Genomic DNA, 115,343 nt, shown 5'->3' with positions numbered 1-115,343 from the left:
ACGGGCTTCACTTCAGCTGCCAGTAAAATTGTAGCAAAGAACACCAGTGAAGCTGAGGGTAACCACCATATGTATTTTTGTAAGCCAAACAACGGAATATTATTCATTATTTTTATAACTCATTGAAAAATTTTTCTATAAAAGTCACTTACTGATCAAAACACCTCCAGCGTATCTTGTATCAAATGATAATGCACAGTCTCTCATGGTAGCTCAAAGTTTGTAACAGATGCTTATGTGCCCTTTAGAGATGGTGCTGAGCCCTGATAACTACCCAACGGTCTGATAGCAACACGGTCCACGCAGTTGATCCAGCACTCAGCTGGGCTGCGTCATGGCCGGTGGAATCCTCCAAGGCCCGCCTCGTTCAGGTGTTCAACGGTCATCATTTCTGCTTGTTTATCCGCGCCCATGGTGAACTCAACCTCTGAAATCGAGCCCTCAGGTTGGTTCTCTGTCACCGGGAAGGCGACAAAGCGATCGCCGTCCCAATGGGTCAACCGAAGGCGTTGTGGTGCAGGGCCAATCTCGAGCACCAAACCATCAGCGGTCTCACGCACCTTAGCCGCCCCGAAATAGGCATTGTCATAGTCCCCAGCATAAGCTTCGGCAGGCCGGGCCTCGGAGGGCTCAACCGGGGGTGTCACGCCCACTAGCTCCCCGACTGGGGCAGAGAGCGGTTCGATGCGCGGCCCGTATGCCGCCAGCCAGTCGCGCTGTTCCACACCAAACTCTGCGCGATCAAGAAAGCTGGCAGCCAGCGCTTCGGGGAGACCTGTGGGACTGGCATTGGTCAGCACGATGATCCCAAGCCCTAGGTCCGGCAGCATCGAATAGGCAGTCGCCGCGCCAAACGCGAAGGCACCAGAATGGCTCAGCACAATGCGCCCGGTGGGACGTACGCCAACACCAAAGCCGTAGCCATAGGTGCCAGCCCTATCGGCCGCGTCACTTGGGTGTCCGCTGATGACATGCGGCGAAAGCGCGGGCACAAGAGCTTCGGGCGCAATCAGTTGCTCCCCTTCAAAACGCCCGCTGGAGAGCACCAGCTTCATCCATTTCGCCATGTCTCGCACGCTGGAACTCACCCCGCCGGCCGGACTTTGCGCATCAGGCTGGCGCAGGTCTGCCACTCGGAAGCCGTTGGCATCTGGCACATGACTCGCAGCGCGATTGTCGCGCGCCATGTAATCCGAGTGGCGCGAACTGGTCACTTCCATACCGAGTGGACCATAAAGCGCCTCTTCCGAGAGCGTGGACCAGTCCTTGCCGGTCGCGGCGGCTACCGCTTCTGCCGCAGCAGTCAGGCCGAAGTTCGTATAGGCGTAATCGGCCCTGAACCGCCCCATGGGCAGCTGCGCCAGCCGTTCCAGCACCGCGCGGCGGTCATAGCCCACATCCTCGAGATCATCACCAGCGTGGTCCGGCAGGCCCGAGCGGTGCGCATAGAGATCCCCGATGGTGACATGATTGCTGACCCACGGATCGCCCAAGTCGAACCACGGCAAGTGGTTGCGAACCGGATCGTCCCAACTGACAATCCCATCGGTGACCTGCGTGGCCACCACGGTGGCTCCGACAGATTTAGACAACGAAGCGAGCAGAAAGACTGTATCCGCATCAACCTGTGCCTCAGCGCCCTCCGCCCGCAGCCCCCAGCCGCGTATCAGCAGTATCTCCTCACCATGCACCACGGCAACGGCGAGGCCCGGCACTCCGGTCCGCTCCAACATTTCCTGCACCCGCTCATCCAGCGAAGCGACTGCCTTATCGATCCGCGCCTGCGGCACCGGCAGCAGGTTCGCCCGCGCAGGAGAAACCGTCGGGTCAGGCAAGGCAATGGTCGGCAGCGTCTCCGCATGGAGCGGGGCATTGAGCGCAAGCAGCGCAGCGGCAGCGCTTAGAACGCTCAAGGCCGACCTCAGAAGGGGGCGTGCGGCTTTCGGTGTGGTCATCTCAGGGTCTCCTTCGGGATGGATCGCGTGACGGAAGCGGCGATGCTCCTGCCGAATCAGAACGGCATTGCCAATTTGAAAATAAGCTTGCCCCCCTTGTCGTCCACTCTATTTGAACGGGTCCAAGGAAGCGCACCGATAACCTGGAAATTCAGCCGTTCCCCGAACGTCCCACCAAGGCCCACTCCATAGGAGCCAAGATACATGTGTCCAGGTACATCTTCGGACCAGACCGCGCCATAATCCATGAAGGCCGAGGTTGAGAGAGTGGGCAGGAATGCCAGTCCGGCATCGACCTCTTGGTTCACCTGAGCCGAGGCCGCCGCACCGTTGTCGCCAGAGATGGTACCGCTGTCGAAGGCCAACCCATAAGTCTCGCCGCCGACGCCGAACTGGACAGCACCCGGCAGGGGCCTGCCAGAATATTGGCCGCGAGCCTGCAGCGTCATTGTCGTCGTCTCGCTGAAAGCCTGTGTGTAGCCCAGTTCGGTGGTAACAAAGCGGAAGTCGCCCGGCACCGTGCCCATATCAATATCTGAGGCCGTGCCGATATTCACCGCCCCTTCGAGGTTGATCTCGGATGTCTCAAAGCTCTGGCTATATTGCAGTGAATTCGTCGCCCAGCGGAACCGGCTACGTGCGGCGGCCGAGCCAAGAACGTCCACATCATCGTTGCGCACCGTCAGTTCAGCCTGCCCCCAGAGCGACCGCTCCAGCGTCCGCAGAAACGGATAGGACAAAAACGCCGTGCCCATAGCGGATGTCACATCGATGTCCGGCGCGCCGGCTCCCCCGTCGGGGTGTTGGCGCAGGTAAACAAAACTGTAGCCCGCGTTAAGGCCGTTCGATCCGAGCGGATAGCTTTGCATCATTTGAAGCAAGGTCATCCGGTCAGGGTGTTGCGGTGTGATGACACCGGTCAAATTGGTGGTCTCGAACCGGCTCAGGACATCGTTAAAGGTCACCACACCGGCCATTTGTAATGGGCCAACGGTGTCGGATCCCAGATTGTCGAGCCCGATCATTCCTGCGCTGCGATCTTGTCCGATCTCCAGGCGCAGCACCCCGCCGCCCGTCGCGCCTTCTGGGCGCACAAAAGTGCCTTCAATCGACAGTCCGGCAAGGTCACTCATCAACAACAGCTCGCGTTCGGCCACCTTTACCCGGATCGGGTGCATGTCGAGAATACGTTGCAGGTAGGGGGCCAGCCGGGTCTCGATGCCAGGAATATGACTGTTGATCTCGATGCGGTCGACATAGCCTTCGAATACCTGCAGCCGGATCTGTCCGTCAGAAAAATCCTGCACCGGCACCACTGTCTTGGAAAAATAGCCCGCGGCAAGATAGGCCGCATCAACGGCGTCTGCCATGCGGTAAAGATCAGCCAGCGTGATCTCGGCACCGATCCGGCCCTGCCAGATCGGCGTCAACGTCGACAACGGTAGGGTCCGCGCCCCATCAACGCGCACCGAGGTTAGGCGAAAACGGATGCTTTTGGCGCGTTCTAGGTCAATCTTGTCGCGCTCGTCCTGCACGCCAATGGCGACACTGCCCACCTGAGGCGGCGGTTCATAGCGTTGCAGGATCACGGTCTGCTCGGAGAGGATGCGGTCGACGTCCGGCAAGCCCTGCGACAAGGCCGGCCTCGCAAAACAGGCGCAAAGTAGTGCAAGGGCACCCAAGCGGAGGGCTGAAGAACAGCTGTGGCGTAACTGCAATGTCAACGCCTTCACTCTGCAGAAGCCGTCGGTGTCATCGAAAACGGATGCCCGAGGGCAACGGATAACGCTTCAAACACGCGACTAGCGGGCGAGCTGCACGCAAGGTCAACGGGGTTGTCCGGCAGCACGTCCTCATCCCCGCAATCGCCCGAAGGGATATCGCTGTTGGCCTGTACGACTACCGTTGTGTCCGTCGTTGTGTCGTAGAACACCGTCGTGTTGTAACCGGGCAGCTCACCCGTGTGGCCGACCCAACCGTCGACGCACCCCATGGCGATGCCGTAGCCCGCCGGCTCGGGGAAGGACCGCAGACGCTCCTGCTGCGCCTCAGCGCTCAAAAGGCCTTTGCCTGTGCCGAGGGAGCGTCCATAAACCAGCAGGTCGTCAAGGGTCGAGATCATTCCGCCCGCTGTCCATCCCCAGGAAGGATCCCAATGCGTCGCGTTCGAGGGCGCATCCGGCGTGGCAGCATCGCCTTGCAGGGTAAATCCCTGCGGATAAGGTTCTGGCATGAGGGCAGCACCGTCAGGACCGGTGGTCTCTGTCAGGCCCAGCGGGTCCAGGATCATCGAAGTAAAGACAGTGTCGATATCTTGCCCGGTCACCTGTTCGATCACAAGGCCCAGCAGCACAGTATTGGTGTTCGAGTAATTGAACTTCTCCCCCGGCGCAAAGATCGGCGAGCCGGGGAAGGCAAAATCAAGCAGGTCCTGCGGAGAATAGTGCAAGCTAGGGTCTGCGAAGAACAGATCAAGGAAAGGATCCGCCTGTGTATAGCTCAGCAGGCCGCTGGTCATGCTAGCCAGATGGCGCAGAGTGATGATGTCGCCGTTGGGAACGCCGGACACATACTGGTCGATCTTATCGTCGAGCGATAGCTTGTCAGCCTCGGCCAACTGCATCAGGGCGGTGCCGGTGAAGGTCTTGGTGATCGATCCGATCCGCGTGTGCATGCCGACTTCCATCGCAGCATCGGTTTCGGGGTCCGCGACGCCCCAAGCACCGCTCCACCTACCCTCAGGTGTGACAACGCCGGCAATCACTCCCGGCGCAGCGGCTCCGTCCAATGCCCCGCGAGCGGCAGCGTCGAGGGCTTGGACCAGCGCCTCAGGCAGCGGCTTGTCGGGTGGCGTAATGGACGCACGGGCCGTTACTGCCGCCGGGTCGGCCACGCAGAACTGCTGCGCCTGATCCTGAGCCTGCGCTGTAACGGGGGCAGCGAGGGCAAAAGCCATGGCGCAGACCGAAAGGCCAGGCCGAAACTGGCGGGCCGTTCTGTGATGGAGTCTGTACGCTATCATGTGCCTGTCCCTCGTCTGTTATGCACTTGCTGCTTGGATTGCTTGGATTGCTTGGATTGCTTCGAAAGCGAAGATAGCCCATTTATGATTGCAAACAAACAAATGTAAAGTTCAATTAAGGTGCAATATGGGTATAATTTGCGCTCTACTAACTCCCTTATGCCCTTTACCTAACGGCTGCCACCATTCGTGCGCTATGGCTTCCGGCAGTAAGTCTTGAGGCCCCTACGACATGATTTCGGAAGATATCGAGGTAAACCTATGCGAAGGCATCCTGCTGTGCGGTGAAGTACAGATGCGCCTACGCCCCAAGACACTGTCCGTTCTGGTGGCACTGATAGAGCAGCAAGGCGAAGTGGTCAGCACGGCTGATTTGCGGCGCATGATATGGGGCAACGGCCCTGGTAACGAGGCGGGACCCAAACAATGCATCCGCGAATTGCGCCGGATGCTGGACAACAACGCCCAGGACACCGGGCTAATCGAAACCGTGGGCCGGCGCGGCTACCGGCTGACGCGTCCGATCCCGCTGGTCGGCGATGCGCCTAAGGATCTTGTGGCGGCGTCGACAGTGTTCTGCATCGGACGGGATAAGGAGCTGAAAGCCCTAAGTGAAAGGGCCGCTGCCGCCAGGAGTGGTCGACGGGCAATGGCGTTGATTTCAGGCGAAGCAGGAGCCGGCAAGACATGCCTTCTGGAAGCATTTGAGGCTAGTTTATCCCAGCGCACGCCGCTGTGGATTGCCAGGGGTCAGGCCATTGCGCACCCTGGCGCACGCGAACCCTACGGGCTGTTGATGGATGTGTTGACGCAACTCATGGCCGGGCCTGAGGGGGCCACGCTGGTACGACTTCTGCCACTCATCGCCCCCTCTTGGGTCAAGCAACAACCCGGGCATCGCTTGGAGGCGGAAGCGCTGGACCGTACTCGCCACAACTCAATGCTGCGGGAATTCTCGGCGCTGATGGAACGGCTGACCCGTGGCCGCCCTGGAGTTCTCGTGCTAGAAGATCTGCACTGGGCAGACCCTAGCACGCTAGCCTGGCTAGCGGCTTGGGGGCTACAACGCACACCGGCTCGATTACTGGTTCTGGGTAGCTATCGCGATGACGAATTAGACCGAGCTGGGACACTTGCGATAACACTGGGTCAGCTGAGTCGGCAGCCAAACTGCAGGTTGATCACCCTTGGCGGTCTCGATGAGTCGGCAGTGTCTGGCTACCTTGCAGAACGGTTCCCGGGCAACTCCTTTCCTCCCGATTTGGCGCAGGCCCTCGCCCGCCGAACCGAGGGCCATGCCATGCTCGTTGATGCGGCGGCAGACGTTTGGCAGGCGCAAGGCCTGGTGCGGCGCGGCGAGGCCGGGTGGCAGCTGTCCTCCACACCCGAGGCGCTGGTCGCAGCCATTGCCCCAAGTGTCCGCATCCTGATCGAGGCCGAACGCACCAGCCGACTGCTGGCCGAGGAGCGCAGTTTGCTTGAAACCGCCAGTGTGGCGGGACCGACCTTTTCTGCCATCGACCTAGCCGACAACCGCGACGGGGTGGAGGCGGCGGAGCGGCAGCTGGAGCATCTCGCGCGGAACAGACGATTTATCACCCGCGCGGGCCTTAGCCAACGGCCCGACGGAACAGTGGCCACACGCTATGCCTTCCGGCACGCGCTACATCACGAAGCGCTCTACGATGGGCTGCCGGCAGCGAACAGGCAAGGCACGCACCGAAGGGTCGGTCTCCGACTGGAGATCAGCCACGGTCACGCAGCGGGCGAGATCGCCCCCGTGCTGGCCGATCACTTTGAACGCGGCGCTGACTGGCCGCGCGCCGCACACTATCGTGTGCTGTCGGGGCGACGTGCGCAGGCGCGCGGCGCCCCCATGGATGCCGTCGAACAGTTCCGCCGTGCTCGGGATCTGCTAACTCGAGGCAGCGGGACCGGTACGGTGAAGCCTGGGGCCGACCGCGCGACCGAACTCGACGCCCTGCTCGGGCTCGGGGCGGCACTCATCGTCGCGGATGGGTTTACTGCGGAAGAGCTTCGGGAGGTCTACCGCCGCGCGGGGCAACTAGCTGCCGAAGTCGGCGATCCAGCCACAACGATTCCAGTTCTTGCAGGGCTCTGGAATGATCACCTGACGCGTGCTGAACTGACCCGTGCCGAAGATCTCGCGCTTGGACTGCAGGCACTCGCGGGGCAGGCCCCGGCCCATATGGCGATGGTAGCCCATAATGCCGTCGGACAGACCCGGTTTTTCACCGGCGCCCTACCGGCCTGTGCCGCAGAAATCGCCGCCGTTCTGGAGATCGCGCCACGCCATGCCGAGCAAGACGGTAATGTACTCTTCGGTGAAGACCCAGAGGTTGTATGTCACCAGTACGCGGCCTGTGTCGCCGAATTAACCGGCGCCTCGGCAGAGGCTGAGCGGCACCTCATCGCTGGCAGTGCGCGCGCCGACCGATTGGGCGCCGCCTTCGGGCGCGCCCAGATGCTCTGGTGCGGGGCGGTTTGCGCACGTCTACGTAGCGATATTGAACTAACCCGTGACCGGGCCGAAGCATTAGTCGCTCTGTGCCGGACTGAGGCGGTGCCCGTTTGGGGCGACGCAGGCGAGATGCTGGCAGGCTGGGCGCAGGCAATGTCCGGCGACACAACTGGGGCCTCTCGGATTGCGAAGGGTCTCTCGGCCTTCAATGCGATGGGCGTCAGGATCACACTACCCTTCTGCCACGGGCTAGCCGCAGAGGTAGCAGGGAAAATGGGCGACCCAGTCGCTGGGATGCACTCTTTACGTCAGGCTTTCGCGATTGCCCGGGCGAGCGGCGAGCGCTGGTACCTCGCCGAGCTTCACCGGCTGCGTGCGGGTCTAGCCCAAGAGGCAGGCCGCTTCGACATCGCCCGCCACGCGCTTACACGTGCCGAAACTGTGGCACAGGCACAGGGGAGGATCGTACTGACCACGTGAGAGCGGTCACGCTGGATGCAACTAGGCACGCCTATCCATTCATCGGCGTGCCTAAGCTTTTTGCAGGTTAACTGAGCTTAAAGCGAAAGCTTCACTTGAACTCGGAGCATAGATCTTGCACAGGTGGTTAAAAACACAATTAAACTAACAGTGAAAACTTCCATACTTTACCGTCAATATTTTTACAGGAGGCAGTATGTCCGTCATATTACAGGTTCATTTCCCCTTTGATGGCCCCTTCGGTGACGAAATGGCCAACGCTATGACAGCGCTGGCCGAAAGTATCAACCAGGAGCCAGGCCTTATTTGGAAAATCTGGACAGAAGATGCAGACCAGAAACAGGCAGGCGGTATCTATCTATTCGACACCCGAGCCAATGCCAACGCCTATTGCAAAATGCATACCGCACGGCTGGAAGCAATGGGAGTGACCGGCATCAGGGCAGCAATCCTGGACACAAATGCGGCCCTATCAGCTATCAATAAAGGGCCTTTCAACAGCACTACTTCTTGAAAGTATGCCGCCTCACGCTCTTAAAATAACAGCAGCACAACTCAGAAGTGCCCTACCTGAGGCGGCATTATGGATAATTAGTTGACGTCCTCCCTTCCCTTCGCGCTGCCGCGACTCAGGAAGAGGATTCCCTTTCGGGTGGCCACTGGTCGCCCGGTGGTCTGGTTCCTGCTGCTGGCGGCCCTACTGCACCGCTCACTTCACAGGCGCTACGGGCGTCGTCCCGCCCTGATCAGGTCTGACTGGTTCGAGGCTTCGAGCAGGTCGAGGCCTCGGTGAAGCACGTTGATAGCTCCTACGACATCAGCGTTTTCGGCGTAGCCACAGTGCGTGCAAAGAAAACTCGCCTGCGTCTTGCGGTTGTCTGCCGACTTGTAAAAGCAGGCTGGGCAGGTCTGGCTCGTGTGGTGCGGTGGTACCGCCACAAACAGGCCTCCAGTCCATGCCATCTTGTACGCAAGCTGGCGCCGAATCTCGTACCAACCTTGGTCGAGGATCGAGCGGTTCAGTCCTGACTTTTGCCGGACATTACGTCCCGGTTGGGTAACCGTACCCCTTGCAGACTTCGACATGTTGGCGACTCGGAGGTCTTCGACAGCGACCATGGCGTGGTTATTGCAGATCGTCGTCGTTGCCTTGTGTTGATAGTCGCGCCGTATATCGGCAATACGCTGGTGAATACGCGCAATCTTGCGCTTCTGTTTTTCCAGTTAGCGGAGCCGCGTTCCTTGTGCTTCAGTTTGCGTTGGGAAGCCGCCAGTTGGTCCTTTGAGGCAGCGAAGCTACGCACCCCGGAGAACGTAGTGCCATCGCTCAGCGTCATGTTCTTGGCAATCACCATGTCGACGCCGACTGCGCCTTGGTCAGGTACACGGGTCGGCTTGACGTCGACTGCACACATAATAGCGACGTGCCAGTTGCCACACGCATCGAGTGAGACGGTGGCGTTGCGAGGCTCACCGTCGATGACGCGGGACTGGTACATACGCACCCAGCCCAGCTTGTTGGGCAGCTTGATGCGGCGTTGATCGAGGGCGCAATACTTGGGGAAGTTGACGAAGCGCATGGTCGAGTGATGCGCGATGCGCTTGGTCCTGAAAACTGGGAACCCTCGCTTCCCTGAGCACCAATCCTTGATGGCCTTGTCTCGCAGGTCGCGTTGACGCTGCTGAAGGTTGTCCGTGTAAGCCTCTTTCAGAAAGATCAGTTCTGGCGCTTTTTTCCACTGTGTCAGTTGTTTGTTCAGGCCCGCTGCGCTCGGTAAACGCTTAGCCAGAGCGATGCGCTCCTTAGGGGCTAGATCATTGAGGGCCTTGTACAACGACTTGCGGTCACCCTCGAACGCGAGTTCTTGTCGGACGATGTCGAGCATTATTTCAAGGGACTTGTTGTACGCCAACCGTCCACACCCCGCCATACGGTAGAGCAGCGCTTCTGCTTCCGGTGTTGGCTTCAGCTTGAATCGGTAGGCTTTCAGGACCTTCATGGCAAACTCAGTGTGTGGTAACTTATAGTCAATCATAATCGGCTAATTGAGCATAGTTCAACATTCAGTATGTACAAAATCAATAAGGCGCGACACAGTGCTTACCTGCTTCACGCTCACATCGTGTTCGTAACCAAGTACCGTCGGAAGATTCTTGGTGAGCTTCACCATGAGGCCTTTCAGCAGATTGCTGGCGAAGTTTGCGCTGACTTCGAGGCCGAGCTTCGTGAGTGCCATGGTGAAAGTGATCACGTGCATCTGCTGGTCGAGTACCCCCCCAAGGTACAACTCACGAAGCTGGTCAATTCCTTGAAGGCGGTCACGTCACGGCGGATGCGAGCGGAGTTCAGCGACCTGCGGGGTGCCTACACCAAACCAGTGCTTTGGAGCCGGTCGTACTTCGTGGGATCGTGCGGCGGAGCGCCACTGGAAGTCGTTGCCCAGTACATCCAAAATCAGCGGGGCTGACGCCCCGCACCGCATTCACCCCACACCTTGGTCGGTGTGGGCACCCTGCGGATTAAGGGGTGGATGATCAAGTAACCAGCCTGGGGGCGCACCTTCAAACAGCGGGCGCAGATTCGCATTGAAATAGCGGTCTTTAAAGTTGGCTGTTGTGCTAGCGCCTACAAGCTGGGAATGTTGAGGTAGTGAACAGAAAAATTTGTCGCTTGAGGAGTTGAAAAAGACTTGAGTAATAGTTTTGTCATAATAAGGCAACAAAATAGATAGACTCAAAAACGCCACCCTAGAATTGCTGCTCAGTTGACAGGGCCGAAATGAGGTCGCAAGCAATCTTTGCCGCCAACCCAATTAATCCTATAAGCCACTAATATTATTAATTTATTAACTTTACCTAACTTAATAAAAGCTAATATTTGTTATATACTTATAATTTAAAATAATAAAAATACCGCTGCAGCTGATATAGTTTGTAACACCTTAGTTTTTTGCCAATTGGTACATTCCTAGCTCATCAGATATCCAAGGGGCTGCCATGCGTACTAACTTGCCCATCACTTATATTGAGTATGCTTACGCTGAAGACGATCTTCTGATCTCTCGCACCAATTTGAAAGGAGAGATCACCTACGCCAACCCAGCGTTTGTGCAGGTTAGTGGATTTAGTCTCGAAGAGTTACTGGGCGAAAACCACAACCTAGTCCGTCATCCTGATATGCCACCAGCGGCGTTTAAAGACTTTTGGGAGACCATACAGCAAGGCAAGCCTTGGTCTGGCCTGGTCAAAAACCGGCGTAAAGATGGCGACCATTATTGGGTACGCGCCAATGCAATGGCTATCCAAGAAAACGGCCACATCGTCGGTTATGCCTCCCTGCGTACCAAGCCCTCCGCCGCAGAAGTGCAGTATGCAGAAAAAATTTACCACGCTTGGAAGAACGGCCAAGGGAAAAACTTCACTCTATATCGTGGTCAAATACGCCGTCGCCATCCGTTCGCGTTTTTGGGTCGCTGTCAGTGGAGATCGGCTACCCTGCAAACGCGTTTACTAACGCTTATTGCTAGTCTTTCTATTGGGTGGTTAACGTTTAATCAGTGGCAGCTTTCTCAAGATCTTTCTCAGTTAGTCATCGGAGGGCTACTGCTTACCGTGGTAGCTGGGCTAGGCTTAAGCGTGTGGTGTAAAGTGCGTCAGATGGTTGAAACGTCTCGCGCGTTTGTCCTTCAGGTGGCGGCTGGCAATCTGGCCGCCGACGTACCACCCCGCCAAAATGATGACTTTGATCGCCTTGTCGATGCACTGGTCACGATGCGAAAAGGCTTAAGTGCCATCGTCAGCGATGTCAATGATGGTATCAACCAGGTCAATCCCTCGGTGGCCGATATTCGTCAAAGCAACGCCTTCATTGCCCAGAGCAGTGATGAGCTGGCCTCTTCAGTACAAGAAACCGCTGCCAGCACTGAACAGTTGACGGTCACCGTTAAGCAAAATGCTGAAAATGCGCAACAAGCCAGCAACCTCGCAACGACTAATATGCAGGAAGTGCAAAACGCAGGCGACAGCATGGGACAGCTCGTTCAGCGCATGAAAGCGATTACCGAAAGCGCTAAGCATATGGATAACACCGTCGCGTTAATTGATTCCATTGCCTTTCAAACGAATATTTTAGCCCTCAATGCCTCGATAGAGGCCGCCCGTGCGGGTGTTCATGGTAAGGGTTTTGCTGTTGTCGCGAGCGAAGTACGCAGTCTTGCAAAATGCTCTTCAGATGCGGCGAAAGAGATTCACCAATTAATTAATACGTCTAACGACGAAATTGCAGCAGGTGTGAAATTCGTGGAAGCCACTGAGCAGATTATTGAACGTGTTATGCAGGCTAGCCAGCGAGTTAACAATTTTATGAGTGAAATAAGCGCTGCCTCTCAAAGACAAAGCAGTGGCATTACACAAATAGGAAGCGCCATCAACATCATGGAGCAAGGCGTCCAGCATACGGCGGGGCAGCTTCAGTCTACTAATAGGGCGACCCAAACACTGGAACAAGAAACCCACCAGCTATTGAATGCGATCCGCGCGTTCCGCACTACCCCTAATGGCACTGAATTAACACTTGAAATTTCAGCACTCGCTGGGGAGAGCAGTGACCTGACGAGTCAGCCATTTACGTTACCAGCCTCGATGACGGTTACATCACGGGAAGCCAAGTGATGAAAATCCACCCTCCTCCTACACCTCATGATGAGCCGGAGCGCTTGAAAGCGTTATGGCACTGTACAATGAACGATCGGCATCAAGACACGATGTTAGAACGTATTACGTCAATGGTCGCGAATCTTTACGACGCTCCGTACGTCCTAGTGAGCTTTGTAGATGAAGAGTGTCAGTGGTTCAAAAGCCACCATGGTTTAACGTTTAAAGAGACACCCCGTGATATCTCTTTTTGTGCACATGCTTTGTGCGGAGAAGGCATCTTTGAAATAACGGATGCCACCCAGGACACGCGTTTTGTCGATAATCCCCTGGTGACGGGTCCACCTCATATTCGTTACTACCTCGGCGCACCGCTGGTGTCTCGTGAAGGTTATAGCCTAGGAACGCTATGTATTTTAGATAAGAAAACAAGAGTTTTCAGCCAAGCACAGCGGACACATTTGGCAACGCTGGCAGATCTGGTGATACAGCGTCTTGAGCTACATCGGTTGCACTGCCAAGAGCGAATAGTGACCACATCAGGCCTAGGGCTTTGGGAGTTGGATATTGCCTCAGGTGCCACATGGTGGAACGACGTCGTCTATACGTTGTATGGCGTTGCCCCTGACTACTCTCATGACAAAGCAAACGGTATCAGTGTGTACACTGCTGAAGATCAACGTCAGCTGGAAACTAGTTTGGCGAAAGCAGCTAATCAGCAGGTGCCTTTTGATCTTGAGTTACGCCTAGCGCACAAAGATAAAGGACTACCTACGTGGGTGCGCGTCACAGGAGTTCCCGTTACTGTTGGTAAGGAAACCACGCAAATAGCAGGAACCATTCAAGATATTACGCCGCTCAAAAAAAATGAGCGACGCCTGGACCGACAGCAGCGACTTGAGCGATTAATTACCCACTTACAGACGTCTTTTATTGCTGAGCATGACTTGTCACAAGCATTTTCAGATGCACTGGCCGAGCTAGTAGCGCTGACTGAGAGCGACTCAGGTTTTATCGGTGAAGTATTATACGATGACAAAAACACACCTTTTCTAAAAACTCATGCCATTACGGATGTCAGCTGGGATCATGCCTCACGCCGGCTGTTTGAAAAAGCATCTCAGGGCGGAATAGTATTTAGTAAGCAAGCATCACTTTTTGGTCACGTGTTACAAACGGGAGAGATGCTAATTGCTAACGCTCCTGACCAAGACCCACGACGTGGCGGCCTGCCTAAAGGCCACCCTCCTCTTAATGCTTTCATCGGCATTCCCGTCACTGATAATGGTACATTGATCGCCATGATTGGTCTGGCGAACCGCCCCGGCGGGTATCAGGCATGTCTCATGGAGGAGCTTGCCTCGTTTTTACGCAACTTAGGCCAACTCATCAGCTCGCTACGCCTGCGTGTTCAACACGACGAGGCACATAAACGACTCGAACTCTCAGCAAGGATCTTTTCTGACAGCCAAAACGCCATCATGATTACTGATCAAGACAATCGAATCGTTGATGTGAATCGTGCCTTTGAGCTTATGACGGGGTATACCCGAGGCGACGTTTTAAACCATCAGCCCAGCTTTCTCTCCTCAGGCTGTCATACCCAAGCATTTTACCAGGACATGTGGCAGTCCTTATTAAACAATGGGAGCTGGCGTGGTGAACTCATCAATCGACGTAAAAACGGTGAACTACTGTATGAGTCATTGTCACTTTCCTTGATTCGTAACGCCCAAGGAGACATCACCCATCATGTGGCTATCTTCTCGGACATGACGCGGCTAAAAAAGCATGCCGAAGAGCTACACCGTGCGAGCCATTTCGATAAGCTTACGTTGCTACCTAACCGTCATCAAATGCTCAACAAAATACGTGAAGCGATCGCACACGTTAACGACGGTAACACCCTCGCCATTGGTGTTTTAGACCTTGATGATTTCAAGAAAATCAATCAACAGTTTGGCTATAAAGCTGCAGATAACGTCTTGATATCCGTTGCCCAGCAATTAAGAGATCGAGTGGGGCCTCAAGGGGTTGTTGCACGCTTAGGCGGCGATGAGTTTGCTCTGCTTCTTCACGATATGAATGGTAAACCAGAGCAGTTGCGTGCGATCACTAAAAGCTTCGTGCTGGAGCAGCCGAACGGATTCGAATCATCCCCAGTGGCGGTGAACGTAAGCCTAGGGATTACATTGTTCCCGCTGGATGACGCTGACCCTGATACGCTACTACGCCACGCAGACCAAGCCATGTATCAAGCAAAACTACAGGGGGGAAATACATTTGCTTTCTTTGATCCTGGCCATGAGAAAAAGCTAAAAGCACAACAGACAGTGCGTAATGAAATCTCTCAAGCCCTTAACACAGGTCAATTTGAGCTATATTTCCAACCTCAAATTGATGCACGTTCACTTAAGCTGCTCGGCGTAGAAGCCCTCATTCGCTGGAACCACCCAAAACGCGGCTTAGTCATGCCTGATCAATTCTTACCTCTCATCAGTGGTACCGATACTGAGTTGGCACTGGATGCCTGGGTCATGGAAGGATCACTGACACAGCTGTCGGCATGGCAAAAAGAGAGGTTAGACATTGACGTTAGCATTAATCTGACCCCTCAATCGCTTGTGCATGAACAGTTCATTGACACTTTGCGGGACACGTTATCTAGGCACCCTGACGTCTCTCCGCATTCCATCTGTATTGAAGTGCTGGAATCAGCGGCACTAGACGATTTGCCCAGCGCTACCCAAATATTAAACCGATGCCGCGAAACGGGCTGTAAAGTTGCCCTCGATGATTTTGGTACGGGTTACTCGTCGTTGAGCTACCTGCGTAATTTGCCGGTCGACTTGGTAAAAATCGACAAATCCTTTGTGATGGGAATGCTTAAGCGTCCAGAAGACCTAGCCATTGTTGAAAGCATTACGTATTTAGCCAAGCGCTTTAACAAGCAAGTCGTCGCAGAAGGTGCTGAGAGCGATGCGCATATTGAAACACTGCAGCGAATGGGCTGCGACTTTGTACAAGGCTATGGCGTCGCAAGACCTATGCCTGCAAGCCAACTGCTCTCTTGGTCGAAGCGCGAAGCTCTTGAGAAAAAAGATCACTAGGAAAAGCGAACAACATAATTATACAAAAAGGATACGAAACGAGTATCGCGTACAATAAACGTTAGCCGTATAATTGATTTATGTTCATTTTTACCACTATGTGCCCCGCCATGGCACGTGTTCAGTGAATCTTATCTGGTTGTTTTATAACTATTACGTAGCGAATCACCCTACAAATGTAAAACGGTTGTAGAAGGAACTGATATGGACAACCCATGCCAAGATTACTTATGCCATGGCGACGATATGCGTAAAGGCGCTCTCAACGCTACGGCTTTTGAGGGGCTTAATCGCCTAATCGGGAGCATTGATTACTTATGACGCATAGGCCAACGCTTGACGCAGATGATTACGAGACGCGTCGTCTTAAGGCACTTGCAGATTATCAAATTCTCGACACGCAACGGGACGACGCGTTTGATGAGATTGTCGAAGCGGTCTCATTGATCTGCGACACCCCCATTGCCGTGGTTAATTTTATTGACCGTGATCGGCAATGGTTTAAATCTGAAAAAGGGCTAGGCGTTCAAGAAACCCCGCGTGACATCTCGATTTGTGCGCATGCCATTTTACAGCCCGGAGTTTTTGTCGTACCGGATACCACGCAAGACGCCCGATTTGCTAACAATCCCTTGGTTACAGGAGAGCCTCACCTGCGTTTTTATGCGGGTGCGCTGCTAAAAAGCAAAGACGGTTATCCATTGGGAACGCTATGCGCACTGGATTATGAACCTCGCGAGCTGACACAACGCCAACATTTCGCCCTTCAGGCATTAGCCAACCAAGTTATGGCCCACATGGAGTTAATGCGCAGTCATCGCATACAGGAAGCGTTAATTCGTGAATTGCAAACAACGCGCCAGGAGTTAGAGGAGTTATCTTCCATCGATTCATTAACAGGCTCGCTAAATCGCCGTGCTTTTGAAGAACGTTTTCAACAAGAAGTGGCCATGATTCAGCGTGGGGCCCCTTCGGGTGCATTAATGCTGATTGACTTAGATAACTTCAAAAATATTAACGATACATATGGTCATCAGAGCGGCGATCACGTCATGGTACGTTTCATAGAGCTGTGTCGTCGGGTGTTTCGTCAGTACGACGTTATTTGCCGGTGGGGCGGTGACGAATTTATGGTCATGCTGCCGAGAACCAGTCCGTCAGAAGCTACCCATGTTGCAAGCCGCCTGCACCAGCAACTTGCCGCAACGCCTATGCTCATCAACAGTGCAAATTCGCTCTATTGTACGGTCAGTATTGGTATTTGTGCGGTTACCAGCAGCATTACGATGGATATGTGTTTGTCGATAACCGATGCCTTGCTTTACCAGGTCAAAAAAGAGGGCCGCAACAGCACGGCTGTTGAACCCTCCGACGATTCATTCAGAGAATAGAATCGCGGATTCTTATCCCTCTCACACGCCCTGTTGCCAGAGCGAGGAGAGCGTCACCGGGGTTCTCGGTGCATGAGCCGGCGTCTGCGAGCTCATGCGGGCGGTCTGCTTGCGCTGACCGCCTTGAAAAAACACATGGCCGCGAGCGGCGATGTTATAGGCCGCGTTCAGATCAGCGTGATAGCGCTTGCCGGAGCTAAACGTGCACTGGCTGTAGTTGCCTTTATCACGTTTTACTGGCCCTGATCCGTCGAAGGCGTGGCGGGACGTGCCACGGGCATAAACTGCCACACAACGCAGCCCCACTTCGACGGCCTTGCTACCGATGCGTGTTACGAGCTGGCGATGAAACCAGCGGTGAAACCGTGCCTTCATCGGTGTCCGTTTTTTTCCCGCTTTAGGTCGCCACCCCTTCAGGTTTTCGACCGCAATCGCCTGGCAATGATGATCAAGCGCTAAATTCACCAACTGCCGACTGATCTGGTGGGCTTGATTGTCTGCCAAATGGGTTAGCCGTTGGTGGTCGCGGCGACAGAAGCTCGAGGGTAACCGGCTGCCGTGGCGTGTGTGCTTTTTGGCGGCCTGACGAATGCGGGCCATCAGCCGATACTCCCGGTCTTTATCCGTGCGCGAGATAAAGCCTCGCGCATGGACAGTGCCTTGAGCATCGACCACCGCCCAGGAGGCCGCCGTATTAATGCCTACATCCACCGCTAACACCCGCTCAGGCGCACCCTTTACCGGCTTCGGTGGCTCGAACTGCTCAGGCAGTGATAGCTGCCACTGTCGCCCCTTGAAGACCAGTAGCGGGGATTTGGCCTTGCCTTTTCCTCGAAACCGGCAAGTGCCTTTCAGCCCAAACCCCATCCATATCCAATCGTTCTGCCAACGCACCTTGATAAAGGCATAGCTGGCATCGGTGTTGATTTTGGCACACTGGCTGCCGTAAAGGCTGGGAAAGGTCTTCGTGCTGGAGGTTAGGCGCGGTGGTTTGGCGTTTGGATGTTTGCGCTGGCCACATCGCCACTGATCGAACCGCGTGACGAAGGAGCGCACCTGGCCGACCGCATCCATCAACGCCACACGGCGGAGATAAGAAGGAAACTTGTAGTAGCGTTTGGCAAAGTACGTGTAGCGAACATTCGGGCGCTTGGCGGTTGGATGAATCAGCGCCTCAATGACCGTTACCGCTTCATTACCCTACGTTGCCCCCACCGTCGGCCAGTGGGTATACGCCACCGTCATCAGATCGCGCACCAGCCGTCGATACAGCGCCAGCGTATCCTGCAGCGCCTGTTGTTGGTCGGCGCTGGCAACCTGAAGGGTGAGGATGTCGGAGCGAATAATGGCCATGAACTGACTATATATCTATCCAGTTATACCTGCAAGGCTGACGCCTTGCTCTGCCTTGACTGTCGATTCATTCGGAGAATTGAATCGCAGAATGCGGCAGATTTTTGTTCAAAAAGAAGAAACCAACTAAAGATTGACACCCTCCTAAGGTCTAAGCTGCATTGTTAGCCAAACGTCTTTTTGTAATTTACTCATAACATTTAGCAATATAAAGTAATACATTCTTAGGGCTTTGCTGATGAGCTAAACCGTAACGGCTGTTTTCGAGGTGTCACATGCTGAACCACATATTTCGAATGACCATTAAACTACGCCTGATGGTTATGATGGCGATCATGCTGGTCTTTATGTTGGTTATTGGGGCCTTGGGGTTTAGCGGGATGACGTCTTCGAACCAAGCGATTGACACGATTTATCAAACTAATCTCAAAAACACACAGCAAATTGCCTCTTTGAATGAGCGTGCAAAAGATATGCTGTTAGAGCTTTCTTTAGCGGGGCAGCACGATCCAGGCTTAGCCGTCAGCGCCTTACACGACCACCCCGTGCAACTGCATATTGATAATGTTCAGAATAATGAACAGCAGATTGATAGCCTTTGGCAAGCGTACGTCACACAGCGTTTATCTTCGGCAGGTGAGGCACTTACCGAGCAGTTCCAAGAGCACTATTCTCGCTTACAAAATGCCGTCGATGCTGCCCTGCCCTTTTACGCATCAGGCGATTACGACAACGCCAATGAAATTGCATTTACACAAGCACTGCCTGCTTACCGGACTCTCAACGCAACGCTCGATGACATCATTCACTTTGAAGAACGCGAGGCTCAGTCAGCTTATGACAATGCAGCAGAGCATGCTGCGTTCATGCGCAATGTCATGATGGGGGCACTAGCGATTGCTGTTATCTTGGCAGGATTACTAAGCTGGATATTAATTCAGCGTATTCTTCAGCCACTTGCTCAAGCTCGCCAACACTTCCACGCGATGGCAGAAGGCGACTTAACCCAAACCGTTAAGCTCACCCATCAGGATGAAATTGGCGATATGCTCAGTGAACTTGGGGATATGCAAAGCAAACTCCAAGGATTAATTAGTCATATTCAGACATCTGCAGAGGCTATTTCTACGGCTTCTGGACAAATATCATCAGGTAACGTGGATCTCTCACAGCGTACTGAAGAGCAAGCTTCCAGCCTACAAGAAACGGCTGCCAGCATGGAGCAGGTCGCTGCAACGGTGAAAAATAACACCCAGCACACTGGCGAGGCTAATCAGTTAGCACATGCGGCTAGCCGCTCTGCAGGTTACGGTGGTGAGAAAGTTAGAGATGCTATTAGTAAAATGAACGAGCTAAATGCAAGCTCAGAGAAAATTAGCGGCATTGTGGAGTTAATTGATGGCATCGCGTTTCAAACTAATATTTTGGCGCTTAATGCCTCGGTGGAAGCTGCCAGAGCGGGTGAGCAAGGGCGCGGATTTGCTGTTGTCGCTCAAGAAGTAAGAAATCTCGCACAGCGTAGTGCCGATGCAGCCAAACAAATTCAGCATCTGATTCTTGAAAACAATCAGGTAGTGGAACAAGGCAGCGCGCTAGTCACAGCGGTTGGCGACTCCATGGCGCAGATCGTAAAGAATATCGACAGCGTTTCAGGGTTAATGGAAGAAGTGAGTCGCGCGTCTGACGAGCAAACCTCAGCGATCGACCAAATGAGCATCGCGATTAACCAAATGGATGAGGTCACCCAGCAGAATGCCTCACTGGTGGAGCAAACAGCCACGGCCTCTGCTTCTATGGAAGATCAAGCGCGAGACTTAGCGGAAGCCGTCATCTTTTTTAAAGTCGACAAAGCGCAAGGAACTCTTCCCCGCGCTAACGTCCAACGTATGCAAAGTTACGCCCTACCACAAACGCAACCATCTACAGACAGGCGACACACTGTTCCAGCCGATGATCAATGGGAAACCTTCTAACGCTCGCGTGATACAAAGCCACCACCCGAACGACGACAAACTGATTCTTTGACATCCACCGACCACTAAATCAGAGATTATAGTGGCGGATTCCCACTACTGGACGGCCATGCCCGACCGCGAGAATGTAGGTGGCTGATGTGCTGGGGATGGGCATCTGGCGTGGTGCTGATACAATGCTATAGCGAGCGTTTTTTGTGGGGACCAAACAGAAAATACAGCGAAAACACCAAGCCAATACTTATCTAAACTGTTGATTTTACTGGCGTCCCTGACAGGAGTCGAACCTGCGACCTGCCGCTTAGGAGCAGGATTTTAGGTGTTTTCTTGCATTATCACACATACCTATAAGCGATTTATTAATCTAATAAAATCAGCATATTATATGTTTTTAGTTCTTTTTGTTTCTCATACGATCCCACGCTATACTGTGCAAATCTAGGGGAACCAGTAGGGGAACCCAAGTGGGTACTAAAAAGCCGATTACTACGCCTGCAGAAGTCTCAGCATTTGTATTGCCTGCCGGCAAGTTAAAAGCACGCCGCGCCGTGAAATCAAAACATGGCGCAGGCTTGTCAATTGAGGTTCGAGTAGGCAAATCAATCAAGCTCTGGATTTACCGATTCAACCTTGGCGGACAGCAGAAAGAAATGATGCTGGGCAGTTACCCTGCGATGACTTTAAAACGAGCTAGAGAGGAGCATTCCACCGCCGCTGAGCTAGTTAAGAAGGGGCTTGATCCAAGAAAGCAGCGTGCGTCTGAAAAAGCTAGCAATTTAGCCGCTTGGACTATGCAAGATGCCTTTGACCGCTGGATAGAGCACTACCAACATCAACCAGGCCGCAACACGCGACCACCTACTGCCAAAACGGTATCCCAACAGTATGGCCGTTGGCGTCGTCACCTTGCCCCAAGGCTGGCTGATTTTTATGTCCGTGATGTATCCCGTCGCGTGCTTATCGATGTACTAGAACAAGCATCCAAAAATGCCAAGGTAGAAGCCCGCCATAGCTTGAACTTACTGCGTCAATTGCTACGCTACTGCCAAAAAAGGGAACAAATCGACGTAAATCCTACTGATGGCCTGGTGCCAGCTGACATTGGCGCGTCTGCGTCTGCCCCGCGTCAACGTCACCTTCAACTGTCTGAATTGCGCCAGCTATGGCAAGCGATAGATGACACGCGCGCAGACAATGAAGGGAAAGCAACTACCGCCGTGCTGAGCATCCCGGTAGCCAATGCGCTAAAACTATTGATCCTGACTGGCTGCCGTCGCAGTGAAGTGGCGTTTATGCAATGGGATGAAGTCAACAAAACAGAATGGAAAATACCCGCTGAGCGCACAAAATCGAATCGCCAGCATAAAGTTCACCTATGCCCATTAGCGCTTGAATTACTGGCAGAACAGCGCCAGTTAACTGCGGGAAAGTTCGTTTTTGAATCTACCCAAGGCAATGGTAAATCGCTTCATCCAGATAGCCTCAGCACCACTGTAGCCCGCTTACAAGGCCGTGCCAGAAAGGAGCACGATAGAACAGCTCAGTTATATCACCTAGAGCATTTCACCGTACATGATCTCCGTCGTTCATTTGCCACCCAAGCCACTGAAACACTAATGGCTGACCCGCTTTTAGTAGAAATGATGCTTGCCCACGCTCCACCTAAACTAATGGGAACCTATAACCGTGCAGCTCGTTGGAAGTCTCAAGTAGACGTGTGGCAGCGCTGGGGCGAAATTATTGCTCAACAGGTGGCAAGTGAAACTTGGCGTCATTCAAATGTTGTCAACATAAAACGCTAACCAGGTAATTCAGAACCTGATATAAGAAAGAAAAATACTAATGACTCTTATTCTTTACTGATTCACTACAACGCTCAAGAAGTTCATTTTTAGACACATTAGTCGAATAGACTGGGCGATTACTAGGCCAAGCTCCCCTCTGTAATCTCCCCTATAAACCAGAGTACTCAAAAGTAGCGTTTCAATAAGCTAAACGCAGGGAAATTCTGCATGAAAAAATCATGTTTTTCTTACAGCAAAATACTGTCCATCATCAGTTTCGCTGAAGAGTTAGTATGACTGCACGATTCTTGGCGTCGGAAGAGGAAGATCCTGCAGTAACTGATGACCTTGATCCCAAGCAATATGCCCTTTCTGAGAGCGGCGACTCAACCATTTGAGCCAGAGATACTCCACACGGTAACTAACCCCTTGGAGACATTTCATATTGCTGCGGACACCATTGTAAAAAAGTGTCCTTGCTCCTTACGTCTCAACACTTTGCACTGCCAAACAATAGGTAAATGCCACGCAAGAAACCAGCCGATAAACCGGATTATTGGTGTAAATTAGGCCTCAGTGCGGGTAAATGGTGCACAGCATCTAAATGCAAGGGGATGGTCTGTAAGGGTTTACAGTATTTAGTGCGCGGGGTAATCTAACAATGTTAAAGCAATATCTTTAACCAGGTTTGGCGACCTGAAATTATCCAAGGCGCATAAGCGCCACTGAACATAGTAGGCGTTTTTTTGCTTGCTGTGATTATGGTGGTCGTGCGTGGGAGACCTTAGGGTCTGCCGGTTTTTCCTTGGATACCGGTTCGCCAACCTGCGTACGGCCGCCTCCCTCCTGTTTGGCGACAGCGGAGACGGCTCTGATAAATCCAAGGAGCTGTTTGATGCGTTTAAAGATCTTCCCTATTTGCAGCCTTAATGGCCGCGCAGCTGCCCACCGTGCTATGGCACGTGCTGCCCTCTTCTCCGATAGCAGTCTTCGCGTTCGCTATCAGCGTTATCAGTATCATATGCAAAAAGCTCAGGCACTAGACGCCAAAGCCGCATCATCAGCACGTTTTGCAACTGTGCAGGAGGTGCGCTAATGAGTCGTCGCATCATCCACCCGATTGCTTCTCCGTACCTACAAGGGTTGTTAGAGCAGAAAGCCAAGGAACATGCCTTGTTTACGGTTTGTGAATTGCGCGATCAACTTGCTGAGCTAAAAGCATTAGCGGATTTTGATCAAAAAACGCTGCGTCTCTATGTGCGTGATCAAATCAATAAGCGTGTGAAACAAGGCATTGTGGAATGGGTAGGGCTTCAAAAAGGATTTAAAAATCGTTATGTGTTCCGGCTAATAGCAACGTCTGACCTCAATGCTGACAACATTTACCAAGATACCCCACAAGCTTCCAGCGACGTTGAACCGCTAGCGGTTAAGCTCAGCCGTGATAGCCAGCAGCTGCGTGCACAGATAGAAACGAGTGATTACCGGCTCCAGGCGTTCCAGGAAATCGCAGAAAAGTACCCTGACGCACGTGATGAAATTGGGCCGCTTTTCGAGCATGAAAAAGCACAGGCAAAAGCGCTGGATGAAAAGCTAAAGGCTTACGCCGACGTGCAGCGGAAGCTCGCTCAGGCGGGAGGTGAAGCATGAAACTGCGCGACACGTCTACCCACACTACTCAGCATCCGCCGTTACGTGATTGGCAGCAGCGCTGCCTTTCACATGCTATTGCTCAGCTATCCCCCGAACAATCTCACTTTCTCTGCCAAGCCACGCCTGGTGCGGGGAAAATGTTGATGGCAGCAGTGTTAGCCGACCATTTACTCCAGTGTGGTGATGTCGATTTCGTAATCTATCTGGGGCCGAGCTGCGAAGTGGTGAACCGCGCTGAAGAAACACTCGCAGACGTCACGGGGCTTGCTATGAGCGGCAATCTAGGCGCACGGGGCGGGTGTTACACCTATCAATCGCTGCGCACGCGCCTGCGTGCATTCCAACAACTGGGACAATACTACCGGGTATTCTTAATCTGGGATGAAAGCCATCACGCTGGCCGGGTGCCCGGTGCGCAGCAAGGTGCAAATGAGTGGGGGCAGGCGCTGCTGCTGCTGGAGCGCAACATTACATACACGCTGGCACTATCCGGCACGCCATGGCGTACCGATGGCAGTTGTCTGCCGCTCTTGCGTTATCTCGATGTGCCATCAGCAGACAACGGCGGCGATGCCCAAGAAGGTCAGGCAACATTGCTCAAACAGCGGTTGGTTCCGGATTTTGTCTATACGCTGCAAGAAGCGGTACGCGATGGAGTATGTCGCAAGCCCACTATCAAGTTGATTGATAACCCGCATATTCAGCTGACGATCAGCCACCTCAAGGGCAAAAAACCACCCGAGCAAAAACAGTTTTCGAGCATTCCGCGCTTACTTCGCGATCCCCGCGTAAGCTATGCCGACCTATTACGCCATGACACACCAATGGGTGCGCTGTTAAAGAAAGGGGTCGCCCAGCTGAGGAGATTACGTCAGGCACAGTCAGCGGCGGGTGGTCTGGTGGTCGCCTCTGATATAACTCACGCCGAAGACATCGCCGAGCAGCTGGAAGCCCTGGGCGAAGACGTCTGTTTGGTGACAAGTAAAACACCCAATGGGCATGTCAAGTTGCAGGCGTTTCGTGATTCGATGCAGTCATGGATTGTGTCCGTGGGGATGATCAGCGAAGGCGTTGATATCCCGCGTCTTCGCGTGTGCTGTTACCTGAGCCATATTCGTACTGAGCAGCATTTTCGGCAAGTATTGGGGCGGATTATTCGGCGTATGGGGCTGCATGACGCTGACTGCTACCTATTTGTGCTCAATGAAAGGCTATTACGTCGCTATGCGCATCGTATTGCTGACGATCTTCCTGATGAAAACTCTGTTGTCACGGTGATCCCACCTGACCAGGCGCCGCTTGCCGCGGGGTACGGTAACATCACTCCCGTGCCACCCTTTGATAACGTCATGCTGCCTGAAGAGGACACCACAATGGCGCCCGATGATGCAGCAGGGATTACGTTTGGACCAGCTATGTCTACCTATGCAGCAGCCGCTACCGCTCAGCCCCAGTGGGAGCACGACATGGCCTTTTCACAGCAATTTATTGAGCGCCTGGCGACATTGAAGCTTTGACGGTGGTACCGTCACGCTGAGCTGTTTAGCGTAGGGGCTGCTTATCGAGACAATGATGGAAATCTGATTGGTGAGTATGTTGTAACCAAGCAAATGCGTCTCGATAACGGCTACTAATAATAATTAACGCCTTCTATGGGTTACTGTAGAGGGCATTATACCCAGCAGGAAGTCTGCATGACATTGACTAAACGGATCTGGACCGTCATTTTTTCACTACTTTTACCGACCGTTGCCGCGGCCGATATCCATATTGTGAGTTTGAATATTCGAAATATGGGTTGAATAATAAAGCTATTCCGCATATCGCACGTATTGCCCAGCATTTTGATTTCCTGGCGCTCCAAGAATTAATGGATCCCACCGCACTCTCGAAACTTCAGCAAGCGGTTGAAGCAGCCAGCGGCGAGCCATGGTCATAGATGGCGGGCGAATATCTTGATCATAGTCGTCGGGCTCACGCCATTCTGCTCAACCCCAAGGGCCATACAATTAACCAGATTCGCGATATTATTGGGGTTAGGCGCGATACGGCATCAACTTGGTTATCCTAGAGGGAAGCAGACGGTATTGAAGATCTTCAAAACAAGCCTCGCGAAGGACACCCTCACCTTCTTAGCGAAAGCGATCTTGCTGTGTTAGAACAACTGGCTGAAGAGTATCCCCATCAATTGCCTGCCCTCCATGCCAAGTTTCAGGAGTAGACAAGTAACGTCGTCAGCCAGGACACGTTGCGGCCCGCGTTAGAAAAAGGTTATAGCGGTAAGCGGCTACGCCGCTTATTTAGGGCACGCGTGACGAGACAGTTTTCCGCCATACGCAAGAGATGGTCAATGTGTTGAAGGAGTAGGAAGATGGTGGTGAGTGCGATCTCTATTTCTTTGATGAAGCCGGTTTCTCGCAATCATCGTCACTTCCTTATGCATGGAGCCCGATAGCCAAGCCCTGGGAAGTCACGGCCTACCCACACAGCAAACGGCTGAATGTACTGGGCTTTCTGATCAGGGAAGGTGAGTTTTTTCACCACATGACCACCGAGACCGTTATAGAAGCCTTTTATCATTTTGCGGCACATAAAGACCCTGACGCATTCGCCATCGTGATACTGGATAATGCCAGAATGCACCGCTCCAAGGCATTCCAGCGCAAACTTATTGATTGGATGGCACATCGCATTCACCTAGTCTATTTGTCGCCGTATTCGCCGGAGCTGAACCTGATCGAAATCTTTTGGCGCGAAATCAAATACCAGTGGCTACCGTTAACAGCCTACAGTTCGTTCGATAAGCTTTGTGAAGCGGTCAAAAAAATATGCAATGGTTACGGTACTGATTACTCAATAACTTTTGCATACCCACTTAACAGATGTTGGGCAGATGCATCAGTAGCACATGGTCTTCACTTGAACTATAATTAGCTTTACGACTTACTATGGCACACGAAAGGTATTTTGGATGTTTGGACGATTGCTCACTATTTTTGCTATAGCTTGTATTATATTTATTCCAACCGCTATTTTGTTGAAAGATTTCCATCCCTATTGGGTATACGCAGGATTCACCTTAGCAATGGGCATCTTCAGTGCATCCATCAATATTATGCGTTCGTACTTTATTACATGCCCTGATCCAGATGAATACTTCGACTAGTCCTACACGATGGTATTAAGGCCCTACCCTCAAGGGCCTTGTTTCGTGAATCTACTGGGTGTATCTAAGTGCTTCCTTCCCATGACGCTCGACTATCGTCTTATAATTCGCGTATGCAAGTTTTCCTGTACAGGTATCGAGGATATTGGTGAGGGACTCTTGGATAAATCGAACAGCATATAAAGTTATGAAGTGAAGGATAACGATGTGCACGCCAATCATGTTTACTCGATAAAACGTATCTGTTGTATTGGGTATTAGGTAGTTATTACCAAACACGTCAAAATAGAAAAATATAATCGTTGAAAATGCCGCCAATACGCTGAACTTCACTGGCCGCGAGTCAACCAATGCAATATAAATCTTCATCAGCGTAGCCTCTATCGGCTGAAATTTTCTGAAATCGCTCATACGTATTCCTTTGCAAGGTTTGTTGGCCAGATGACCGTCTATTGACCCACTGGCTGCTAGGTTATCGATTGCGCAACGCTATGTCACCCAGGGCATCCTCAAAAAAGCAAAAGGGCGGAAAGTGGTTTCACCATTAAGCGGGATAAGTAACCACTCCTCCAATGCTTCAAGCAATTCCTTGGCAAGTACGTCATTCGCCTCACCGTCAAGCAACATCAGACGCCGGTGCTTTGTTGATCGGCGAGGACGTTATCATCAAGCTGCTATCGATGATGCCTTTTCAAGTTCTTCCGGCTGTCTTCAGTACATTGGGGAATGGCACATCCATCCTGAGGATACCTGCCAAGTCTAGTTTCACGACTCTTTCGCAAAGCTACACAAAAGCTTGCAACGACTCATTCACAGAAATACACACGAGTCATTTACCCTCCACAAAAGTCGTTAAAATCCCCAAAGACAACTGGTCCAGCTACTGAAAAACACTTACAGTGAATATTGATTAGTGAATAATATTTTTAAAATCAGCCATTAACAAATCTATCGCAGAATCACACAAGTCGTTTTCAACCCATAAAAGTCGTTAATTTTCTCAAGGAGAACTTCTCTAGCTGCTAAAAACATAACGTCAGCGCACAACTTGTTGTCAGAAGGCTCGAAGAGAAAAACTAATCTTTCGCAAAGATACGAACAAGTCGCTTATCACACGCACAAGCAGCTTGGCTGCAGAAACTGAGTGCAACACCTGAGCATTTCGCTAAGGTGTTGTCCCACGTCTTACCTCGAACTCAGTATTGAAGAACGTGCCAGCATCCAAGTGGGTCAAGCCCAAGGGATGAGCCTTCGGCATATTGCCCAGCTCCTGGGGCGAGCTCCTTCAACCATCTCTCGTGAAATACGCCGTAATCAAATGGCCCAGAATGGTTACTGCGCTCGGCACGCCCAACGTCAGCGAGAAAAGCGTCGAGTGGTCTATCGTCCTGCGCGTAAGCTTTTGCTAGGCACCGAGCGGTTTGATCTCATCGTGCATATGTTGCGGCGACGCTTGTCTCCTAAACAAATTAGCGGCAAGCTCAAAACGATGAAACTACCTGATTTGCGCGATGCCTACGTCTGCCGAGAGACCATCTACACGGCCATTTATGCCTTGCCTGTTGGCCACCTTCGCAAGGAACTGATTCACTGCTTGCGACAAGGTAAAACCACACGCAAGCCTCACCGTGGCGAAGTGGATCGACGTGGACAGATTCCTGACATGGTCAGCATTCACTTACGTCCGCCCGAGGTCAGTAAGCGTGAAATGCCCGGCCACTGGGAAGGCGATCTGATCAAAGGTAAGAATAACGCGTCCGCGGTAGGCACCTTGGTAGAGCTTAGCAGTAGCTATCTGATCCTCGCAAAAATGGACGACGCCACCGCCAACGTAGCAGGCTTTAGTGCTGCTCTGAACCGAATGCCGACCACCGCTCGAAAAAGCATGACCTATGATCAGGGGCGTGAAATGGCACAACATGCAAAAATTACTCAAGAAACCGGCGTTGCGATTTACTTTTGCGATCCCCATAGCCCCTGGCAACGTGGGGCCAGTGAGAATATCAATGGCCTTATCCGTCAAACGGACCTTTCAGTACATAGCTAGGAAGAGCTGGACGCCATTGCCTTTGAGTTGAATATGCGACCTCGAAAACGCTTTGGGTTTAAATGTCCGATAGAAGTGATGAGCAAGCTGATGGCCAAATATCATGAAAGTCCATCAACCATCCAGTGAGTGTGTTGCACTCAGAGTCTGCATCCGCCGGCATTAAATGCAGTTATTGTTTAACAAACCTACAATGCGATACCCAATCGATAATCTTTTAACTATAAAGACCACCTCATCTATCGTTAATCGACTAAAAAACTAACAAAACATAAACCTCCGCCATCAATAAGCTATGCTCCTGTTCAGTATGAATAACTTCGGCCAATAAAATCTGACTAATGAAACGAAAAAAATAAAGCTAATGTGTGACACCTACTTTTAAACTGCAATTATTCGCTTGAAGCATTAGGTTATTGAAATAGAACAGTACCACAACAGAAAAATACGCCAAGCTATAAATCAAAAAGTGATAAAATTTATTTAAACCAATTGCAAACACTACTTTTTATAACGGTAATAATATTGATACTAGTTGAACCAACACGACCCAATTTCTCAACCCCGCTTATTAAGCTATGAATTCAGGGTTAAAATTTTTAATCAAGGAATCAATTTTCAAGCACCAACCCTGGGCGTGCCAGGCAAATGCGACGGTACACCCTCCGCCATTATTCCTTGCTTGCTACGACCGCCCCGAGGGAGCCCGTCGTACACATAAACCGGTACGTGGTTGTCATCACGCTCCCCCTTTCTGGCCCATTTTTCCTGGTAGATACAAGATCCGACCGTCCGCTTTTTGCCCTAACCACACTGGTTAATTTTGAAATGAGATAGTTTTTGAAGATAGATAGTCCTGATACAGAATAGGGTTATCTAGGCAGGAACTCCAAATTATCTGGCGCAGCAGCTGTCCCTGCTGCAACCATGACACCAAAAATTGCCCGATAATGACTAACGGTGACCGACGATAGCTAAATTTGACTGACAATGACTAATTTTGACCGACAATGACTAATTTTGACCGACGATGACTAACTTTGACTGACGATGACTAACGGTGACCGACAATGACTAACGGTGACCGACAATGACGGTGACCGACATTGACCGACATTGATCGACATTGACCGACATTGATCGACATTGATCGACATTGATCGACATTGACCGACATTGATCGACATTGACCTACGTTGACTGACATTGACCGACAATGACCGACAATGACCGACAATGACTAACTTTGACCAACAATGACTGACTTTGACCGACAATGACTGACTTTGACCGACAATGACTAACTTTGACCGACTTTGACTGACGATGACTAACGGTGACCGGGTGACCGGATGACCGGATGACCGGATGACCGGATGACCGGATGACCAATGTTGATCGACATTAACTGACGTTAACCGACGACGACTAATGGTGACCGAGTGACCTATTTAGATCTTTATTGACCTGCATTAATTGGAATAATTAACGCTTTATCGTGTATCCCTTTTACTAAATAAAACACTGAGCGAGCAATAAAGGTGAATGCCATTCCATACTCAGCGCATTGTGATAACGACCAACAAAGTTGTACGTCGAATGACCCAAAATGAATCATTAATACAAACATATGCAAAGAATAAAAGAAAATTTGAATGGTTTATTTTAACAGAAGGATTGAGCCTTAAAGATGCCAACACAGCCGAGGATATTCTTACCCAACTTCTACATTTTTGTCCTAGCTTGAGCCAAGCAACCCAATCAAGACCAACTATAGTTATTTTCTAACAATCAGCCAAAAAGCCATCGTCTACCAGCCACGCAGGCTCGGGAATCACGGTCGATTGCTCCATTTGCTGTACTAATGTAGGCGCCCCAGAGGCAGGCACTAGCGCTAGCTGCAGCAGCTGTTGTTTAGCCGCCGTAATGGCCTGACTGCTTGGAAACCCCGGCATACGCCACCGAAACCATTCATCGGGCTGGCGAGATAACATCAACAGCAGTGCCCGAGTAGGACCTGAGTTGTAGGCGAGCTGATGGGCAAACAGCGTCGGTAGTGATGTCCAAGGAGCAAGATTAGCGATAGCATTTAATAAGGCTGTTGTTTGCAATGGCGTCAAGTCTCGCGCACGTAGCAACCGTGGCAAATAGCGTACAATGCCTGCCTGGCCATTCGGTATTGACAATCGTGGCCACTCCCCCTGGCCATACAGCGCGACAAGCACGTCCGTCGCTAACTCCCCTATGACAGGTAAGCCTTGCTCCACGGTTGCCACACGTAAGAGGTGAACTAAACAGTCATGTTTTTGTGCTTCTTTTAACAGGGTTTTGCGATACGCCCGAGCATCAGGACTGTGAGGCATACACAACGCCCAAAGGTGTAAATCCGCACTAAAGCCTTCTTCAACACGATCCACAGGCAGCTGCCAGGCCCAGCGCTTATCAGCACGCTGATAGTCTTGGTGGGATAACGAAAGGCGTTTGCGCTTGCGTCCACCCAAGCGCTGCCAGCCACTTAAAGAGCGTCGGCACTGCCAGAGCGCGTTGAGTGCTATACCTTGTTTGGCCAAACGTAACAGCGTACTTAATGTGTAAAACACGCCATGAGGAGTGTGGCGTTGCGCAAGCACGTTTAACACACCTTCTAGTAATCCATGCTCTCCCGCCTCTATTCGGGTCAAGCACTGCGCCAGTGTCGACTCATCAATAAAAAAGCGGGCCTGGTTCAACAGTGAGTGCGGAACACTGCCGTAACAGTCTACGGGCACACCATCGGGCAGCGATACGGTGGTTAAGGCGCGGCAATGATGTAACGCGACATGTTTTGCCCAGCTGAGCGTGAGGGTTGTTAAGTGTGGCATATGCAGTTGCACATGATCCCAGGCGTCGGCGAAGGTTAGTGCTTTTGCGCTCCCTCGTAACGTGAGATGTTTGCGGGCTGTATGGCGTAAGGATGAAGAAGGCCGAGCATCCGGCGTCTCACGTAATTGATTATGCGCTCCTTTTACGGTCGCTAAGGCTTTTATCCCTGCCACCTCATAGGAACCGCTAGATTGAATGGTCAGCGTTTTAAGAACGGATGCTTTCTCTATACTCACCTTAGCGGGGCCATCAATGACGCACTGTTCGACATGAGACGCATCGGGCAACATCCATGTGCCCTCGCCTGAGAGCCGTAAGCTTGCAGGCAAAAGACTTGGGTTGAGCACAACAGACAACTGATTGGGATTAACCGTTAATTCACCGTCCTCCCCCTTCTTCCCTGTCGAAGGGCAAAGATCGTCACTATGTGCATCATGACCCAAAAGACGCACGTTCTCGTAGGCTGACTTGTGAGACACCAAACGCAGCGTCCCAGCTTGCCAATCCGCATCTAACTCAGTGACGTTTCCATCAATGAATAACGAGCGTGGAACATCCATACAGAACAGATGGATAACGGCACCCTGGGAGAGCTCAGGCAAATAGATCATTCGCAAGTTAGGCAGTCGGTCTAGCTGTAAGTGCAGGTGTGTTTGCGCGCCACAGTCGCGAAAGTCCAACACTTCCAGCATCGGATCATCGTGGATATCCAAGGCACGCAGATGCATCTCTTTAACAACTAGCCAAGTACCTTGATGTGCGTTACCACATTCACCTACCAAAGCACCGCCACCATTATCGTCCAGCAATAATGTATCCATGCCCACTCCTCTTCGTTGCATAAGAAGCAGCATACGGCACGGGTGCGACGCTCCGTGTCGCATTATTCAGACATACTGATACTCTCAATACACTTAGTTTGGCGCTACACTGGCGTTTAAATCTTTCTTAACAAGGAAGTTCTTATGGCTGCCTACTCTGCTCCTAATGCCCATGAAAAACGAACCCAAGGCCTTATTGTCCTTCAGGGCAACCGCATGGAAGATCTGCGTGATGTCACGATGGCGTGGCTAGCCCACCGCCCCCTGCATCCGCTGGAGAAAACCACGTTTCTAGTACAAAGCAACGGCATTGCCCAATGGCTGAAGATTTCTATGGCCGAGACGCAAGGTGGAGTAGGCAGAGGCATCAGCCTTGGCGCAGATGTCATGCTACCAGCGCGCTTCCAGTGGCAGGCTTACCGCCAAGTGATTGACGCCGTTGCGGGTGACAACAGCGTGCCCAAAAGCTCGCCCTTTGATAAGGGCCAGCTACGTTGGCAGATCCTCACTATATTGCCCGACGTGTTAAAGGATCCCCGCTTTGAGCCACTGGCTCGCTATCTTGAGGAGGATCCGGATACACGCAAGCGGTATCAGTTAGCCGAACGCATTGCCGATCTGTTCGATCAGTATCAGGTCTATCGCGCAGACTGGCTAACGGCCTGGGAGCGAAGCGATGACATCCTCACGCAGGGGTTTTTAGATAGCGCAGCACGCCAACAGCCGTTAGACGATGAGCACTTATGGCAACCCACGCTATGGCGCTTACTGGGTGACACGATTGCTGAGCGCTTGGGGGAAGAGGCTCGCCATAGTCACCGCGGCGCGATACATCAGCGCTTTAAAACGGCGGCTAAAGAACTCTCTCAACGACCAGAAGGCCTCTCTCCCAGAATCGTGGTGTTTGGCATTTCATCCCTGCCCCTTCAGATGATCGAAGTGCTTGCCGCGCTTTCGCCGCTATCGGAAGTAATTTTGTGTTTGCTCAATCCTTGCCAGCACTATTGGGGCGATATTATTGAGACGCGAGATGCACTGCGGCGCCATCATCGACAGCGTCGTAAACAAGGCATGCCTGCTGATTTACACGCGACACCGGAAGCGCTGCATCTACATGCGCATCCGCTGCTGGCCGCCTGGGGAAAGCAGGGGCGTGATTACCTACACCTGCTCAGCGAATACGACGCGACAGAACAGTATCAAGACGCCTTTACGGCGCTCCAACAGCCCGTTGACTGCTTTGTCGCACCGGATACGCGTTATTTATTGGGCCAGTTACAGGATGACCTCTTAGATTTACGGCCGGTGGCAGAAAGCCAGAGTCGCTGGCCAGCGCTGAGCGCCACGGATCGCTCAATCACCTTTACGATCTGCCATGGGGCGCAGCGCGAGCTGGAAGTGCTCCACGACCAGCTGCTAGCGGCCTTTGGAGAGGATGCCACGCTGCAGCCACGCGATATTATCGTCATGGTGCCGAACATCAACGACTATGCCCCTTACATTGAAGCCGTATTCGGCCAGTTTTCGCCCCATGAACGCCGCTACCTGCCCTATCATCTTGCCGACCAACAGCGCCGCCACCGCGAGCCTCTCTTAGTCGCGCTCGAAACGTTATTAACGCTGCCACAGCGGCGTTTTCGCACCAGCGAAGTGTTGGAACTCCTTGATATTCCGCCATTACGGCATGCTTTTGGGCTTGAAGATAGCGACCTCCCCATCCTTCAGCGCTGGGTTCGTGACACCAATATCCGCTGGGGACTCAATGCTCAGCAACGCGCTTCACTCGATCTGCCCGAGCACGACGAGTTACATACGTGGCGCTTTGGCCTTGAGCGCATGCTCATGGGGTACGCCATTGGTGCTCCTGCTGAGACCGGCGATGACTGGAAAGGCATTGTGCCGTTTGATGAAGTGGCTGGCTTAGATGCACGCATTGCCGGCTCGCTTTACCGGCTCATTTCCGCCCTTGAGGACTATCGAGAGCGCTTGGATACCTCACAGTCAGCGGACGACTGGTCAGCGGTATTAGGCCAACTGATCGTTACCTTCTTAGCGCCTACTTCTCCACGCGAAGAGCAGCTGTTAGGGCATGTACAAACCACGTTAGACGCGTGGCGGCAAGAGATCCACGACGCTCAAATGGATCTGCCTATTAACTTGGCGGTGGTACGCGAGAGCTGGCTGTCGCGTATCGATGAACCTCAGCTGGCACAGAACTTTATCGTGGGGCGCATCACCTTTGCGACACTTATGCCAATGCGCGCGATCCCCTTCCGCCACGTGTATATGTTAGGTATGCAGGAAGGCGCCTACCCTCGTAAAAGCCAAGCACCCGACTTTGACCTAATGGCCATTCGCGGACACTACCGTCCGGGTGACCGCTCAAGACGTGACGACGATCGATATTTGTTCCTCGAAGCGTTGTTGTCAGCACGCGAGCGCCTAGTGATTAGTTGGTGTGGTTTTAGCGCACAAGATAACCAAGAACAGCCGCCTAGCGTACTAGTGGGGCAACTGCGTGATCATATTGCCGCTGGTTGGCGGCTCACAGCACAGGACACGCCAGCGCGTTTATCCGCCGATGAGCGCGAAAAACAGCGGCGTAGCCTGCTGGCCACTTTAACCGTAGAGCATCCCCTTCAGCCCTTTGGTCACGCGTATTTTGATAAAACCTCGCCACTGTTTACGTATGCCCGCGAGTGGCAAGGCGTCCGCTCAACAACTGCTGGAAGCACATCGTTGCAAGCCTCTGCCTCGCTACCGCTATGGCAACCAGAAAGCACGGTGACGCTGAGTGCCCTGGCCAGCTTTATGCGCGATCCCGTGAGTGCACTGTTTCAGCAGCGGCTAGCAACGTCCATGCGTGACGCTCACACAATCAGTGAAGACGACGAACCGTTTGACTTTGACTCTCTTGAAAAGTGGCAACAGCGCGACGCTATATTGCAGTATCTAGGCCAGCGCCTCACCAGCGATCGAAATGCCGACATTGATCTTCTTTTTCAAGAAACAGTCGACACACGCCAGCGCGCAGGCCACTACCCGCCTTCACCGGTAGGCCCCCTCGTGCAACACGCATTGTTAGAGCATTTGCCTGACACCCTCTCCGCCTACCAGACACTGCTGCGTCGCTATACTGACGCCGCCCACCCGGTGGTCTCGGTGTCTCACGCTGCAGAGATCACACCTGACACGCTAGCGCCTTTTAACCACACTCAGCCAGTGCATATCACCCTGAACGATACACTGGATAATGTGTTCTGTAGCGACACGGAAACAGCACGGATCGTATTACTTTCCAGCCATCTGCACCAAGGTAACAGCTGGCATTGGAACCAGATCATGCGCCACTGGCCAGCACATCTAGCGCTACAGCTCACCCACCCAGAATCAACTACGCTCTTGGTCTCACCAAGCGGTACCTTGGCCATACCTGGCTTTCCCAAAGCCCAGGCGGCAGAGTGGTTGGATAGGATAATTCGTCAATGGTTTAGCGCCATGCAGGCGCCATTACCCACGCATTCTTCACTGGCATTTACGCTATTTGAATACGCACCTGATGGCGTTGACCCACTCGACATAGAGGCGTTATGCCAAAGCGAAAAGCTAGTGGAGGAATGGGAAAAGGCGTTCGATCAGCTACTGCAGCGAAGTCCGCTGACAGTGCGTGAGTTACCTACCCTGGAAGATTTTTTATCTAACGACCAGTTTTTGACTACTTGCCAGGATGTTTACCGTGACCTCTACGACTGGGTAGCCGAGCTAACAGCCACTGAGCATCCAACCGCTGAGCAGCCAGATACTGAACAGGAGGCACGCTAATGACCACGCTCCCTTCCACTGAGTCGTCTTCTACCCCATTAGCCCTGGGCCTTCCCCTGCGTGGTAGCCAACTCATTGAAGCCAGTGCCGGTACGGGTAAGACCTTTACGATTGCGCTCTTGTACGTGCGCTTGGTACTCGGCCACGGACAGCCCGATGATGACAGCCATTCCTTCACTAATGGCTTCACGATGCCGCTGGTGCCGCCGGATATCTTGGTCGTCACCTTTACAGAAGCCGCTAGCCAAGAGCTGAAAGACCGCATCCGTGCCCGCTTGGTGCAAGCCGCAGAGGCGTTTAGGGCAACAGAGGGTGACGATGGCTTGCATCAAAGCGACCCCCTGCTGGCGCAGCTGCGCGACGATTATCCTCGCGCCCATTGGCCGCTCTGCGCCCGCAGGTTAGAAGTGGCCGCCGAGTGGATGGATGACGCCGCTATTTCTACCATCCACAGCTGGGCGCAGCGGATGCTCAAGGAGCATGCCTTCGATAGCGGGAAACTGTTTCATCAAGAGATAGTGAAAGACCTCTCCTCCTTAACGCAGGAGGCCGTATTTGATTATTGGCGGACACGCATTTACCCCATGGACGCTCCTATGGCAGGAGTGATGATGGAGTTATTCGCATCGCCAATAGCGCTACATGGCGCTTTACGCACTTTATTACAGCGTCATGATGTTCAACTCTGCTTTGCAGGCGCGCCGTTACCCAAAAAAGACCTGCAGGCACAGCTACGGGGGCTGCTTCCCGCTCGTGAAGCGCTAAATGAGGCTGAAGACAAGGCACGGCAGGCTTATTGCCAGGATGCAGAAGCGATACACCAAGCGCTGCATGGCCTTCGCAGCAAGCTCAATGGCAATAAGTTTCGGGGCAAAAACGATGACACAACGTTTGCCAGCTGGTTAGCAGAGCTCAACGACTGGGGGCGGGGAAAGCGTTGCCTGGCTGCGTGTAAGTTTGTTCAAAAACTCGCCACCAGCCAGCTGTTAGTGAATAAAGGCACCACGCTACCCACCTTTGAGGTTCATGATGCGTTAGAGGCATGGCATGAGCTGTCCACCAGTATTCACACTCAAGCCAAAGAACTGAAGCCGCTGGTACTGGCCGACGCACGCGAGTGGGTCTCCAACCGAGTAAACCAACAGCTCTCACAACGTGCTGAGATGGGGTTTGACGGTATGATCCAGGGTCTTGCTGATGCTCTTAGCGGCAAAGGCGGCGATGCACTCGCACACAGGCTACGCACGCAGTTTCCCGTGGCGATGATCGATGAGTTCCAAGATACCGACCCTGCGCAATACCGTATTTTTGATGCGATCTATCAGGTGCAAGAGAGCGACCCCTCGTCGGCACTGATCCTGATTGGCGATCCCAAACAAGCCATTTACGGCTTTCGCGGTGGCGATATCTATACGTACTTAAAGGCGCGTGCTGCCACATCTCCACGTCATCACACCCTGGCAACGAACTTCCGTTCAAGCGCGAACGTAGTGGCCTCGGTAAATCAACTTTTTCGGCATGCCGAAAATGCGTTTACTCGAAAAGCCTTCAGGTTTGCCAACGAAACAACCCAAGAAAACCCCATGCCGTTTACACCGGCAGGCGCGAATGGCCGAAAAGAAGCGCTAGTGCTGAATAGCAAGCCGGCAGCGGCGCTAACAGCGTGGTGGGTGGGTGAAGATGACGAACCGGTGAATAAGAAGCGCTACCTTGCGCAGGCCGCACGCCACTGCGCGAATCAGATCGCCAGCTGGCTTAACGGCGCTGCCTCAAACGCCTCAGGCTTTGAAAACACTACCGGCCAAGCGTTTCGACCACTTCAGGCGAGCGACATTGCTATTTTGGTGCGCGACCGCACAGAGGCAGCTGCTATCCGTTCGGCATTGAGCGAACGTCAGTTAGCCAGCGTGTATCTATCTGACCGCGACAGCGTATTTGCTACCCCAGAAGCGAAAGATTGCTGGCGCTGGCTTAAGGCTATTGCCCATCCTGAAGAGGTCTCGACACTACGCGCAGCACTTGCCACGCCCACGCTGGGGATGAGCCTTGCTCAACTGGATGAACTTCACCATAACGAGCTCGCTTGGGAGGCAACGCAAGAACGTTTTGCTGAGTATCGCGCACGCTGGCATCGCCAGGGCGTACTGCCTGCTTTACGTCAGCTGATGCACGATTATCGTGTGCCAGAGCAGCTGCTCGCTAAACCCCAAGGGGAGCGCTGCTTAACTAACCTGTTGCACCTTGCGGAATGGGCCCAACAGGCGAGCGATACCTTAGACGGTGACCATGCGCTGATTCGCGTTCTCGGTGAACATATTCAAGACCCAAAACGCGATGAGCAAATCCTGCGCCTAGAAAGCGATGCCGACCTGATCCAGGTGGTGACCATCTTCAAATCGAAAGGACTGGAGTACCCGATTGTCGCCCTGCCCTTTATCGCGACGTTTAAAGAAATTAACGGGAAATGGGGCACACCTCTGTTCCACGATGAAGGCGGCAACGCGTTTTTAGAGCTAGCCAATAGTAAAGATGAGGCGAAAGAGGGCTTTGAAGCGGCTAATGATGAGCGGCTTTCTGAAGATATGCGCCTGCTGTATGTCGCGCTAACCCGCGCGCGCCACGCGACGTTTATCGGGTTAGCCCCCCTGAAACATGGTAGTAGCAAAAAAGCTCAAATCGATAAATCCGGTATTGGCCACTTATTAGGTGGTGGGAAGGTATTGCCCGACCTGGGGTCGATTAAAAGCGCGTGGCAGGTACACTCAGAAGCCTGCGCTCATATTACCTCCCATCCCGCCACGAGCGAGGAGGTTAGCTACCAAGTACAGGCGACCAACTCTAAGTTAAAGACCGCACGAACACCGAGCCACCAAGCGTTCACCCCATGGTGGATTGCCAGCTACTCGGCTCTGCAGCAAAAAGGTGTGAATGCCCCTGAAACGCCTCAGGCAGAAATTGAAACGGAAGAGCACCAGCCAATACGCACCACCCTTATCCATGGCACGCCTGAAGTGGGCTCGCTGCATGCGTTTCCTAAAGGCCCTAACCCCGGCACCTTTTTGCACGGCGTATTAGAAACGCTGGCGAACGAAGGTTTTGATAACGCTAGCCGTGATGCAGAACTTACTCAGCGTATGCTGCAGCGCTGCGCTCAACGGGGTTGGGAAGTACATGCACCTGCCTTAAAAGCCGGTATCACGGCGTGGTTACATACCCCACTAGCAGCAGAAGGTGAGGAAGGCCCGGTGTTGGCATCGCTCACCCATTACCGCGCTGAACCTGATTTTTGGTTTGCCACAGTAAATGCCAAGACTCCGGTACTCGATAAGCTGGTGAAGGAGACGCTATTTCCAGGTGAGCCACGTCCAGCACTGGGTTTTCAACAGCTCAACGGTTTGATGAAAGGTTTTATCGACCTACTCGCAGAGCACAACGGCCAGTATTACGTGATTGATTGGAAGTCGAACTGGCTGGGGCCTTCTGATGCGGCTTACACCGAGGATGCACTTACTCGGGCAACCTTGGATAAGCGCTACGACATGCAGCTGTGTATTTACTTGCTGGCACTGCATCGCCATCTGCGCCAAACCCTGCCCGACTACGACTATGACCACCATATTGGCGGTGCCATGCTGGTCTTTCTGCGGGGCATACAAGCGCCTAGCCGGGGCGTTCTGCGTGTTAAGCCACCCCTTGCGTTTATTGAGCGCCTGGATGACCTGATGGCCGGAGAAAATCACAAGGAGGTGGCGGTATGAATACCCTGCACTTATCGGATAACGAGACCTTACTGATTACGCTTTTCGACTGGGCGCGCGCGGGGTGGATTCGCGACCTGGACGCAGCATTCGCTGACCAGCTAGCACGGCTTGCACCAGAGGCCGATGGCCCCTGCTTGCTAGCGGCGGCGATGGTCAGCCATTTAGCCGGGCAAGGGCATCTCTTACTTGATCTGACAACATTGACCACACAGCCCCGCTCGCTGATCGCTGTACAAGCTCAGGAAGCCATGCCCGAGCTGCCCACACCCGACACACTTATTGCCCGTTATGCAGACACCGGCTGGGAAAAAGCATTACGGGCTTGGTCGGCGGTGGGCACCGGCACTAACGGCAATGAGCCTCTTGTACTGGTCGGCTCCACGCTCTATCTGCGCCGCTATTGGCAGCACGAGCAGCGCATCACCGCGGCAGTGAACGCGCGCCTTGAACACGTGACCGATTGGCCCAGCGATCAGGCCGCCGGCCTGCTGAACCGGCTATTTCCGCCTGATGCACCTCATGCGGACGATGTACGGTGGCAAAAAATGGCGTGTGCGATTGGCGCACGCGCCCCCTTTGCGGTGATTACCGGAGGCCCTGGCACAGGAAAAACCACCACGGTCATTCGTCTGCTGGCGCTTCTGCAAGGGCTAACGCGTCTCGCTAACCAGCCTGCGCTGACAATTGCGCTGGCGGCACCGACGGGTAAGGCAGCTGCTCGGCTCAACGAATCAATTGCCCAACAGGTGGCTGCGCTGAACGATATTGAGCTCCCTGACGGCACGCAGCAGTCTGTGCCTACCGAGGTGAAAACACTGCACCGCTTATTAGGTGCCCGCCCAGATACGCGCCACTATGCCTATCATGCTCACCGCCCGCTACCTTACGACATGGTGGTGGTGGACGAAGCTTCTATGGTGGATATCGAAATGATGGCAGCGCTATTGGATGCGCTGCCCTCCCACGCTCGACTGGTGTTAATTGGCGATAAAGATCAGCTGGCTTCAGTCGAAGCCGGAGCCGTATTAGGCAGTTTGTGCCAACGCGCTGATGAGGGGCACTACAGCGACCCAACCGCTCAATGGATCACCGCCACCACGGGTTACACGCTCGACACTTCCTTGACGAACTCTTCAGGCCAGGCGCTGGATCAGGCGGTCGCCAAGCTGCGCCACAGCTTTCGCTTTGATAGCCAAAGTGGCATCGGGCACCTCGCCGACGCCATCAACGCAGGCAATGCCAAGCAGGCGAACGCCGTACTGGCAGACTCCAGCTATCAAGACCTTGCCCACCTATCGCTGTCAGCAACCGCGCCCTACCACAAGCTAACGACAACAGCGGTCGCAGGACGAAAAAATAATTCTCACGCACGCGGTCTTAGCCACTACTTGCACTGCATTCAGCAAACAGACACCCGCCCTGGTCTCGACGATGACAAAACTACGTGGGACAGCTGGGCGGCGACTATTCTCAAGGCACACAGTACGTTTCAGCTATTAACACCGCTGCGCCAAGGGCCTTGGGGTGTGGAAACGCTAAATGAACGTATTGAGCAGGCACTGATACGTGGAGGATGGATTGATGCCTCAGCGGCTGAAAGGCACTGGTATGAAGGCCGCCCCATATTAGTCACCGGTAACGACTACGGCTTAAAGCTAATGAATGGGGATATCGGCATTACCCTGAATGCACCGCGTCACTTTAAGAACAACACCAAGACAGTACCCAAAGAAGAGAACGGGTTAACGCTGCGTGTGGCGTTCCCCGATGGCCAAGGCGGTATTCGCTGGGTGCTGCCTAGCCGCTTGCAGCGCATTGAAACGGTTTACGCCATGACCGTTCACAAGTCGCAGGGCTCGGAGTTTAGCCATACCGCGCTGGTGATGCCGGATTCACTCTCGCCGATACTCACCCGAGAATTGATTTATACCGCCGTGACGCGGGCTAAGCATACGTTTACGTTACTCGACACCCACAGAGAGGTGCTAACACGCGCGATTGAACGGCGCATTGAGCGCTACAGCCGCCTATTTGCCGTTTCAGACCAGACCAATAGTCCTCACAACGAATAATTTCCACAACGCTTGAGTAGGCACTGGCTAACAAAGAGCGTTCGCTAACGAAGGGCATCCGCTTCTCCTGCGACATGGAACGTCGCACCTAAGGGTTATGCTACTGACATAAGCAGCAAAGGAGACGGCCATGCAGTGGGATACGATCTTAAATCTTCATACCAATTCGGGTGATGACGAGACACACAACCCAGAAGAGCGCCTTATGGCGCAACTTATTGCTGTGCGCGTGGTTCTGTTTCAAGGCAAAAATTGCTCGCTGGACGATGACGATTGGGAAAGCCTGTTTGGCTGGCTCGGCCTAAAAGTACCGGCCGCTGCAAAGGGTAGCCATCGCTACCATGATTACAGCGCCTCTCTAAAGCGCTGGTGGAAACGCACTAGCGGCACCATCAATCCATCCACTCAACTGAACAACCCACTAGTGATCCTGTGTGAACAGATCGCGAGCTTGCTACAGCTCTCTGAGCTTGAAACGCATTTGCTCACGCTGAGCTGGCTACGGCTGCGCTATCCACAAATGAACCCTACGCTTACCTGCATTGAAGACACCCATGCTAAGAAGCTATTAGCACAGCTGACCGGCCATGGCAGCGATGACGTGCACCTGTGCTTACAAGAACAAAGCCGCCTAAAAATGTTTGAGCTGCTGGATACGACCCACAATCACCGCTTACTAGACTTGGACGACACCTTATCGCCAGGCCCGATGCTGCGTAGCTTAGCGCCACTGGTGAACCACGATGTTACAACCCTGGCTTCCAGCACGTTACGTAGCTTAATCACTGAGCGTCTGATGAGCCTTTGCCCTATCCAGCCTGCTGGCGCGTATTCATTCGCCAGTTTTGGTGCTGTCCCCCTGCGCCAGCTGGCATTAGATTACCTGCGTAACGCGATCGACACCCAACAAACCGGTGCTAACGTACTAATTTACGGCGCGCCGGGCGTGGGTAAAACAGAGTTTGTAAAATCGCTCGCCACACTGCTCAATGTATCGCTATACGGCGTGCCAGTGGCAGAAAAAGATAACGATGTGCTTACTCCCAGCAAACGCCTAGGCCGCTACCAAGTCGTGCAAGCGCTGATTGGTAAGCGCCCAGGGCTTGTAATGTTCGATGAGATCGAGGACGTCATTAACGACGAAGAAGCACTCCCCAAAGGCTGGATGAATCAGCTGTTAGAGAACAACTCGACGCCCGGCCTATGGGTGAGTAACAGCGTGCATTGGCTCGACCCCGCTTACCTGCGCCGCTTCGATCTCATTATTGAAGTGAAGGCCAATCGCAACGAAGAGATGAATGCTCATTACCAGCAGTTAATTAAAACACTGCCCGTCACTCCCATAGGTCGACAGCGTTTGGCAGAACAGCCGTGGATGACCCCGGCTGCGGCTAAACAGCTGTGCCGACTAGGCACGCTGTTTAACCCACGCACGCCACAGCGTAATGAACAGCATATTGAGACACTGATGGCACAACGCCTGCAGGCGCTAGGTAAAGCAGCCGCGCCCATAACGACCAGTGCTAACACTTCCACCGGCCCTGCCATGCCTGCTTACCGCATGGAGTGGCTCAATACTCGCCCGGGGCTTGAGAATATCGTTAATCGCCTAACGCGCCGCCAGCGTGGCCGTTTATGCCTGCACGGCCTGCCGGGCAGCGGTAAAACAGCCTTAGCAAAACATTTAGCTAAACGCCTGGGCCGCGAGCTGATTACCGCGCACGCCAGCAGCTTGTTAGATAAATACGTTGGCGGGACGGAAGAAAAGCTCGCCGAGTTATTTGCTAAAGCACGGCAAACAGGTGCCGTACTGTTGCTAGACGAAGTAGACACCCTGCTGATGCAGCGCGATAACAGCATGAAAAGCTGGGAGATTTCCCACACCAACGAGCTACTGGTACAAATTGAGAACTTCGACGGCATACTACTCGCCACCACCAACCGAGTGAACAGCCTAGATCGCGCCGTGATGCGCCGCTTTGATCTCAAGGTGGAGTTTTTGCCGCTAGCCCCGGAGCCACTGCGCGAACTGTTAAAAGCGGTACTGCCTGAACGCGACCACATGCGTTTGGCCAGCATTCCCACTAATCACCTAGCCCAACGCCGCCTAACCCCCGGCAACGTGCGTACCGCGCTAGATCAGTTGGATTTACGCGGGCTGCCTATTCGCCTGAACACATTGCTGGATGCGCTAACCCTGGAAGAGCGCGAACAGCACGGCGAACGCCAGCCGATAGGGTTTGTGTAGTACAGCCTTATGCACTGGTGTCAACATATGGGAACAGAGATGCAACACCTACAACGCGACATACAACGCTGCCCACGCGTTGCCGTATACGGCACGCTTAAACAAAGCCAACATAACCATTACTGGCTCAATGGAACCCCTTACTTGGTAACGACCGCCTTACAGCCATCATGCTTTATGATCTTGGCCCTTACCCCGGGGCCAAAGCAGAGAAGTTAGCGGGTGCCGTGGTCGAAATATACGCCATTAACGCTAAACAGTTAGCCTTGCTGGATCAGTTGGAAGGCTACTTACCGCATGCCCCAGGTCAGGAGCTTTATAACCGCGCTATTTTCAATACCCAGCATGGCAAAGCGTGGTGTTATATATACAACTCAGAGGTCGATGAAAAAACTCAATTAGACTAGTGAAGAATAGTACAGATAAGCACGCAAGCAAGACGCCTAAAAGAATCGTTTTACTAACGCACAGCTTTCAAAGTTCAAAATCGCCCCTTCTACTAAATATTTCATCATCCACCTTCATATCACTTCACTATAGATAACTTTCTGCCCTCTCCTTCAAGCGGCGTGTTACCTCATCACTTGTGCGGTTATGCTTTTTCATATCACCTAATTGCCGATGAATAATCTCCTGCAGCGCATCAAGCATCAAGGGGTCAGCATCAACCTTGATACCTAAATCTCGGCGTGCAACCGGCCATAGTAGCTTGTCCGCTAAGGCCAGCATGGTGTTACGATCAGGCGAGTCAAAGTGTAGATACACACGTTTACCGTGCCGTTGACGAACGTCTTGCGTAAATCTTGTTATTTCACTGATCTGGTTAGCGATAGTGTCAGCGTTCGGACGCAGTTTCTGGGCAGCTAAACTCGCAGCAGCACTATCAAGCATAACGCGTTGATGGCGACCAAGCTGATCACTCTGAGGTGGTTTCTTAACACGGTTGCGTGGCACTAAAGTTAGTATCTCTTCTTCATGCTCTATTCCCTCCGCATTTAACAATTCCTCCCAGGCAGCTACCTTTCTGTTAGCAATCATCAGCCCTGAAAGTGCTTGGCGATTCTCCCAAGCTTCTTTGACGCCTTCAAACGGCATCGCCATATAAGCCAATAACTGCTCAAAAACTGGATCACCGTAGGTTGCAAAATGTAAATGGCGATAATCGTTCTGAGGTAGACCATGTTCAAATAGCTGACGAGATGTAGTTAACAGTACATCTTTCGGCACGCCAGGCACATCAACAACCGTAAACGCATCCCCTTGAGGAAAGCTTTCTATTTTTCCACCCAGTGCTTTTAAGTACTGGCTTTTACTGATAGCTTGCCAGATAGCGTCTAAATTTATGGGCAGCGGTTGTAAACGGCGCTCAGCTTCCAATAGCTCATAGGCATCTTTCTGCGCTTCTGCCTTGAACTCTGTTAGCTGTTGGCGCTCCTTAATACGCTTTGCGTGCTGGTGGGCTCTTCTGATGAGTTCTTCTTCATTAATTTTGCCTTCTTCACCATCAGATTTTGCATAGTCTTCAAAATCTTCTGGCTGAATAGGAAGCAGTGAAAACTGTAGCTCGCCAGAAACAGTAAGAGCTTCTTGAAAGCGTTCCACCAAACGAGAATAAACGACTTCCTCCACGCTACCTTGATAGAGGTAGTTAAAGACACGAATATGCTCATGATGCTGACCAATGCGATCAATACGGCCAATGCGCTGTTCCAGCATCATCGGGTTCCACGGCAGATCGAAATTAATCAGCAGATCAGCGCTCTGAAGATTCAACCCTTCGGCAGCCGCATCAGTACAAAGCAAAATATCAATATTACCGGCCACAAACCGCTGTTTAATGGTGGTACGATCCAATGACTCAGGTCTAGTCTCACCCGCATGGCGAAGCGTTCCTCCTGCACCAGAAAAGGTGCCGATAGGACAATTTGGCAACCGCCGACATAAATCGCGGTGAATAAAGTCCAAAGTGTCAGCATAACGCGTAAACAATACTACTTGGCGTACCCTGTCACTTCCCGGCACGCGGCGCTTGTCAATGTGCTCTAGCAAAGTTGCCATTTTCAGCGGGGTATGAGGCAGCTTAGCCATAGTGGCCAAAAGCTCTGCTACAGCGCCCTGTTCCCAGGTCAAATCACTCTCAGTGCGGTGCTTAAGCACCAAGCTTTCCACTTCATCATCACCCAGTTCATCTAACTCGTCGCGTTCGAGGTTATCGTTAACCAGTTGATGAGCATGGTGTTCAAGCGTTAGCTGAATTTTATCAAGGCGTCGCTCCAGCGAACAGCGTAGCGCATGGAAGGAAGATGCGTAACGCAAACGGAGAAAGCTGAGATAAAAACCAATAGCGGCACGTTGTTTTCCGTCTTCCATATTTGCAGCAATATGACTAGCCAACTCTGTACAGTAATCCTGGAGTTGATCATACACTTCACGCTCAACATGATGGAGTGGAATGATAATTGGATCTACCTCACGCCAGGCGAGATTAGCATTTAACAGTCCCTCGCGCTGATAGGTACGCAGCAGCGAACGCGTATGCCGCAACATGCTTCTTCCAAGCGGAGCTAATAAGCTCAAAGCAGGCTGCACATGGTTCCAGTTCATGGGAACCATCCACTGCTCCATGAAATTGTCTAGTTCCATCTGCCCAAACATATCCAGCACATGATAATAGACAAACTGCCACTGCGCTGGCGAAGCGGCTTTTACATTAAAGAGATAACGCCGCAGCCATTCGCACTCATGATCACTGATCGATTCATTATTTAATAAGCGCTCACGAATCTGATAAAAAATTTCACTTAAATCCTCTGAGAACTGCACTGCTCCCGCAGAGGGCATCAACTTGAGCAAGTCAAACGCTTCCACGCGGTTTAATTGCATGGGTGTGGCGGTAGCCAACAATAAAGTGCGCGACTTGGCGTAGAGGCTGCTTTCAAGCTCTTGATAGAGCTTGTTAAAGCGCGGTGTGATAGCTCTGTTATCGGGTGACTGCCGACGTGCTTTATGCGCCTCATCAACCAACACTAAATCGGTGTCAGGCATGCTGGCGAGAATGCGCCCTCCACGGCGATTAATCAGCAAGCCGGTAGAAATAACTTCCAGTGGAGCATCAAACATCTGCCCCTCAGACACCATCAATTCGCCGCTAATTTGGTCAATCTTTTCGAAACTGCCACGGCGGGTAGTACGCCTTACAAAGGGTAAGTAAAACTTATCCGCCATCTCCATGAGCCACTGTTGTGTCAGCGATGCAGGTGCAAATACACGAATAGAGGTTGCCCGCCCACTTAGCCAAAGTGCTCGAAAAGCTAGTCCCGCTTCAATCGTTTTACCTAGCCCAACCTCGTCACACAGCAAGTGGTTACAAGGGTATGTTTCAAGTAGGCGGTTCGCCACAAAGCGCTGATGCGGCCAAGGCTCTATTGGCGTTGTTTCTATAGCTACCTGCTCACCACCCGGCAATAGAGGTGCTAGCCTTATGAAAGCAAAGCGTGCTCGATCGACCATATTGGGTTTAATATCATCTTGCTCACGGACTTCGTGCTTAGATGACTGACAACGGGTACCGTCGATTTCGTAGAGCCCCCTGGCATGATGGGCGATGTTGACCAGTTTAGCTTTCACTGCTTCTGGTAGAGAGAACGTCTTAATAGCAGGATGCTTACCTGACCAAAGCGCTTCAAAGTTACGCCTCTTCTTAGGTATGACGGCTTGCCCCCAAGGCTCCCAGGAGGGATGTACCATGATATTTTCAGCATTAATTGCCAGTGCCGTCATAGATTCATTCAAGGAGCCCGCAATAAAGATCTCATCTTGACCATCGCCTAAAATCGCCCATTTTTCGTGTAGATAGCCATCCTGAGAAAATTCCAACGGCTGTGGTGTCCCGTTCTTAGTATGTACCCGCAGCCCTACACGTATACTTAAATGGCCATTAGCAACCATCCACGCCAGTAGCTCAACGCCGTGGCGCGTTGCTTCCGGCCATGCCTGAACGCTTTCCAGCTCAGCCAGCATCACTTGGCTGGCACGCTCTTGATCACCTTGCAAAATCGCTTCCGCGTCGTCTGAATTGAGCTGCATGCCCACTACAAAGCGTGCTTTGCCATCTTGCTCAACAAAGCGTGAAAAACCTTGAGAAGCTGCCGCTAACGAAGAGGAAGTAAAATACCCTGCCACGCGATCATAATGCGTTGCGCGCATTAAAGCGGGAATATAGAAGTCATGCAGAATATCGACCGTGACGCCATCGTCACGTAAATCCGACGTTGCATAGCTGGGTTCCCATGAATAATCGCGTAGCGCCATACCTGGCATTCCTTTTTACAAACAGTATTTAGTGCAACCGTGTATTGAGTCGCTCGATCAAATCACCACGGCGGAATGTCGCGGATAGCTGCTGTAACGATATTTCTTGATCACCGTAAAGGGATACCAAAGCGCTCTCCACATCTTGCACGGCTTCATGGAAAAAGCGTTCACTCTCTTCAGTGATCATCGCCTTACACTCAGCAAAATTGCGATGGCTTAAGTCGCTTAGCGATATACCCATATCCTTTAGTAGGCGCTTGCCCATCTGCATAGCAATAAAGCATGAGCCATAGCGTACTAGAAGGGGGTCTGATGCAGCAGGACGTTTGCGGTGGTTTTCTGCTGCACGATAAAGCAGTACAGCAGCGATCACCTGAGCACCGTTCAATTCGTCGCTAAAAATCGTATCGTAGAGCTTGCCAAAATGTTCACGCGTCAAAAATTTTGCCTGGTGAGGTGCCTGCCGCCAAATAGCCAGCACCGCTTCTGCTGCGGCTCCTGCAGTAATATCGGTAGTCTTAATCGTGCGCTCCATACGCTTACGGCGATAGGTATAACCTAACGCATCAATACTGGTTTCTAAACGCCGCTGTTTATCGTCATTAGCACGTAAGTCTTTTAAATCAACAGGGTTCTGGCTATTCGTAGCATGAGTGATCTGGAGCACCAGGTCTTCGTTGTCTTTGGGGAGTTTATATACTCTGACCAGCACAGAAGCATCTTTGGGTAATGGGACGCCTAACGCTTCCATTTCATCGAGTGTTTTCAAGATCGTCATACATGTTTGGCCACCATTAACGATCTGCAGATTCTCTACTTTCAGTTGGTAATCGCTCTCCTGAAGGGCGTTGTACGAAAAATCGTTACATACAAGCGTCAAGCCATTATTAAAGAAGTAAAAATTTGCGGCACTGTCTGAATTCAGCGTACGCCGAATGCCTTCATTAACTCGATTGCCATGGAGCCCCAGGTAACGCCGGATATTACGCTCCAACAACCTCTCCCCATGAGACCGCATGATGTTAGCGACTTCCGTCACGGGCAGCCGGCCAATACACACACGGCTATAGTGCATGTCTTCGACAATGGCTTTGCCTGACAGTCGTAGCGTTTCATCGACTGGCTTGATCCGCTGCAAAATATTGATAAGCACATCGTGATTAACATGCTCCCAAAGCACTTGGTCGCCAAAGTGGGTGCGGTCAATACTTTCCTGAGCCGCCTCTTTCCATTCCAACCCATTGTTACAGGCAATAGCCCGCACATTTGGGATGTAACCATCCCGAATAAGAGAGCGTGCTTCTTCCACTTTGGCTCTCAGCCGCTCATTAATGTTGTTTAGGGGCGCAGCAGGATTGAAGAGATGACGGATAGCATTGATCAGTGCTGAAACGCCCTCTTCGGGAAAATTGCTGTTGCCATCTAGCTTTTTTTTGTACTTACCCTGCACCAAGGTGACAAAAAACTCGCCGTCTACCTCTTCCGCGATATGCATCGCATCCACCCCAAAGTCACCTCCTCCTTCTGTTAGGCAGTCAAAGGCTTCGTCAGGATCAAGGTCTAGCATGGCTTTAGTACAGAGATACACAAACGATAGCGAGCGCAGGCGGTCGTCATCCCGAATATTAAGCTCTTCTGCGGCGCGCTCACGAATATCCGCCTGCAGGCCTTCAAGCTGCTGATCAATAATGGAAGCATTGATATTCATGGCAAATCCTTCAGAAGTATTTCTAATCAAATTATGGGTTTTTTGATGCAAAATTCAGCTAGTGAAATGAACGCCTACCAGAACCAAGAAGGGGAAGCTAATAAGCACCTCAGCCTTCAGGCTAGAGATTTTCAATCTCTTCCCATGATAAGCCAACTCCTAACTGCCATTTTTCTTCAAATAATTTTAACAACGCCTTTTGACGGCCTTGGACAGTAGCCGGTGCCCACTCATCATGGTTAAGCACATCCGTAGATATCGCAAAGCTTGAAACGCCATTACGTGACCTGAAGTAACGCTCTTTTTTCCTAACAAAATCGTAATTTGACGCTTCTGAATTTTTCTTACGACTAAGGAGCAGCAAGTTACCAATACGATCTACCCAATTTTCGCGTTGCTCATCATCCCAATCTAGCCGCCACTGAGAATCAGTCGCTGGGTTTTGCGGTAACACATGTTCAATCGTTTTGGTTCTTTCACGATAGCTAACATATTGATCAGACATAAAAGCATCTAAACGCATCGTGATGTACAGGCGTAGCCGTCCAGAATAACGATAAACATGGTTATTCAACCAGTACAGCGTGTCTTTACGTTCACTGAGGCTAAGATCAAGTGCCGAACCCTCAGCCAAGAGATCCTTACCTTCTTCTAACTCTTGTAAAACCAAACCAAAACGATTGATTCGCGGGGTGGCATATACACCACGGATGAATAGGCTAGCCCCTAAGCGCTCTAGCCTTTCAAGATGCGCACTGAGCACATCAGTGTCGTTATCAAAACGACGAACAAACTCCATCGCTACCGGTATCCAGTCACTGTTATTCAAGTAATGTAGCCATTCAATTAATTCATTTATTCTTTGAGCATTTGATTCACTTTTGAAACTACGATTTATGATGATTTCAAGTGTATCTGCATAAGGGAGCAATACATTATCAAGCAGTTTTTTTCCACTAGCGGTTGGCTTTACCACATAGTCAGAGAACTCATCCAAAACAGAACGGCGATATTTTTCTTTACGGAAGATCATCCGGACATGGGCAAAAAGATCATTAAAGCTATCACGCCCTAATCGCTCTTCCATGTCTTCCCATAGCTCGGTATATCCTTCGCGCTCATGCTCTCCAATGCTGCTGATAATACTAGCTTTGAGAATGTCAGAAGGAGCCAGATCTAGGCCGCGGTCATTCATTACCGAAAAAATTCGATATGCCGATTTGAAGTTTTCGGTAGTAACCAAAACAAGCAAGCACTTTTGAACAATGAACTGTCCAAACTGCCCCACCAGCTCGTCATCAATATCTGCTAGACGGCTTTGAAATGCTCTCGCATTATTAATTAAATTAAGCTTTGAGTCTTTGTAACGACTGACATCAAGAACCTCCAGCTCCTCAATTCCCCCAGGTAATTGAATATATTTTCCGAAAAAACTGCGATCTTTCTTGCGAAGATAAAGACGGGGTTTAGGGGAGAGATCCAGCGTGATATCACCTGGCTCCATAATATATTTATCGAATGCACCGCCCCACTTCGGATGCCCTTTAAGCCGATCACGAATAGCAGCCAGCAAAATGGTCAACGTCGTTAGCCTTTGCTGCCCATCGACAACATCAGCTTGCATGGACTGATCACTTTTGATGAGCACGATACTGCCAAGAAAATACTCTTCGCTCTTATCTTCCTGCTCACGAAATGTCCAGAGGTCATCAAATAGCTCTTCTGCGTGTTCTATCTGCCATGAATAAGGGCGCTGGTAGTCTGGTATTTCAAACTGAAAGTCACTGGAGAATACCTTGTGTAGTTTTAGTTCTGCACCCTTAATAGAGCTCATGCAGCCTCCTCGTATGTTTAGAGTTCGTAATCAATCAACTGAGCTTCGCGCTTGAGCTCGTCATCGCGGCATTCTTTGGCCCAAACCTTTAACAGGCCACGCAGGGCATCGCTTTCGCGCTTATCATGTTCGGTTAGGTAGTTACGAGCGGCAACAATACCACCATCGCGGTAGGTAACGATCAAGCCACCCAACACATCCCATAGGGTTTGTGGGCTTTGCAAGCGGGCTGAGGCGCGCTCTTCTGGTTTGAGCAGGCGCAGCTTGTTACCACGAATAGCCAGCGGTGCTGCGCGTTCGTCTTCGCCCACATTGGCATAGGCGACCAGGTCATTGCTAACACGGTAATTGCCGTTACGGTTCTGCAGGCGGAAGTTAAGAGAGCGGCTCATCTGCAGCGCATCGTCAAACGCGAAGTCTCCCAGGCCATTGATACCCAGTGCAATGACCGCAAGGCGAGATTCAGCGTCAAGATCGTCAACGGTAACCAAGCCACCAGAAAGGCGGCTTACCTCCTCTTCGGCCACTACGCGGGCGGCTTCTTGCATGGCGCGTGTAGGCGGTACGTCTTCATCGCCGTCTTGCACCGGCCAGTGAGCGGAGTAGACACGTAGCGCACGGCCCCAAGAAGCAATCATCCTATCCACAGGGTTGAGCTTAAGTCGCTCAAACTCCACCAGACCTTCACGTACAGCGGTTTCTAGCTTGCCCTTAACTTCAAAACCCCAACTGGAGGGTTGGCTATCACGGCGATCCGCAGGGCGGCAAGCAATAAAAATAGTCGAGGCTGCTGACGCCATGTTCATTTGGTGAGTGGAATACCCACTTTCAGACTCGACTGGCATACAGGCAGTAATATCCCAACCAGACTGTATTAGAGCGTTGGTCAGCGTTTCCCAGGCGTCAGCGCTTTTGTGGGTAAACATCAGCGTCATGAGGCCATCCGGTTTGAGTACCCGTTTGCTCTCAGCAAAAATACCTCGCATCAGTTCTTCATAGCGCGCCTTGGCGCTCTTGGCAGAGCCATCACGAGAGGGATTAGCCACCGCCTCTTCAGTTTTATCTGTTAATTCCTGGTCAAACCAACCGGGGTATAAATCCGCCAATGTTCTTTTCTGCCAAACATAGTAGAAGTCGGATAGCTCGCTGTATTGCACGTTATTATAGTAAGGAGGATCCATTACTACGGCATCCACACTGGACGACTGAATCTCTGCCATGTCGGTAGCAGATCCCATAATTTGTATTAACTCACTGCTGGTGATGCCTTCCTTAACTCTCTCCTTGACTAGACCTGCCATACCCTTATAAGCATCTACCGCTTGAGAAACTCCCCAGCGGAAAGCTGACGATGGGCCAGCATAAACCATTTCCCCAAAAGTCCATTTCAACGAAAAATCATGCCTACCAAAACCGCCTTTTATAACACCGCGAGTGTACTCCCACCTTGTCTGTCGGCTGTTATAATCAACGATCTTGTCAATGGCAAACTGCAAGTAGGTGATAACGGCGCGGCCTTTATCATCGCCCAGCGTGTCGAGAATTTGCGACTTGGCATCTTGCAAACCCTCCATCACCGTTAAGTGGCCTAGAAGCTGACGAGGTGTAAACATATCCGCCCAGGTTGGCATGCCATAATTTACGGGACGCATATCGTTGCCCTGCGGAAAAGGCTCATTGGGCACTAAGCCTTTCATTTCAAAATCCAGGCGGCGTTCGTTAAGTTTTTTTTCTGCCGCTTTCAGCGCCTCCAAATCTGCCTGATTAGGAGCGCGGAAGTAGCGAATTTTCTGGGTTTTTATTTCGCCTTTTCGATCCCCTGTAGCATAGCGTTGAATATTGCCCTGCTTATCCAGCTTAGGTACCATGCGAATACCTACTACACAGTAAAGTACATCCTGCCATTTGCCATACTCAGATTCGCCACGAGCCTGACGTTTAATTTCATCACTTGGTATAGCTTGTTGGCAATGGACACACTGACCAACGCCGTCAGCGACTGTCTTTGTCAATGTACCTTTCTTATCTTGATCAACGATTTCTTCGCCATTAGAACCATAAGAGAAGGTTTTAATGCCTTGCCGAACCGATTTCACAATTTCGTAAGGCCGAAACTTTACTTTCCCACCATTAGCTTCAATCGCGACGCCCCATTTATCGCCTTCTCTAGACAACCATTGTGAGTTCAGCAAAGGCGCATCACCTTCGCAATGCGGACAGGTGACCTGGCGGCAGTAGAGCAGCCCCATATGATCGTGTTCGGTGGCATAGTCCTCCACCAACTCAGGGTGCTTGTGGAGGTGTGACTCCAACTGTGCACGTTGATCAGCCGGGATCGGGCTGAACGGCGTAAAGGGCGCCATCTTGGCCTCAACCAGTTCACGTAGCTTCTCTCCCCACTCCTGAATATCGCCCAGCAGGCTTTCACCAAAGCGCACGGGATAATCCAACGTGGCTTTCAGAATCACGCTGGCAACTGGGTTAAGCTCGTTGGCAATAACTTTATGGCCGAGACGCAGCGCTTCAAAAGGAATAGAGCCACCGCCAGACGTTGGATCCAATACTACCTTACGCTGGCTCTCGGGGAGCGGCTCAATCGGTGTCGCAAAGGCGCGTGAGTACCCGTAGGAGTCTTCCGGATCCCAACGAATAGCTTTATCCAGTACCTGTTTCACATCATCGCGCTTAGCAAATTCAATTTTGTCTTTAACCCCGGCAGGGTCAGCGGTTGCATGAATCACCCCCAGCTTGCCACCTACGTAGACGCCCATTGTAGGTAATTCTTGTACATCTGTTTTCCAGCCCTGCACTACTGGGTCTTCCTGAAACTCAGGGCTAGCATCCTCCAGCTGCACTATCATTTCACGACAGGTTTTACGACGCTGCTGCTCTTTTTCAACAGCTGCTAGGACAGTTTTATCGACTGGCAACACCCATTGTCCGTCTTCCTCCTGATAAAGGCGCTTAGTAATGGTGTCGTTGATCAACGTCCAATGCTGCTCACCTAGCTTGGCTTGCCAACGCACAATGCCTAAATCACGGATAAATTGCTCTGAATCTGCATCCGCAGGCAACAACGAAGCCAAGATCGCCGCGCGACTAGGAGTTAACGGCCTCCGTGCCCACCAAACGTGCAGATAATAGAGTGGTGGCAGTGCCGAGCTGGCTCCACGTTCACGCTGGGTTTCTGCACCTACCTGGTGACAGGGAAAACCGGCTTCAATCAGGCGCTGGTCGTTGCTGAGATCCATTATGCTGCTTCCTTTGGAACAACAGCCAGGCATACGCCTGGCTGCTTAGTAATAAGTGAGTATGGCGCTGCTTAGCCCGGTCGTTTAACCGCGAGCGCGAACTTTTTCCAAAATACGTGACACGCGTTTGTCGCCTGAATCACCGCATAGCAAAATCCTTAAACCGCTCGTCGCCCAGCTACGCAGGGCTGGGTCTGCGGTGGTCACGTTGGCCAGCCAATAAACGGCTTCTTCACGGGAAAACATCGCTACCCGGCGGCCAATCAGCTCTATGCGGTCAACATCCTTTACTTTGCTTTGCAAACGAAAGAACAGCGCTAAGCGTGCCCCGGCGGTTTCATCCAGGGGAAAGTTGAGATCCGTCTGCTGCAGCCCCTTGGTATTCATGTAAGTTTCTAGGCCAAGCGGTATGCCCTGCTCGTCTTTCACTTCTTCAAGAATACGCTTCAGCACCGGTAAGCAAGCACGCACTGAATCGCCGTATAGATTGCCGCGCTCCACTGTTTTGGCACGCGGGTTGGTCATGCCTTCAGTGTCATCACGGTCTTCCGGCGCAATGCGCTCTTTGATCGTCAGTACCGGCGGCGGCATATCCTTGTGGCGTGTTAAACGCAGTACATAGGGGGAACGGCGCGCCAACTTAGCCAGCTGCGCTTCGTCCACCTGTGAGCTTTTACGTCGCCCGCGGGTTGGGAGGTTGGCATCAGTTGCCATTCGGTTTACGTATCCTTCAGTTGTTCCATCATAGAGACAAATTTACAGTTCTGGTCAAGCTCACCCAGCGTGAGGCGCACTTGATGTTTGCGCTCATCCGTAAAGCGTAGCCGACTGTTCAGCGAAGAGAAAAGCTGGCGGCTCTCGACCAATGCGCTGATAGAGGTTTGTGTCATTCCCAGCTGAAATGCCCCGCCGTCAGGCGTTGCTGCTGCAATCTGCAGCATTTGCACTTCGGTTTTGGATTGGCTCAGCCCGGTGCCTGCCAGCAGGTTAAACAGCTTTTTGATGCTGTCGGATTGCGTCAGCGTAAAGCTCTTGGGCTGTACCTTGGGCGCTCTTAACCATCCACGTTCCTGAGCAATACGGTAAGGTACCAAGATACCTTCTTTTACGCCTTCTAGAGGTACCGTATCGCCGGTCATGGCTTGATCAGGGTCGGCATTGCCCTGCTCGTCAAACGCCGCTTTTGGATAGGCGACTACTACGCGCATTATTAATAAATTGTGTAGCTGCTTTTCCTGCTCTTGAGGACACACCTTGTCATGCGCCTGTTCCACAGCAGTGGCTAGCTCATTGAGGTTAAGCACCTCTCGGCTATTAATCGCCTCTTCTGTCCACTGTGCCACGATATCCGAACCGGTGACGATGTTCTCCAGCCAGCCGATTTGCTTCGCATGGGCCTTGGTGCATACAAACCATTTTTTGCCGTTATCTGCTAGCGGGTCTAGCCCCAAGGGTGGCTCGTTATCTTGATGATAGAGGACTTCCGGCTTGGGATCATTCTGTTGGGAAAAATAACCCAAACACCAACTGCTGCGCTTAGCGCCTTGCACTAAGATCGTAGCCAGCAATTCTGGCGCTTGCAGAATGGGCCACTCTCTACGGCAAGCAAAGTTGGTCACTAAATCGGCAGTTTTTACCTGATTGCGCGTTTGGAAGAAGAGTTTGCCCACCAGTGTCGATATTTCGGCAGTGCTGGCTCGTTCTTCTGTTATTAGCTCGCCCTCTTCGGAGAGCTGCTTAAGAATGGCATCTTCAGTATGGATGCCACCAGAGCCACCTGCCGCTGGACCACTGCCGCGTTTTCCGATATCGCGGGTAACAACTTGCCCATTTTCACGCCCTGAAAAGACCAGCTGACGGTACATTTCATCAATGGCAGTGCGTAACTCTGCAGGCCGCTTGGCTGCGTGATCTTTAAAATCACTGCGCTGCAGCTGCTCGTGGCGAATGTTCCAGTTATCTGGGTTCTCTTTCAGGCGTTCAACAGCAATGGCTTTACGCGCCAAGTGCATAATGTTGTCGCGGGCGCGCTGCTCTTGATGCGTGCGCTGTTCGCTCCAGGTCGTTCCTTTAATGTGCGTGGCGCTGGGCACAAGCAAGAAAATCAGGTTTTGATACTCACGCACTGCGTCACTGCGGCGTTCAATAAACTGGCTAGGGTCTACGTCAGCCACATCAAACGCCACCACACCTAGCTGAGGCTTACGCTGTTTATCAGGAATATCCTCACTAGTATGAATATTGTGGTGGATATCAAATACCGCAGAACTTTTAATCAGCCCCCGTACCACCTGCTCTATCCGTGTCAGCGCTTCGTCCTCCGTCACGCTGCCCTGTATGCGACGCAGAATGTTGTTAAGCGTCGGCACCGTATCAGCATAAAGGCGCGAGTGACGCTCGCGTAAATAGTTAGCTTCGCGCTCTATCAACTCCAATGCCGAGCGAACCGTAGCAGGCTTCATCGCAGGCGAGGCCATTTCATAAACTGCTGAGGTTAAATCAATGCCGTAACGCTCGTCTTCTAAGCCGCCGCCTCGGCCAATCAAACTATGGAGAAACACCACTCGCCACGACCATTCATGAACGGGATACCCTTCAGGGTGCGGGTTGTGGGCATCAAGGTCACCAGCAACAGTACGCGCCGTTGACTGGCTACCGGCCACTTTTGTGACATCGGCATCCAGCACTGCCTGAAAATCTTCGTTGCCGGTTTTGCCTAGCAGCTCAGCGCGGATAGTGTTGTCTGAGAGGTCGATATGGCCGGTCTGGATAAGTGAAATTTCACGCTTAGCTTCCCAAATACGCCGCACGGTACGCGCTAGGGTTCGTAATAGCCCGCGAGTCCCTTGAAACGTCTCTACCTGCGACAACTTCTGCGATAGGAACGCAATCAACGTGGGGTGGAATGGGTAATTGGCCATCAACTCGTTTGATACGGTGACATCCGTAGCGTTAGACGGTAGATCCGTGCCCGCCTGGCGGTACATCTCAACAAAAGCGTCAACAGTTTGTTGAGCCGCTTGTTGATCGACCGAGATAAATAGCCGCTTTGCCATTATCTGCGAAAGATCACCCTCGGTTACCGGCGTGGTGGCCTCGGATGTCCGGCTGACGACATCAAGCGTCTGGCGGCTGGCTATACCAGTAATGGCTTCTGCCTCAGCGCTTGATAGCCCGTGTGTAGATTGCAAGTTACCCATTAGCTTGTTGAAGCCGCCAAAGGCATTGGTTGCCGAGGCTAAACTAATGACGACAGCTAAATTAGCTTTTTCACGCGCGTAAGTAGAGAGCGACATGAGAAATGCCGCTGCCTGTTCCGCTCCAACACTTGGAAAAGCGGCTTCAATACGTGAAAGGTACTGAGCAATTTCATCAACAATGATGAGTGTGGGCTGATCTCCAAAAAGGTGATCAAAAAACTCATCTGATGCAGGGGAAGAAGAGCCATCTAATCGGCTAATAATCGGCTCACGCTGGCTTTCATCCAGCAGCTGCGAAGCAATGATCCACCAAAGCGTATTAGGTTTAGGCTCTGCCCCACCGGCGGTTTCCCGCAGCGTATCCACAGTATCACCTATCACACCCACTACACGGATTTGGCCAGGCTCTCCTAAGCGCTCAGCCGGGACGATATCGGCCATAGGCTCTGCCAAGCGATTGCCTTGCATAGCCGCGTGTAGAAGCGCAATCAGCGTATGCGTCTTACCGCCGCCAAAGGCCGTATCCAGGCGCTGCATGGCTGGGCGCGATAGATCACCATTGACTAGGCGTGCCAGCGCATTATCGACAATCGCACGTAAGCCTGCAGTGGGATAAGTCGCTTCACGGAAAAAGGCTGCCGGATCAGAATAGAGCGACTGAGCGCCTTCCTTAGCAGCCCCCTTGCGATAGTCGGTAAGCACGCGGTTGAGGCTTGCGGTAAAAATTTCCGGGTTGAAGGTTCCCGCCAGAATTTCTGGCCTTGGCTTGCACGTCGTCAAAACGCTTTGCATCGGTGGCTCCCTGCACTGTTTTTCATTAACAGATGAATCTGCAAAAGGCACTCTTAAGCGGTGCTCAGTATTTTTCGTTACGCGTGATGATACGCTAAGGCAACTAAGAGTGTCATGGGCCGGGAATCGAAACGCAAAGGCCCCAAGCCTGGATAAACACATGCCCCGGGTAGTAAAACGCATTATTGCAGCGGGTTATGCACAGCAAACAGAACCGCTTCAACTTGGTTGAGACTTTAGTCTAAATTCGCATTTAACATCGACTGCGAGAGACGAGCAACGCCGTTCTCCTCGTGGAGCTTGGGCAGCTCGAATGCATGATAGACGTTGAGGCTTATTTAAAACTCTGTGCAGACGTAAACACTTCTACCTTAACCCTTGCCCGTGATGCCGCCACATACTCCACTTTCGGGTTTCCCGCCCAACCATTTGCGCCGATATCCACTAGGATTACCACTGGCGCTTCAAGACCTTTTACTGCTGCAACATTAAACATACGCTCGCCATATTGTGGACTGTGCTCTATAAGCGCTTGTAGCACTTGGCTGTTGGCTACCTTGAAGGGAGTAAGTAGCAAGATATCTTGCGGTTGGAAGCCATCTTGCTCCAGCTCGGCAATGGCTTTTTGTAGCAGCGGCCATTGGTCTTGAGGCTTTTTCCAGGTGTGTACAGCCACTGCATTTTGGCTGCTGGGCAGATGCTCCCCTGGCTCTGCGGCTGCACCGTGGCGCTCTTTTAGCCAGCAGGCAATTTCATAGGCATTACGGTAGTTACGATGCAGAGTAAACGGATACGGCACCATGCCTTCGAACACATCTACCGGCAGGTGATAATCCCGTGCGTAGAGGTTTTGGGCAGGGTCTGCTAAAAGCGTCACGCTGGCGTCTTCTGCTAGCATTTCATAAAGCGGCAGCCACCATTCGGGGACGTAGTCTTGTGCTTCATCGACGATAAGGGCATCCCACTGTTCGGGGGCTTTTTGCAAAGCCTCAATCAGCAAATCTGGGGCTGTTTCATTGTAAAAGCGAGGTAGCTCATTCGGCGCTTCCGGCACTGGCCAGCTGATCCCTGCCTGCTTTGCCCGCGTTTGGCAAAGCTCATGAAAGGTGGCTATCTCGATCATACCGAGCTGAGTATCGGCCATTGCTTGGCGATGGGCGCCTGCCAAGGCAATATTGAAGCACAGCAGAAGCACTTTCTTTCCTTCTCTTGCCTGTTGCTCGGCACGCATTCGCGCCAGCACGCTTTTGCCAGTGCCTGCTCCCCCATAAATCGCCATACGGGGAATGTGCTCTAACAGTCGCAGTACCCACTGCTGCTCTTCACTCAAGCGAAACAGTGCCGCTTCCACATCACGGGCTTGTTCAGCCACGCTTGTGGTCAGTGCACACGCAGGGCGTAGCAAATGGTGTTGTATCAACCTGGTTTGCTGTTTGGTAAGCGGTAGCGAATTGACGGCACCCCGGCCCGCCCAAGCCGTGTTTTGAAAACGTGCGATAAGCTGCTCGGCGTTTAAACTCAGCATATCGCCTTTCAGCAAGACGTGGTCGCGGTTAAGGGTGAGCTCAGGAAATGTACCTTGCCATTCTCGCGTGTCAGGAAACACCAACACCGGTGCAATGGGTAACTTGATCCCCGGCAGCACGCGGTTCAGTGCCTGCACCAGGCTGCCGGTCTGCTTTTTTAACTGTTCAAGCGGCGTGGTCGTCAGCTTATGGGTGCCATGGTTGCCCTGTGACCACCACTGCCCTTCCCCATCCAGCCACACGCCGCCACCTTTGACTTCCCAAAGCTGAATGCCGTATTGCGGATGAAATAGCAGGAAGTCGATCTCACCTACCCACGTTCCCTTATCGTTACGGGTTTGCGTAGCCAGGCTGTGCATCACCTCAAGGCCGGAGAAATCTAATACGCGCAGCTGCCGGTAAACGTTGGCTTCCGCCCGGGAAGGTAGCGCGTTGAGCTCGGTCTCGCTCAGGCGTGGGTAAATCTCAGCCAAGTTACCTCCCCAGTTAATCTATATTCGCTGCATGGTTAAGCCAGTAGTCTACCTGGGCTAAATGTATTTGGGCATTCTACTTAAAATAGTGTGAATATACATCGCAGACCATTTGACGCGTTAGCAACTGGCATCGGCTTTGGGAAGCTCACATGAAGCAAGAAATCATTGGGAATACAGTCAGACGGCGTATACAGGAAGCGGTACAAAACACGTCGGAACTCTCGTCTTCTGAAAGTGCGGATGTCGCCTTCCATATGACTGATTGGCTAGGCGACCTAGATCGCTTAGTACAGTTCTATTCAGCGCCAGAGCAATTCAGCGATCAAGAGGTTCACCGGTTATTAGTCAATTTTCTAGTGCATGTGCCCAACCATGTTGCTGCTGCAGCTGCTCTGCTGGCGGACAGCCCAGTTAGCGATATCTTTCAGGTTGGGGCTGTACGGCACGAATAGCCGACATAGGCCAGCTATGCGGCACATCTTGCATTTTTTCTTGGGCTTAATCCTTCTAAGTGCCAGACAACTTATCTGTAGGGATGTGCTCAAAGCCGGCTAGCGTGTGATCGATGCAAGTTATATCAACAATGTGAATATTCATAAAGCCTTATATTAAGGTAAGCTCTTTCAAATTTCATACTACTGAGAACGCCCCATGTTGCCCCAGGTTTTTACCTTTGCGAAAGTGCCCGATACCGCACGCTCTTCCATTTACAATGCGATTAAAGAAGGCAAGTCACGCTTTGGCATGTGGGATCAAGAGGTGTCGCTACGAGAGCAATACCATGGGGCTAACGGCTTCCTGCTTAACATTAAGCCAGGCGACTGGATTGTGCACGTTAACCTGCCAGCCTATGGGCAATGTGTTGCCGTTCAGGTCTGTGGGGAGTATGACTTTGATCAGGGCGTAGAGTGCGCCTGGGGACGCGACTTTTGTAACTATCTGACCGTTGACCCTAGCACCCTAATCGAGTTTTCACGCAACGATACCAACGTCCTTCCATCGGTAAACTTGAGGCCTATGCGTCGCGGTCAACGCGTTTTGAACGTTGCGGATTTTTTGACAAGCATCGAGAATCTGAAAACAAGCCGCTACAACGATATTACGCCTAGCCTAAGAAGTATTATCCACCTGAGAGAACGCGTGAATCAGGACGTTTTACCTCGACTTACGCAGGCCATTCAGGAGATGAACAAAGGCAAGGATTTCGAGATATTTCTGCATGAAGTGTTTATGCAGATGCCACACACCGTGTCGGTTAAAAACGGTTTTGGCTGGCGTACTGATCATGGTGCAGACTTACTCGTTGATTTTCAGAACCCCATTGGTGGTGTAACACTGAGTACGCGCTTGGTAGTGCAAGCAAAGTCCTATTCGGGTGCGCATCACGACCTTAACGCTGTTGATCAGATTGTTGAAGGCATGGAGAAGTACAACGCCGATGGTGGCTTATTGATCACCACAGGGCAGGCAACCGAAACACTTGAGAACTATGCGGCGGAAAAGAGCGAAGCGTGTGGACGCACCATTGACTTGATTGCGGGGCCTGAGGTGGGCCGCTTTGTGCTCCGCCACGCCCCGCATTTATTGATTGGTAATGACTTCACTTAACAGCCTTAAATGCGCACATACGTTGCAACAATGGGCAGACTCACGAAACGAATTAGCACAGACCGCTCTGATCAGCACTGGCCTGCATGTTGCTCAATTAAGTGAAATGGGTATAGCCAAAAATCTACGCTCGGGAAACGGCACTCCCCCGTCTCATCCTCCAAAAATGACAGCACCTTTTGGTAGGTTGGGCTGTCTTCATCAGGCGCCACTGCCAAGTAAATAGACCCTTGGTAACAGCACGGAGCCTTGCCTGGCGCTGCATGCACGCATGGCTCCCATGGAATCTCATTAGCCTCTAGCCACTCAACAACGTGTTGGCGACCCTGGTGATCTTCCCAGTGCGTACCCAAAATATCGTCGTCATGACGCTCATTTTTAAAGGTTAAAAATAGGATATCCCGCTGTGCTTGGAGGCCAATCTCCATCGTGGTCTTAACTAAGCGCGGCATAGTTCACTCTCCACGTTGTTTGAGGGCGTATAGCGCTCTTGCCAGTTGATCTATTTTTTCTCGCCACGCTAACGTCGTTAACCACCGTTCGGGCAGTGCTTTAACTCCCCACGCAGCACCTGCCAGCTGCCCCGTTACTGCAGCAACGGTGTCAGCGTCATCGCCTAAGTTGGCGGCCAGCACTAGCGCTTCTTCCAACGAACGTGCCTGCCAACAGCACCATAGGGCAGCCTCTAGGGTGTCGATGACATAGCCACTGGAAGACACTTCCTCGCGCGACAGCTCACAAAACAGCCCCGCCTGAAGCGCTAAGATACGATCGCCTTGGGCAGGGGTAGTCGGCATCTGTGCGAGCACCTTGCGCAGAGGCTCGCCTTGCAACAACCGCCAAAGCACGGCACCCATTAATGCGGCCGCATCCAGGCATTCGGGGCTAGCATGCGTGGTAAGACTGCTTCGCACCGCTAACGACACTGCCTCTTGCTCGCTATTCGCCACCATAACGGCTGGCGCGAGGCGCATAATGCCGCCATTACCGCTTTGATACGCCTGGGTGCCGCCCGCATTGGTGTCTTGTGTGCGTTCAAAACGTTGCAAGGCATCCAAGGTAGTGCCGCCAATATCAATGCAGCGGCCTTGGCAGGCCATATAGCCTTCACGCCACCAGCGCACGTAGCGGCTTAACTGATCATGCGGATCAAACGACTGGCGACTCACCAGACTTTCAGCCAAACACAGCGCCATGGCGGTATCGTCTGTCCACTCCCCAGAGGCAACATTAAAGACACCGCCTCCGCGCATCTCCGTGTGGTTGGGATGTTGATCCCGGATACAAAATTCCAGTGTGGTACCTAACGCATCTCCAGCTGCTAAGCCTAACAGCGCACCAAGATAACGGTATAACTCATCCATATAGGGATTGATGGCGGGCAGTGGCTGTTGCGGGGGTCGATTCTCGTTCGTCATAAGCGCCTCTACATAAGGTAGTTTTCATACCTTATCGCTCGCATGCGACACCAAGCGTCGCACCCTAATGCGATGCTGGCAGCACTCAACACGGAGGAGAGGCTGCATGAGCAATACACCCCACTACGATATCATCGGTGATGTGCATGGCCAGTTAGCGACGCTGGAGGCACTCTTAACCCGCTTGGGGTATCGCAAGGGGCCGCAGGGTTGGCAGCAACCGGGGCATGTGGCGGTATTTGTTGGCGATATTATTGATAAAGGGCCGTGGCCAGGCGCGGTACTTCGCCTCGTGCGCCAAATGGTCGATGCGGGTCACGCGCTTATGGTCGTGGGGAATCACGAACTGAACTGGGTACGAGACGCGTATCACCATCAAGACGATCTAAGCGCTTTTATTCATGCCACGCGCCAGCATAATGATCGCCAACGGCTGGTCGATGAATTTGCCAACGAGGAAGATGGCCTAGCGCTACTCCTTGATCATTTTCAGTGGCTACGCACACAGCCTCTCTTTTTAGAGCTAGAGCATTGTCGCGTGGTACATGCTTGGTGGCATGAAGCTTCACTTCAGCATTTAAAAGCGATGGGCATTCGCTGCTTGGACGATGCCGCCATGGCCGCTTATGAAGACACGTACTCGACCACCTATTTTGCGATGGATCGAGTGATTGCCGGCTGCGAACACACGGTTCGTCCCTATGTCTCAGCGTCGGGGTTTCGTACTATTAGAAAGCGCGTTCGGTGGTGGCCCAACGACGTGGCACTGATTCACCCTTGGGAGCTCTTACCCACCCAGGCGCGTGAGCATGGCTATCCCCATAACGCCCACCCTACTTTTTTTGGTCATTATGCGCTGACAGGCACCCCGCTGCGCTTGGGCCGTAACGTGGCTTGCCTGGATTACGCGGCGGCTTATGGGGAGGCGCTAGTGGCTTATACCCATTCACCGGGAGCGCCGCTAGCGTTGACAGGTTTTACGAGTGTGGGTGTGATCCATCATCAAGACTGAGGCTTAAAATACCTATGCGCGCATGGATGCACCGTGCCTTACAGCGATGGGTACCGACATCTCATCAGAAGATGGCGGTTCGTGACGATCAACGCATCGTCTTCGACTTATCCGCTGCTGTTGGCTACCCCCTGGTCGTGAAAGTATCTCCATGGCGCTCACCCACACCGTTTGCATGGTTCAGCGAAACCCAACATGAGCCGCTGGCGTGGGGAGAGTTCTTAGCCCCTGCGGGGATTGGTTGGCAGGCCCTGATGAGCACTCATGGCGAGGCCTTAACGCGGGGCATGCCTGCTGAGGTAACAACACTGGTTAACGCCGTACCCTTTTTGGGCATGGAGCTGGCCCAGCTGACAGGCCGCCATCCAACGGCCTTGGATCTGGCGGTTTCCTCTCCCCTGCTACTGGTGTTACTCACTGAGAAAGCCATCGAGCATCAGTGGTCAGAACACTATTTATTGAGCATGCTCAGTAAAAAGCAATCTGAGCTGTGCGGCTATGCTGGCTTACCCAGTACGCAGGCGACTGCCAAACTGCTGCGCCGATGCGCGCTCACCCCTATGATTGGGCGAGAGTTCATCGCACTTAAACGCGCATTAATGGATGCCGGGACAACGTCACTACTTCGGCACCATCCGTCACCCTATGCTCAACAGTTAATTTTCTTAGGGAATTACCAAGGGGAACGATGGCCAGGATTACTCGCGCTCATTGATGAGGCGTTGAACCCGACCAACCGAGCTCATGATCGCACTTGGCTAACGTCCATGCTAGAAGACACACACCGCCTAGATGCTGCCAACCTCTCAAGGCTTCGTCGTGTTAGATCGATAGCGGAGCTACAAGCGCTGCATGATCGTCGTATCGCACACTTTAATGCCCGAAATGCTGCGCAAAGTGCGGTTCAAGCTGACATGCTGGAAAAGCGTTACGGGCCTTTCCCCAACGCCCCTCTACCGAACCAAGAAGGTATTTGCGCCTTAACCTCTTGGAGTTCACTCTTGCTTGAAGGAAAACGCATGCAGCACTGTGTGGGAAGTTACCACACGTTGGTGGCACAAGGGTCTATCGCGATTTACCACATGAGCCAACCAGAGCACTTATCCGTTGCCATTGCTCCCTTGGGTGATAAATGGGTGCTTAGTCAGGCGCGAGACAAGCGCAATGCCATGCCCTCGGAACAAGCACTGCAGGCAGTCATGGGTTGGTTAGGCGAGCAGTAATCACAATTGACCCTGCCGCCAAACCGAGATGTTATGCCCATGAGCTGTTTTGGGATACGTGAAGCGGATATCAGTGCAGAGATGTTCACGGTTACCAGCAAGCACATGGACATCGATTAGAACAATTCAGCTTAACGAGATGACCACTTCATGAAATCATGAAGCGCAGGAACTTGCAGTCCCATGTCATCTGAAAACTCATACTCACCATCTAGCATTTGATTAGTCGCGTAAGCACGTAGCCAAAATTTACGTTCGTCTGCGCTTAGCACATACCCTTTGTCATGCTCACCGCCCTTTAAACGATCCGGCATGGCCCAGCCCCGCTTTGACATCTTAGCAATCGTAATGACCAAGTGAGTCATCAGCTGCTGTTCGGGAGCCACTAGCTGATGGAAGTAAGGCCAAAACTCTTGATCTTCTGGTGAGCCTTGCCAGCCTCTATTAAGTTTGACGTCATCAAGGTTTTCATACGGATGAGAATGAAAGGTGCCCACCAGCTCAATATTTTGCCAGTAGCGCTCAAAAAACTGTTTTTTGGCAATGATAGAGTCAAAATTTGGCTGAACCCAATCTTCATGGCGAGTCGCTGACGTTTCAACTGTCGACATTGTGGCGACGATTCGTGCAGGCAAATCACCTTTTGCCGGAATGGAATATCCCCAAAGAAGGCCGAACGTTTCCAGCTTCGCATACCCTTTTGAACGCTCACGGCCTCGATGCTCAAATTCGTAGGCTTCAAACGCTGTCGTGAAAAGCTGAGGTACGACGTACTCTTCTATATAGGTGACTTTTTCCATGAATAATCTCTTTATAGGCTCAGGCTGCATATTTAAGGCACACTTACCTTAGGGCAGAAGCTTAAGAGAGAGCAAGCTTATCGTAAGATTATGAGCTTACATTACAACCTCCCTGCTTAGTCTCTTTTTAGTTATGATGAGCAACCTTAGAGTTATATCGCGGTGTTAAAAACACACCGCATATCCACGGATAACATCATGATGTAAGGGACTTGTCGTGCAAGGTGTCATCATTGCTTATAGCGCACAAAAGAAATATGGCTTTATTAACGGCGAGGATGGTGTCTTACCAAAACGCATAGTACGATGTCCCTCTCCCTAGTTGCTATGATTCGTTACACTTCCCAAGATAGCCTCCCGCTCATCACGCTCAGTGTGACCGCCGTTTGAAGACCTGGCAGGTCTGTGGCTAGGGGTGTGCTCCGCGATAGGCTGTCCATCCATGGATAGCGCCTCACCCCAGGGCACAGGGGGCCGGTGGTTGGCAGAGAGACACCAAATCACCGGGTAGCCTGGTGACCGCAGGGGTGCATTGATCATTCCATCTGTTAACGCCACCAGTACGTTAGGTGGTGAGTTCGCCAGCGATTCAAACACAGGGCGGATATCGCTTCCTCCACCGCCTTGGCACTGCCAATGAGCGAGCTCATGGAGCTGGCCTTCGTGCAGCATGCTACGCTGGGTAATCTGGCTATCGAACTCAATGACGTCCACCGCCACCCGATCGCAGGCCGCTAAAATACCGGCAAGTTCGCTTAAAAAGTGCGGTAACGCCCGCTGGCAACTGCCGCTGGTGTCGATGGCGACGGCAAGAGCGAGCGTTTGGCTACGCTGGCTGGGCAGGTACAGGCCACGATGCAGATGACGACGTGATGGCGGTAGCCACTGCCGGTTGCCGGTTAACGTCCGTTGAATGTGGCTAGCCAACACCTGCTGCCAAGGCACTTGGGGTTTACGCAAGCGCTCGATGAGCGTGTTCAGATGCCCTGGCAAATGGCCTTGCTGACGCTGATGCTGCTGGGCAGTAGCGACTAAGCGCTGCTGCCAGACCCGAGCGTTTTCTGGCGTGACAGGCTTGGGTGTGAAGTCTGGGTCGATCACGCCCCCCGCTGCCGTAACGGCAACATGGAGCGTATGTTCATCCAGTACACGCCCACGCTCTCGTCGGTGGGGATGCTGGCGAAGGTCGGCGTAGATGTGCTCAGCAGAGCTGCCTAAATAGCGTCGGTGGTAGAGCGCATCGTCTGGGCAGTGGCGTAGCTCTTCGCGCAAGATGCCGTTGATTTCGTAGTCACAGGCGCGGTTCCAGTCGTTTGGGTCACGCCCGAACTGCCGAGCATGATGTCCCAAGGCGCAGTGCCACACCTCATGGGCCAAAATAAAACGGCGATCCGCATCACTGCGCTGGGCCATAAACTGGGCATTGACGAAGATCGTTTCGCCATCCGTGCCCGCCGTCGGTAGGCGGTCATCGACGACGGTAACGACCGACAGCTGCATAAGTAACCGAGCGGTAAACGGTTGTGCCGACATTAACACTGCACGGTCTGCTTCGCACTGGCGCTGGATGTGGCGCTTGAGCGTCTGTTCGGCGGCGCTAGGGCCGCGCTGGTCGCTCATGGCGCCGGCTCAGCCGCCAACGCAGCACTCATATGATTGGCCAGGTGCGTTTGAAACACACTCCCATGCTGCTCGCTCCACGCATCAAAGGCGGGGTGGCTCATTAACGCTAAGGTACGCGTTTGCTGTTGGGCGTCATTGGCACCTTGCATGGCATCCATCAGCGCTAGCGTGGCAAAGTCGGCGCTGAGCGCTTGGCTGATCTGAAAAAAACGTGCGATACGCTGCTGTGTTTTAGCATCATAAAGTGCGTCATCTGCAACATGTTGCCATAACGTGTGGGCAAGCCCCGCACAAAAAGCGTAGCGCTGATCAGCGCGCGTTGGAATATCGATGGGCACTTTTCCATTCAGCATGGCAGGAATATCTGGTAGTTTGAGGGCCCAGTCACGGAACGCTAAAAACTCCGTCGCCGCGCCCTGCCCGACTAAACCATGGACGATCAGAGCTAAGGTGCTGGCGGGCAGCCCTTGACTGTGGTTAAGCGACTGCGCCACGCGCGTCCAGCTACGCGGGCTTGGCCAGCCCTGCTCAACGTTACCCTCCATATCGAAGAAACATTCTGGCCGAAAGCGTAAAAATGCCGTCACATCGGGGTGTAGCCCCTCACCAGCCGCCCAGCGAGTCCAGGTGTCTAGGTCTGGCGTTAAGCTGATATGACAAAAGCGGTTCGCTAGGGCGCTAGAGAATGTTTGCGCGACGGCGCGGTCTTCGCTGCGGTTTCCAGCTCCCACCACCAGCCAGCCCGGCGGCAGTCGGTAAAGATCCCCTAAGCGTCGGTCTAAAATAAGCTCATAAGCAGCGACCTGCAGGCTGCGGTCTGCGGCGGTGAGCTCATCAAACAGCAGAATGCCACGACTTTTGGGGTCTCGCGGCCACTCACCGGCCAGCAGCCAGTCCACCACACCGCGCTCATGATCAGGCACCGGCAGGCCACGCAGATCGATGGGTTCACGCTGGGCTAGGCGAATATCGATAAAGCCAATGCCTTGCTGTTCAGCCACTTGGCGCACCACCGAGCTTTTCCCCACGCCTGGCGGCCCCCAAAGCATAAGCGGTGGCAGTTTCTCAGCCAGTGTTGGGTCGCTAGCTAGTTGCTCTACCTGGTGGCGCAGCAGCAGCTGCGCTTGAGCGGGGGTTGCATACATAGAAGGCTCTCCAATGCGCTGTGATTGCCAACTAGTATGAGCCGCATTTGCGACATTATATGTCGCAGAACGGAAAACTGGACAAAAAATGCTTTACTGGGTGGGTGAGTGGATGAGTCAGCTCCATTTCCTCTTGTAAAACATAGCTTTTTAAGCAATTCATAACTTACACGTCCCCAGAAAAACAATTTTATTAAGAAAAACTGGATTTTTAGCTTTGGAACAGAATTTCTGTCAAAGTGGGACCTATTGAAACTAAACAGAAAAGTCTCGAAGCTATTCCTAACCCATCAAACACATCAGGTAAAAACTAGCAAACAACCAAGCTGGATCAAAAGCTTGAGCGACTGAGTGCAGTCACACACCAGTATACTAGCTCTAAATGTGTGGGAGGACTCAGATGCCGCTATTACCTGGCGCTGTCCCGACCTAACTAGTCGTTGAACGGCCAAATTCCGTTGGTACTTTGCGAAACTGAATCAGGTAAGAAGCAAGTGCAACGCGTGTTACATGTTCTAGAGTGGGGAAACTCTACATGATGTATTGTTTCGTATGGACACATTTTGTGCAGCAAATAGCGGCCAAGAGCGTGCTTGCTAGGATTACAACCACGCGCTTGTCAAAGAATAGCGAGGTTATGTGTAAACGCCTCTGCCCATTCTTATAATCAGATCCAGCACCTGCTGCGCATCCTCCTCTATGATGTCAATGAGACGCGCCAATCCAGACCCATTGCTTCACTGTGCAACCACAGGTCCGCTGCTGTTTGATCCCCACCAAACAGCTCGACAGCTACACTCCAAATTACGGTAGTAATTTGCTGCTTTGGTTCATCAGCGCTATGCATAGGATTAAAAAAGGCTCCTGGCGAAATCATAGCTTGGCAAAATCCTGGCCATGGATCACCTCCACATCGACTAAATACGTATTTCGCCCCACACGTTTGAGATCCGCCCAGGCAGCTTCAGGCGTCGCCATTTTGAGCGGCCGTCCAATATCACGCATGCGCGCTAGCAGCTCAATGATGGGTCTACTCGTATGAGTGAACTCAATGGTGCCATAAGGAGTGCGGTGCGTACCTTTACGCCCAGTTGTCATAATGGTGAGGCGATCGACGGGGATTTGTGAGATGGCCCCATACTCTGACAGGGCAGACTCCAGCGACACGTAGCTGTACTCCCCACGGCGCATGGCCCGAGCGATTCGCTCTAGCCGATATGGGTCGGGAGTGCGCGTAAGGGCGTAACAATAGATGCCCCGAGCAACGCCTTCAAGAACGCCATGCCTACGCAGTCGGTTGATCCCTTCCTGAAGGGTTTTCGGTTTGTCTTCATGAAAGATCTTTGCCAAGTCACTTAGCGTGAATACGCTTCGCCCTAACTTGTCCCAGCCGTCTAGTCGCTGCCGAGCGGTCATCTGATTCATAAATGTACACCTAAACTATGTATCTATAGTCTAGGTGTACACTAAATTGCTCACAAAAACTGACCAAGATTTCTTAATTACTAACATGCAGCGGTTCATCTATACGAGTATACGAGTCATTGGGTACACCCCCTACCTCCTGGGACTTCTGAAGGAACGGTCGTCGAGCGTAAGGAAAAAGACCGTATTGTACTCCTTCAGATATCGGCCAAGAGCGGATGTTAAAAAGTTTTCAGATTAATGATGTTCACAACATCTATTCCACGCCCCTTCCCTAAAACGCGGAGAGTGGCGGGCTGGTAATGTCAGTTTCCGTCCTTGAATTTTGCTTTGCAATTGCCGCTCATGCACATGCTACAGTAGTGCTCTCTATCCTCATGCTGGGAACCCTCAGCGATGATAATGCCGCAGCCGTTGCAGAACAGGGTGCCAATCCCGTCTTCGAATTTCACAATTGCATGTTCGTAGTCCATAAAGTCCTCCGCGAAGACCCCATCCTGCAAGAACGGGTAGTAATAGCTTGTCAGCAAAAGCCGACCTTTATCTGATATTTTCTTCGATGGCGCTATCAGGCGTCAGTTCAATTTCCTCTCGACCATCAGGTTGATACAGATAATAACAACACACCTAAACAGCACAGGCTAAGCAATTCTCTACCTGGCAACAGATGCATTCAGTGCCATGATTCTCGGATATGCAACTCTGCAACACCAAAGTTGGCTTGGCCACTATCGGCCAAAAGCGGATATTTCGGCAAACCTAATATAAGGTACAGTTCGCGATGGTGCTCTACACCTTTATCGTATGAGAATAAGGACTAGTCCAAGACACTTCTGCTACCTAATTACTGCTAAACAGTACGAAGTATTCACGCCTCAGGGGGGAAATATCGTATTCAGCAGGTGTTAACTAAACACTATTTTTTGTAATGGCACACCATGTTGCCTGGCAATTAATTGCTCTCATGATTGGTCTAAAGGCGAACTAAGGGCACGATTGAAATGCCCAAAGCACTAATCACCTTTCTTTCTATATTTCACTGACACTATCTTCTTCCAAATCTGTGGTCAGCATATCAGGTTCTTTCTTTTCTGTGTCCGCCGACGTTTCAAGCCTCGCCCTGATTTTCACACCGCTCTCATCTTGCAATTCAGGAACTAAGGTGCTGATGACTGTGTGGTATGTTTTCTCACCAATTGGACACCAAAACTGGACACCACCGTATCCTTCATACCACTCACAACCCGATTTACATCTATTAACGAACTCAGCGACGGTACCGAACTTGAGATTGGGATATCTATGCATTGAGTCAGGGTTGTTCGCTGCCCTTTGGATCAAGAATCGGATGTCTTCATCTGTCCCCCAGTCACTCGAACGATTTTCAAATCTTTCACCATAAATACTCTCTATAGCCCGCACTATATTACGTCTCCACAGATAAGCTGGTTCTATCCAACCATAATCCCCCATCTTACCCGTAGCGGCCACACCACCTTGTAATTGATCGAGTTCCCTCAACAAGTTCTCCAGCTTTACGCGTTGACTCTTTAGAATTAGCAGGCTTTCTTCACGAGGCACTCCTTCGTTTTCAGCACGCTCTAATATGTCTGAAAGAGTTACTTCGCCTAACAGTTTACTCGGAATTATTTCTTCAGCAGGATCTCGCCTGAGCATACGGTGAATCATGTCAGTTGTCGCTTTGCCCTGGTCTGTCTCCTCCAAGTGACCTTTGTATAGCATGTGAATAATCTCGCCGTTCTGTACATGTCCATCCTTAGCGCTAAAATCCGCCTCAAGAGCCAACATACGTGAACGGCAGTCCTTCATAATTTTTCTGTTTGAGATCATTCGGAGGGCATATTCGTAAGGCACACCGAGAGACGTGGCGTGGGCCACAGATCGCATTATGTGGCCTTTCACTCCTCCTGAAATCCCAGCAGAGACTACTTTCCATAAAAAATAAGCAACGACTAAAAAACCAATAAATTCCAACATAGTTATATGTCCCCTTTAACATTTTTTGTTAACACTTATATTGGCCAACGAGCAATTCTATTAGGCCTTTTTTTTCACGGCACTGCACAACCAAAGCTGAAGCCTCGTGAAGCACCCATAACAGCATATTAAACCGCGCGTTCTATGATCGGATTTACTTGCCGGCACTTTTTTCCTGAAAATACAGCCGCAAAAGCCATTCTAAACTTATGATAGGCATAATCGTTAATTTTCATCACACCGTCAGGTATCTAGGGATCGAGGTAGATGATGCGTTGGAAATGGCAGAACAGACCGAAGTTTGATAAGGACAAACGACGGTCTATCCCGGGCCGTCGTTGTCCGGCCAGAAGCGGGCTTTCGGAGAATCCTCATACAACACCTGAGCTCAGCTGAATTTGAGGCAACGCTCTTTTTTACGATAGCAAAAATGGGTAACGAGTCAGATGTCCGCTGCAACGTGTTGTTAGCTGTGTCTTTACTAGGGAATATCAACTTCAATATCCCAAGATTTATCTGCCATGCGACAAGTCAAGATCTTAACTCCAGGCTGCACCTGCTCTGCGAATGCAGAGTATTCCGAAAATGTCTGGGGGGAAGACAACGCCTCGTGCCTCAACCCAAGGCAAATTTCCTTGATGCTTCCTGTTGGCAAGCGATAGCAATACAACCGACGTCCGTTAGCTTCAACCACTTCAAAATTTCCGCTGGCGTTGGCTCCAGCCCCATCCTTGTCGGCGATGCATTTCACAACTCGCACCTCTTCCTCATAGGCCCAACGCATGGACTTATGCAAGAAGAGCCTACTCAATTTCTCGTGATGACCAACGGGATAGTGATGAGTGTGACCGACGTTCACGGGGTCACCTTTGGGATTAGCTGTCAGGGTGGTAGATGGCCGCGTTTGCGTGTAAATGATGCTTCCATGCTGGGCGGGAATGAGACAGGTCTCTTCGTCGGTAAAGCCTGCCAACTGAGCATCAAACCCGATTACCGCACCGTGATGCTCATTTGCATAATGCGACCACATCAGCGGATTTTTCGCGGTTCGAGTTAGGCTCAGCACACCACTGTTTTCCGTCCATACATGACGCGAGTCCCAAGAACGAATGCCATCGAATAGCTCTCCGATCGGGTTTGACGGATGGACTGGATATCCGGCGATAGTTTCAAAAGGGTCATTAAACTCGCTGGCGATTGCAAAGGCAATTGAATTGCCCTGCAAAACCTTCCTCGCCACCTCCGCGCTCATGTACTTGTAAAGGATCATGGCATTCCTCAAAACAGCTAACGTCAAAGTTGAGTGGCGCACGCCAACGCGTCCGCTCGAACGACTTGTTGGGCAGCGTTTCTCGGATCTTCGGAGGCAATAGGTTCCGTTCACTCCGACTTACGCACAGCTGAAGCACTACGGTCGCATAGAAACCGGCAAGAAGCCGTACCGTCCCGAGGAGCTCCTCGAAAAGTGGACGTGGTTGCAGGACGCTTGCACATCGGCAGGAGGAGCCACGTTCTCGAAGACGACCACTTGGCCAAGCGCGCTCGACGAACAGAGGTTCCGATAGAAGGCATCCTTCACCGAGGTGGCGACCTCACCATCGTCGTCGGCGTCGGCCTCCTTGTAAGGGTTCAACGGGGTATCCAGGACGACGAAACCAGGGTGCCCAGTGTCCGCCCCGAGTGCCTCTTGCATCAGTCCGATCACGTAGCCAGCGCACATGACCGCACGCACGCCCTTGCCATGACTCGTTCGCTTCCGGCCATTTACAACGAGATCAGCGCTCTTCTCGTCGAATGCCACGGTAATGTCGTCAGCCACCCTCCATGCGATGAGGAGCGTCCTGATGCGTGAGCAAATGTCAGACATAGTGTTCGCTGTGAGCTTGATGAACTCCAACTTCTCCCCTTTGTCGGGCGTGGCATCCAGGTCGAGCATTTGGCTCTTGAGCGAGTCGATCTGGTCGCGCAGTTGCTCCACCCTTACGAACGCTCCGTAGCTGCCCTGGATCGCTCGGAGTTCGTTGGCCGTGGCTCGGACTTTCGGTGCAAGGGCTACCTCAACCTCTTCGGAGATCTCCTGGATCGCTGCATCGGTCTCCCCCAGGCTCGCTGCCAAGACACACTGCTCGGTGGTCAGCTGGTCCGCTGCAATGCGAAGTTCCGCTCTGAGGCGCTGGACTTTCGCCGCTTCTGCCTGGGCGGCCCGGAGCATTGACTCAGGCGCGTGAGCATCATCATGCCGCTGATGTTCTGGTTCAGCGCCACAGTAGTCGCACGACTTGTCGCCGTACATCTGCAAGAGATAGGAAGACTCTCCCATGGCCTCGAGCCGAAGCAGATCAGACTCATAGTGCGCGTCGAGCAATGAAGCACGTGCGAGCATCCCGTCGAGCTCATCCAACCGTCCGCGTTGCTCGCGTTGCTGGTTCACGAGCTTTCCTCGCTTCGACTCAGCGGCGTGAAGATCGGCAAAAGCCGTGCTTGACAGCTCGCCCAGCTCACGCAGCTTGACTTCAAGTTCGGACACCACCTCAGGCGTCATATCCATGTTGTCGAGGAGTTCATCAAGCGCGGCTTGATCACTCTCAAGCAGACCCTCAATCGCCTCCTTCCGTCCTGCCAGCCGGCCCGCAGATGTCTTCGTGTCTTCTGGCTGCACGATGCCGGAGTCATCGACGCCCGTCAGCAGCATCCGGATCGTGCTTGCGGCGGCGGTGTTGCCGGTGTTCTGGGAACCGTAGAGGGGAGAGCGTTTCGCGATGATCCGCTCTTCATCGACGAGCAGGGCCTTTGATAGGACCCTGAAGCTAGCCTCCTGAGTCGTCCCGCTGTCGTTCTTGCGGACTCGCCTATCATGAAGGCCACACAAGCCAAGCAAAAAACCGGAGACAGACTCCTTGGCGTTGGTGGTCTCACCCAGCACCTCCCACTCGTCATCGGCTCCGAGAGCATCATCAATCCGTCCACGAAAGACTCCGATCTTCCCGCCAACGAGAGCACGCTTCAGAGTGTAGAACTGACCGCTCGCCGCTTGGATGCAGAGATAGGCAACATCGTACAATCGCGCTTGCGGAATCTCTTCGGGAGGAGTGCCAGATCCCATCACGAAGTCAATACAACTCAGCGCGTACGACTTTCCAGTGTCCGACGAGCCCTCGATGACGTTGAGCCCCGACGCGAAGAAGAGACGTCCGGGCACTTGATCCGGGCCACAGAGTCGAAGCTCCCGAAGCTCGAACCCGCGTCGAGCGCTACCGTTCATCATGGTGACCTCCTCAATCCACCATACTCGGAGAACTGCCCACCCCACCGATCGAGCTCGGTACTGACGTATCGGGTGATCTCGCTGGTCTCCAACTCTCCGAAACTCGCCGCGATCCAGCTCGCACGGCTCCGCAGGGCTTGGACATACCTGCTGCGCAGCGTGTCCAGGAAGCAGCCGCCCCGATCCGTTGCGCCGTAGCTGAAACCGTTCGCGTCCATCGTCACTGAGACAAGACCACGCTTAGCGTACAGGGCAAGGCCAGGTTCCAGCACGGCACGTCGCACGAGAACCTCAGCTCCGCGCTGTGGCACAGCAGGATGGAGGCTCTCGGGACCGCCTCCCACGTCGGCCGAGTGGACCAGTAGATAGTCGAGCAGAACGAGCCGCTGAAGGTCGTGGCGGTGAGGGTCGAGCTCGACGAGGACGCAAAGCGAGCGCAGCCCAAGCTCGACTGGCGAGTTGAACACCCACGATGTTGTCGCGTCCGACGTACTCATCACGGAACCCACTTGAGTCGAGCGTTGTCGGCGAGCTGGTGGCAGATGCCAGCCTTGTCTTTGACCCCGAGTACCTGTCGCAGGGCGTTGTTCGTCGGGTCAAGCTGCTGCGCGACTCCTGTCGCGGCGTTCACCCGCTGTAACCCATCGGCGTGGGTGATGTCCTCCACGGTGTCGATGACTGAATCGAAGAACTCCTCCTGAAGATCTTCGAATTGCCCAGGTGGAAGGATGTCGCGGGAGAAGTTGCGGAGTGATTCAGCATGAAAGAATCGCTCACGACTCCGCATCAAATGCCGATGGAGATGCTCGCGTGAGGCCAAGTCCGCGACGCTCAGGGCCACGCCGGTGTGATTGGAGTACGCCTCTAGGAGTCGACCGATGTATGGGCTCTCGAACTTCTCCTCGTCGATGTGCGGAACTACTGCAGGCGGCCGAGGCGGTAGGCCCCCTGGAAATCGAGCGGCATGCCAGCGTGTCAGCGCATGTTGTTCGATGAGATCCATCGGCGGGACGTAGCTGACGATGCTGAAGTCGAAGCCCTCGACGAAGTCCAGGAGCTCGCCGGTCAGCGGGACCTTCTTCGTGGAGGTGATGTTATCCTCGCACTTTGTCGCCCAGTCCTTGATGAGCCGCGCGCGGAGCTCCTCGGGCTTCTTGAAGAGCAGCGACAGACTGTTCCCTGCCCCTTGGGGAGCCACGAAGTAGTACTCGGCTGGGGCCGAAAACGCCTCCTCGTGAACGTAGTAGCAGAGCTTCCCCAGCTCAAGGACGACCTGGTGCGGTTGCAGCGGGTCCTTATAGTGCTTGCACTGATAGTTGTGCCACTCGTCGTCAGAGACGAATGCCACAACGTCGCGACCGAGGTCGCCCGCTCCGCCGCAGCGCTCAACGCGTTGGTACCGGCTCTTCAGGCTGTGGGCCCACTCCAAAACGAAGTCCTCCCACTGGCCTGGGGAAAAGACGCGCAGGAGGTCGATGGCGGGCACCATCGTGCTGCTCGCAGGCGTTGGCGTCACGGTGGATACTGTGGGCTCCTTCAGCGGCTGCGTCGCTGCCTTGAAAATGTTCATGGCCGGAGTCCTCGCTCGCTCTGCCTACGCCCGGCTGCCCAACGCCTGAGCTCAGCGACATTTAAGGCGACGCCTGATTTTACAATAGCAAAAGTATGTAGCGGGTCAAATGTCCGCTGCAGCGATTTGTTCGGCGTCACTTCTCACCACGCGCATTAAGCAATAGGCTAATTAGAGCGAAAAGACGATGAAACAGGTAGTCAACCTGCTTCGGAGCCACAACCATAGATTGTGTGACCTCCGAGTGCCGTATGTGGAATGAGTTGCCAATATCGGTCAGGGCCCTTGACTCATTTTCTAGAACATGACGAAACGCTGGTTCTGTAGTCACTTGATCTAGCAATGTTCCAACTGATTTCCGCTTGTTCTTTGGATCGTCCAGTGATTTCAGACGCTCCCAACAATCCCAAAGTCGCTCGACTGCCTCTCGACGTACAGTGGGTGCTGGATTGAGAAATTTGACGCGGCATTCTTCGAGCATTCCGTCCAATGTGGCGTCCCCTGTGCGGAATGCAGCAACTGCCAGGGTCTCCCTTAGCACAGTAGGAGCCAAACGTGTAACTCGACCATCCTCTCCCAATTCGTACGCAAGGCCATTCCTCGCGAACAGACGATTGATGTCTCTCCGAAACTCAAACTGTCCAACGGACTCATCGAAGTTCAGGTGATGATGATTGAAGAAGGAATGAAATGTTCCCTGGATCGGTTTTGCCACGCGATCGTGAACGAACTCAACCAGATCGAGTATCAGCAATGTGTCAGGAGCACATGGCACACGCCGTACAAGGAAGCCATCGGACTCCGAGCCTATTGTCTCTAAGGGCCAAGCCAAACCGGGAATCTCAGCGAGCAAGGACAGTTGCAAGCTGTTTTCATCGGTTCCAATTGGCCCCTGACCATCTGGACATAACTCGGGATACTTTGCCCCAAAAGCCCCTGTAGAAACCAAAGAATTGATTAGCCCTACAACTCCGCCCCAAACTGCGGGAGAAATCGTTTCCTCAGTACGTGGCTGAGGCTTCCGTTCCCTATCGCTGAAATATTCCGACATACGTTGCCTATGACGCAGAAAAGGTATTATATCGCGTGCTTGATATTCCACTTGAACGTGCACACGCGTGCAATAATGTTATGCCGCACGGTCAGCCGCCTATTATCTTATTATAAAAAATGAAAATTAAGTGAAATTTGGCTATTTAACACCGATCTTCGTGTATACCACATACACCCAATGAACGAGCATGCCCACATGTCCGCTTCGGGTCCTGGCCGTGTGAAAACAGAAAAATCTGGCCCGACTCAAGAACCTTTGCCTTCAACTGCCCGTTAGCCTCATCTGAACCTTGGCTTCTATAATTGCCGACCACTGATGTTGAAAATCGTGGAGTCATCAGAAACCAGTTACAGTCGCTATCACGGCCCTAGAATAAAGAGAAAAAGGGCTGTTACGCCCTCGCAGCCCTCACTATCTCATTGACTCCCAAAATCTTTATGACGCGCTTCAGGTTGTACGCCAATACATGAAGACTCATTTCTGTGCTTACATTTCTAAACCGCTTTGTCGTGAAGTGTGTCGCCCCCATCCAAGCCTTGAGAGTGCCAAACGGATGCTCCACGGTTTGTCGCCTTAGGCGCATCATCTCTGGATTCCAATCGAGACGTGACTGTGCAGCTTCAAACACATCTTCATGTTCCCAACGCTTGATCCGTCGTTGCTTGCCTGTCGTGCATTTTTCTTTCATGGCGCAGCTTGCACATACCGAGCTCCAGTAAGTATGCAGCTTCATTGCCTTTTCTATCGTTTCATATCGCCATATGAGCCGCTGACCAGCGGGACAAGAATATTCATTACTTTCAAGCAAGTACCGGAATGCGTCTCTTGGGAAAAAGCCCTTGGCCTGGTTTGGAGATGTCATCGGCTTCGGCAGGTAGGTCGTTATCCCTTCTTTATGGCAGGCGAGAATTTCTTCCCCCTTGAAGTAGCCTCTGTCAGCTACGACCTTCAGCTCCTTGATGCCAGTGGCTTCACGCGCTTGCTTCGCCATGTTGAAGAGCTGCCCCCGATCATGCCCGACGTTGGTCACCTCATGGGCCACAATCAGATGGTGCTGGCTATCAACAGCTGTCTGCACGTTGTAGCCTACTGTCCCGGTGCCTCTGCCACTGGTGGCCATCGCCCTGGCATCTGGATCTGTCAAAGATACTTGCTGATCGGGAGATTGTAGCCGCTGTTCCTCAACTGATTGTAATCGTGTCGTTTCTTCCCTTAGCTTTATAATTTTCTCCTTTAGATGTTTCGTCTTAGCCTCGGCCAGGGCGGGCTCCGAGCGATCGGCTGCATCTAGCTGACCGAGGTACCGGTTGAAGCTTTCTTCGATCTGCTCAAGGCGACGCTTCATCTTAGTCGCTGTGAAATTGCGATTACGGTTGTTGACGGCTTTGAACTTGCTGCCATCGATGGCCACGATGGCTTGAGAGAACAGTTCCAGTCGCCGACAAAGCACGATGAACTCTCGACACACACAGCGGATGGCATCGCCATTGTCCTTTCTGAAGTCTGCAATCGTCTTGAAATCCGGTGTCAGACGCTCTGTCAGCCACATCAGCTCGACATTGCGCTGCGTCTCGCGCTCTAGGCGGCGACTCGACTGGATGCGATTGAGATAGCCGTAGATATAGAGCTTCAGGAGTACAGCGGGATGATAGGCGGGCCTACCTGTTGCATGCGGATCGACGCCCTTGAAACCAAGTCCTCTAAGATCGAGACCTTCTATGAACGCCTCTATGGCACGGACAGGGTTATCGTCTGCGATGAAATCGTCTAAAAGCGCAGGGAATAACGTACTTTGATTTCGGGCCTCGCCTACCACGAATCGCTTCATCACTATTTCCTCAGCGAACCTCGTCAAAGTATAGCGACCATCACGTTTTCACACAGCCTCGGTCGATATCAGCCATTAGCCCGCTCCTGTATTCATTTGCAAAACAAGCTCATACACCCGCATAGGCTCTTTCTCGATACCCACGTTGGGGCTTTTGCCATTTAGCTTGGGGTTCGACGTTTTCATCCATCGTCTTGCATTCACTTCTCCCATCGCTTTGACGGCGGCGTCCCATATGTCTTCTCTACCGGGCGCCTCGATGATTTCTCTGCCAACCTCTCCCATGTGCTGCCACGCCTGTATATCGTCAGGTTCGGGGGCATTGGGGTCACACTGATCGAGCAAAATATTGAGACGGGAGGGTCTGACGGTTGAAGCATTCACCGTGTCTTCGTTTTCTCGCGAAAGGGTCTCTCGAAGCCACGTGTCCACAGCATTGCAGACACGATCATTTTCACTTTTTGGAACCACTGACGCGCTATTGCCCACCTGTCGGATAAACAGGTGTTCAGGAATAGGGACTGCGCGTCCACCACGCAGATACGCCACAATCTCACCGCTCATATCTGGCAGATAGGCGTTATCGCTTTGCAAGCACTCTAGTGCTTGCCGGACTGTTTCTAGCGGTTGCGGGAAACGGTCACGCAGATCAAACGCCCTGTATGCAAAGATGCGTTCTAGTGGATCGTGCTGGTGGGTGTGGTCTGATGGCATCCTGCTCTCAACTGGCAACTTTTATTATCTAATCCACCTTAGCACTTAATCAGTGACTTGGGCATTCTTCAGCTGATTTCTTGGTGCGTGTCGTTACGACAGCTGTAGCAAGTGATTTACTGATCAATGTTCTGTTGGGCAGCACAAGATCAAATTATCCCCAATTACATTTTTTAAAATAATTGGGGATAATCATTATTAATTAGTGACTTAATGCATTTTTATGATCATTAGCTATAGCACTTCTCCGGCTCGCGCAGCCCCCTTTGCACCCGTATAGTAATCGGATGAGCTCTGAGATCTGTTAGCAAACGCTTCCCCTCGGAGACATACGAAACGGCGATCACTTTGGTAGCCTCAAGGTGGTCTTTTTTCTTCTTTCCTCCCGTTTTAAGGATGCAGGCCTAACACACAGCGGGCAAGTCTTCCCAGCGGGTGGTGTAGCGCGGCGTGCGGTGTTCAGAACGTATGACCCAGGCGTTGCCTGGCCGGGGTAGCCCTGCTGTATGGTTCCTCGCTCTAGTTCTCGATTGAGCTTGTCGACAGTGGCCATCAACCGTTCGCTACGCGTTGCGTCGTTGTCATCTAACGCCTATGGAGACTCGAGCACCAGGATGGCGCGATTGGCATGACGGCTACTCATTTCTAGACCTCATATTTAACGAACGACAGTGGTTGTTGCTGACATTGTTATATCGGCAGCGTGCTTATGCGTGTTTATATCAACACCTATCTTGACACATTTTTCTAACGCGATAGTGCCACCGTGAGAACGTTTTGCGGGGCTATGCGACGCACAATGTCGCAACCACGTCATAGCCTCATTCTCTCTTATCAGGGACGGTGGACGCTAAGATGACCATGAACGAATGTGTAACGACTCAAGACACTACCCAACAGGAAGTAGCCAAGTGGCTAAATGATCGTGAGCAGTGGAAACATGAAATGCCCGTCATGGGCTTTTTAAGCCAGTTTCTCACCCTTACCCCCGTCACTGACTCACGCTTTCATAGTGCCAGCACGGATGGCAAAAAGCTTTATATCTGCCCAGATTACAGTGCCACATTATCTGATACGTCCCGTCAGTTCTTACAAGCGCACCTCATTTGGCACTGTGTGGCAGGTCATCTGACCGCACCGCTGGTGGCCGACTATCAACGTTGGCACCTTGCTTGTGACCATGAGGTGAATGCACTGCTGTTGGCACTCGGGATTCTTTTCCCTGCTGATGCCCTGCTCTTTCCAGTATGCGTGGGGCGCAGCGCGATGAGTGTGTATCGCTGGCTGGAAGGACACCCCAATATTGCAGTAGAAACATCCATGGATATCCACCCCGCCGCCCTCTGGCATGACTTGCCGAATACTTATATAGATCAAAGCACCGTAACGTTGTGGCGACTGCGTGCCCACCTGGTGGCCAAAGAGCCTGATGCTTTACCGGCACGGGTCGCTAAGTTTTGTGAGGCACGTTAAACTCAACGCTTTCATATATCCAGCCAAGGTTGGCGTCACTATGTCTGAACCCCGCGATACGCTTTTCCGTTACTTGACCATGCTACAGCTGATTCCTCGCTTTCCAGGACGCATCGCGACGCCCGTGTTGAAAGAGAAGCTTGCAGAGCGCGGGTTTAATATCGATACACGTTCTCTGCAGCGGGATTTAAGCCAGAAACTCTCCACGCAGTTTCCCATCGGCTGTGACGATAGCCAGAAACCTTACCGCTGGTATTTTGATCGTGACTTTCAGTGTCAGCTACCCGCGCTTGATGTGCCCAGCGCGCTAACGCTGGTATTGGCGGAAGAGTATTTGAAGGGGTTGCTGCCTCCGGTGGTGGTCGGCCAGCTCTCGCCCCACTTTACCGACGCACGGAAACTGCTGAACGACATGAGCGCTAATGGGCTTAGCCAGTGGGCGCGCAAAGTACGCGCCATTCCCAACGGTAAAGCGCTGATCCCCGCTGAGATTAACGAGGCAACCTGGCAGACCATCTCGCAGGCGCTCCTTGAGCAGAAAGCCGTTGACGTTATTTATCTATCACGTACCAGTCACTCTGAAAAGGCGTTTATCCTCCACCCTCAAGGCATTGTGAGCCGCCACAGTGCCACTTATCTGTTAGCTCATGTGGATGGCTTTAAGGATCTTCGCCAGTTCGCCCTTCATCGCGTGAAGCAGGCAACACTCAGTCAACAGCCCTGGCAAGAGCAGCACGATTTTGACATTGATGAGTACATAAAAGGCGGTGCGTTTGGGTATCTTCAGGGGCCGAGCGATGTGGTACTAGAGGCTGATATCACTAGGCCAGTGGCGTGGCTACTACAGGAAACGCCACTATCAGACACACAATCGATAGAAGCGTTGCCGGACACTGACGGCTGGTATCGGCTAACCGCCCACGTACCGGATGATCAGCAGACGCTTTGGTGGTTGATGGGCATGGGGCCAAATATCAAGGTCGCCGCGCCTCACGCATGGCGAGAGAGGATCAAAACGAACGCAGAACAGATGCTGGCACACTACGCCACTGAATCCCCTGTGACTTCATAAACACCCGCCAGCCTCATGGTTCGATATATCCTTTTTCCGCATGCGGAAAAGCGCGACGACGTTATCATTGCTACACCAAGGAGGGTCCCCATGCTCTATTTTGCCTACGGTTCCAATATGGCGACCCAGCGCATAGCGGCCCGCGTTCCAGCACGCTTTGTGACCACCGCCCTTCTGCCCGCTTACCGCCTGGCATTTCATCAACGCGGTGGGGACGGCTCAGGCAAATGCGATATTGTGCCTGCCTCAGCGCAGTCCGCTGTCTATGGGGTCATTTGGGAAATGGCTTCTCATCACAAACCGACGCTCGATCGCTATGAGGGGCTAGGCGCGGCATATAACGAGACGTGGCTCACCGTCACTGACCTAGCAAGCGACCGGCAGTTTGAGGTGCAGGCGTATATCGGCAACCTCACCGCACTCGGCCTGCGTCCATATACCTGGTACAAGCACCATGTGCTTGCCGAGGCACGCGAGCATGGCTTACCCGCCTATTACCTTCGTGCACTGGAGGGCATTGAGGCACATCAGGATGACAATGCCGAACGACATGCCCGAGAGATGGCGTTATATGCCCCGATAGAACCCCTGATGAGTGCTACTTAATGGATAATGATCAGCGCTTGATTGAGTTTTACTGCGGTGAAGGCCGCGATCATAAAGGCCGGTGCCTTGAGGATATTTGGGCGCTATCCTCCTTCTGGCTAGAGCACACCCACGACTATATTCAGTGGCTGTTCCCTATCCCTGAGGCGGGTCGTTTTAACGCCTTTGCTCCCTTGCTGACGCCCACGGTACAGGCTGCGTTTGAGAGAAATGAAGTTATGCGCCAGCATCAGCAGCGCTCGCTAGACGTTATGCTCGACTTTTTTGGCCTCGCTCGGGATGGGAGCGATATCGTCGCTCAACCAACGCTGGCAATACAAACCCATATTTGGCTGAAAGCTGGTGGCCATAATCATTTACGTACCACGCGGATGATTCGGTCGCTAGCCTTGTGCCACCAGCCCGACCTAGCCCGCACCTTTCAGCAAGCGGTCATCGAGATCGGTACCCAACAGGGGGTGGTCTCTGCGTCGTCGGTTCAGTATTGGCGAGAGGCCTTTTAGACCAGCTTAAACGGCTCAATGTCGCGAAAGATGCCGATTTTGGTCATGTTACGACGCAGCGTAAACGCTTCAACAGCTGCCACCGGATCGACCTGCGCCAGCTGACCAAAGTGGATACGGTTCCACTGTGCTCGAGTGACCTTGATGCTATAGAGATACTGATCGCGCGTACTACCCGTGGTGGGGTCGACCACTTGACGATACCCAGACACCCGCGCTTCTTGAACAGAGGGCAAACGCACAAACACGGCGCCAAGCACACGAAAGGCAGCGCTTTGGCGGGCATCGTCCATTCTTGATCCGGCATGTCATCGTCAGATGGCAGGTCAATATCCAGCGCCATCGTGGTGTCATCGCTTCCCAAATCAAAATCGATCACGGTCTCGCGAGGCCAGTCGATCTCTTCCAGGCGCTCTTGCAGGGTGAGCGTCATATCGTCAGCACGCCCTGCTCTTCTCGCTGCTGCCGGGCAAACTCGGCGGCATCAAAATTGGCTTTGCGGTGCTCCCAGGTACGATAGTCATCATTAAACTGCGTCTGGCGACGTGTGTTATCGGACTCGTGTTGACGGCGTGCCGGTGGCCAGAGCGCTTTCCACCATGGAAGGGGCATGGGGGATGTTGGGTGCAGTCAGTAGCCTCTCCCACTAGCGCACCTCTAGGCCAGTCAATGATTTGTCGCAACGTTCACTCTGAGAGGCCACTAAGAAATACATATTTTTATTCTCTGAAACAAGAAAAATTAAGCTTTTGGTACCAACCAAAAGATACGGTGCAGGAGGTTGCAGCAGAGCAGAGCCAAGGCGATTCGATTTACCTTCCTTAAAAAGGATATAGTGGAATGGATCTAACTCAACGTAGAGGGTGAGAGCCCTGAATTAATTGATAATCGGTTCAAATTTTCAAGCGTATTTTCTTATCGGCCATAGAATATGGCGGTATAAATGACTATCTCTTTCGGATCATAAAGATTGGATGGTTGCCAACATGTGGCTATCGTTAATTTTTACAGAGTCAGCAACATATCGTGAAATATTTAATCAGGTAAATTGAAGCCAGCTAATTCCTCACTAGCACAATGGTGATATGAGGCTAGAACAGGCAGAGAAAAAGTAATGGGTTGACTATAGTCCATTGGCCAATTTTACTTGACCGCTACAATCAGAAGTAAGAGGTGCGGATACGTGATATTTCACATACATACGAAGAAGCCCAATTCTCACAATCCTCCTGACGTTTACGTAGGCGAATTTCTTCTTTTTCATTCATTACAGATCCATCAAAAACTCTTGCATGATGTGCCTTACAACAAGCTCTGAATGATGTTTTTTCAAAGCTTGGCATGCTTTACGAATAGGATAACGCTGTTCCTCGGCCAATTGCGTTAACAAATGGTGACCCAGCAGGACTTCTTGCTGTGTTGGCTCTGGACGAGATGAGGAGATTGAAGGCACTTCCAGCGTATGCGCCAATATGGCTATTTCATCTGCGCGGACTAGGCTCCACACATCTTGGAAGATTACAGGTAAGAACACCAACAGTGTATCGATGTCCGGCACCTCACAATCGGCAATACGCTGCACTAATCGGCGATTTTCTGCGCGAAGTGAGCGTATTTCATCTTGCCCCGAAGCTTGTTCCAATTGTGCCGTGCGTTCGGCCAGCATATCAAGAAATGTATAAACCACCCGCTCTTCGCTTGCAGAACGTAGAAACCCTTCAATAGAAGTATCTAGGTTAGGCATGATTAGTTCCTTATCTTAGGCCAGTTGTAGTCGGATTTAAGAGAGACTGACTACATTTAGCCAAAGTATAATGATCCATGTAACGTGCCTCTAACAGCGACAGATTTAACAACGTAGCCACTGTCTGGTCTAGAGGAATACCTTCAGTCAACGTTTGAGCGGCCTCCACCAAACAAGTAAAACTAGAGTCAAGCGCCTGCACGGCTTCGATATGTTGAACACTCAACTGTGTCATAAGATGGACGCGCAAATCTGGAGTATCCGGCTGGACCTGGACCAGTGCGGTTTCTGCCTGCTTAAAAAAACGACGGGTTGGCGCAAGAGCGTGATCTAGATTAGGCAGCCAGTAATGACTCCACCACACATTAAGAGGGTGATCGTTTGTAAGTTGCCTGGATACCGTTAGGCTCTCGGCAATGAATTCCGCATCGTGACACTGTAACTGACGTCGCCAGATATCAAGTAGACGGGTCTGAATAGCAGCAGTATCAAGCCCGATCAGACGGTGCATATTCATACCGGGAAGGAAGCACTTGCTATCGGTGCTGGCGCGAGCGAGAAGCATGCGGGCCTCTTCCAATTGCTTTGCTGCGTGCAATAAGTACGGACGCGGATCCTTATCATTGTTCCATTGGCATATTAGGGAGCTCCAAGGATGTGTCTCAGGTGAAGTTGGTTCTTGATGCACAGGTGCCATTAGATAGGTCCAAAAAGTATCGCGAAAAGCAACCAATTCCTCCGGTGATAGCTCAGCAAAATCGACCGCTAGCAGTTGTAAGCAGAGCTCTTCTGGATCCTGATTAAGTTCATTAGCCCATAGTGACATAATCCGTTCACGCATCCGCACGGTGATTCGCTCCTGATCGGGTTGCGGACATTGAGTAATCACAATAATCAGCGTGGGTAAACCCACGAAATCAGCGTCGGCAAAGGCGTTCAGAAACTCACCTAGACGCGCATGATTATTTTGTCCGTCAAGCCGATCAGCAGCGATCACGAAGACCAACGCTAGATTATGATGTCCAGCTATGGTCGTCGAGGCATCGCTTTCAGCAATATCATCCTCACCCGAGTTCCATCCCGGCATATCGATCAACAGCAGGCGCTTAGGCTCCAGCTCGTCGCTAAAATAATCGCCGTTCGGAAGGAATAGTTTTGGCTCTGTGATGATAAGACGCAGCCGGTAACGCGAAGGGTCATAGTCATATACTTCTTCGCGCTGCGGGAAAGTTGAAAAAGTCTCTACAACAACCGCTTCATCATAATCTTCTGATCGCTCAATCAATTCCAACGTAGCGGAATGCCCATAGGTAATCTCGAGTGGTAGCCGGGTCTGACGTTCGAGAGAACTGACTGGGAAAAGCGCCTCAGGAATCCGTTCACTCAGCAATTCGTGCAAAAGACGTGTTTTGCCAGCTGAGAATTCGCCGATCACTCGTGCGCTGAGCAAGCCGTCGGATGGCACTGGCGTATGGTTCATACGCTCAGAAAAATTACGAAGGGCGTAATAGACGGATTTAGTTGCATTCGATCTATCATATGTAGCGACCTGATTGGATTTACCTAAATTCTGGTAACACATCTTAACGAGCCCCCCCAGAGGCGTACCGTATGATCAGCCGAAGATGACAACAGACGCTGGCCGTCAGGGCTAAAAGCGACCGAGCTCACCAAGTTCTTATGCCCCACAAAGCACCGCAGTTCGAGGCCCTGTTCAGCATCCCAGAGACGCACCGTCTTATCGTCTGAACCCGTCAACATCCACTTACCATCCGGACTAAAGGCGGCCGAATTAATCTGATTTGTATGCCCAACGAAACACATAAGCTCGCGGCCGCTTTCAGAATCCCAAAGACGTATTGTGTGACCAAATGAATCCGACAACACTCGCTTGCCACTTGGATCGAAGGCAACCGTATTCACCTTACAGCCCTCATGCACCTTTAAACACCATAACTCACGACCGCTTTCAGTATCACAGAGCCGTACCGTGCCATCACTTGAACCCGACACTACTTGATTGCCATCCGGACTGAAGGCAACCGAATTCACAGAATCTTCATATCCCTCAAAGCATCGCAGCTCGTGACCGCTGTCAGCATCCCAAAGACGCATAGTATGGTCATCTGAACCAGATAGCACTAGCTTTCCATCTGGGCTAAACACCACTGAATTCACCCAGTCTTCATGTCCATTGAAAAGCCGAAGTTCGCGTGTAAATATTGTGTCTAAATCAGAAAGAAGAGATTCAGAAGTCTCCTTTTCGTGGCCATACTTAGCATCCCAAATCTCTATCGTGTTAAAGTCTGAGCCCGATAGAATCTGTTCATTATCTGGGTTGAAGGCTACAGATCTCACCCAGTTACGCACATTAATGCGTCGTAATTGGCGGCCACTTTCGGCATCCCAGAGGCGTATTGTGCGGTCAGCCGAACTCGACAGCACCCGCTTGCCGTCTGGGCTAAAAGCGATCGACAATACTTCGGCTGTATGCCCCTCAAATCGCAACAGTTCCCTTAGTCTTTCTAAGCTTTGCTTCTGTTCGATGCCTTCAATTTGTGCTTCCATCCGACTTGCAGTTTCTGCTAAAGCTGCAGATTGCTCGGTCAGAGAGCGATCGTGTTGCTCTAAGCGCTTGCGCTGAAGATCCAACTGCTTGGTAATCACAGCGATATCTGCTGACTGCACAGTAAATAACGCCAAACGACGTAGATATTCATCAGTGCATGAATCTAGGCTGAGTTCAAGAAAACGGGTTAGTTCTTCTGGCGACACCAGTGTTTGGGTTTCCCTAATATTGAATGACGCTGAGCCATTTGCTGTGGCACTGTTTAAATTATTCTGCTTTTTCACAATACTTCTATGGCTCATCTAACCCACCTCACTCAAGTGCCGACAGTGCAGCCCTCAGCCCATTAGCCTCTAAGCGCAGTTTTTCAAGCGCTGCTTCTCGTTCGGCAGGAGCAGATTCAATACGTACATTCAAAGCTTCAATTTCGATCAAGCGCTCACTGAGTAAAGCCTCAATTTCGCTGTCCCATTCATCGCGTACTCGCATCTCAAGCAAATCACACATGTACCCAGCCTGTTGATCGAAACTGTGTTGCCAATGTCCTAGCGCACGCTCAATATAGCGCTCAAGTTTCTGCCGGCGCTCTTCGCACACAGATCGCTCATACATTTCGCGGCGCTCTTCTGCACGCTGTTTAACTTGATTGAGCTTAACCTGAAGGTGCATCTGTTCTTTTCGGTTCTGCTCCAGAGCCCAGCCAGTCAGCTTTCTTTCATTAGCGATATCTTCACAGTTTTCCAACTGTGCCCTTACCTTACTTGCATGTGAATTTAGTTCCATCAGAGCTGCTTGCTGCTGCGCTTGAGCTTCGGGATCAATGACCGTTATCTTTTCTGGGCCGCCATCTAGGCTACTACCGATACGCTCCCCCCAGTAACCCAGTGACAAGCTTTCCAACATTTTTAGTTTGTCGGCTATTTGAGGAGGTAGCACATTTGAAGTAATCGGCCCTGTACGGGCAACTTGTGCAGCTTTGACACACTTAGCCACGTTCTCTGAAATTTTTGTTGCGTTAACCGTGGTATTAACGATTTTGGAGGTTTTGCCAACGAATGAAGCGACCTTAGCACCAGCCCAGGCTGGATTAATAAATAGCAACCCAATATCACCTACCTCACCAATCATGCGACCTAGTATTTTTCCAACATTGCCTCCTTCAATCTGTTGTATGATTCGCGGTAGAGGCTGTGTAGCTATTTGGTCCCGGCGCATCAAAAGTTCGCGCAACTGGCATTGTGATTCAGTCAAATCTGTTTCGGGCAATTCAGCTAGGCGTTCTTCAAGCGCCACAAGATCAGCAGTATGTTTTTCCAACTGACTCTGAATCTGCGCAAATCGGGCCATGTCGAGAAAATCACTTACCTCGACCTTCTCGGGGGGGGGCAAGCGCAAATTAAATGCTGCCACCTGAATGTCAGGTAAATCAAGCTTCGTATTTTCAGAAGAGTGCTTGCTTAAGGCGTCCGCCAGGTGGACCAGAGACGTCCGTAATGCCTCTACACCATCTTCGGCAAACCCCTGCCAGCTTTTTTCATCTTTTATCGATTCAGCCAGCAGCGTGAGTGTATTTTTAAGCGTCTGGCGCTCTTTTCGCACAGTTTCCTGTGCCTTACGAGAGAGTAATTCTCGTGCTTCTTTAGCGCGAGCTAAGTGAACAGCTTTGAATTTGATTAGGGCATTGCGGCGTTGCAACAGTTCCAATCGTAGTGATTCGGTATCGCCCTCAGACTGAGCAGTACATGCACGCTGAGAATCGGAATTTTGCCCCAGTGCATTTTCTAACGCCGGGCTCAATTCTGAACGCAGGCGCCGGAGGCGGATCTCACCGAGATCATCGCGTGAGCGCTCAATAAAATTGAGTGTCTCCTCGCGCCCCAATCCGTTGCAGTCAATGGGTGTTAGTCGTGCACGAACCCCACTCTGCTCCTCAATCTGGTGTGACCACCGGTCCAAATCTGGGCGTTGCTCACCGTGTATGACTGCTTCCTCTATCTCATCCCAGCGGGCGACTAAGACCTTAACGCGTTTGCCATATCGGTTGATCTCACTCAGTGTGGCCATATCGGCGGAATCAGGCCCACGAGGTGGCAAGAGGTAGAGCACGGCATCAGCTTGCTGAATCTGAGCAATGGTGTAATCACGATTGCGTGTCGAGAGCCCTCCCAGACCAGGCAAGTCTATAAGCGTTACCCCTTGCAACCAGTCAAGTGGTATTGCCAACGTCGCACACGCTGCACCTTCTGGCGCTTGGGTTGTTGCCCGCGCCAGCCCATTAGCATCGAGCGGAACAACACTACCATCGCTGCCGATAAGCTCTATTGAACAAGACGTCCCATATTCAATGAAAGTAGGCAGAGCCGTAGTCTCTTCACAGGCAGTTTCGAGCCAATCATCACCGAGCAGACGGTTTACTAGGCTTGTTTTACCGACCGAAAAAGCACCGAGCATAATGACACGTAAGGGGGTATCCGGACTCAGTACCTGGTCAGATAGCGTCTTCAAACGTTCTTGCCAATACTTTGGAAGATGCGTGTTCAGTGTCGCCATAAGTGTGTTTGGATTATTCATCGATATAAACCTTAGGCGTTCTGCAATGCAAATTGAGTAAGTTTCTGAACTTCAACGAGTGCCCGAAGCGCACCAGTAAGTTCATCGCTACGCACTGCGATATCATTCTGACTTTGTTGCAGTAGCATTTCGATTTCCTGTTGCTGAGCACGTTTGGCATTAAGTGGTTCGAGCATCTGTTCCTGAACGCAGTTAGCTAGAATCATGGCTTGTTCCATAAATACTTGACGCAAGTTATGAGTCAGATAATGGTCGATTTCAGCAATACTTGTATTCAGCTGATTTAACGTATTGCGGCGTAGTCGGTTGACAGTATCTTCAATGAGCGCTTCCTCATCCTGGCGTACTTTATGCTCGATTTTTTGTAAGTCCTTCTCGCGCTTAGCCATCTGCCGATCGAGCTTTTTGCGCGCAGCTTCAAGATTAATTTTTCGTCCGGTGCGCTCAAACTCTTCTTGCATCAGTGCACCCAGTGCCTGTTCGCGCTTGCTATGAAGCTCATTTAGCTCATCAAGCTCACGTTCATAGCGCTTAACATTATTATCGTCTTTACAGGTGACAGTTTCATAGGTGGGTGATAGCCAGAGAAAACCACTTCCATAATCGCTTGTTTTGCGTCGCTCTTCGTAGATAACTGGAGCTGGCGGAGCGCCCATGCTTTCAAGTCGGCGTTGTACACGAAGCACCTCTGCCTCAGCACGTAAACGTTTTTGCTCATCGATAGTATTATTGGCGATATCGGCTTCTAAGGAGTCGATCTCATCTTTTAAGCTTTCCAACTCGTTATTGAGTTCAGCGCTACGCCGGCGATGATCTTCCAAACCCGAGAAGTCGAAGTCTAGATTGAGCTCGAGCTGAGGTAACGCAATATTTAACTGACTCAAACTCGTCTCAATGAGCTGACCATGCTGTGTCATGGCATCTAAGTAGTGTTCGCGTAATCCATAAAGTGTCTCGTTTAATTTACCTTTTTGCTCTCGCCAGCGTACTTCAAGTTGAAATGCCAAATCTTGGTACTGTTGATCTAGTTGACTGGGCAGTCCGATCTTCTCCTTTTGTACACCCATCATTCGGCGTACATAGGATTCTGTTACCTGATCATCAATTGAATCTCGCAAACTTATTAGCGGCTTGAGCAACTGTTCACGAATATCGTCGATGACAACACGCGCGACTCGCTGGTGCTCATCATGCGATTCACGTGTTTCACGCTCCTCTTTCTGTTCAAGTTCACGAATATCCAGATCTAATCGCTGTAACTCTTGATCGCGTATTTCCGCACTCTTATCTGTGTCAATCTGGTTGAGTTCGTGGGTGATATAATCCTCAAGTTGTGACTGAATCTCGGTTAATTGCTTCAGCGGCTTTAAAAAAACTTGTTCTTGAGCCTCACCACTGGTGAGCATCTCGACTATGCGCTCAGATAGCCGCTTAATATTAGAACGCTCACGACGCATTGGGTCAGGATCACGAGCCCACCGTGCACTGACACCGAACAAGTGGTTCTCGTCAGTCAAACGACTAATTTCTGCACTGTGCTGGCCTCCTAGGCTTTTTTGAAAACTTTCTTTCACAATCTGAAGTTTATGTTTAACGCGCTCTTCTTCACTGAGTCGCCTATCAGATGCATCTTGAGGTTCGAGAACCTTGTCCCATTTGTTGATAACAGTAATGAATTTTTGAAAGTTGCGCCGAAGAGTGCGTGCCATAAACTCCCACTCAGACTCAGTGCCTCCGAGCTGATCAGTTGCCTGCACCCAGAGCGCAACATGGGCTTCAGCTATTGCTCTATGAGTAATCTCTTCGTGGTGTTTGATGATGGTCTTAAGACCAGGTGTATCGATCAGCACCAGTCCCTTTTTCAGAAGGTCATGATCGTGAAAAACTTCAATATGGGAGACTTCACGACGAGCATCGGAATTGCTTTTTTCTAACTCAGTCCCCCAACGCATTAGTGCTTCATCGTCGTGCCACGAGATCTCCTCAGCAGGGCGGTTATCCTGATAATGGATACGGATGAATCGCTCGTCTCGTTCCACCGGTATCGCTTGTAAAAAGGTATTGACAGCAGTTGTGGTTTCTTGAGCTGTCTGCAGTAGTTCTATGCCAAGCAGAGCATTAAGCAGCTCCGACTTGCCGCGCGAAAATTCGCCCAGCACCACTAGATTAACGCGGTCTGTTGCTAAGGCATTTTGCAACTCTTCGAAGCGTCCGTGCGTCGACTTGAGCTCAGTACTACCAAAATGCTCAAAAAGATACTGTGTACGTTTTAGGTATTCTCTCGCCTGGTGAATACGGAATTGACGATCATCCAGGCCTCGGGACAGATTTTCGTTCACAGTTTGGCTTTCATGAAGAAGCGTATAACTCATAATTATCAATCACTTATAATAAATTTAAAAATAATAGAAGTACTCAATAAGCCGAGATACCCAATACCCATGGCTGATTCTACGCAAAGCAGTAGATAGCAAACCAAGCACAGTCAAAGCGTTTAATACACTTTAATGACTCATACCTGCAGCCAGTACAGACATCGAGATATTTATTATTCAACAAAATATCACTAAGCAATACAGCGGTTTTTGACCAGTGGCATGCAAAGCAAGCTTAGCTAATGGGATGCGGGCAAGCTAGCATCGTGATGCTCCCTAGTTCTATGTCCAAAACGTATAGGGGTGCTGTGTTTTACATAAACAATACTGCGATCAAACATTATCAGTGTTACCAGCTTGCCTATTAAAAGAGCGATTCCACTGCTCGTTCGGGTTGTATCGCCGAATAAAAGGTCTGTATGCGACTTTCTGACAATATCTCTAGTCAATTTCTAGCCATCTTATCGGAGCAGTGCGACATTTTGTGTCGCAAGTTGAGGGTCTTGCTACAGTGTATAAAATAAACCTACGCCGACGCATTTTTTGCTAGAAACTTCAGATACCCAACACATTATTTTCCTGCGTCAAACATTTTCATGCTTATTTTTCTAATTCTGTCTACTAGCTTAAAACTACAGTAAACCTAATTAATCGAATTAATACAAAAAAAGCTCAGAAGGGCGAATCACTTGCATAGCGGCTTCAAGCACACTTTCATGCTCCCAACGCTTGATTCGCCTCTGCATGCCAGTCGTGCATTTCTCTCTGATGGAGCAGCTTGCACATGCTGAACTCCAGTAAGCATGCAGCTTCATCCCTTTCTCTATCGTTTCTAAGCGCCATATGAGCCGCTGACCAGCAGGACAGGAATATTCATTACTTTCAGGCAAGTACCGGAATGCGGCTCTTGGGAAAAAGCCCTTTGCCTGGTTTGGAGATGTCATCGGCTTCGGCAGGTAGGTCGTTATCCCTTCTTTATGGTAGGCGAGAATTTCTTTCCCCTTGAAGTAGCCTCTGTCAGCTACGACCTTCAGCTCCTTGATGCCAGTGGCTTCACGAGCTTACTTCGCCATATTGAAGAGCTGTCCCCGATCATGCCCGACGTTGGTCACCTCATGGGCCACAATTAGATGGTGCTGGCTATCAACAGCTGTCTGCACGTTGTAGCCTACTGTCCCGGTGCCTCTGCCACTAGTTGCCATCGCCCTGGCATCTGGATCTGGATCTGGATCTGGATCTGGATCTGGATCTGGATCTGTCAAAGATACTTGCTGATCGGGAGATTGTAGCCGCTGTTCCTCAACTGATTGTAATCGTGCCGTTTCTTCCCTTAGCTTTATAATTGTCTCCTTTAGGTGTTTCGTCTTGGCCTCGGCCAGGACGGGCTCAGTGTGACCGGCTGTATCTAGCTGACTGAGGTACCGGTTAAAGCTTTCTTCGATTTGCTCAAGGCGACGCTTCATCTTGGTCGCTGTGAAATTGTGATTACGGTTGTTGACCGCTTTGAACTTACTGCCATCAATGGCCACGATGGCTTGGAAGAACAGCTCCAGTCGCCGGCAAAGCACGATGAACTCTCGACACACACGGCGGATGGCATTGCCATTGTCCTTTCTGAAGTCTGCAATCATCTTGAAATCCGGTGTCAGACGCTCTGTGTCAGCCACATCAGCTCGACATTGCGCTGCGTCTCGCGTTCTAGGCGGCGACTCGACTGGATGCGATTAAGGTAGCTGTAAATATAGAGCTTCAGGAGTACAGCGGGATGATAGGCGGACCTACCTGTTGCATGCGGATCGGCGCCCTTGAAATAAAACTCTTTGAGATCGAGACCTTCTACGAATGCCTCTATGGCACGGCCAGGGTTATCGTCTGCGATGAAGTCGTCCAAAAGCGCAGGGAATAACGTACTTTGATTTCGGGCCTCGCCTACCACGAATCGCTTCATCACTATTTCCTCAGCGAACCTAGTCAAAGTATAGCGACCATCACGTTTTCACACAGCCTCAGTCGATATCGGCCATTAGCGGGTTGCTATATTTATCTGCGAAACCAGCTCATACACCCGCATAGGTTCTTCCCTGATACACTTCCAATTACGCGTAACCGCACACCGAAGCGTCGAGCGATGCCCCAGATCGGCAGATGCTTGAGCAGCGCGTGCGTAGCAGGACTATCCGCTGTTAATAGGCACACGCTTTGGTCTCTATAGGTGGAATATTTCTTGGCGACGTAGTTTACCAACTTGGCCAACACCCGAGTCAGTGTCCCCCACCGAGACAGAAATACCCGTCCACTATCTGATGGAAACGCGTAGCTGGCGACCATGATCTTCGAGGGTATCAAGATCGAATCCCTGAAAGCCCACAAAGCTTTAGTAAATCGAGTAAACTTCAGCATGGGGGGAGAATCTGGCTAGCACTTCCGTCACCTGGTGGAACATATCGCCATATAGCGCGCAGTTGCGCGACAGTAGGATCAGCCGCTTGACGGCCAAGTCTCTATCTACGGCAATCACGATCACCCGGCTTCCATTCACCACCAGCAGATCACCATGGTGAATTTTACCACCGATCATGGAGTTGCCAGAAGTAGGTCGCAGCAGAATGCCTGACCGCATTCGGCAGATCGAGATCATTATCCAGGTGGTCATCTTTCGAGCTGGGAAACCAGCACGCACCGCGCTGGATAATAGCGACAACGGGCACGATGGATGTCCCAGTTCGGCACGGCCGATCAAAGAAACAGGCAACAACATGGAATGGTTAGCTCAAAGACTAATTGCACATACATCATAAGTGGACGGGATGTAAGGGTAAGCAGCTTTACTGAACAACCCTTGTTAGTTTTATCGACATCCGTCTTAGAGTCAGATACTGAAAAACTTTGCGACAGTGTTAGATTGATTGTAGTGGATTGAAAAGCGCACTACACAAAACGCGCACCACCAAACGTCGCATCGTTGCCCCGCTTAAAAGCACCAGCGCAAATTAAACATTAAGATACTTAAAGATTCTTTTATTTACATTTTAAAGGGGCAAATAGTCAGAATCCCCACCTTATTCCTCCTGTTAGCTAATTTTCATATCAGCCAAGTGAGGATGAGTGATGGACAAGAACGAAACTCAACGCCCACAGCTGCTGCGCAGGAAAATTGTTTTAGAGCGCTGCGGCATGAGCACGTCAACGTTGTACCGGCTCATGGATCAACAACGATTCCCGCCACCAGTTCGGATTGGAGGACGAGCCGTTGCATGGGTAGAGAGTGAAATCAACGAGTGGATTGAAGCTCGGATTAAGGAGCGAGATAACGCCGCATGAAACCATGAGACCAAGCACGCCTGTTCACATTAACAGGCGTGCCTAAGTTTTTTCAGGTTATCTGAGCTTAAATGAACTCGGAAGATAGCTCCTGCATATAAGGCTAAAAGCACAATTAAACTAAGGGTGAAAACTTCTATTCTTCACCGTCAATACTTTGTTACAAGAGGCAGTATACCCGTCATATTACAGGATCATTTTTCCTTTGATGGTCCTTACGGTAACGAAATGACCAAAGCTATGATTACCCCGGCAGAAAGTATCAATCATGAACCAGGCTTAATTTGGAAAATCTGGACAGAGAATGCTGATCAACAGCTGGCAGGCAGGATATACCTAGCAGGCTCACGGGCTAATGCCGAAGCCAATTGCGAGATGCATACCGCACGACTGGAAGTGACCGGCATCAATGTTATAACCCTGTACACAAACACCACCTTATCAGCAATCAACTAAGGGCTTACTGACTGTAAACCTTCTGAGTAAAGTAGCTTCTCGCAACCTATCATCATAGGCTGCTGGTGCGCCGGGCATAGCTGACTGACGAGGTACCAGTAAGCCATCCCAATGCTTGCAAATCTAGGGGAACCACTAGGGGAACCGGAGGCAAAAACGGAGAATTTACAGAAAAGCACTGAGGCTAACACATTGATTTTACTGGCGTCCCTGGCAGGAGTCGAACCTGCGACCTGCCGCTTAGGAGGCGGCTGCTCTATCCTACTGAGCTACAGGGACTTATGGGGCGCGTAGTATAGCGTGTTGGTAAGAGCCAGCCAACCGCAGTGTTTAAATCCAGCCTAAAAGGCGCAGCACAAAGATACCGGCGGTGACGGTTATGCTGGCCATTAAGGTGGTGATAGCGATGATATTAGCGGCCAGTGCTACGTTGCCATTCATTGCTTTTACCATGACAAAGCTCGCGGAGGCGGTTGGGCTGGCGAAGAATAAGAATAACAGCCCTAATTGTGCCCCAGAGAAGCCGAGCATCCATGCCGCTAGCGTGGCAAGTAACGGTAGCACAATCATTTTCATGCTACTGGCGCTTAACGCTGTTTGGCTGCCGCTGCGCATAGTAGTCACCGACAGCGTCGCGCCTACACAGATCAATGCTAGCGGTAAGGTTAACGAGGCGAAGTAATCCCCTGAGGTAACTAACCAGCGGGGAAGCGAAATCGAAAATGCCGTAAACGGTAGCGCAGCAAGTACAGAGATAATCAGGGGATTAGTAACGATATGCTTTAACAGGCTACGCCAGTCTGTTGATTGGCCGGGCTGATAAGCCGCCAACGCCACTACCGAAAGGACGTTATACATCATAATAACCACACCAAGCAGGAGACTGCCGGTCGAAAGTCCGTAATTACCATACATCCCTGCGGCCAGTGCCAACCCAACAATACCGCAGTTACCACGGAACGCACCCTGCACATAAATACCGCGGTCGGCCTTAGGCACGCGATAGCTAGCCCACACCCAGCTAATAAAGAACTGGCCAAGCGTGGCGGCGGCAAAAAACAGTAATAGAGGCACGTCTAAGGCAACGCTTAGGTCTGCTTTGATGAGACTTAAAAAAATGAGCGTGGGCAGCGTTGCTTTAAAAACCAGTGCTGACGCGGTGGAAACAAACCCGCTGTCAATCCACTTTAGACGCTTCAGACCAATGCCTACAAACACCATGGCAAACACAGGCAGCGTGATATCTAGCGTGCGAGAAAAAATATCAAGTAGGCTCACAAAAGCACTCTCAATCGAATAAGCAGATGCTTATATTCTACCGTCACCCAAGATTTGTCGACCGGCTGCGGCTCACACTAACGAGGATTTATGTGCTTTACTCAAAAAGTGTCATTGGGTCTTGTGCCTTTGGCAGTTTAACCACGACACTGTCACGCCCTTCGCCTTTGGCGTCGTAACTGGCAGCATCTGCACGGGAAAGAGCCGCGTCTACGGTGGTATCGGTCTCGTCGAAGCAGGTGACCCCGATACTTAGCGTCACCGTATACTCTTTGCCCTCATGAACAACGGATACCTCGCTGACTGCCTGACGTAACGATTCAGCGATACGTTCTGCCTGGCCTAGGGTACAGCTAGGCAGCAACACACCGAACTCATCGCCCCCTTGACGCGCCACGTGGTCACTACGACGAACTTCCCACGCGACTACCTGGGCGATACGGCGTAGCATTTCATCACCTAACGCGTGCCCGCCTTCGTCGTTAATCGGTTTGAAATGATCTAGATCAAACAGCAGCAGTGCCGAGGGCGTGCTGGTTTTCTGGAAATCAGCAAAGGCTTCTTCAAGGCGGCGCTCAAAACCTCGCCGATTAAGCAAACCGGTCAAGGGGTCGTGCTCGGCTTCCCAACGTTGTAGCGCTTCTTGCTCACGGCGTTCGGTAATATCTTTCACTACACCTACTAAACCAAGCGAATGTCCGCCCTGGGTAAGCATGACCACACGGGCATGGATATCTAGCCATAGCATCTCTTTGTCGCTGCGAATAAAGCGCAGTTGGCGCGTGTAGTCATTGCCGGTTTTTAAGCTATGCATCCACATATCTTTCGCGCCGGAACGATCATCAATGTGAATCTGTTCAAGCCACGCTTCCATCGGCATATTAGCTTCAATACCCAACACGTCTAACAACGCAGGGTTCATATAGGTGATGTTGCCACCAAAATCAGCGACAAACATGCCTTGAGGCGATGCATTTAATACAGAATCTAAAAATGCTTCCCGTTCTTGAAGATGACCAACAAGCTGCTGTCGCTCTCCCTCAACGCGATTAAAGGTAGTGGCTACTTGCTCAAGTTCTTGCATATTCGTTTCAAGATCAACGTAAGCACGACGCCCAAGCCCTACATCACCAATCTGCGCCTCTAGCTTATTAAGGGGTGCTAATATACGCGCAAGTAGCCACCATAAACCGGGCATCATTAATAGTGCGATGACGACCCAAATCCATCCCAGCTTGTGTATAAAGCCAGACAGCGGCAGTTGAGCTTGCTCTGTGGGCAAATAGAGCCCTACTACCCAGCTAGCAGGCCATACTTGTGAATATGACTGCAGACCCATACGGCCATCCAACAGCCTACCCACGCCATCGCCTTGCCAGCCGTCCAGCGCTAAATCAAGCAAAGGGCTCGCTTTAGAGTCAAAGTCTGCGTTATTGATTAAGGATCGATCGGGGTGATAAAGCACCTTACCGGTGGCGGTAACAACAGCGGCATACCCTTTGCTACCTAATCGGATAGTGGCCAAGCGATTAAACAACCCACTGCTGTCTAAACTGACCACCCCTCCTATAAACCCCGTGAACTGACCGGCGTTATCAAAACGGGGAACGCTAATTAACACCATTGGTATATCACTGGCACGGCCAACAAACGGCTCACTGACATAGGGCCTGCGTGTGCCCTTTAGCGTTTTAAAATATTCAAGTTCTTTGGTTTCAAGCCCTGCACGCCCCTGCACAACAGGCCAATCTGATAAAATCCGGCCCTGTGTATCGCTGATAACAATGGCATCAAACCATGCCAGCAACGCATCGTTTCTACCTAACTGATGGCTTACCCATTGCTCATTATTGGATACGCCAATAACGTCACTAAGCCTATCCAGGGCCTGAAATCGATGTTCAACTTGTTGAGTAATTTCATCTGCAATTAGGTTAGCTTCGTAGCGTAGATGGGCCATATTGGTTTCTTGAACCATGGTTTTCCCCACCTGCCACGCCATCCCCAGCACCAGAGCCGCTAGTAACAGCAGCGCACAAGAAAGCCCCAGCAGTAGCCGGCTTTTCAATGAACCAAGCATCAAAAGCTTGCTTGGATTAAATTTACTGGACATGCGTTTCATAAAGCCCTATTCCAGAAAAACAAGCTTTATGAACGTAACGCGTGAATATCAATTTTATCAACATCTTCCATGTGCCCCCTCGTCTACTATTACTTTTATATCCATCGTTTTTGAAAAAGTAGACACTTGACACGCCAGTTACCTGTTTTCTGCTAACACTCACTAACTTTTTACCCAGTAAGTCAGCCCTAATTATTTTACGAACCACCAATTTATCAAAAAATTGGACAATATGCGCGCAACCTTGCCTGAACCTAGCCAATGCCTAATTGTGACATTAAGTAACAGAAACCTCTATTAGCGTAATACAATTTTAGCAAAACTCCGCGTAAACCCTCGCACAGTCGGGCGGGGATATAAGCGGGCAGCGCGATAGCGCTGCAGGGTTTGATCTTTGCCCTTCGCCACTTATAATGGATAGATATACAGCTTTAATAACCCCATACCATGCTGAAAGCCACGAAAGTACGTCTCTACCCGACCCCTGAACAGGCAGCGTTCTTGAACGCCCAGTTCGGCGCGGTGCGGTTTGTGTACAACAAGGCATTGCATATCATCAGAACACAGTACAAACGGCATGGCACCAAGCTCCGCGCCAAAAAAGATCTCAAGCCGCTGCTAGCGGTGGCGAAGAAGTCCCGCAAGTATCACTGGCTCAAGGATTTTGACTCGATTGCGCTGCAGCAAGCGTGCATTAACCTGGATCGGGCCTTCCAGAACTTCTTTAACCCCCAGTTAAAAGCCCGTTACCCCAGGTTCAAGCGCAAGCACGGCAAACAATCGAGCTATCACTGCACCGGCATCAAGCTCGGTGAAGGCGAGATCAAGATACCAAAACTCACGTCTATCAAGGCGCGCCTTCACCGTGAGATCACCGGTACGCTGAAAAGCATCACCTTAACCCGCACCACCACCGGCAAATACTACGCCTCGGTGCTGGTCGATGACGGAGAGGAAGCCCCGGCACCGCTGCAAACAGTGGACGCCGTGCTGGGTGTGGACATGGGGCTGATACACCTCGCCATCGACTCGGAGGGTCATAAAACCCCCAATCCCCGCTTTCTCAAGCGTGCGCGCACCAACCTGCGCCGCAAGCAGAAAGCGCTCTCCCGCTGCCAGAAAGGCAGCAAGGGCCGTGCGAAAGCACGGCTAACCCTTGCCAAGGCGCACGAGCGCCTGGCCAATGCCCGTGCTGATTTCCAGCACAAGCTGTCTCGACAATTCATTGACGACAACCAAGCGGTGGTGGTTGAGACGCTGAAAGTCAAAAACATGCTGAAAAACCGCAAGCTGGCAAAACATATTGCAGATGCCAGTTGGCACAGCCTGATCCAAAAGCTGGTGTACAAGGCAGCAGCCCAAGGCAAGCATCTGGTCAAAATCGATCAGTGGTTTGCCAGCTCCAAAACCTGCGCTGGCTGCGGCCACAAGGTCGATAAAATGCCGCTCAGCATTCGTGCCTGGGATTGCCCCGGTTGTGGTGCGCAAGGCATTGACCGTGACATCAACGCCGCGATCAACATTCGTCATCAGGGTATTATCAAACTACGAGCCGAAGGACTGTCGGTTCCTGCCCACGGAGGCCTGCGTAAGCCCGGTCACGCGCCGGCAGCGGCCTGAGAAGTGGGAAGCCTCGCCCGTGGCGCACCAGCGCTTAGGGCGGGGAGCAGTCACACCTAATTGATAAGCTCAACCTTTTCACGTATGTTCGCCGCTTTAAGTCTTTGCGCTGATATCGCGCTTGTTTTCAACATGGTTGCGGCTCTTCACATGGCAAAGCTTATAGCAGGCTATACATCTCCCGGTATTTCTAAGATCTCTGCCCTTGCTTCTTTTTTACCTGAATACACGCGTTTTGCACGCCTTGGGCGGCTGAGCGCTAAGCCCCATGCGGTTATTGGCTGGGGGCTTAAACCTACTAGTAAGCGCGCCCGAGAGTATGCCCGCCGCCATCGTCTGGCGTATATCGCTCTAGAGGATGGGTTTCTTCGTTCTTTAGGGTTAGGTGTTGAAGGCTACCAGCCCCATAGCATGGTCGTTGATCACACCGGTATTTATTACGATGCCTCGCGACCCAGCGATTTAGAAAATTGGCTAAATAACGCTACCTTTACAATAGAAGAGTGTGCTCAAGCATCGCGCTGCATTGAACAACTGTCACGCTATCGCTTGTCAAAATACAACCACGCGCCAGACCACCCCGTGCCCCTTGCTAAACACGCTAGCGCTTTTGAAACGTCTAATGTGTTAGTGGTTGACCAAACGGCTGGCGATGCGTCTATCCATCACGGCGGAGCCAACGCAGATAGCTTCCAGCGGATGTTAGCAAGCGCGTTAACTAACCACCCTACCGCTAACATTTTAGTCAAAGTACACCCAGACGTCATTGCAGGCAAAAAACAGGGCCATTTAGCACACGTTCAGCAGCACCCCCGTTGCCACATTATTAGCGACGACATTAACCCTTGGGCACTATTTGACTGTGTCGATACTGTTTATGTGGTCACCAGCCAGCTGGGCTTTGAAGCATTAATGGCAGGCAAGCGTGTCTACTGTTTTGGCCTTCCCTTCTATGCAGGCTGGGGATTAACCGTTGATCAACTTAGCTGCTCACGACGAAGGGTAAAACGCTCGCTCGAAGAGGTCTTTGCCGCCGCATACCTACGCTATACCCGCTACGCCAATCCTTACACGGGCGCTCCATCAACGCTGGAAGAAACCATCGCCTTAATTGCTGATCAGAAACGCCAGCAAGAACGTTTGCGCGGTGAGTGGTTAGCTTGTGGTTTTTCTTCCTGGAAAAGGCGCTTCATTGGTGATTTTCTTGGCCCAGCGGCAAAGGTGCATTATCAAAAAGAGCTACCCACCGCTGAGGAACAGCCGTTAGAAAAAACAAAGGTGCTGGTGTGGTCTAGCCGTATTAACGACGATTTTAAGAGCCGCCACCCTCACCACATGGCTACGCTATGGCGAATGGAAGACGGCTTTATCCGTTCTGTAGGCTTGGGGGTAGACCTTGCTCAACCCCTCTCCTTGGTGATTGACCGTTATGGCATTTACTACGATCCCAGTCAGCCTAGCGAGCTTGAAACCCTGCTCAACAATGCTGATTTTAGCGATGATTTGCTAACCCGTGCGGCCCAGTTACGTAAACGATTAGTCGCTTTAAAACTATCTAAATACAATGTGCCAGGCAAAGAGACCATTGACCTACCCACCAACACACACACTATTTTGGTGCCTGGGCAGGTAGAAAGCGATGCATCGATTGCAACTGGTTCACCAGAAATATGTACGAATAGCGCGCTGTTAACCGCTGTTCGTGAAGCGAACCCTAATGCCTTTATTGTTTACAAGGCCCATCCAGACGTGTTGACAGGTGCTCGTATTGGAGCACTCGATACCAACGCCAAACGCCTGTATGATCTTGACGCTAGCCATATCGATATCACCACGCTATTAGCACGCGTTGATGCTGTGCATACCATGAGTTCGCTCACCGGCTTTGAAGCACTGCTTCGTCAACGCCAGGTATACACCTATGGCCTGCCATTTTACGCTGGCTGGGGGCTCACCCAGGATGCCATGCACTGCCCACGACGCAACCGAGGGCTATCGCTAGATGCATTGGTAGCAGGAACACTGCTTCTGTACCCAAACTACGTCGACCCTAGTTCTCGACAGCTATGTAATGCAGAAACAGTGGTCAGCCTGTTGGAACAGGCTAAATCACAATACGTTTTAACAAAAAAACATAGGCTTACATGGAAGCAGCGACTGTATCGCTGTTATCGTAACTTATTTATTGGAAGTCATTAAGTTGAAGCAAAAGCGTGCATTCTTATTTTTACAAGGCGTCTGCTCGCCCTTTTATCAACGCCTGGCTCGTCGGCTTACCGACGATGGACACCGCGTGGTAAAGGTTAACTTCAACGCTGGCGATATGGCTTACTGGCAACGCACCCACAGCCAGAACCATCTATTTCGGGGGCCTTTAAGTGAGCTACCGGCCTATATCCAATCACTGTGGCAACGCTATCAGATCACTGATCAAGTGCTGTTCGGTGACCGCCGCCCAATTCACCGCCCAGCGGTTGACCTAGCGCCAGCAGCCGGTATTCGCACGCATGTGTTTGAAGAGGGGTACTTTCGCCCTTTTTGGATCACGCTTGAACGCGATGGCGTTAATGGCCACTCCTTGCTGCCCCGCGATCCACAGTGGTTTTATGAAACAGGTAAAGCGCTGCCAAAGCTGCCCGCCCCTGTTCGCTTTCGCTCATCGTTTAAAATCCGCGCCGCTCATGATGTGTGCTACCACTTAGCCGGCCTTGCCAACCCCTTGGTGGCACCCCACTACCGTAATCACGCGCCAATTACAGCACCGGTAGAGTATGCGGGCTACGTTAAGCGCTTTACGCTACTAAGACAGTGGAAAAAACGCGATGCAGAGCGTATCGAGCAGCTGATAGAGGGCAAAAGGCCTTATTTTATGCTGCCCCTACAGCTCAACACGGATGCGCAGATTCGTGATCACTCCCCTTACGCCAATATGGAAGAAGTGATGACTCACGTTATGGGGTCGTTTGCCTTACATGCCCCTAGCGATGCCCTGCTGTGTATCAAAAACCACCCGCTAGACATGGGGCTGGTTAATTACCCAAGTATTATTCAAAAGCTTGAAGAGTTTTACGGCCTTCAGGGGCGTATCGTTTATCTGGAATCAGGCAACCTCAACCCACTGCTTAAGCACGCTACGGGGACGGTCACAGTGAATAGTACCGTGGGTATTGTGTCACTGGAAAAACAGTGCCCCACCTTTGCGCTTAGCGACCCTATCTATCGTTTAACGGGCCTAACTTATGAAGGTTCTCTCGATGAGTTTTGGCACCAGCCGCCACCGCCCAGTCAGGCGCTATTTGGCTATTTCCGCAATACGGTAATGCACACTGCACAGGTAAATGGTGGCTTTTATTGTCAGCCCAGTATCGATTTAGCCGTGAATAACGCCGCCCATATATTGGAAGCCTGCCCTTCACCGCTGGAGAAGTTACTTTGAGCGTGGGTCAAGTAACACTACCCGTTACGGGCAAATCACGCTGCGTGCTGATTACCGGGGCTACCGGCGCTATAGGTGGAGCGCTAGCACAGGCTTACGCAACCCCAACAACGCATTTAGTGCTGCATGGGCGCAATCAATCGTCGCTTGAAACGCTGGCAACGGCTTGTCGTGAAAAGGGAGCAAGCGTGTCGCTGTCATCTGCTCACCTGACCGACGATAGCGAACTCACCGCTTGGCTAGATAGCGTATGTGCCCAACACGTACCCGATATCGTGATCGCCAATGCGGGTATTAATACACATCCCCACGATAACGCACTAGAGCCATGGGATGAGGTTCAAGCGCTACTGGATATTAACTTAAAAGCTCCCATTGCAATGGCCCAGCGCCTAGTGCCTGCCATGCAAGCACGAGGCAGCGGCCAGCTGGTCTTTATTAGCTCTCTAGCTGGCTGGCACGGCTTGCCAACAACGCCCAGCTACAGCGCCAGCAAAGCAGGCATTAAAGCGTATGGCGAAGGGCTTAGAGGGCTGCTCGCCCCCCATGGCATTGGCGTTACTGTGGTCATGCCTGGCTACGTCACTTCCCCCATGTGCAATGCCATGCCCGGCCCGAAGCCGTGGGAATGGCCGCCAGAGCGTGCGGCCAATGCCATACAACGTGGCGTTGCTGCGAACCGCGCCCGTATCAGCTTTCCTTTTCCGTTGAATTTCGGCACTTGGTGGCTGGCCGTTTTACCTGCGGGACTTTCTCAATGGCTGATCAAACGCTTTGGTTTTCATCATTCCGGGGGCGTGTAGCGTGCAGCTTTTTGTATCCACTACCTTTATTAGCCCGCTGCTGGTTGGCCTATTGGGAAGCTTGCTGTTCGAGTCACTGCTAAGCCCTCGCCCACAACCGTTTTGGCAACGCAACATTGCTGCAAACATCGTACACCTTGGTAGCTGGCTACTGCTGTTTGGACTGTTTGTTCTGCTACTGCAGCGCCCTTGGTTTGCGGTCGTTTTTGTTCTGTCGCTGCAATTGGTGGTCGTGCAGTCCAGCAATACCAAGTCACGCACGCTGAACGAACCCTTTATCTGCCACGATTTTGAATACTTCTGGGATGCTATTTTGCACCCCCGTCTCTATGTGCCTTTTTTCGGCATCGGCTTAGCCATTGCCGCTAGCAGCGCAGGGGCCATTGCCATTGGCAGCTTCTTATATATTGAAGCCTCGCTAATCAGCCAATGGGGCAGCATAGCTTTTTTGGTCAGCAGCCTGGTCATGGCAACCTCAGGGGCATTATTGGTTTGGTTAGGCTGGCGCAAACTTCCGCCGATCACACTTGACCCTGTCCTTGACCTCAATCACCTGGGGCTGTTTGCCAGCCTGTGGGCTTACGGCATTGCCCTAATGCGCTCCCAACCGCCCACATCTGAGGCATCACCTTTTCACCACGTCACTCATCACCCCCTAGATCAGGCTGACCATGCAGCGCTCCCCAATGTGGTGTTAGTGCAAAGTGAATCGTTTTTTGACCCGCGTACCTGGTGTAGCGAGATTGCCGCAGACTTACTGCCACACTATGATGCCACGCGCCCCGAAGCGGTCATGAAGGGAGCACTAAACGTGCCAGCTTGGGGTGCCAATACAGTACGTACCGAATGTGCCATATTAACGGGCATTGCGCCTGACACCTGGGGGCCACGACAGTTCAACCCCTACCGCACGCTGTCACGTCACCCGCTACCCAGTATTGCCAGTGCCTTTCAAGCACAGGGGTACCGAACCGTTTGCGTTCACCCCTACCCCGCTACCTTCTACATGCGCGACAGCGTTATTCCCAAACTGGGCTTTGAAACGTTTATCGATATCAGCGCATTCGATAGCCAGGATAAGCACGGCCAATACATTGGTGATCAAGCCGTTGCACGAAAGGTTGGACGACTGCTTGAAGATGACGATAATAGGCCACTGTTTGTGTTTGTGATTACGATGGAGAATCACGGCCCGTTACATTTAGAAGCGCCGGAGCAAGCGTGGTTAGCATCCACTTTACCAACGGCGCCATGGCCATTACCAAATCACTTGCGTGATTTAGCCGTTTACCTGCACCATTTGGGTGAATCGGATAAAATGCTTGGAAGCGTTAAAGCAGCGCTAAACTCAGCGATAAGGCCAGGGCTGTTGGGCTGGTACGGTGATCATGTTCCGATATTACCCACCGCCTACAGGCACTATTCGCCCCCTGCTAGCAGCACCCCGTACATGATATGGTCAACGGAAATAGAGCGTGATACGCACGACCATCCGTCCTACGAGCAAGAATCGTATACGCTGGAAGCAAACGAACTTGGCGTCTACCTATTTAAACAGGCGTTTGGGCGCGATATAAATAGCGATGTGATCAAGGCAGAACCAGAACCTCAGGAGCAAGAATGACTAAACGCGTTGCCATTATCGGCGCCGCCCATCGTTTCCCCGGCACCACCCCTGAAACGTTCTGGCAGGACCTGCAAGCCGAAAAAGACCTCGTCACCCAAGTGGCCGCTGACCGCTGGAGCCAAGATGCTTACTGGCACCCAGACAAACGTCATCCTGGCACCAGCATCACGTTTGCTGCGGGTAGCCTAGGCGATATCAGCGGATTCGACGCAGCGTTTTTCGGCATTTCGCCCCGTGAAGCGGCGAACATGGACCCGCAACAGCGCATGCTGTTAGAACTCGCTTGGGAAACCATGGAAAGCGCAGGCATAGTGCCTAGCACCCTTCGCGGCAGCCAGTGCGGCGTTTTCATTGGTGTCGCCAGCCTGGACTACTCTTATCGTCTAGCCGATGACATGGGGGCAATTGACGCCTCTACTGCAACGGGCAACACCTCAAGTATTGCTTCTAACCGGCTCTCTTATGTGTTTGACCTGCATGGCCCCAGCATGTCGCTAGATACCGCCTGTTCGTCTTCCATGGTCGCTTTTCACCAAGCCTGCCAATCGATACGCAGCGGTGAAACAACGATGGCGCTGGCGGGCGGTATTAGTCTCCACCTACATCCTTATGGCTTTATTATTTTCTCTAAGGCCAGCATGCTTTCACCCACTGGCCGCTGCCAAGTTTTCGATGACGCAGGCAACGGCTACGTGCGCTCGGAAGGTGCGGGACTGTTTTTGCTCAAGGATTACGACCTGGCGGTCGCCGATGGCGACAATATTCTAGCCGTTATTGCCGGTTCGGCGGTCAATACTGACGGCCACAAGTCTGGCCTCACTGTTCCTAACCCCAGCGCTCAAATTGATTTAATGCGTCGTGCCTACCAGCAGGCGGGTATTACTCCTGATGAGATCGACTACCTTGAAGCCCACGGTACCGGTACCGCCGTTGGCGACCCGATAGAAACCCGCGCGATTGGTGAAGCACTCGGCAAATTCCGCAAAACGCCACTGCTGATTGGTTCAGTAAAAAGCAACGTTGGTCACCTGGAAACCGCCTCTGGCGTCGCCGGGCTGGCCAAAGCGCTTTACAGTCTGCAGCACCGTGAAGTGCCTGCCACAATCGGCATACGTAAGCTGAATACACGCATCAAATTTGATGAGTGGAACATTAGCGTTGTTACCAAAGCGCAGCCGCTCAAGAAACAGGGCCGCTTGGTAATTGGCGTTAACTCCTTTGGTTTTGGCGGCGCAAATGCCCACGTCATTCTCGAAAGCGCCCCCGAAAAAACGCCCGCGCCTCGTCAAGTACCTGACATAGCGCTACCTATTCGCATTAGCGCGCGTAGCCAAGAAGGGCTAACAGCCAATGCCCAGGCGCTTGCCAGCCATTTGCGTGATAGTCACCAGGCTTTCTATGATATTGCGCACACGCTTTATAACCATCGTGAGCAGCATACGTTTGGGGCTCTTTGCTTTGCTCAAACACCGGGCGAAGCCGCCAATGCGCTCAGCAAGTTTGTCGACGGTGAAACCAACAGCGTTGTAACGCTTGAGCGTTTAGCAAACGCCCGCGGCCCCGTGTTCGTTTATGACGGCAATGGTTGCCAATGGGAAACCATGGGCCATGACCTGCTAAATGAGCCCGCGTTCAGCGATGCCATTGACCGCGTAGATGCTCTGTTCCAGCAGCATGGCGAATTTTCGCTACGCGATGAACTCGCCGGGCGCAACCCTCCAGTGGCCAACGGAAGTCGCTTTGAGCGTACTGAAATCGCCCAACCGGCGCTGTTCGCCCTTCAGGTGGCGTTAACCGAATGGCTTAAATCCAACGGTATTGTACCTGTCGCCGTGTTCGGCCACAGCGTTGGCGAAGTTGCTGCCGCGTGGGCATCTGGCGCGCTTACCTTAGAAGATGCGGTAAAGGTCATTTACTACCGTAGTTTCTACCAAGGCAAAACCCGTGGCCTAGGGGAAATGACCGCGGTTGCCATGAGCGCGGAAGAGATTGCTCCCTGGCTTGAAAAAGCCGAATTCAACAACATCAGTTTGGCGGGCATTAATAGCCCCAAAGGCATCACCTTGGCGGGTGATCGTGATCAGCTGAGCGCTATTGAAGCAGCGCTCAGCGAACAGAGTACGTTTGCTAAGCGCTTGCCATTAGATTACGCCTTCCATAGCCCTGCCATGGACAGCATTCAAGCTGGCGTTGTCGACGCCTTGGCTGACATTCGCCCCCGTGCGACTGATATTCCCTATGTCTCGACCGTTACCGGTGTCATCAGTGACGGCACACAGCTAGATGCCCACTACTGGTGGCTTAATATTCGTGAACCGGTTCTGTTTGATCATGCCGCCACGACACTTATCGAGCAGGGCTACAACGTCTTTGTTGAAGTTGGTGCGCATCCGATTCTACGCCGCTATCTAAACGAGTCCTTGCGCCAGCAAGAGCGCAGTGGACTAGTATTTGGCACCATTGAACGCCATAAGTCAGGCGTAGATGGCTTGTCCCACTGCCTAGGACAGCTGCTGCTAAGCGGATTACCCCTTGATAGCCGTCACTTCTTCCCGGTGGAAGGCCAGCGGGTTCTGCTGCCACGGTATGCATGGCAGCGCACTAACCTCTGGGTACAGGGCACCAACGACGGCCAGGGTCTGCTGTCTCGTTACTACCAGCATCCACTGTTGGGTTATCCGCTTGCACAGCAAGACCACACCTGGGAAAGCCAGCTGGACACCCAACGTCAGCCGTGGCTTGCTGATCACGTGGTTGGTGAAGGCGCGGTGTTTCCCGGCGCTGGCTTTGTAGAGCTTACGCTAGCGGCCGCCTTACAGCAGAAAGACACACCGCTTTTAGACATTGAAGAGCTGGAAATCCGCGCCCCGCTGCTGCTAGACGGCCCCAATGGCCGCACCATGCGGTTAACGCTGAACCCAGACGAAGGCCGCTTAACTATCCATTCCCGCGAGCCTGCTACCGGCAGCGAATGGCAGCTTAATGCCGTCGCCCGCCGCATGCGCGAAAGCCGTGGCTTTTTGCTCAAACGCCAAGCGCCTAGCCTACCCAGCCGCGCACCTGACTACACCCTGGTTGAGCACTTGCAGATGGCCGAACGCATCGGGCTACATTACGGCCCTGCTTTCCAAGCCATCAGCCGTGGCTGGATTGAGGGCGATAGCGTGATTGGCGAGATCACGCTAGCGAACGATGTCCAGGCCCAGCTCGATACACTACACGTTCATCCAGGCATTCTGGACAGTGCTTTCCAGATGTTTATTCCGCTGCTGGCTCAGCATAGCGAGTTCGCCGCGCAGCTTGCCTTTGTACCGGTTCGCGTTGGCCGCATTCAGGTGAATGCAGAAGCCGGTACCCCTGTACTGGCGCGGGCGGTCATGGGCAAACGAGCACCTCACTCTTTCACCGCTGATTTCGAGCTGTATGATGCCGCTGGCAACGCCGTGGCTGTGCTAAGTGAGACTCGCTTCAAGGCCATCCGCTTGAACCGCGCGCATCATCAGCACTTTAGCTATTTAGAGGTCGAATTAACGCCTGCCCCGCTGACCGCAGCAACATTACCGCTACCTAACAACGCGCTCGTTAGGCTGGCGGGACTAAGCGATACCTATGCCGCCAGCACCGGCCAACGCTATGCCCAGGAAGTGTCGCCACTACTTGATAGGCTTAGCGAAGCGTTTGTGTCGTTCAATGATGACGGCGGTGAAGATCAGCTCGCACCGGAAACCATTTGGCAGTTACTGGTGCAAGATTACCCCGACTATTTTGCGCCTATTCATATGGTGGGTCGTTTAGGGCTGCATCGCGAACAGCTCAGCAACGGCATTGCCACCCTTGAAAGCCTAGGTATTACTTCTGAACACTTAGCCGGTATTAACCGCGTTCTCATCGGTGAGGACGGCTGGCAGGTACTAGCAACCGAACTTGGCGCACTGATGGAGGCGACGCTAGCGACCCTGCCATCAGGACAGCGTCTCCAGTTATTAGAAGCTGGTGCCTGTGCTCCCGCTCTTGGTCAGCGCCTACTCGAACAGCTGGCTAACACTACTCATATTGCAAAAGATGCGCATCACTATCGCGCTATCACTACCAGTGATAGCGCTCGTCACCAAGCCGAACAGCTCCAAGAGCGCTTCCCGCTGATGGATGTTCAGTCGCTAGACGACGCCCTACCAACACTGAGTAGCGCCGCAAAAGCTCAACTGGCGTTTATCAGCGTGGACGTCACTCAGCCTGAGCGCAGCCGCCAACTAATGGAAGCGCTTCCTGCACAGCTTGCACCAGGAGCCCAGGTCATGGTGATAGGCGTTCATCCCAGCCGTTGGTTGGATGACCTTCTGGCCACGCCGGGCATCGACCAAGCCGCCCTGGAGCAAGACACCGTAATTGAGTGGCTAACCACCCAGGGCTTTAGCGTTTCACCGTCGGTTGAACTTGAGGAGAGTGGGGCTTACCTGCTGCATGGCCAGTTTGCGGCAGAAGCCGTTGAAACTCGTCAACCTGACTCATCGACTCAAAACGGATCAACGGCCTACCATTTAATTGTCTCTGACATTGAGCACGAAGCACTCGCCGCCCAGCTTGCCGAGCAATTAGGCACAACTTCTACTTGGCTAACCGTCAGCGATGCAGCGCCGCAAGCGCTATTAACAGCCGCGCTAGGGGCACGCCAAGACGTACCTGCCGAACTCAATGTAATTGACTTGCGTTGGCTGAAAGGCGCTACCACTAGCGCCCAAACCCAACGCTGCTACACCGCTCAGCAGTGGTCGCTGGCGTTAGAGGCAAGTGGGCTTGAGAACCAAGGTAGTCGTGTCATGCTTTGGCTAACCACCCAAGCCGCCAGCACTGGCGATGACGCGGCGCTATGGGGCTTCGGTCGCTCGCTGGCAAACGAGGCCGTTGGTCATCGTGTTACGCTGATTGATCTACCAGAGGCACTCAGTGACGCGGCGCTAATCGCGTTTGCAGCATCAATCGCCACGCCAGATAGTGAAAATGAGCTGGTCATTACCGCAGAGGGTGATCGGTTTGCCACGCGCCTGCGCACGCTGCCTGCTCCTCATCCAGAGAAACAGGCAAACGCTGAACCGCATCAAGCAATGTCATTAGGCTTTACCTTACCAGGCCAATTACGCCAACTGCAGTGGCGGCCACGCCCGCTACCGGAACTGGGCACGGATGAGGTAGAAATTCGTGTTAAAGCAACCGGTCTGAACTTCCGTGACGTGATGTATACCCTTGGTCTGCTGTCCGATGAAGCGATTGAAAATGGCTTCGCTGGCCCGACCCTGGGGCTTGAGTTCTCGGGAGAGGTTCTTGCGGTTG

The 115,343-nt window shown here is 52.0% G+C and carries 75 protein-coding genes, 1 tRNA gene and 4 pseudogenes (2 of these 80 running past the window's edge); 35 read left to right on the top strand and 45 right to left on the bottom strand.

Annotation, left to right across the window (positions count from 1 at the left end; genetic code table 11):
* From M0220_RS14115 to M0220_RS14100, 4 genes are all read right to left on the bottom strand, one after another.
* Nucleotides 1-107, bottom strand: partial view of a molybdopterin-dependent oxidoreductase gene (locus M0220_RS14115; protein ID WP_030072044.1) — the beginning only. 430 nt of this gene lie to the left of the window's left edge; only the first 107 of its 537 coding nucleotides appear in the window; the start codon lies at nucleotides 105-107; its stop codon lies beyond the left edge, outside the window.
* 225 nt (nucleotides 108-332) lie between these two features.
* Nucleotides 333-1,955, bottom strand: a complete 1,623-nt coding sequence (locus tag M0220_RS14110; protein ID WP_264018017.1) for a serine hydrolase — start codon at nucleotides 1,953-1,955, stop codon at nucleotides 333-335.
* Between the two features lie 56 nt (nucleotides 1,956-2,011).
* Nucleotides 2,012-3,592 (bottom strand): ShlB/FhaC/HecB family hemolysin secretion/activation protein, encoded by a 1,581-nt coding sequence (locus M0220_RS14105; protein WP_264018016.1) that lies wholly within the window; start codon nucleotides 3,590-3,592, stop codon nucleotides 2,012-2,014.
* Between the two features lie 92 nt (nucleotides 3,593-3,684).
* Nucleotides 3,685-4,911, bottom strand: coding sequence for a serine hydrolase domain-containing protein (locus M0220_RS14100; RefSeq protein ID WP_264018015.1), 1,227 nt, complete (start codon nucleotides 4,909-4,911; stop codon nucleotides 3,685-3,687).
* A gap of 298 nt (nucleotides 4,912-5,209) precedes the next feature.
* Between M0220_RS14100 and M0220_RS14095 the strand changes: the two genes are divergently transcribed.
* Together M0220_RS14095 and M0220_RS14090 are read left to right on the top strand one after the other, a co-directional pair.
* A complete protein-coding gene (locus tag M0220_RS14095; RefSeq protein ID WP_264018014.1) occupies nucleotides 5,210-7,939 on the top strand; it encodes an AAA family ATPase in 2,730 nt (909 codons plus the stop codon).
* A 196-nt stretch (nucleotides 7,940-8,135) separates the two neighbouring features.
* Nucleotides 8,136-8,453: a monooxygenase gene (locus M0220_RS14090; protein WP_264018013.1), complete on the top strand. Its 318-nt coding sequence runs from the start codon at nucleotides 8,136-8,138 to the stop codon at nucleotides 8,451-8,453.
* A gap of 209 nt (nucleotides 8,454-8,662) precedes the next feature.
* On the opposite strand, the gene M0220_RS17440 is transcribed toward M0220_RS14090, so the two are convergent.
* Together M0220_RS17440 and M0220_RS17435 are read right to left on the bottom strand one after the other, a co-directional pair.
* Nucleotides 8,663-9,112, bottom strand: a complete 450-nt coding sequence (locus M0220_RS17440; RefSeq protein ID WP_404813862.1) for an RNA-guided endonuclease InsQ/TnpB family protein — start codon at nucleotides 9,110-9,112, stop codon at nucleotides 8,663-8,665.
* Nucleotides 9,113-9,828: 716 nt separating this feature from the next.
* Nucleotides 9,829-9,939: pseudogene (locus M0220_RS17435) on the bottom strand (helix-turn-helix domain-containing protein); the annotation flags it as partial.
* Nucleotides 9,940-10,008: 69 nt separating this feature from the next.
* On the opposite strand from M0220_RS17435, the gene tnpA reads away from it, so the two are divergent.
* Nucleotides 10,009-10,407: an IS200/IS605 family transposase gene (tnpA, locus tag M0220_RS14080; RefSeq protein ID WP_030072029.1), complete on the top strand. Its 399-nt coding sequence runs from the start codon at nucleotides 10,009-10,011 to the stop codon at nucleotides 10,405-10,407.
* A gap of 15 nt (nucleotides 10,408-10,422) precedes the next feature.
* Here the strand turns inward: tnpA and M0220_RS14075 are convergent, their stop codons facing one another.
* Entirely contained in the window at nucleotides 10,423-10,677 is a 255-nt protein-coding gene (locus M0220_RS14075) for a hypothetical protein (protein ID WP_030072027.1), read from the bottom strand.
* A gap of 259 nt (nucleotides 10,678-10,936) precedes the next feature.
* On the opposite strand from M0220_RS14075, the gene M0220_RS14070 reads away from it, so the two are divergent.
* The 3 genes from M0220_RS14070 (at nucleotide 10,937) to M0220_RS14060 (ending at nucleotide 17,093) form a co-directional block, all read left to right on the top strand.
* A complete protein-coding gene (locus tag M0220_RS14070; RefSeq protein WP_264018011.1) occupies nucleotides 10,937-12,610 on the top strand; it encodes a methyl-accepting chemotaxis protein in 1,674 nt (557 codons plus the stop codon).
* Nucleotides 12,610-15,702, top strand: coding sequence for a bifunctional diguanylate cyclase/phosphodiesterase (locus tag M0220_RS14065; protein WP_264018010.1), 3,093 nt, complete (start codon nucleotides 12,610-12,612; stop codon nucleotides 15,700-15,702). Before M0220_RS14070 ends, M0220_RS14065 begins: the two co-directional genes overlap by 1 nt.
* Before the next feature lie 317 nt (nucleotides 15,703-16,019).
* Nucleotides 16,020-17,093, top strand: a complete 1,074-nt coding sequence (locus M0220_RS14060; protein ID WP_264018009.1) for a sensor domain-containing diguanylate cyclase — start codon at nucleotides 16,020-16,022, stop codon at nucleotides 17,091-17,093.
* A 21-nt stretch (nucleotides 17,094-17,114) separates the two neighbouring features.
* Here the strand turns inward: M0220_RS14060 and M0220_RS14055 are convergent, their stop codons facing one another.
* Both M0220_RS14055 and M0220_RS14050 read right to left on the bottom strand, forming a co-directional pair.
* Nucleotides 17,115-18,167 carry an IS200/IS605 family accessory protein TnpB-related protein gene (locus tag M0220_RS14055; protein ID WP_264018008.1) on the bottom strand — a complete coding sequence of 351 codons (1,053 nt, stop codon included), beginning with the start codon at nucleotides 18,165-18,167 and terminating at the stop codon, nucleotides 17,115-17,117.
* A gap of 126 nt (nucleotides 18,168-18,293) precedes the next feature.
* The gene (locus M0220_RS14050; protein WP_264018007.1) at nucleotides 18,294-18,446 is read right to left on the bottom strand and encodes a hypothetical protein; all 153 of its coding nucleotides are present in this window, start codon (nucleotides 18,444-18,446) and stop codon (nucleotides 18,294-18,296) included.
* Nucleotides 18,447-18,721: 275 nt separating this feature from the next.
* On the opposite strand from M0220_RS14050, the gene M0220_RS14045 reads away from it, so the two are divergent.
* The 7 genes and pseudogenes from M0220_RS14045 to M0220_RS14015 form a co-directional block, all read left to right on the top strand.
* Nucleotides 18,722-20,419 (top strand): methyl-accepting chemotaxis protein, encoded by a 1,698-nt coding sequence (locus M0220_RS14045; protein ID WP_264018006.1) that lies wholly within the window; start codon nucleotides 18,722-18,724, stop codon nucleotides 20,417-20,419.
* A 464-nt stretch (nucleotides 20,420-20,883) separates the two neighbouring features.
* Complete coding sequence (locus M0220_RS14040; protein ID WP_125749519.1) at nucleotides 20,884-22,221, top strand: tyrosine-type recombinase/integrase; 1,338 nt, start codon at nucleotides 20,884-20,886, stop codon at nucleotides 22,219-22,221.
* Between the two features lie 877 nt (nucleotides 22,222-23,098).
* Entirely contained in the window at nucleotides 23,099-23,299 is a 201-nt protein-coding gene (locus M0220_RS14035) for a hypothetical protein (protein ID WP_125749522.1), read from the top strand.
* Nucleotides 23,299-23,853 (top strand): hypothetical protein, encoded by a 555-nt coding sequence (locus M0220_RS14030; RefSeq protein ID WP_264018005.1) that lies wholly within the window; start codon nucleotides 23,299-23,301, stop codon nucleotides 23,851-23,853. Before M0220_RS14035 ends, M0220_RS14030 begins: the two co-directional genes overlap by 1 nt.
* A complete protein-coding gene (locus M0220_RS14025; RefSeq protein ID WP_125749528.1) occupies nucleotides 23,850-25,373 on the top strand; it encodes a DEAD/DEAH box helicase in 1,524 nt (507 codons plus the stop codon). Before M0220_RS14030 ends, M0220_RS14025 begins: the two co-directional genes overlap by 4 nt.
* A 281-nt stretch (nucleotides 25,374-25,654) precedes the next feature.
* On the top strand, nucleotides 25,655-25,795 hold the full coding sequence (locus tag M0220_RS14020; RefSeq protein WP_164517095.1) for a hypothetical protein: 141 nt from the start codon (nucleotides 25,655-25,657) through the stop codon (nucleotides 25,793-25,795).
* Between the two features lie 494 nt (nucleotides 25,796-26,289).
* Nucleotides 26,290-26,790: pseudogene (locus tag M0220_RS14015) on the top strand (transposase); the annotation flags it as partial.
* Between the two features lie 283 nt (nucleotides 26,791-27,073).
* Here M0220_RS14015 and M0220_RS14010 read toward each other — a convergent pair.
* Entirely contained in the window at nucleotides 27,074-27,433 is a 360-nt protein-coding gene (locus M0220_RS14010) for a hypothetical protein (protein ID WP_264018004.1), read from the bottom strand.
* Between the two features lie 748 nt (nucleotides 27,434-28,181).
* On the opposite strand from M0220_RS14010, the pseudogene M0220_RS14005 reads away from it, so the two are divergent.
* A pseudogene (locus M0220_RS14005) lies at nucleotides 28,182-29,198 on the top strand (IS30 family transposase).
* Between the two features lie 1,655 nt (nucleotides 29,199-30,853).
* Here the strand turns inward: M0220_RS14005 and M0220_RS14000 are convergent.
* Entirely contained in the window at nucleotides 30,854-32,752 is a 1,899-nt protein-coding gene (locus M0220_RS14000) for a hypothetical protein (RefSeq protein WP_264018003.1), read from the bottom strand.
* Between the two features lie 144 nt (nucleotides 32,753-32,896).
* On the opposite strand from M0220_RS14000, the gene recC reads away from it, so the two are divergent.
* The 5 genes from recC (at nucleotide 32,897) to M0220_RS13975 (ending at nucleotide 45,062) form a co-directional block, all read left to right on the top strand.
* Nucleotides 32,897-36,574, top strand: coding sequence for an exodeoxyribonuclease V subunit gamma (gene recC / locus M0220_RS13995; RefSeq protein ID WP_264018002.1), 3,678 nt, complete (start codon nucleotides 32,897-32,899; stop codon nucleotides 36,572-36,574).
* The gene (gene recB, locus M0220_RS13990; protein ID WP_264018001.1) at nucleotides 36,574-40,332 is read left to right on the top strand and encodes an exodeoxyribonuclease V subunit beta; all 3,759 of its coding nucleotides are present in this window, start codon (nucleotides 36,574-36,576) and stop codon (nucleotides 40,330-40,332) included. Before recC ends, recB begins: the two co-directional genes overlap by 1 nt.
* Nucleotides 40,329-42,407, top strand: coding sequence for an exodeoxyribonuclease V subunit alpha (recD, locus tag M0220_RS13985; protein ID WP_264018000.1), 2,079 nt, complete (start codon nucleotides 40,329-40,331; stop codon nucleotides 42,405-42,407). The genes recB and recD overlap by 4 nt, the downstream gene beginning before the upstream one ends.
* A 130-nt stretch (nucleotides 42,408-42,537) precedes the next feature.
* Nucleotides 42,538-44,655 (top strand): AAA family ATPase, encoded by a 2,118-nt coding sequence (locus M0220_RS13980; RefSeq protein ID WP_264017999.1) that lies wholly within the window; start codon nucleotides 42,538-42,540, stop codon nucleotides 44,653-44,655.
* Between the two features lie 170 nt (nucleotides 44,656-44,825).
* Nucleotides 44,826-45,062, top strand: coding sequence for a gamma-glutamylcyclotransferase family protein (locus M0220_RS13975; protein ID WP_264017998.1), 237 nt, complete (start codon nucleotides 44,826-44,828; stop codon nucleotides 45,060-45,062).
* Nucleotides 45,063-45,189: 127 nt separating this feature from the next.
* On the opposite strand, the gene M0220_RS13970 is transcribed toward M0220_RS13975, so the two are convergent.
* The 7 genes from M0220_RS13970 to M0220_RS13940 form a co-directional block, all read right to left on the bottom strand.
* On the bottom strand, nucleotides 45,190-48,966 hold the full coding sequence (locus tag M0220_RS13970) for a helicase-related protein (protein WP_264017997.1): 3,777 nt from the start codon (nucleotides 48,964-48,966) through the stop codon (nucleotides 45,190-45,192).
* A 28-nt stretch (nucleotides 48,967-48,994) separates the two neighbouring features.
* Entirely contained in the window at nucleotides 48,995-50,677 is a 1,683-nt protein-coding gene (locus tag M0220_RS13965; RefSeq protein WP_264017996.1) for an AIPR family protein, read from the bottom strand.
* A 121-nt stretch (nucleotides 50,678-50,798) separates the two neighbouring features.
* A complete protein-coding gene (locus tag M0220_RS13960; protein ID WP_264017995.1) occupies nucleotides 50,799-52,511 on the bottom strand; it encodes a DUF262 domain-containing protein in 1,713 nt (570 codons plus the stop codon).
* 17 nt (nucleotides 52,512-52,528) lie between these two features.
* A complete protein-coding gene (locus tag M0220_RS13955; protein WP_264017994.1) occupies nucleotides 52,529-55,762 on the bottom strand; it encodes a DUF1156 domain-containing protein in 3,234 nt (1,077 codons plus the stop codon).
* 84 nt (nucleotides 55,763-55,846) lie between these two features.
* The gene (locus M0220_RS13950) at nucleotides 55,847-56,476 is read right to left on the bottom strand and encodes a DUF7680 family protein (protein ID WP_264017993.1); all 630 of its coding nucleotides are present in this window, start codon (nucleotides 56,474-56,476) and stop codon (nucleotides 55,847-55,849) included.
* 5 nt (nucleotides 56,477-56,481) lie between these two features.
* Complete coding sequence (locus tag M0220_RS13945) at nucleotides 56,482-59,754, bottom strand: DUF499 domain-containing protein (protein WP_264017992.1); 3,273 nt, start codon at nucleotides 59,752-59,754, stop codon at nucleotides 56,482-56,484.
* Between the two features lie 334 nt (nucleotides 59,755-60,088).
* Nucleotides 60,089-61,753 (bottom strand): nuclease-related domain-containing DEAD/DEAH box helicase, encoded by a 1,665-nt coding sequence (locus M0220_RS13940; RefSeq protein WP_264017991.1) that lies wholly within the window; start codon nucleotides 61,751-61,753, stop codon nucleotides 60,089-60,091.
* Between the two features lie 152 nt (nucleotides 61,754-61,905).
* Here M0220_RS13940 and M0220_RS13935 point away from each other — a divergent pair, with 152 nt between their 5' ends.
* Nucleotides 61,906-62,208 carry a hypothetical protein gene (locus tag M0220_RS13935; RefSeq protein WP_264017990.1) on the top strand — a complete coding sequence of 101 codons (303 nt, stop codon included), beginning with the start codon at nucleotides 61,906-61,908 and terminating at the stop codon, nucleotides 62,206-62,208.
* Between the two features lie 199 nt (nucleotides 62,209-62,407).
* Nucleotides 62,408-63,364 carry a restriction endonuclease gene (locus tag M0220_RS13930; RefSeq protein ID WP_264017989.1) on the top strand — a complete coding sequence of 319 codons (957 nt, stop codon included), beginning with the start codon at nucleotides 62,408-62,410 and terminating at the stop codon, nucleotides 63,362-63,364.
* Nucleotides 63,365-63,435: 71 nt separating this feature from the next.
* On the opposite strand, the gene M0220_RS13925 is transcribed toward M0220_RS13930, so the two are convergent.
* A complete protein-coding gene (locus tag M0220_RS13925; protein ID WP_264017988.1) occupies nucleotides 63,436-63,816 on the bottom strand; it encodes a hypothetical protein in 381 nt (126 codons plus the stop codon).
* A gap of 3 nt (nucleotides 63,817-63,819) precedes the next feature.
* Nucleotides 63,820-64,782, bottom strand: a complete 963-nt coding sequence (locus tag M0220_RS13920; protein WP_264017987.1) for an ADP-ribosylglycohydrolase family protein — start codon at nucleotides 64,780-64,782, stop codon at nucleotides 63,820-63,822.
* A 106-nt stretch (nucleotides 64,783-64,888) separates the two neighbouring features.
* Here M0220_RS13920 and M0220_RS13915 point away from each other — a divergent pair, with 106 nt between their 5' ends.
* A complete protein-coding gene (locus M0220_RS13915; protein ID WP_264017986.1) occupies nucleotides 64,889-65,794 on the top strand; it encodes a metallophosphoesterase in 906 nt (301 codons plus the stop codon).
* A gap of 26 nt (nucleotides 65,795-65,820) precedes the next feature.
* Complete coding sequence (locus M0220_RS13910; protein ID WP_264017985.1) at nucleotides 65,821-67,017, top strand: PcfJ domain-containing protein; 1,197 nt, start codon at nucleotides 65,821-65,823, stop codon at nucleotides 67,015-67,017.
* Between the two features lie 131 nt (nucleotides 67,018-67,148).
* Here M0220_RS13910 and M0220_RS13905 read toward each other — a convergent pair whose 3' ends face one another.
* The 13 genes from M0220_RS13905 to M0220_RS17425 form a co-directional block, all read right to left on the bottom strand.
* Nucleotides 67,149-67,817, bottom strand: a complete 669-nt coding sequence (locus M0220_RS13905; protein ID WP_264017984.1) for a hypothetical protein — start codon at nucleotides 67,815-67,817, stop codon at nucleotides 67,149-67,151.
* Between the two features lie 318 nt (nucleotides 67,818-68,135).
* Nucleotides 68,136-69,437, bottom strand: coding sequence for a vWA domain-containing protein (locus M0220_RS13900; RefSeq protein ID WP_264017983.1), 1,302 nt, complete (start codon nucleotides 69,435-69,437; stop codon nucleotides 68,136-68,138).
* Nucleotides 69,434-70,585 carry an ATP-binding protein gene (locus tag M0220_RS13895; RefSeq protein WP_264017982.1) on the bottom strand — a complete coding sequence of 384 codons (1,152 nt, stop codon included), beginning with the start codon at nucleotides 70,583-70,585 and terminating at the stop codon, nucleotides 69,434-69,436. Before M0220_RS13895 ends, M0220_RS13900 begins: the two co-directional genes overlap by 4 nt.
* 873 nt (nucleotides 70,586-71,458) lie before the next feature.
* Nucleotides 71,459-72,010 (bottom strand): type IV toxin-antitoxin system AbiEi family antitoxin, encoded by a 552-nt coding sequence (gene abiEi / locus M0220_RS13890; protein WP_264017981.1) that lies wholly within the window; start codon nucleotides 72,008-72,010, stop codon nucleotides 71,459-71,461.
* A 1,029-nt stretch (nucleotides 72,011-73,039) separates the two neighbouring features.
* Entirely contained in the window at nucleotides 73,040-74,008 is a 969-nt protein-coding gene (locus M0220_RS13885; protein ID WP_264017980.1) for a hypothetical protein, read from the bottom strand.
* A gap of 481 nt (nucleotides 74,009-74,489) precedes the next feature.
* Nucleotides 74,490-75,278 (bottom strand): DUF2971 domain-containing protein, encoded by a 789-nt coding sequence (locus tag M0220_RS13880; RefSeq protein WP_264017979.1) that lies wholly within the window; start codon nucleotides 75,276-75,278, stop codon nucleotides 74,490-74,492.
* A 138-nt stretch (nucleotides 75,279-75,416) separates the two neighbouring features.
* Nucleotides 75,417-77,273, bottom strand: coding sequence for a coiled-coil domain-containing protein (locus M0220_RS13875; RefSeq protein ID WP_264017978.1), 1,857 nt, complete (start codon nucleotides 77,271-77,273; stop codon nucleotides 75,417-75,419).
* Entirely contained in the window at nucleotides 77,270-77,770 is a 501-nt protein-coding gene (locus tag M0220_RS17430; RefSeq protein ID WP_404813835.1) for an ABC-three component system middle component 2, read from the bottom strand. The genes M0220_RS13875 and M0220_RS17430 overlap by 4 nt, the downstream gene beginning before the upstream one ends.
* Complete coding sequence (locus M0220_RS13870; protein WP_264017977.1) at nucleotides 77,770-78,843, bottom strand: ABC-three component system protein; 1,074 nt, start codon at nucleotides 78,841-78,843, stop codon at nucleotides 77,770-77,772. Before M0220_RS13870 ends, M0220_RS17430 begins: the two co-directional genes overlap by 1 nt.
* 136 nt (nucleotides 78,844-78,979) lie before the next feature.
* Nucleotides 78,980-79,894, bottom strand: coding sequence for an AbiJ-NTD4 domain-containing protein (locus M0220_RS13865; RefSeq protein ID WP_264017976.1), 915 nt, complete (start codon nucleotides 79,892-79,894; stop codon nucleotides 78,980-78,982).
* A 394-nt stretch (nucleotides 79,895-80,288) separates the two neighbouring features.
* Nucleotides 80,289-81,725 carry an IS1182 family transposase gene (locus tag M0220_RS13860; RefSeq protein ID WP_264017975.1) on the bottom strand — a complete coding sequence of 479 codons (1,437 nt, stop codon included), beginning with the start codon at nucleotides 81,723-81,725 and terminating at the stop codon, nucleotides 80,289-80,291.
* Between the two features lie 75 nt (nucleotides 81,726-81,800).
* On the bottom strand, nucleotides 81,801-82,439 hold the full coding sequence (locus M0220_RS13855) for a hypothetical protein (protein WP_264017974.1): 639 nt from the start codon (nucleotides 82,437-82,439) through the stop codon (nucleotides 81,801-81,803).
* Nucleotides 82,440-82,843: 404 nt separating this feature from the next.
* Complete coding sequence (locus M0220_RS17425) at nucleotides 82,844-82,909, bottom strand: DUF4113 domain-containing protein (RefSeq protein ID WP_404813861.1); 66 nt, start codon at nucleotides 82,907-82,909, stop codon at nucleotides 82,844-82,846.
* 385 nt (nucleotides 82,910-83,294) lie between these two features.
* Here M0220_RS17425 and M0220_RS13850 point away from each other — a divergent pair, with 385 nt between their 5' ends.
* From M0220_RS13850 to M0220_RS13835, 4 genes are all read left to right on the top strand, one after another.
* Nucleotides 83,295-83,912, top strand: a complete 618-nt coding sequence (locus tag M0220_RS13850) for a DUF2201 family putative metallopeptidase (protein WP_264017973.1) — start codon at nucleotides 83,295-83,297, stop codon at nucleotides 83,910-83,912.
* 40 nt (nucleotides 83,913-83,952) lie between these two features.
* Entirely contained in the window at nucleotides 83,953-84,984 is a 1,032-nt protein-coding gene (locus M0220_RS13845; protein WP_264017972.1) for a helix-turn-helix transcriptional regulator, read from the top strand.
* A 90-nt stretch (nucleotides 84,985-85,074) separates the two neighbouring features.
* Complete coding sequence (locus M0220_RS13840; RefSeq protein WP_264017971.1) at nucleotides 85,075-85,590, top strand: gamma-glutamylcyclotransferase family protein; 516 nt, start codon at nucleotides 85,075-85,077, stop codon at nucleotides 85,588-85,590.
* Nucleotides 85,590-86,093, top strand: a complete 504-nt coding sequence (locus tag M0220_RS13835; protein WP_264017970.1) for an opioid growth factor receptor-related protein — start codon at nucleotides 85,590-85,592, stop codon at nucleotides 86,091-86,093. The genes M0220_RS13840 and M0220_RS13835 overlap by 1 nt, the downstream gene beginning before the upstream one ends.
* Here M0220_RS13835 and M0220_RS13830 read toward each other — a convergent pair.
* The 9 genes and pseudogenes from M0220_RS13830 to M0220_RS13790 all read right to left on the bottom strand — a co-directional run bounded on the left by M0220_RS13830 (nucleotide 86,090) and on the right by M0220_RS13790 (nucleotide 98,005).
* The gene (locus M0220_RS13830) at nucleotides 86,090-86,386 is read right to left on the bottom strand and encodes a hypothetical protein (protein WP_264017969.1); all 297 of its coding nucleotides are present in this window, start codon (nucleotides 86,384-86,386) and stop codon (nucleotides 86,090-86,092) included. The genes M0220_RS13835 and M0220_RS13830 overlap by 4 nt on opposite strands.
* Before the next feature lie 136 nt (nucleotides 86,387-86,522).
* The gene (locus M0220_RS13825; RefSeq protein ID WP_264017968.1) at nucleotides 86,523-86,705 is read right to left on the bottom strand and encodes a hypothetical protein; all 183 of its coding nucleotides are present in this window, start codon (nucleotides 86,703-86,705) and stop codon (nucleotides 86,523-86,525) included.
* Nucleotides 86,706-87,360: 655 nt separating this feature from the next.
* Entirely contained in the window at nucleotides 87,361-87,837 is a 477-nt protein-coding gene (locus M0220_RS13820) for a hypothetical protein (RefSeq protein ID WP_264017967.1), read from the bottom strand.
* A gap of 10 nt (nucleotides 87,838-87,847) precedes the next feature.
* Nucleotides 87,848-89,419, bottom strand: coding sequence for a dynamin family protein (locus tag M0220_RS13815; protein WP_264017966.1), 1,572 nt, complete (start codon nucleotides 89,417-89,419; stop codon nucleotides 87,848-87,850).
* Nucleotides 89,401-90,708 (bottom strand): WD40 repeat domain-containing protein, encoded by a 1,308-nt coding sequence (locus M0220_RS13810; protein WP_264017965.1) that lies wholly within the window; start codon nucleotides 90,706-90,708, stop codon nucleotides 89,401-89,403. Before M0220_RS13810 ends, M0220_RS13815 begins: the two co-directional genes overlap by 19 nt.
* Before the next feature lie 10 nt (nucleotides 90,709-90,718).
* A complete protein-coding gene (locus M0220_RS13805) occupies nucleotides 90,719-92,977 on the bottom strand; it encodes a dynamin family protein (protein WP_264017964.1) in 2,259 nt (752 codons plus the stop codon).
* Nucleotides 92,978-92,988: 11 nt separating this feature from the next.
* Nucleotides 92,989-95,349, bottom strand: coding sequence for a dynamin family protein (locus M0220_RS13800; protein WP_264017963.1), 2,361 nt, complete (start codon nucleotides 95,347-95,349; stop codon nucleotides 92,989-92,991).
* 701 nt (nucleotides 95,350-96,050) lie between these two features.
* Nucleotides 96,051-97,300: pseudogene (locus M0220_RS13795) on the bottom strand (IS1182 family transposase); the annotation flags it as partial.
* Nucleotides 97,301-97,726: 426 nt separating this feature from the next.
* Nucleotides 97,727-98,005, bottom strand: a complete 279-nt coding sequence (locus tag M0220_RS13790; protein WP_264017962.1) for a S24/S26 family peptidase — start codon at nucleotides 98,003-98,005, stop codon at nucleotides 97,727-97,729.
* Nucleotides 98,006-98,460: 455 nt separating this feature from the next.
* On the opposite strand from M0220_RS13790, the gene M0220_RS13785 reads away from it, so the two are divergent.
* Nucleotides 98,461-98,673 (top strand): helix-turn-helix transcriptional regulator, encoded by a 213-nt coding sequence (locus tag M0220_RS13785; RefSeq protein WP_264017961.1) that lies wholly within the window; start codon nucleotides 98,461-98,463, stop codon nucleotides 98,671-98,673.
* A 228-nt stretch (nucleotides 98,674-98,901) separates the two neighbouring features.
* The gene (locus M0220_RS13780; protein ID WP_264017960.1) at nucleotides 98,902-99,129 is read left to right on the top strand and encodes a YdhR family protein; all 228 of its coding nucleotides are present in this window, start codon (nucleotides 98,902-98,904) and stop codon (nucleotides 99,127-99,129) included.
* A 202-nt stretch (nucleotides 99,130-99,331) separates the two neighbouring features.
* Here M0220_RS13780 and M0220_RS13775 read toward each other — a convergent pair.
* From M0220_RS13775 to M0220_RS13765, 3 genes are all read right to left on the bottom strand, one after another.
* A tRNA-Arg gene (locus M0220_RS13775) sits at nucleotides 99,332-99,408 on the bottom strand.
* A gap of 51 nt (nucleotides 99,409-99,459) precedes the next feature.
* The gene (locus M0220_RS13770) at nucleotides 99,460-100,407 is read right to left on the bottom strand and encodes an AEC family transporter (protein WP_264017959.1); all 948 of its coding nucleotides are present in this window, start codon (nucleotides 100,405-100,407) and stop codon (nucleotides 99,460-99,462) included.
* Nucleotides 100,408-100,504: 97 nt separating this feature from the next.
* Nucleotides 100,505-102,487, bottom strand: a complete 1,983-nt coding sequence (locus tag M0220_RS13765; RefSeq protein WP_264017958.1) for a sensor domain-containing diguanylate cyclase — start codon at nucleotides 102,485-102,487, stop codon at nucleotides 100,505-100,507.
* 489 nt (nucleotides 102,488-102,976) lie between these two features.
* Between M0220_RS13765 and M0220_RS13760 the strand changes: the two genes are divergently transcribed.
* The 6 genes from M0220_RS13760 to M0220_RS13735 form a co-directional block, all read left to right on the top strand.
* Nucleotides 102,977-104,149: an RNA-guided endonuclease InsQ/TnpB family protein gene (locus M0220_RS13760; protein ID WP_264017957.1), complete on the top strand. Its 1,173-nt coding sequence runs from the start codon at nucleotides 102,977-102,979 to the stop codon at nucleotides 104,147-104,149.
* 150 nt (nucleotides 104,150-104,299) lie between these two features.
* A complete protein-coding gene (locus M0220_RS13755) occupies nucleotides 104,300-106,348 on the top strand; it encodes a capsular polysaccharide biosynthesis protein (RefSeq protein WP_264017956.1) in 2,049 nt (682 codons plus the stop codon).
* A 1-nt stretch (nucleotide 106,349) separates the two neighbouring features.
* A complete protein-coding gene (locus tag M0220_RS13750) occupies nucleotides 106,350-107,585 on the top strand; it encodes a capsule biosynthesis protein (RefSeq protein ID WP_264017955.1) in 1,236 nt (411 codons plus the stop codon).
* The gene (locus M0220_RS13745) at nucleotides 107,582-108,388 is read left to right on the top strand and encodes an SDR family NAD(P)-dependent oxidoreductase (protein WP_264017954.1); all 807 of its coding nucleotides are present in this window, start codon (nucleotides 107,582-107,584) and stop codon (nucleotides 108,386-108,388) included. Before M0220_RS13750 ends, M0220_RS13745 begins: the two co-directional genes overlap by 4 nt.
* Nucleotide 108,389: 1 nt before the next feature.
* Nucleotides 108,390-110,012: an LTA synthase family protein gene (locus M0220_RS13740; protein WP_264017953.1), complete on the top strand. Its 1,623-nt coding sequence runs from the start codon at nucleotides 108,390-108,392 to the stop codon at nucleotides 110,010-110,012.
* Nucleotides 110,009-115,343 carry the 5' portion of a type I polyketide synthase gene (locus tag M0220_RS13735; RefSeq protein ID WP_264017952.1) on the top strand. The gene runs 1,997 nt beyond the window's last position, so the window shows 5,335 of its 7,332 coding nt (coding positions 1-5,335); the start codon lies at nucleotides 110,009-110,011; its stop codon lies off the right edge, out of view. Before M0220_RS13740 ends, M0220_RS13735 begins: the two co-directional genes overlap by 4 nt.

Origin of the sequence: Halomonas qinghailakensis (assembly GCF_025820815.1) — a bacterium.
GTDB lineage: Bacteria > Pseudomonadota > Gammaproteobacteria > Pseudomonadales > Halomonadaceae > Vreelandella > Vreelandella qaidamensis.
The sequence above is the reverse complement of the archived record's forward strand: the minus strand, read 5'-3'. Positions and strand labels throughout refer to the sequence as shown.

What these genes read in the sequence shown, in the direction of transcription:
- M0220_RS14110 (WP_264018017.1), bottom strand. Translation starts at nt 1,955, where the DNA reads ATGACCACACCGAAAGCCGCACGCCCCCTTCTGAGGTCGGCCTTGAGC.
- M0220_RS14100 (WP_264018015.1), bottom strand. Translation starts at nt 4,911, where the DNA reads ATGGCTTTTGCCCTCGCTGCCCCCGTTACAGCGCAGGCTCAGGATCAG.
- M0220_RS14095 (WP_264018014.1), top strand. Translation starts at nt 5,210, where the DNA reads ATGATTTCGGAAGATATCGAGGTAAACCTATGCGAAGGCATCCTGCTG.
- M0220_RS14090 (WP_264018013.1), top strand. Translation starts at nt 8,136, where the DNA reads ATGTCCGTCATATTACAGGTTCATTTCCCCTTTGATGGCCCCTTCGGT.
- tnpA (WP_030072029.1), top strand. Translation starts at nt 10,009, where the DNA reads ATGTACAAAATCAATAAGGCGCGACACAGTGCTTACCTGCTTCACGCT.
- M0220_RS14070 (WP_264018011.1), top strand. Translation starts at nt 10,937, where the DNA reads ATGCGTACTAACTTGCCCATCACTTATATTGAGTATGCTTACGCTGAA.
- M0220_RS14065 (WP_264018010.1), top strand. Translation starts at nt 12,610, where the DNA reads ATGAAAATCCACCCTCCTCCTACACCTCATGATGAGCCGGAGCGCTTG.
- M0220_RS14060 (WP_264018009.1), top strand. Translation starts at nt 16,020, where the DNA reads ATGACGCATAGGCCAACGCTTGACGCAGATGATTACGAGACGCGTCGT.
- M0220_RS14055 (WP_264018008.1), bottom strand. Translation starts at nt 18,167, where the DNA reads ATGGATGCGGTCGGCCAGGTGCGCTCCTTCGTCACGCGGTTCGATCAG.
- M0220_RS14050 (WP_264018007.1), bottom strand. Translation starts at nt 18,446, where the DNA reads ATGGCCATTATTCGCTCCGACATCCTCACCCTTCAGGTTGCCAGCGCC.
- M0220_RS14045 (WP_264018006.1), top strand. Translation starts at nt 18,722, where the DNA reads ATGCTGAACCACATATTTCGAATGACCATTAAACTACGCCTGATGGTT.
- M0220_RS14035 (WP_125749522.1), top strand. Translation starts at nt 23,099, where the DNA reads ATGCGTTTAAAGATCTTCCCTATTTGCAGCCTTAATGGCCGCGCAGCT.
- M0220_RS14030 (WP_264018005.1), top strand. Translation starts at nt 23,299, where the DNA reads ATGAGTCGTCGCATCATCCACCCGATTGCTTCTCCGTACCTACAAGGG.
- M0220_RS14025 (WP_125749528.1), top strand. Translation starts at nt 23,850, where the DNA reads ATGAAACTGCGCGACACGTCTACCCACACTACTCAGCATCCGCCGTTA.
- M0220_RS14010 (WP_264018004.1), bottom strand. Translation starts at nt 27,433, where the DNA reads ATGAGCGATTTCAGAAAATTTCAGCCGATAGAGGCTACGCTGATGAAG.
- M0220_RS14000 (WP_264018003.1), bottom strand. Translation starts at nt 32,752, where the DNA reads ATGGATACATTATTGCTGGACGATAATGGTGGCGGTGCTTTGGTAGGT.
- recC (WP_264018002.1), top strand. Translation starts at nt 32,897, where the DNA reads ATGGCTGCCTACTCTGCTCCTAATGCCCATGAAAAACGAACCCAAGGC.
- recB (WP_264018001.1), top strand. Translation starts at nt 36,574, where the DNA reads ATGACCACGCTCCCTTCCACTGAGTCGTCTTCTACCCCATTAGCCCTG.
- recD (WP_264018000.1), top strand. Translation starts at nt 40,329, where the DNA reads ATGAATACCCTGCACTTATCGGATAACGAGACCTTACTGATTACGCTT.
- M0220_RS13980 (WP_264017999.1), top strand. Translation starts at nt 42,538, where the DNA reads ATGCAGTGGGATACGATCTTAAATCTTCATACCAATTCGGGTGATGAC.
- M0220_RS13975 (WP_264017998.1), top strand. Translation starts at nt 44,826, where the DNA reads ATGCTTTATGATCTTGGCCCTTACCCCGGGGCCAAAGCAGAGAAGTTA.
- M0220_RS13970 (WP_264017997.1), bottom strand. Translation starts at nt 48,966, where the DNA reads ATGGCGCTACGCGATTATTCATGGGAACCCAGCTATGCAACGTCGGAT.
- M0220_RS13965 (WP_264017996.1), bottom strand. Translation starts at nt 50,677, where the DNA reads ATGAATATCAATGCTTCCATTATTGATCAGCAGCTTGAAGGCCTGCAG.
- M0220_RS13960 (WP_264017995.1), bottom strand. Translation starts at nt 52,511, where the DNA reads ATGAGCTCTATTAAGGGTGCAGAACTAAAACTACACAAGGTATTCTCC.
- M0220_RS13955 (WP_264017994.1), bottom strand. Translation starts at nt 55,762, where the DNA reads ATGGATCTCAGCAACGACCAGCGCCTGATTGAAGCCGGTTTTCCCTGT.
- M0220_RS13950 (WP_264017993.1), bottom strand. Translation starts at nt 56,476, where the DNA reads ATGGCAACTGATGCCAACCTCCCAACCCGCGGGCGACGTAAAAGCTCA.
- M0220_RS13945 (WP_264017992.1), bottom strand. Translation starts at nt 59,754, where the DNA reads ATGCAAAGCGTTTTGACGACGTGCAAGCCAAGGCCAGAAATTCTGGCG.
- M0220_RS13935 (WP_264017990.1), top strand. Translation starts at nt 61,906, where the DNA reads ATGAAGCAAGAAATCATTGGGAATACAGTCAGACGGCGTATACAGGAA.
- M0220_RS13930 (WP_264017989.1), top strand. Translation starts at nt 62,408, where the DNA reads ATGTTGCCCCAGGTTTTTACCTTTGCGAAAGTGCCCGATACCGCACGC.
- M0220_RS13925 (WP_264017988.1), bottom strand. Translation starts at nt 63,816, where the DNA reads ATGCCGCGCTTAGTTAAGACCACGATGGAGATTGGCCTCCAAGCACAG.
- M0220_RS13920 (WP_264017987.1), bottom strand. Translation starts at nt 64,782, where the DNA reads ATGACGAACGAGAATCGACCCCCGCAACAGCCACTGCCCGCCATCAAT.
- M0220_RS13915 (WP_264017986.1), top strand. Translation starts at nt 64,889, where the DNA reads ATGAGCAATACACCCCACTACGATATCATCGGTGATGTGCATGGCCAG.
- M0220_RS13910 (WP_264017985.1), top strand. Translation starts at nt 65,821, where the DNA reads ATGCACCGTGCCTTACAGCGATGGGTACCGACATCTCATCAGAAGATG.
- M0220_RS13905 (WP_264017984.1), bottom strand. Translation starts at nt 67,817, where the DNA reads ATGGAAAAAGTCACCTATATAGAAGAGTACGTCGTACCTCAGCTTTTC.
- M0220_RS13900 (WP_264017983.1), bottom strand. Translation starts at nt 69,437, where the DNA reads ATGAGCGACCAGCGCGGCCCTAGCGCCGCCGAACAGACGCTCAAGCGC.
- M0220_RS13895 (WP_264017982.1), bottom strand. Translation starts at nt 70,585, where the DNA reads ATGTATGCAACCCCCGCTCAAGCGCAGCTGCTGCTGCGCCACCAGGTA.
- abiEi (WP_264017981.1), bottom strand. Translation starts at nt 72,010, where the DNA reads ATGAATCAGATGACCGCTCGGCAGCGACTAGACGGCTGGGACAAGTTA.
- M0220_RS13885 (WP_264017980.1), bottom strand. Translation starts at nt 74,008, where the DNA reads ATGTTGGAATTTATTGGTTTTTTAGTCGTTGCTTATTTTTTATGGAAA.
- M0220_RS13880 (WP_264017979.1), bottom strand. Translation starts at nt 75,278, where the DNA reads ATGATCCTTTACAAGTACATGAGCGCGGAGGTGGCGAGGAAGGTTTTG.
- M0220_RS13875 (WP_264017978.1), bottom strand. Translation starts at nt 77,273, where the DNA reads ATGATGAACGGTAGCGCTCGACGCGGGTTCGAGCTTCGGGAGCTTCGA.
- M0220_RS17430 (WP_404813835.1), bottom strand. Translation starts at nt 77,770, where the DNA reads ATGAGTACGTCGGACGCGACAACATCGTGGGTGTTCAACTCGCCAGTC.
- M0220_RS13870 (WP_264017977.1), bottom strand. Translation starts at nt 78,843, where the DNA reads ATGAACATTTTCAAGGCAGCGACGCAGCCGCTGAAGGAGCCCACAGTA.
- M0220_RS13865 (WP_264017976.1), bottom strand. Translation starts at nt 79,894, where the DNA reads ATGTCGGAATATTTCAGCGATAGGGAACGGAAGCCTCAGCCACGTACT.
- M0220_RS13860 (WP_264017975.1), bottom strand. Translation starts at nt 81,725, where the DNA reads ATGAAGCGATTCGTGGTAGGCGAGGCCCGAAATCAAAGTACGTTATTC.
- M0220_RS13855 (WP_264017974.1), bottom strand. Translation starts at nt 82,439, where the DNA reads ATGCCATCAGACCACACCCACCAGCACGATCCACTAGAACGCATCTTT.
- M0220_RS13850 (WP_264017973.1), top strand. Translation starts at nt 83,295, where the DNA reads ATGACCATGAACGAATGTGTAACGACTCAAGACACTACCCAACAGGAA.
- M0220_RS13845 (WP_264017972.1), top strand. Translation starts at nt 83,953, where the DNA reads ATGTCTGAACCCCGCGATACGCTTTTCCGTTACTTGACCATGCTACAG.
- M0220_RS13840 (WP_264017971.1), top strand. Translation starts at nt 85,075, where the DNA reads ATGCTCTATTTTGCCTACGGTTCCAATATGGCGACCCAGCGCATAGCG.
- M0220_RS13835 (WP_264017970.1), top strand. Translation starts at nt 85,590, where the DNA reads ATGGATAATGATCAGCGCTTGATTGAGTTTTACTGCGGTGAAGGCCGC.
- M0220_RS13830 (WP_264017969.1), bottom strand. Translation starts at nt 86,386, where the DNA reads ATGGACGATGCCCGCCAAAGCGCTGCCTTTCGTGTGCTTGGCGCCGTG.
- M0220_RS13825 (WP_264017968.1), bottom strand. Translation starts at nt 86,705, where the DNA reads ATGCCCCTTCCATGGTGGAAAGCGCTCTGGCCACCGGCACGCCGTCAA.
- M0220_RS13820 (WP_264017967.1), bottom strand. Translation starts at nt 87,837, where the DNA reads ATGCCTAACCTAGATACTTCTATTGAAGGGTTTCTACGTTCTGCAAGC.
- M0220_RS13815 (WP_264017966.1), bottom strand. Translation starts at nt 89,419, where the DNA reads ATGTGTTACCAGAATTTAGGTAAATCCAATCAGGTCGCTACATATGAT.
- M0220_RS13810 (WP_264017965.1), bottom strand. Translation starts at nt 90,708, where the DNA reads ATGAGCCATAGAAGTATTGTGAAAAAGCAGAATAATTTAAACAGTGCC.
- M0220_RS13805 (WP_264017964.1), bottom strand. Translation starts at nt 92,977, where the DNA reads ATGAATAATCCAAACACACTTATGGCGACACTGAACACGCATCTTCCA.
- M0220_RS13800 (WP_264017963.1), bottom strand. Translation starts at nt 95,349, where the DNA reads ATGAGTTATACGCTTCTTCATGAAAGCCAAACTGTGAACGAAAATCTG.
- M0220_RS13790 (WP_264017962.1), bottom strand. Translation starts at nt 98,005, where the DNA reads ATGACCACCTGGATAATGATCTCGATCTGCCGAATGCGGTCAGGCATT.
- M0220_RS13785 (WP_264017961.1), top strand. Translation starts at nt 98,461, where the DNA reads ATGGACAAGAACGAAACTCAACGCCCACAGCTGCTGCGCAGGAAAATT.
- M0220_RS13780 (WP_264017960.1), top strand. Translation starts at nt 98,902, where the DNA reads ATGACCAAAGCTATGATTACCCCGGCAGAAAGTATCAATCATGAACCA.
- M0220_RS13765 (WP_264017958.1), bottom strand. Translation starts at nt 102,487, where the DNA reads ATGCTTGGTTCATTGAAAAGCCGGCTACTGCTGGGGCTTTCTTGTGCG.
- M0220_RS13760 (WP_264017957.1), top strand. Translation starts at nt 102,977, where the DNA reads ATGCTGAAAGCCACGAAAGTACGTCTCTACCCGACCCCTGAACAGGCA.
- M0220_RS13755 (WP_264017956.1), top strand. Translation starts at nt 104,300, where the DNA reads ATGGCAAAGCTTATAGCAGGCTATACATCTCCCGGTATTTCTAAGATC.